This window comes from Bacillus sp. PK6-16 (genome assembly GCF_056530295.1).
Genome location: NZ_CP096511.1, coordinates 3,940,255 through 4,055,597 on the forward strand (window position 1 = coordinate 3,940,255; position 115,343 = coordinate 4,055,597).

Here is a 115,343-nt window from a genome sequence, read left to right on the forward strand (position 1 = left end):
ATACGTATTCTTGAATTCCCTCTTAATTTTCAACAAATTTCGGCAGTGATTGCCCTGAGTTCATTACAAATAAAAAAGCCTTGGATTTATTTATCCAAAGCTCCTTTGGAACATATTATTTTTCATACTTCCCAATTTTTTTTAATAAATCAAGTAATTCATCTTTTTCATCTTTCGTTAACATTTCAAAAGACTGATGTATAACTTTCTCATGCCCCGGAAAAATAGAAGCAATAAAGTTCTCGCCAGACTCAGTTAATTGCGCGTAAATAACACGTCTGTCATTCGGACATGGAATTCTCTTTACTAATCCCTTTTTCTCCAGCTTATCTACAACATATGTAATGCTGCCACTAGCTATTAAAATACGCTCACCAATTTGCTGAAGTGGTTGACCGCCTTTATGATATAGCAGTTCTAATACAGCAAATTCAGTTGGATTTAACCCGTTACTTTGTATAGATTTATTTGTAGTATCCATAACAGAACGATGTACACGAGATAATGCAATAAATACTTTTAAAGATTGAGAAATATCTTCTCGTTCATTATTTGATGTCATACAACTTTCAACCCTTCACTTAAATTCTCAGCAATAAAAAGAAAATGCCAGTTCATACTTCCTGTGAATTCCGAATGAGCATTCACTCATCCATTTCCTCTCCCCTAATATATTAAGGATCATTCTTGAATAAAAACATGACAATTTTAACATAGTTTATATATAATGATAATAAAAAAAGAAGGAGTACCACATTTGAAAGTCAAATTCCAAAGCATAATTGTATATATATTGCTTGTTATCCTACCGACAATAGGGATTGGTGCTACATTTTATTCGTATCATACATATAAAATGAAACAGGAAAACAAATTATCTGCTCATACAGTTCTCTTTTTATATAGAGATTATTTGGATCATCATCTTGGTGAAGCAATTTCTGCTTTAGACATGCTTGCAAAAGTTGTAGGCACCGAGACTGGTAATATAAATGGTATTAAACAAATTGTACATGATACAGATGGAAACGATGCACGCTTTTCTGGTCTATATTACGCTACACCAGAAGGAGTCATTACAATCGCATCTGAAGATGAATCAAAGCCTATAGATGTTTCAGACCGTAAATATATTCAAGACGCGCTCCAAACTAAAAAAACCACTGTATCATCAGTCATTACTGATCGCGTTCTTGGACATAAAGCTATTATGATTGCTGCCCCCATATTTAATAAACAGAAGGAGCTCTCAGGATTATTATTAGCTAGTTTACGCTTTGATTACATTTCATCTTCTTTAAATGCCATTAAACCACAATACCATTTTGAGGTAACTGATAAACATGATGTAGTTTTTCTAACCGATGATAATAACGACACAAGTGATACGCATTCTAATATGCTTACTACCCCACTCCAAAGATTAAATTGGAAGGTCTCTGTTTCTCCATTACCTATTCATCAAAAAACCTTATACCAGTGGGTTGCAATAGAGTGTATAGCTACTTTATTTTTAATGTCTATTTTATTTTTACTTGCTCAATATATGTTGTTAAAACGTCAAACAAAACTTGAAAGGCAACAAAATGAACTACAAAAAATTGAATTAGTTGGAACTTTTGCAGCGAGTACAGCACATGAAATCCGTAATCCTCTTACTGGAATTAAAGGGCTCGTCGCTCTATTAAAAGAGAAATATAAAGATGAGCAAGATCAGTTCTACTTTTCCGTAATTGAACAAGAAATAGAGCGAATCAATGAAATTGTAAGTGAATTTCTTATTCTCGGAAAGCCAACCGCTATCATCGAGCAAACGTATGATGTAAGAAAAATTCTAAATGAGGTAGCATTAATTATTCAATCTGAGGCGAATTTACATAACATTGTATTCTATTTACATTTGCCAGACCATCCTGTTCATATCCGTTGTTCGAAAGACCATATGAAACAAGTGGTTTTAAACATTACAAAAAATGCAATTGAGGCCATGACTTCTAGTGATACACTAACCATTGTAGTAAAAAACAATGAAACACACGCACAATTGCAGATTATAGATACTGGAAAAGGGATTCCGCAACATATTCAAAAACACCTCTTTCATCCGTTCTTTACTAATAAAGATACTGGAACAGGTCTTGGACTTGTCATATGTAAACGAATTGTAGAGATGTATAATGGGCATATTTTTATTGACAGTACAGAAAACGAAGGAACAACAGTTCATATCGAAATTCCGTTACACATAGTATAATTATCCTTATCCTATAAGGGTAATTATACTTATTTCATAAAACCAGCGACAAGCATTCGCCAAAAATTATTTGATTTTCCTTCATACCCGATTTGGAAAATAGGTATTTTTATAATTGAAAACCATTTCGGTGTTTGTTTTTCTTTATAACATTGATATTGTAAAATAAGCTTGTCCAATTCTTGACTAACTTGAATTGTCTCCCTACTATTTAGCCCACTTGTTAATCCTAGTTGAATCATTTCTTCACGTTTCATATGAATATCACGTGAAAGCTTTTCTAATGTGTACTTCCTTTTTACAGTAAACATCCATATCCCCCTTATTATACTTCCATGCTCTTAACTTCACTTCTCCATTGACTTTTTTAACTACTTAATCATATGCAAATTTGAAGAATCAGAAATTTTAACATTTTCTCCCTGTAATTTACAAATCTTTACCCTCACTTTGAGAATTATTACAAATTATTCTATCTTTGTAAATACATTCGCAATAATAGACATTTTTTTCATCTTGTTTTTTTATAAATGCTACGTAAACCGGTGATTCTTAATTTTCCACCTACTTTTCTTCGACATTTTTTGTTTAATTTATATAAAAAAGCAAAACATAATGATGATTGATAAAGTGAAACTTTAATCAGTGTTTTTTGTTCAGCCCCCACTGATTATTAGTATTCACCAATCGGGTAGGCAGTGAATCTCCCACCTATCCAGCCCAATGTTGAGGTGGGAGTCTTACTCCCCACAAATAGCGGGATAACAATAGAAAGGAAATATTTATATGCGAAAATATACGATTGCATTATTCATCATTGTTTTGTTTTTACCGTCCTTCTTATTTCCTATTCAAGCAAATGCTCATACGAATAAAGTTGCTATTGTCATTGATGATTTCGGAAATAATATGAAGGGGACTAATCAAATGTTATCACTTCCCATTCCACTCACTGTTGCTGTTATGCCTTTTCTTCCTTCCACAAAAGAAGATGCAATAGCTGCCCATAAGAAAGGCCATGAAGTTATTATACATATGCCAATGGAACCTATAAAAGGTAAAAAAGAATGGCTTGGGCCGAAAGCAATTACAACTGATTTAAGCGATGAAGAAATAAACAACCGACTTGAACAAGCGATTCAAGAAGTACCGCATGCAATTGGAATGAACAATCATATGGGGTCAAAAGTAACAGCGGATGAAAGAATTGTTCGCCTTATACTTGCTGCTTGTAAAAAACACGGTTTATTTTACTTAGATAGTAAAACGAATCCTAATAGTGTCGTCCCAAAAATTGGAAAAGAATTAGGAGTTCCTATTATTGAAAACCAACTATTTTTTGATGATGTGTATACAGCAGGACATATTTCAAAACAAGCCCAATTACTCATCAAAAAAATTCAAGAAAAACCTATTATGGTAGCTATCGGGCATGTGGGCCCTCCAGGTGAAATTACATCACGCGTTATTGAAACTTCTATCCCTAAAATTCGTGAGCATGCAGACTTTATTTTCTTATCTGATCTAGCATTATCCCCGCCTCCTGTTTCAAAATAAAGTTCATTACTCACATATAATCAGCCCTCACCAATTGGGCTTTTATGGGCAATCCGTCCCCCCACTTAACTTCTTTACTTGCGCTGAATTTTGAGGCTCGGATTTCACTGCCCACAAATGGCGGGACAAAAAAGTACCTATCTATATATAACAGATAGGTACTTTTTTTAACTTAAATATAATCTACATGACTCACTCTGAATCCTTTTTTCTCTATTTTTCCGATTAATTGCTTTAATCTTGTTTCATCTAACTCATCTGATATATTTACAATAACGCGGCGGATATATTGATCACCGTTATCTAACGTAAATAGGCCACCGATATTATATGCTTTTAACAATGTCCCAAGCTCTTTAATCGTTCCCTTACAATCTTGTGTTGCAATTGTTAATATATAACCACCTGTTCGCATACCAAATGAATCTTCAATAACATCAAATATATTCGAATGCGTTAACATACCGACAAATTCATTATAATCATTTAGCACGGCTAAAAACGGAAGCCGACGAATTACATAAAAAGCTCTGAAGAATGAATCCTTTTCAAAAATAAATGCATTGGAATCATCAAGCATATCCCCTGCACTTACATGCTCTAATCCGCTATTGCATTTTTTTTCTAATAAATCTACTTTATAAATAATCCCCGTGAATTTCTTCTCATCTTCTGCTAATACCGGGATGGCTCGAAATCCCGTTTCGTTCATCATTTGCAGTGCCTCTTCACCAGAATCATTTATCTTGCAAAATGTTACTTGCTGCTTTGGCAGAAAATGATATTTAACTCGCAAAATATGTTCCTCCTTACATGTCAACATGTAATCTATATATAATAAGGAGACCTATATTTTATGAGTGAAATTATTTTTAAAACGCTTTCATTTGTTTATTAACTTGTATCCATATCACATCCATTTTTATATAACAGAGCTCCTTGCACCCTTAATCATTAATAACTTTACATGATAGTTCATTAAATATTCTATACCCTCTAGCCATTTTTTCGCTTCTTCTGGCGTTTTTCCCCACACAATCATGCCGTAATTATGAACAAGAACTACTCCTCCACCTTCAATGAAATTCGGAACATTGCTTTCTAATAAATCAGCGAATTTTTTTTCATCTTCTACAATTGGAATTGTCATTTCTGTTATACCTTCTTTTCCGAAAACACGCTCCACACTGCGTTTATCGAACGTTACTTCTCCTTCTTCCCCATATAACTCTGATATTAAATGACTATCTACAGTCTGCACTTGTAAAATACATCCTGCACTACTTTTTTTATAAATATCCGCATGCATAAATGACTCTGCAGCTGGTTTTTCTTCATTTTCAAATACTGACTCGCACATGCAATTTACGACAATAAAATCTTCTTCCGAAAATAGCCCTTTATCTCTTCCCTCAACATTTACTAAAAATGTTAACGGCTCTTTTGACGTACATAGCGATAAGCTAATTTTGGTACCATAAAACCAATCACGAAGTGCCAATTCAGATTTCACATCTTTTAATTCATTCCATTTCTTCAGAAAAAATAACATTTCGTCACCCCCGGCATAATATTCATATAAGGTTCGAATCCTTTCTATGTAAAAGGAATATTTTTTGATTATTCTAAAAATTTAATTGAATTATCACATGAGAACGCTTTTTTGTCAATATAGTTTCGTGGTTCTTCTTTAAAATAGGCTATTCATATGTCTATACTCCTATCTATTTCCTATTTCATTTTGCACATAAAAAATACGCTATTCTTTAATTAAAGAATAGCGTATTTTCCTCATTTTTTATTCCGCATTAACGGGCAGCCCGATTGGTGAGGGCTACTAATCAGTGGGGAATGAACAAAACCCCCACTGATTAAAGTTTCACTTTATTTCTTTATTGCATTATACAAAAACTGTGCGTATTGTTCACGTGTTACGAAATTATCTCCTAAAAAATTCCCTTCCCCGTCGCCTTTTGATATTTTATTATCCACTAAAGCTTTCACATATCCTTTCGCCCAATGGCCATTTGGTACATCTTTAAAATTCTCTGCACTATTTTCATTTTCTTTTAACTGAAATACTCTTTGTAGTACTACTGACATTTCATATCGAGTTAATACTCCATCCGGACGGAACATACCATTTCCATAGCCTGTCATAATTCCAGCTTGAACCACTGCATCAATAGCCGTTTCATACATATTTCCTTTCGTATCTGTAAATGCCGTTTTTTGTTCTAGATTATTTTCTAATTTTAAATATCTTTGTATTAGAAGTGCTACTTGTCCACGAGTAATGTTATCACCAAATCCAAATTCACCATTTCCATAGCCTATAAATAATTTTTCTTTCGCTAAGTAATTAATTGCTTCTTCTGACCAATGTCCCTTTGGTACATCTTTAAATTCTACCACTTCTGTTTTCTCATCTTCTTTAGATGTATTACCGTCTTTACTTTCTACTACATTTTGAATAACAGATCCTGTAAAGAAGATTCCTGTATCCGCGAATGGATCTTTCACACCAAATTCATATACTTTCTCACCTGGTGTACTCCATTTCACTACACCATTACTATACGTACCATTATCGCTCTTCAGACGGATTTTCGTAGAAATCTCACCATCTTTTTCATATATAGGTACTTTTACTTCTTTATTTACTTCTGTTTCCTCTAAAAATACTTTTTGATTTTGGACATTAATATAAGCCGTCTTACTTAGTTCTATAACTGGTCGGACATCACGGATTTCATTTGCAACAAAACTTAGAAATACTAATTTTTTTAAATTACTAACTGGTGATAAGTCTGAAATATAATTCGCTTCTAAATCAAGCTTTTGTAAGTTTACTAAACTTGATAATGGAGTAATATCTTTTAACTCGTTGTTGGGTAAGTTTAAAATTTTCAACTGTGTCATCTTACTTAGAGGAGTAACATCTGTTATTTCATTTTTCCCTATCCATAGCTCTTGTAATTGATTCAATTGATCAATGCCTGATAAATCTTTCACTTTATTACGTGTTAATACTAAATCTTTTAACGGTAACGTATAAAGCGGTTTAATATCTTCAATTTGATTACCTGCTAAAGTTAAGTATGTTACATTTTTCAAATTGCTTAATGGAGCAACGTTCGTAATTTTATTATTTGCTAAATTCAAGTAATCTAGTTGTTCCATTTTCGCTAATGCTGTTACATCTTCTATTTGGTTGCCTGATAGAAATAAACTTTTTACATTTTTCATTTCAGTTAGTGGTGCAACGTTTGTAATTTTATTATTACTTAAATCAAGGGATTCTAAATTATCCATCTTAACAAGTGGCGTTACATCTGCAAATTCATTACCACGCAAAGCTAAATGATTTAATTGCTTTAAGTTCGCAAAGAACGACGGATCCTTTATCTTCGCATTCGCAACTGTTAAAGATTTTAAATTTGGCATATATTTTAATGCACTATAATCAAGTATCTCATTTGTATTTAAAAACAAATCCTTTACTTGTAATAAATCTTCTTTCGTAATTGGTGTATTTAAATCTTTTCTATTAAATACTTTTTTATTAACAAGCTCTCTTAATTTGTTATCTGTTATCATATTTTGATTATCAACTGGATTATCCGTTTCCGTATTTCCTGAATTAGAGTTATCATCTGGTTTCTCTGTTTCTTTGTTACCTACAGTTGGATCTTTAATTTCAAATTGAACTTGATATTTGTGATCATATCCAATAGCTGGAATAAGTATATGCATTTGCATATTGTGCTTCTTCTCAAACTCGCCAATTTCAAATTGAACTACCTTCGTTCCATTCTTCCTCTTATCTTCTGACAAAACCTTCACATCATGAAATACACCAGGCTGGTTTTTATCTTCTATTCTAAGATATTGAAAATAATCGCTATCTTGCATTGTTACAGTGACAATTTTTTTGCCAGCTGCAATCGTTACTTTAGGATTTTTTATATATTGAGAAACCATAGATGGCTCATCTTTTTGGTCCTTATATATTTTAATCTCAGTATCATACGTGCGATCACTCGCTGCTGCTACCGATTGATTTGCTTCAACTTTTAATGCCGCTAATGCTGGAGTAGAGTACGTAGCAAATGGAATCGCTAATGTTGTCGCTACTACTAGCGCCTTCATATAATTTTTTTTCAAAATAATATCCCCTATCATATATAATTTTCACAATTGATAACATTTATCAATTAATCACAAATAAATGATAATGAATATCATTATCATTGTCAATGAGAATATTACATTAAATTTATATTTTTAAAGATAAAAAATAAAAAAGCCCTTTATTCAAAGGGCTTTTTTACCTATCGTATGAAGAATTTCACTTTTTTCCTTCTCATTGATGACACCTATTTTTTGCAAAATATTCGCGTACAATACAAGTTTATTATATATTCGTTCTGACATGTTCTCCCTTCTTTCCTTCGACCAACTTTTTTTGTATTGGTAAATTATATGAAAGAGGTGAGAAAATGTGTCCACTTTTTGCATAACTGCAAATCTTTTATTTTACGATTTACAGATAATAAAACTCCCTCCTAAAAATTAGGTGGGAGTTTATGTGCTTTCACTGTATTTAACAAACTGTCCACCGAATATTATGCTTCATAAGTTCTTCTTCAAAGCTATATGGCATTTTTTTATCACAAATTACGTGTTGAATACGCGAAATTGCTGCTATACGATAATTCCCTTTCACGCCTACCTTCGTATGATCACATAAAATATATGTTTTCTCAGCTAATTTCATCATCGCCTCTGACAATTTCGCTTTCTCTAATTCAAAGCTGGAAACTCCAAAACTAGGTAATAACCCATCAATCGAAACAAACGCTTTATGAAAATGGAATTGCTGTATGACTTGCTGAGAAATAGACCCTGATACACGCGAATGCTTTGGAGATACTTTTCCACCTATAAATAAAACTTCACCATGAAACATCTTTTTATTAATAGAAGAAATTAATTGTGTTGCGACTGGAAATGAACTTGTTACAATTGTTAAGTTTTTACGATGAACAAGGTATGGAACCATTTGAAGCGGTGTACTTCCATCATCAATTACAATGACATCACCATCTTCTACAAATGTCGCTGCTTTATAACCAATTCTTTTCTTCTCTTCTATATGTAGCATTTCTCTTTCTAACATTGGTGCCTCTACTCCAGCGCCTGGAAGTTGAACAGCTCCACCATACACTTTTTTCAGCTTCTTTTCACGATCTAATTCTTCTAAATATCGACGAATCGTTTCTGTTGATACAGCAAATTCTCTCGCTAATTCTGAGACCTTTACTTTCCCTTTAAATTCTACCTTTTCAAGAATGGTTCGCTTTCTTTCTTCTCCTACTACAGACATAGCTTCACCTCATTTATATCTCCCTTATAAACTTCCTTACTTATACAAAGTTATAATTTTCTTTATAAGTAGAAACTTCTTCATGAATATGAATACCGCGCTTTGCTAGCTCATCAAAAATCAATTGTGGATTTTCAAAGGCTTCTTCAGGCGTAACAACACCCACCCTATTTACATTTCCATTTGCAATTAACTCTGTAGCAACCCCAAATGGAATACCGACGTTTCTCGTATACGCTCTTAATTTTTCCCATCCTACAACAGAACCATCAGATAACGGATGTGTATGATATAACACATGTCTTTGCTTCTCATTATTTTTCATACCTATTACTTCTACATGAAGTGCATAACCATAAAGCTCTGTTTCTTGACCTTCTTTCGATTGCAATAAATACTGCGAAATACAATCCATAATTCCTATTTCTTTCCCGTTTATTTCAATCTGATCATTACGCAATATGCCGTAATCATATAAAGCACGTACAAGTTGCATATTTTGCTTTGGCCAAGTTCCTCTCGTCTCTATCAGTTTGACACCTTTATTTTCTAGTGCCTTTGCTAACGTAATCGTTTCAGAATGCGGAATGATATACTGCGTTTCCTTACCATAAGGCGCTGGCAATTCTATTTCTCTCGGACGCGCAAACGGAAGTACTTGTTTAAATTCACCATCTTCATACACTGTACGCGATGGTAAATGTGGATCATATTCATATGTCGTTGTCTCTGTAATTGAAGCAGAAAAAGCAATCGGACGATACGAACCGTGACTTACGCGGACAGACTCTACAGTATCCAGTTGATTTGCTGCATGCATTGCCATCATTTGCGTTACACCTGGCGTCATGCCAAACCCAGGCAAACATGTTTTTTCATTTTGAACAAATATAGCATGCGATTCATTTTCTTCACCAAATCCATTTAGGTTCACACCGTGGCAGCCTGCTTCTGCAATACAGCGAGTCGACAATCCGTTTAGCTTTATCGTCGTACCGTCCATTACAATGTCATAACCTTTCATTTTTGCAACCGTATCCTCGTGATTCGTTACATCTACTTTTACAAAATCAACACGAGGATCGTTGAGCCATTCCACTACTTTACGGCCTGCTTCCTCGTTAAAGTCGGCTACAGTAATCGTCTCAAAAGATGAAAATTGAACTAAATCCAAAATAGCTTCACGACAAATTTTACCTGCTCCACCTAAACAAAATACTTTCACCCAATAACAGCTCCTTTAGCAATACTATCAACTAAGCGATTAATATCTTCTTCATGTACATCACCTATATTTCCAATCCGGAACGTATCTACTTTCGAAATTTTACCAGGATAAATAACAAATCCATAACGCTTTAATTCGTTATATAACTGTTGAAACTCGAACTCCTCTTTTGGATAAATGAAAGATGTAATAATAGGAGATTGATATTTCTCATCTACTAGTGGCTTAAATCCGATTTCTCCCATTCTATTCACTAGTAGTTTTTGATTGTTATAATATCGATTGTAACGCGCTCTTACTCCACCCTCTTTTTCTAGTTCAAGTAGTGCTTGATAAAAAGCATGTACAACATGTGTAGGTGAAGTAAAACGCCATTTCCCATTTTGTTTTTCCATCGTTTCCCATTGATCATATAAATCAAGAGATAAAGAGCGTCCTTGCCCTTTACACTTCAATAATTCATCACGTTTTGCGATTACAAATCCGAATCCAGGAACCCCTTGAATACACTTATTCGCACTACTAATTAAAAAATCAATTTGTAAATCAGCAATGTCTATTTCAATCCCGCCGAAACTACTCATCGCATCAACAATTGTAACCTTTCCATACTGTTGTCCTAATTTACATACATCTACAATTGGATTTATAATTCCTGTCGTTGTTTCACAATGAACAACTGCAATATGCGTAATCTCTTTATCTTCTTGCAATAACTTTTCTACTTCTACAATATTAGTAGGTTCCCACTCTTCTGTTTGACTGATCACTACATCAATCTGTAACATCTCTGCCATTTGCACAATTCGCTTACCGTACGCACCATTTGTACAAACGAGAAGCTTCCCATTTGCCGGAATAACAGAACCAATTACTGCTTCAACTGAAAACGTACCGCTTCCTTGCATTAACACTGTTGTATATTTCTCTTCTTCCTTCGTCGCTAACGATACAAGTTTAGCTCTTACTTCTTGCACCATCGTATTATATTCATCATCCCACGTACACCAATCGTATAGCATAACTTCTTTTACTGATTTTGTTGTCGTTAATGGTCCTGGTGTTAATAATAAGTAGTGATTTTCATTCATGATCCCGTGCCCCTTTTATGAAATAATAAGTTCTTGTTTCTCGATATGTTCCATTACGTTTTCGAGCTCCTGCATCGTTTCAATCGTAAAATGAGCCCCATTTTCAACAAACCGATTACGAACTATTTCTATTTTTTCACGAAGCTCTACCGAATCCATACTCTCCACTTCCTCTTCCGTTAAACCGAGCTCACTACTTCCAAGAATTACACCAACTGTCCACATTCCAGCATTTCTACCTTCTTTCATATCTGATACTGTGTCCCCTACTTTTATCATATGGTTCATCGGATACACACCAAGTTCCATTGCATTTTTATAGCACATCCATGGATATGGACGGCCTGCTGGAACATCATCTGGCGTAACAAGAAAATCAGGTTTATATCCTTGTAACGCTGCTTCCTTTGCTACAATTTCCATCATTTCTCTCGTATAGCCCGTTGTTGAACCGATTTTAATGCCTCTCTCACGTAAAGAAGCGATTACTTCTTTTACCCCATCAATCGGCGTAGCATAACTTGGTAAAATAGAAAAGAGAATTTCTTCAAACTCTTCATACATCTCATGAATGTCTGCTTCTGTTGGTAATTGACCGAAGACACGCTTCCACTCATCCGCAATACGAGGCATTTCTGTTAGTGCCCTTACATGATCTATTTTTAATAATCCCATTGGCTTACGTGCTTCTTCTGCTGTAATTTCAACGCCGCGTTTATGAAAAATCTTCATGAATACTTCTAGTGGTGCAAAGCATCCGTAATCAACCGTCGTACCTGCCCAATCAAAAATAACTGCTTCAATTTTCATTCTGTCCATCACCCTTCTTACTTATCTTTTTTGCCATTGTGAAGTTCGGTTACGAAGTGCTTTCGTTCCCCATTCATATACAACTCTCACTACAATATTTGTAACAACAATAAGTACACTCATTGCAGCTGCTGACGCTACATTTCCTGCATCATCCATATTTACGATTGATACGGCAGCTAGTTTAAAATCAGCTGCATATAGGAACACAACTGCCGATACAGTTACCATTGAATTTACGAAGTAGTACATTACCATTTCTAAAATTGCTGGTAAACACATTGGTACTGTTACTCGGAAGAATGTTTTATAAAACGGAATACCCATCGACTGCGAAACAAGCTCAAACTCTCGGTCTAATTTCTTTAAGGCAGTCGTTGCCGTGACAAATGTTACAGAATAAAAATGAATGATATTTACTAGTACTAATACAGCGATTGTTCCGTATAAAGAATGAAACGGATTCGTTACTGATAGTCCAAGAATTTGAATCGTTGGTTGACTAAAGAAAAAGACATATCCTAATCCGAGTACTAAACCTGGTATCGCTAACGGCACTATAGAGAAAAAGTAACCTGTTTTTCTAAAAAATTGTAGCTGGTCTATTTTCTCAATTGCATATGCGAATACAAATGTTAAGATCGCCCCAATAACTGCTGTAACTGCTGAAACAATTACGCTATTTTTAAATGCTTCAAGTCCATCTCCTGTTAAACTTGAAAAATTAAAATGCTCAAATGTAAAACTCATATTATATGGCCATACTTTCACACTTGCAGCAATAGCAACTGCAACAAATAATAGAATGATCATAAGGGTAATCACACTACAATATATGAATGAGATTACATCTCTTTTCTTATTAGCTATTATTCTGTATGGTACTGCTTTTGAAGATAAGAAATTCGCCTGCTTTCTTTGCGTAATACGATCAACTACAAATGCGAATATAGCTGGGATTAATAAAATCATTCCGACAGTTGCACCCATCGGCATATTTTGCTGTCCAATTACTTGTTTGTATACGTCAGTAGCAAGCACATTATATTGCCCACCAACAATTTTTGGTGCCCCAAAATCAGTAAAACTAAGTGTAAACACAACAAACATTGCACTAATTAATCCGTACTTTACACTAGGTAAAGTAACCGTGAAAAATTGCTTTGTTTTACTGGCTCCTAACATATTAGAAGCTTCATATAAACGATAATCAGATCCTTGAAAGGCAATTAGCAATATGAGAAAGGCTTGCGGAAATGTATACATAACTTCAGCTATTACAATTCCTACTGGTCCATATAAAGGGATTTGTATACCTTCAAATAAACCAAACATTCCTTTCGTTACTAGCCCTTGATTACCAAATAAATATGTAAGTGCTATACCGTGCATCATCGTTGGTGCAAACAATGGTAATAACGCTACATACTGAAATACGCGCTTTCCAAAAACATTCGTACGGGCAATTGCATATGCGTAAACGAATGCGATTGCAACTGAAATAATTGTTGTTGCGCCCGAAATCCATACTGTATTTTGTAAAGACTGAACTAAAGTTGGTGTTGTGAAATATTTACTGAAATTCGATAAACCAACGAAAACTCCATCTTTATTATAAAAAGCTTGTGTAAATAGTTGTAATAGCGGTAATACAAGTATGATAAGGAAAGAAAAAATCATACCGATAATTACGAGCCTTTGGATCCATTCCTCTTTCCCTATACTTCTCTTAATCTTTTTTTTCGTACTTTCTACCTTATAGTTTTCTAACATCTCCATCTATACAATGACCTTCTTTCCATATGACAACATATGATTTTCTGAGAAAGAGATTTGAATCGGCTTTCCTTTTCTAATAGCCGTTGCTTCTACTTCTGATGCTAATATATCCACTACAATTTTCTCATTATAAAGGTGTGTGTTTTCTTCTAAGACTCGCACTTCCGTCCGATATACAGATCCGCGAAATTCCATACTTTCCACAACTGATTTAATACCGTCCTTTTGTACAATTGTTACATGTTCAGGACGAATTGCATGTTCTTCGTTATTTTTCGAAAAGAAATTAATAGAACCAATAAAATCTGCCACAAACGGATTGGCTGGTCTTTGATAAATCTCCTCTGGTGTTCCAATCTGCATAATTTCCGCATGATTCATTACAACAATTTTATCAGCCATCGTTAATGCCTCTTCTTGATCATGCGTTACCATAATCGTCGTTACTCCTATTTTCTCTTGCAAATCACGCATTTCCCTACGTAATTTTTCACGCACTTTTGCATCTAAAGCTGATAACGGCTCATCGAGTAACAAAATATCTGGAGACAGAGCGAGCGCACGTGCAAGTGCTACTCGCTGCTGTTGTCCACCAGACATTTGAGCAGGATATTTATCTTTTACATTCAGCAAATCTACAAGTTTTAACGCATCTAGCGCTTTCTCTTTCACTTCTGCTTTCCCATATTTTTTTGTCTTTAAGCCGTATTCAATATTTTCAAGTGCTGTTAAATTCGGAAATAAAGCATACGATTGGAAAACCATTCCGAAGTTTCTCTTTCCAGGAGGCAATGCTGTAATATCTTTTCCATTCACAGCTATACTGCCAGTCGTTGGTTCCTCTAGTCCCGCTAAAATGCGAAGCAACGTCGTTTTCCCACAGCCACTTGGGCCTAATAAACAAACAAACTCATTTTTTTTCACAGTAAAAGAAATATCTTTTAACGCTGTAAATGCATCAAACTGTTTTTGAATGTGTTGAATTGATAAATATTCGCTCATTTTTCTCTCTCCCACTCACTTACTTTTTCGGTTCTGCTTTTTGGCCAAACTCTTTTTCCCATTTTTCTAAAATTTTGTCACGATTTTCTGCTGCCCATTTAAAGTCATTCTTTTTATATAATTTTTCCGTAACATCTTTCGGGAATCCCTCTGGAAGTTTATAGTCATTTTTAATTGTCGCAAATCCATTTTTCTCAAAGTATAACTTCATTACATCATCAGTAATTGCCCAATCTAAAAATGCTTGCGCTAATTTATCATTTTTCGCATTATCTTTCTTAATAAGTGCGTTCGCTTCTACTTCCCATCCTAATCCTTCTTTCGGCAGTACAACTTCAACTGGTGCACCTTTTTGTTTCTCTTTTAAAGCACTATAAACCATTGATACACCGACTGGATATTCACCTGCTCCTGCTAATTTCGCTGGTTTTGAACCTGAATGCGTATAACTTGCCATATTATCATGAAGTTTCTTCATGTAATCCCAGCCTTTATCTTCACCCATAATTTGTAGCCATGCAGAAACTGTTAAAAATCCTGTTCCAGATGATGCTGGATGTGGCATAACAAGTGTTCCTTTATACTCTGGTTTCGTTAAATCTTCATATGATTCTGGCATCGGTAAATTTTTCTTCTTTAACTCTTCTTTATTTACAGCAATCCCCGTCATAAATGCAGTATTTCCTACCCATTTTTCAGGTTGCTTATCATCTTTAAATTGTGGAAGAACACGATCTGCTCCTTTTGGAGAGTATCCTTTTAACATATCTTTTTTATCTAAAGCTAATAGACTTGATGCCGCAGTTCCCCATACAACATCTGCTTGTGTATTTTTCCCTTCAGCTAGTAATTTCGCAGTAATAACTCCTGTTGAATCACGTACAATGTTCAATTTCACATCAGGATATTTCTTTTTAAAGGAATCAAGATAAATTGGTACAAGCTCTTCTTCAATGGCTGTGTAAACAGTTAATGATCCAGATAATTTGTCATCTTTCACTTTCGCTCCAGCACTTTCTTCTTTCTTTGCACCACACCCCATTAATAACGAAAATACCATTCCAGTCGCTACAGCTTTAAAGATTGTTTTTTTCACTGTTTCTCTCTCCTTTTACAAATCTTATGTACAACTCAAATATAAACAACTAGTGTAAAAGCAGTATTAAACCAACATTAATCTTTTGTTTGTTGTTTGTTTTTGTGTAATACGTTGCTACTTCTATGTTTTTTCGCATTTTTCTGCTAATAGAAAACACTAAATTTACAAATAATTAAAAAAACCTTTATAATCCCACAAAAAAATGAGGCGTTTGTAAAAAACGCCTCATTTTTGTTTCCCTTTTTTTGAATTACGATTAGCATACTTTGCGCTATTTTCTCCTTCATACTCTAATGCAAATTCTGCATCTGGTAAGCTTTCTTTCGGAGTTTTATTATTATTGATTGCCGCATTTTGTTTCACTTTTCTTTTTACCAATACATTCACCTGCTCTCAAGAAATCACTTTCCACTCTAGTTTGAAACAACTTAAAATAATTATTACTGGCAAGTGTTAACAAGTACATAAGAGGCGTTCGATGGAAATACTACATATGAAGAAACCATTATAAAAAGGAGCGATGATTTTGAAGAAAAAAGAAAAGATTCAATCACCGATTTTAGACGAAACGCTCCCGCATCAAATGAATTTTCCATCTTTTAAAGGAACAGGAAAAACGATGCAACAACCTTTTGTGAATCAATATGATGTTGTAATTGGAGACAGTAAATATAATTCCGAGAACAGTCCGCTTAACAATTGGAGTGATGAAGTAGATCCTGCCATTATGGCTGGTGATGAGTGGATCCATCCTACAAATGATATTGGCTGGATTTCAGAAGAAAATCAAGAATTGCTAAAAAACGAAGCGGATAATAAAAATGAAGCTTTTATGCATCCACAATTTGGCATTAACGACTAAAAAACCATTCTACCTAACGTAGGTAGAATGGTTTCATACTATCCAATAATAATCCGCTCTTTCGGGTATTTATAGCGAGGTGGTTGTTCCCTTCCACCACTAGCTAAAATAAATGTTAAAATGCCAACGCGTCCGATAAACATAAGCACAATAAGTACAAGTTTCCCAACAGTTGTTAAATCAGGCGTAACACCTGTTGATAGTCCCGTCGTTCCGAAAGCAGAACAAACTTCAACAATTAAGCTCATAAGCGGTACATTTTCCGTAATAGATAAAATGAATAGCGCAGTAGCACATAACAAAATCCCCATCGTCATAACGACAGATGCTTTCAGTACATCCTCTTCATGTAGCTGACGTTTGAAGACTCTAACTGTTCTACCACCCCTTGCAAAGGTGTATAGTGACAATATACTAACAGCAAATGTTGTTGTACGTATTCCGCCCCCAACCGAACTTGGAGATGCCCCTATAAACATTAATATACTCATAAATAAAAGCGTCGGTTGTGACAATTCACGTATATCCATCGTAGCAAGTCCACCACTTCGCGTCGTCACAGATTGGAATAATGTATAAAAGACAGTTTCATGCCATGACTTTCCTACTAAAAAATGATTTCTCTCCAGTAAAAAAATCATAATTGTACCAACAACAACGAGTGCAAAAAATGTTGTTGTCGTCAATTTTGTAAATAATGAAAAACGGAATAATTGTTGTCTCCTTTTACTAAGGAATTGTTTCACTTCCATTAGCACAGGGAAACCAATCGCTCCTAAAATAATTAGTAACATATGAATCATTTGAACAATATAATCTTTTTTATAAGGAATTAATGATTGTCCTGTTAAATCAAATCCGCCGTTCGTAGTCGCACTAACAGCTGCAAAGAAACCGTGAAAATAAGCTTCTTGCCAAGTCGGAAAGTAAAGTAAAAATCTTGTACCTAATAGGATTGCTCCAATAAGTTCTATTGAAATAATTACAATCAAAATAGAACGCATCAATTCTACAAGACCCGATAAATTCCCTTGATTATGGTCTGCCATAATTAATCTTCTTCTTTGCAAACCAATCTTTTTCCCCGTAATGATCCAAACAAATGTACCAAGCGCCATAATTCCTAAGCCGCCTAATTGTAGAATAAGGGCTAAAACAATAATTCCTGCTGTAGTAAACGTATCTGAAATCGTAATAACAGACAGTCCCGTAACGCTTACCGCACTAACCGATGTAAAAAGCGCATCTATAAATGTCCATTTCACACCAGGCTTCGTAACAAACGGTAAACTAAGCAATATCACCGATACAACTACTGCTAACAAATAAAACAAAACGATGAGTTGTACAGGACGTAATTTTTGTAAAAACTTTTTTATATCTCTCATTCCATCACTTCGCTACCTTTTTTCTATCGATTAAATAAAGAAAAATCTTTACTTTCTTTATTTGTAAGTAACTGCTCAAATAATTTGGCAAAGACCATTCCATATACAGTTCCATTACCTCCATACGGCAATGCGTAAAACAAATTATGTATCTTTTCGTCTTCTTTTAAAATGGGGAGACCATCATGAGTACCACCAAATGCAGCTGCCCAATAGTAGTCTGCCTGTATATTTTTATACTGCGGGAACATCTCTTTTACAATATTAATAAGGATATCACGCTTATGCAATAATTTCGTATCACCAATTGTTTGAATTTGCAGCGCTTCATCTAATCCGCCTACAATAATGCGGTTTCGATACGTTCGAAAATATAAGTAGGGCCGTGCCGTTTCCCAAATTAACGATCGCTCATGCCAGCCTTCAAACTGATTTATTTCATTTGTTACAATTGCATAAGAGGTGTCTACTGTTGTATTTTTTCTTTCTTTCTTTCTTTCTTTCTTTCTTTCTTTCCAAAAAGCGCTTCATAACCTGTCGCCATAATAATATTCTTTGCTACAATTTGATTTCCTGTTTTCGTGTAACAAATTAAATCATTTTTGCGTTTCTTTATATGTATTGCCTCTGTATGTTCATATATATTAGCTCCCATTTGATTTGCTTTATGCAAAAGACTGTGCGCTAATAAATACGGATTCACCTCGGCATCACCGTGTGTATATAATGCCGCTTGTTTTATGAAAGGATAACGTTTCTTAATATCAGATTCTGTAAAATACTCAACAGGAAATCCATAATTCTGTAACGTATTGTACTCCTCTTGTAAAAATGAAACATCCTCACTTTTACTTGCATAATATAAACTACTTCTCGGAATAAAATAGGGATCAATATCGAGAGTAGGTACCACTTTCTCCATTGTCCGTAACGCTTCGTAACACAGTTTATATGCTCGTACCCCTTTTTCTTCACCAAATATATGGATAAGTGAGGTTAACGATTTATCATGAAGAAACTGTAATACACCTACATTTGCAAATGTACTACCACATGCAATTTCTCTTTTTTCAATAAGCATTACACTCATACCTATTTTCGCTAAAGAATACGCTATATGGGCACCTGCTTCGCCACTTCCGACTACAAGCACATCACATATCATATCATTTCCTAACGGTGGATAACAAGGTACTGAAACTCCTGTATTCCAAAACAACTTACCTGTCATAAGTTTCATAATTATACTCCTAAAATATAAATTTCTCCTTTCTATGTTTTGTTATTTTTCATAAAAAAATCCAACTAACATAGGCTAGTTGGATTTTTTATTTTTAATTAGAACGCTCTTCAAGCCAATTTCCAATCGTCGGATATGTTTGTTTTACAGCTGTTCCACCGTAAACGATAGACATATGCCCTGTCGGTAAACATACATATTGTTTATCTGTGCTAGAAATATGGTCTAGTAATGCTTCTACTTGACATGGCAAAGCGATATGATCACGTTTCCCGGAAATATTTAAGACATTCGCCTTAATATTTGCAAGATCTACCTTTTGTCCGCGAATAACGAGTTCACCCTTAACCAATTTATTATTTTGATAAAAATCACGAATCCACTGTCTGTATGATTCACCTGGGAACGGAATACCATCACCAACCCACTTTTGAACCAATCTCCAGCTTTCGACGAAGCGTTCATTCTCTGAACGATCTACTAGAGCAACATATGGACCAACAAAGTTCGTAATTGGCTTTAACATTTTGTTTCCGAAATCAATCATTTCTGGCGGAATATTTCCAAATGTATCAACCGCTTTATCTAAATTGAAGTATTTCTCATCTAATAAAGGACCATACAATCCTGTTTCAGAGAAATCAAAAGGACTTGTCATGAAAATTAAATTACGAATTGGCATGTGCGGATGAAGCGCTGCATAAATAGAAGTTAGCGTTCCACCCATGCAATAACCAAGTAAAGAAATCTCGTCCGATTTTGCAGTTCGCATTACTTTTTTTACTGCTTTTGCAATATAATCAAACACGAAATCATCAAATTTCAAATGACTATCTTCTAAACCAAATGTGCCCCAATCAAGCATATATACATCAAAACCACGATCCACTAGATATTCCACTAAACTATTTCCAGGAGTTAAATCCATAATATATGGTTTATTAATAAGAGCATATATTAACAGAATTGGAACTCTTTGTGTTTTTTCTTGTTTTGGAATGTAGCGATAAAGCTTCGTCTTATTCTTCGTCCAAATAACCTCTTTCGGCGTTAATCCGACTTGCGGCTCTGGTTCACGTAATAAAATTTCACTCGCCCTTTTCACTCGGCGGTATGCTTTTCGGTACTCTTCTGGGTATAGCTCTAATTGCTTTTCCCATTCTGTTGCGAATGTAGTCATTTTTCTATCTCCTTTTTGGTCGATTTCCTTCTTAAAAAAAAGAAGTGCATTCCTGCTATGGATATGCACTTTTTTCTTACTTCATTACATATATAATCCGCCGTTAATGTTTAATTGTTGACCTGTGATATACGCACCGTCACGGCATAGGTATACTACACCTTTTGCAATTTCATCAGCTTGACCAAAACGTTTTTTCGGGATTTTTGCAACGATTTTTTGACGTACTTCTTCTGGTACTTCTGCTACCATTTCAGTATCAATAAATCCTGGGCAAATAGCATTTACAGTGACATTTGTTTTTGCAAGTTCTAACGCTAATGATTTTGTAAATCCTAACATCCCCGCTTTTGCTGCTGAGTAGTTTGTTTGGCCAAATCCACCTGCTTGACCAATAATAGAAGAAATGCTAATAATTCTTCCTTCTTCTGCTTCCGTTATGTATGGAAGAACCGCACTTGTCGTATTAAATACGCTGCTTAAATTCACGTCAATTACGCGCTCCCAATCTTCACGATTTAACTTTTTGAATGTACGGTCTCTTGTAATACCAGCATTATTAACAAGAATATCAACTTTACCAAAATGATTCACAGCTTCTTCTACAAGTCGGTTTGCATCTTCTACTTTAGAAACATCCGCTTGCACTGCATAAACGTCATGTCCGTCTTTTACTAATTCATTTACTAAATTTTCAGCTGCTTCTTTACTGCTATTATAGTTAATAACTACTTTCGCTCCCTCTTGTGCTAATGCTACTGTAATTGCTTTTCCAATTCCTTTTGCTCCACCTGTTACGATTGCTACTTTTCCATTTAATTGAACCATTTCTTTTCCCCCTTAAATGAATTTGTGAACGATTGTTATGAATCATTTTGGTACTCATACTATAGAGTCCATATATAATTATGTTTCGCTGTTTATACGTGAAAAGAGATTCTCCCTCTCTCTTTTATCTGTTATAAACAAGCGCTTTTATCATTTTTTATTTTCTGGTTTATTCGCAGGCTTTACCTCTTCTTTTACAGGTACTTGTAGTTTAGCTAGTACTGCATTTTGCTTTTCTAGCAATTCTAAAATTTGATCTACTTTTGTTTCAAGCGTACGAATATCTTGTTTTACTTTCGTCACATCACGCTTTAATGTAGGAGCTTGCCCTAAAGAATCTACTTTCTCCTCTAGAAACTCCTCAATGTTATCTACTTTATTTTCTAAGTTAATAACAAGCGTAGCCACTCTTGCGATATCCTCTTTCGTCGGCACATTTACTTGTTCTAAATAGTTTTTTGTCGTATCATTTAATGCTTTTTGATAAAACAAATTCAAATCTAGAACGCTGCCCATCCAAGCAGAATATTCTTCTGTTTTAATTGTTTCATTGAGCGCTTTTCCCCAAAATGTTTCGGTTTGTTCATAAGCATTTTTCCATGCTTGTAGTGGATCGAATTTTTGATCAATCACTTTACCTACACTCCTTTTTTCGTTTTTGAAACAATTCAACCTATTCACTATTTTCTAATATTCTGAATAAAACTTCAAGTCTATATTTTATTTTTTTCTATTTTCTAACAAATGTGTTGACTTTAAAAACAGATAGGTGTAAATTGCACTTATAAGCAAAAAATTCCATCTAACTGATTCATGAGGTGATGCACAATCATGCTACAAAATGAACCAGAACAACGCGAAAGTTTGGAGAGCAACCAAGCGAAACAACCAAACTCCATGCCAAAAAACTTCTTAGTTCCCTTCTTACTTCTCTGTCTAAAAGACTGGAGTCTTCATGGTTACAAACTTATTCAAATGCTAATGGATATCGGCTTTTCTTCTGTTGACCAAGGTAATGTTTATAGAACACTACGCAAACTAGAAAAAGAAAACCTTATTTCTTCTACTTGGGATACAAGCGATGGAGGGCCAGCAAAAAGAATTTATTCTTTAACTGAATATGGAGAGCAATATTTAACAACATGTGCGACTTCTTTTGAACATTATCAAAATATGTTGCGAACGTTTTTCACGTTATACACCAATGCATTCTTTCCATTTTCTACTTCTCCAGAAAAGGATGAAACGGATTCTTCATCTTCACCTGGTGGTACAGCAGAGTAATCTGCGTTCACAATATGCAAAAAAACATTTGGGGGTCAAACAATGGAAACTAAACCATACGAATTAGTCGATGCATTTTGGAAAAACTGGTCTCAATCACTTTCCCTTTTCTCTTCAGCTGGGAAGCAATTAGAGCAACTTACTTTAGAAACATTAAAACAACAACAAGACGCTTTGCATAAATTAACATCAGGAGTAGATGAACTAGAAAAAGAACTACAACAACTCACTGCTCAGTTCAATAACCAATATACAGATTACGTGAAACAATTAACTGGAAACTCCTTAAATGATCAAATTAACGAGTGGCAGGACAAATGGAAGGAACTTTCTGCTCATATGCATCAGCTTACTGTTTCTCCTACAAAAACATCATTGTCAATTCTTACCCAAACAAGCGGCCAATTTGAAGAAACAACAAAACAATTTATTGAGCAACAACAATTACAACGTGAAGAGGCTCAAAAACAGTTAGAGGGTTTTTTGGAAGAGTTCAAGTCAAAACAGTTGGAACTCGCAAAAAAGTTCGAGGAAAACTCAAAAAATCTATTTACTTCCATCAAGTAAGAAAAATGTGGGAGCTAACCGCAGCACAAACAAAACTCTTTCTTCCTCCTACTACATCAAGATGGCTAACATTTTTCGATATGGAAAAGAAGGAGGACAAAATGAATCCATTTCAAGAAGCACAAACTGTTCCGGAGCTTCGCTATGATGAGATTCAAGTCGGTGATCAAGCATCCCTTACAAAAACAATTACAGATGAAGATGTTATCAATTTTGCAAAATTGACTGGGGATGTGAATCCTATTCACATTTTAGATTCTTTTGCAAAAACGACAATGTTTAAAGAACGTATTGCTCACGGTATGCTCGTTTCGAGTTTTATTTCTACCATCCTTGGAACGAAACTCCCAGGCAAAAATACGATTTATTTATCTCAAAATGTTTCATTCCGTGCCCCTGTCAAAATCGGTGATACACTTCGCGTTGTGGCAGAGGTTATTAAGAAGCGTGATGATAAAAAAATCATTACGCTACAAACAAACATATATAATCAATCAGATGATATTGTCGTGGAAGGAACAGCGACAATACTAAAAAAAGAGTAGCAAATTTGCTACTCTTTTTTCTATCCAAGAACTTCTAATCGCACCGATTACTTCCGCGTATGAGTACGTCGTTTCCACATAAAATAACGTTACCAGTTTAGATAAGAACTTAGCTGAACTGGACTACTCATAAGGATGTGTATCAACATGGTAAAAACAAACAAATTATTAGTTCCAGGTGCAGAACAAGCACTTGAACAATTTAAATATGAAATTGCACAAGAATTTGGTGTAAGCTTAGGATCTAATACAGCATCTCGTTCTAACGGTTCAGTTGGCGGTGAAGTAACAAAACGCCTTGTTGCTTTAGCTCAACAACAATTACGTGGATAATAATATAACATATGGCTTAGAGGCAGATATTCTCTGCCTCTTTCTATTTTCAACATACATAATGGTGCTTTTTCACATACTAATCAAAACGAAAGGAGCGATCTGTAAAATGAAACGGATTAATATTAGCATGAGCCCTCCCCGCGTTCTTACTTTGTCTTTTCTTGTATTATCAGTTGTCGGCACATGTTTATTAAAACTACCCATTGCTACGACAACGTCCATTTCATGGCTCGATGCCTTATTTACAACCGTTTCCGCTTGTACTGTTACTGGGCTTGGTGTTGTAGATACTGGAAAAGTATTTACTTTGTTTGGACAATGTGTCATTTTAACGCTTATACAAGTTGGCGGGCTTGGCATTATGAGCTTTGCTGTCTTAATTGCGATTATGCTCGGAAGAAAAATCGGTCTTCAAAATCGAATTTTACTGCAACAAGCATTAAATCAAACGAATATCGGCGGCATCATCCGTCTTGCCAAAGCATTATTTTTATTCTCTTTTACAGTCGAATGTATCGCTACTATAATTCTTTCTTTTGAATGGGTACCAAAATATGGGGTTATGAAAGGGATCTATTATAGTTTTTTCCATTCAATCTCAGCCTTTAACAATGCTGGCTTTTCTGTGTGGAGCGATAATTTAATGTCCCATTCTCATAGCATTCTTGTCAATCTCGTCATTTCCTCTCTCATCATTTTAGGTGGAATTGGTTTTACAGTAATCGTAGACATAAAAAGAAAGAAAAACTTTAAAAACCTTACACTACATTCAAAACTTATGCTCTCTTCTACTCTAATCGTCAACATTATTGCTACCCTTTTTATTTTTATATTCGAGTTCCATAACTCCCTTTCTATGAGAGGTTTTACCCCATTTGAAGAAGGATTGGCCTCTTATTTTCAAGCAATTTCAACGCGAACTGCCGGGTTTAATACTGTTGATATTTCTACATTGTCAAAACCTTCTCTCCTATTAATGATGCTCCTTATGTTTATTGGTGCTGGTAGCGCTTCAACTGGTGGTGGGATTAAGTTAACAACATTTTTAATCATATTTTTTGGCGTATTTAAATTTTTACAACAACAAGAGGATATTGTCGTATTTAAAAAATCCATTAAAGATACTCTCATTGTCAAATCATTAACCATTACTATTATTTCAATTTCATTTATCTTTTTTGCTATTTTAATTTTGAGTATTACTGAGCGAGTTCCTCTATTGATGAGTGCTTTCGAAGTATTTTCAGCATTTGGGACTGTTGGCCTCAGTATGAATTTAACACCCCACTTAACTATAATCGGAAAAGCTATTATTATCTTTATGATGTTTTTCGGGAAAATGGGTCCTTTAACATTGGCTTTTTCATTTGCTCGTAAAAAGAACCTGAAAATAAAATATCCGAATGAAGATATTTTAACAGGTTGACAACCGTATAAATTATCCATATAATGAGAATACAATAACATATCTCCAAAGGGGAGTAGCGTCCAAGAATATTTCTTGGAAACAAAGTCGTCATTACGTAGAACTTAGTTCTTCCGGCTTTGTTGGCATTTTTTATTACATATGTCTAGCAAGACCTTTGCCTATTAACGGCAGAGGTCTTTTTTGCATTCACTTCCAGATTCTTCCAAAGTTAATAGGCAGGAGTATGGGGAAACTAAATAGTGGGGAAATTCTTCACTTATTTAGAACTTATAGAAATGAGAGGAGAATGTACATGGATGTATCATTATTATTGGAGTATGGTTGGGTATTACTCATCCTAATTGCACTTGAAGGGATTTTAGCAGCTGATAACGCTCTTGTTCTTGCAATTATGGTAAAACATTTACCAGAAGAAAAACGAAAGAAAGCACTATTTTATGGATTAGCGGGGGCATTTGTTTTCCGATTTGGATCGTTATTTATGATTTCGTTCTTAGTCGATGTATGGCAAGTGCAAGCAATCGGTGCCATCTACCTTATGTTTATCGCTGGTAATCACTTATTTAAAACATATGTTAAAAAGAACACAGATGAAGAAACAGAAGAAAAAGAAGCAAAGAAAAAACAAGAGAACTTTTGGTGGACTGTATTTAAAGTTGAGGTTGCTGATATCGCCTTCGCAGTTGATTCAATTTTAGCTGCTGTTGCACTAGCAATGACTTTACCAAAAACAGGATTAGGTACAATTGGTAGTCTTGATACTGGACAATTCGCTGTTATCTTTGTAGGTGGACTTATCGGATTAATCATTATGCGATTTGCAGCAACTGCTTTCGTACAAATCTTAAAACGTAAACCAGGACTTGAAACCGCAGCATTCTTAATTGTAGGTTGGGTTGGTGTGAAGCTAGCAGTTTATACATTAGCACACCCTGCATTAAATGTAATTCCACATTCATTCCCAGAATCCACTCCGTGGAAGCTTACATTCTGGATTGTATTAGTCGGAATCGCAGTTGGTGGTTGGTTCTTCTCAAAAGAAGTAGAAGTAAAAGTAGAAAAGAATTTAGACGAAAAAGCGCTGTAATTACAGCGCTTTTTCTTTTTCTTTCTTCCTCCCAATGTCCAGAAAAAATTCCATTATACTACCTTTTGTAAACGCTTTCTTAATGTATGTATGTCCTTTTTGTGAAACATTGCACAAACTTATTGAAAGTGAGAACAATTCCATGTACTTTATTTATATAAGGAGTATTTATAGAAGATTTACTAAAGGAGCGTATTACTCATGCTAGAACAAGGACTAGATTATGTTGTCAAACTGGCTAAAAGCAAAAAGAAAATACTAGATACAAACCCAATGCAATATTTCATTCGTGCTGCACTTGCGGGTATTTATATCGGTTTTATTATTGTACTATGTTTTAAATTAGGTAACTTTTTTCACATTGCAGATTCACCAGCAACTTATTTAGCTGCTTCTATGTTTTTCGGGATTGCTCTCGTACTTATTATATATGGCGGTGCTGAATTGTTTACTGGGAACACAATGTACTTTACTGTAGCAACTTTAAGAAAAGAAACAACGATTTCTGATACACTACGTAACTGGGTTGCTTGTTATGCAGGTAACTTAGCCGGCGCGTTATTCTTTGCCTTACTATTTTACGCAACTGGAATTTTTGAAGCAATTGATCACGGTCACTTAATGAGTAAAGTCGTTGAAGGAAAGATGAACACACCTACAATGCAGTTATTCTTTAAAGCCATTTTATGTAACTGGCTCGTATGTCTTGCTTGTTTCTTACCTTCTCAGGTTAAAGGTGACACAGCAAAAATAATAGTCATGATGCTACTTGTTTTCACATTCTTCTTATCTGGTTACGAACATAGTATTGCAAACTTATCACTCTTTGCTTTATCTTTAGTTTCACCGCATCCTGAGACAATTTCTTTTTCAGGTGCTATTCATAACTTAATTCCTGTTACAATCGGTAACATTATTGGCGGATCAGTATTTGTCGGTATGGTATACCACTACTTAACAAAGAAAACACCTGAAGTTCAACAGGAAGAAACTGAAATCGCAGCAGCTCAACAAGAAGAGATTATTCCTTTACAAGCACATATGAAACATTAAAAACTCCAAAGTTTTACTTTGGAGTTTTTAGCTTCCCACGTATTTAACAACAAGGTGAGGATTAATTTCTCCTTCTTCTTTTCCCTTATCCATTCTCTGTTTCATCTTGTGCATACCGATGACATCATTCGTATGAAGGTGAATTTCATTCACATATAATCCCTCTGTACAAAAAGCTTCTACAAAATCTAGTCCATTTTTTGCTCTCCACCCCATATTAAAATCAAGGGAAAGAATATTCACATCATAATTCCGAACCATTTGCAAGGCACATTCTACCGTAGTTGCGGACACATACCCGAACGGGCAACTTCTTTGATCATCCATATATACGTTCATTTTTGACTCCCTCTCTAATTTGAATATGCGGCCAATACATAACACATTGCCCCAAGACTAATAAAAGGACCAAATGGAATTGGCTTTCCTACTTCTATACGTTTTAATACGATACCAATCCCGAAAAAACAAAGACTAAAACAAGATGCTAAAAATAAAACGATAAAAACTCCCTTCACTCCTACTATAAAACCAAGTAACGAAAGTAGTTTTATATCTCCTCCGCCAAGCCCTTCTGGATATATCTTTTGCATGCAATATAACAAAAGGAATATAACACCACTACCAACTATACTATCTGTCCAAGTAACTAATTGTACAAAAATACTTTCGAGAATGAGTAAAACGGCAAACGAAATTAAAATACAATCAGGAATTAACATATATAAGTAATCTGTAACTGAAATAATAAGAAGTAGCGAAAAAAGGGATAAAATGATAATAAGTTCTCGTTCTATTCCAATCATATACACGGTAAGAAGAAATATACTTCCTGTTATACATTCAAATGCTACATATATAATTGGAATTTTCCTCTTACAATTCGTACAACAGCCTCTTTGTATATAAAATGAAATGATGGGGATTAGTTCTTTTGGCCTTAGCACATATTTGCAATAATAACAATGTGAACGCGGGGTAATAATAGACGCACCTAATGGAACCCTCACCGCAACTAACATAAAAAAAGAACCAAACACCATCCCTGCTAACAGTGCATATAAATAAGTGAACATCCCTTCCTCTCCTTTCCAAAAAAACATAGCAAAAAAAGGAGAGAACTTCTACTTCATATTATCCTTTATTCTACTAAAAAAGCAGGCCATTTTCCGGCCTGCTTTCCCCTCTTTTATACGATGAAATATACTGCTTTTAATGGTCCATGTACTCCGACAACAAGATTCATCTCAATGTCAGCCGAGTTACTTGGCCCTGTAATAAAGTTAATACAAGATGCCGCTGTCTCCCCATTTTCTACGCGTGAGTTCATATCCTGAACTGCTTGTGTAATACGAGGCACAAGTGTTTCACGTGGAATAATAGCAAAATATACAGTCGGTAAAAAGTGTAAAGAACGTCCCTGCCCTTTATGACTTTGTACAACAATTGTACCAGATTCGGCTAATGTATAATCACTAAATGCAATACCAATATTCGCTTTTTCAGCTAAACGCATATTTTCGTCTTTTCTCTCTGGATCCCATACGTTTACTTCAACGTCTCGCTTTGGAAGTTCTTCTTTAAATAAAGATGTTAAACCATATGCATCAAAACGATCATCTGCTGATAATAAAATAGGTCCCCCGCCGTTTTCCATGATTACTTTTTGAAGGTCTTCACCTAAACGGTCATTTGTCGTTTCTACTACAGTTGTATGAATGTTTGTACATTGCTTTTTAAACACTTCTAGTAATTCTTCTTGTGAATAATCTTTTAACGTTTCTATATTCACATTACTTTTCCATACTGGACGCTCTACACCTTCTGTTTTACGTGCGCGCCCAAGTTCTTTTGCAATGTTATCTAGAAAGGCATCACGGTTTTGAATTAATCCTGTCATTATTTATCCCCGCCTTTCTTATGATCTTTATACCAATCACGGAATCGTTCTTTACTTGGAGCTGGGAATTCACGAATATCCGTCCAGTTTTTAAGTGGTCCAACACCTTTTGATACACGATTACCAGATGTAAATGGACTCATTGCCGCTGGTGCCATTTTTGAACCCATTTTATATAAAGCAGCTGAAGAAGCACCCATACTAAACATTTTCATCGCTAGTTTTTCTGCAAGTGGTGCACGACCTTCTTGCTCAACGATGACTTGACGATGTTTTAATAATAAATCATGCAATGGAATTTTTACTGGACAAGCTTCTGTACATGCTCCGCATAAACTAGATGCATAAGGAAGCTCTTTGTAATCATCATATCCACCTAGAAGCGGTGTTAATACCGCACCGATTGGTCCTGAGTAAATCGATCCATATGAATGTCCACCAACGTGACGATATACAGGACATACGTTAACACAAGCAGCGCAACGAATACATTGTAATACGGAACGGAATTCAGATCCAAGAATTTGAGAGCGACCATTATCAACAACCACTAAATGGAATTCTTCAGGTCCATCAACTTCCTCTTCTTGAATTGGTCCTGCTACTGTTACATAACTTGTTAATTTTTGACCTACTGCACTACGACATAGTAAACCAACTAAAACATCTAATTCTTCCATTGTCGGAACCATACGTTCCATACCCATTACCGCAATTTGTGTTTTAGGAATTGACATAACAAGATCTGCATTACCTTCATTCGTTACTAAACAAAGAGATCCAGTATTTGCAACAGCAAAGTTACAACCAGTTACACCAATTTCTGCATCCATAAATTTCTCACGAAGTTGTTTACGAACAAACTTTGTCATTTCATATGGGTCATCAGAATTTTCATAGCCTAGCTTTTCTTTAAATACATCGCGAATTTGCGTTCTATTTTTATGAAGTGCAGGTGCAATAATATGTGAAGGTGGATCGTTATCTACTTGCAAGATATACTCTCCTAAGTCACTCTCTAACACTTCACAGCCAATCTCTTCAAGCGCATGGTTCATACTAATTTCTTCTGTTACCATCGACTTTGATTTTACTACTTTTTTCGCTTGTTTCTTTTTGGCAACGTCTTGAATATACTTTGCAGCTTCCTCTTTCGTCTTCGCAAAGTACACGTGTCCGCCTCTTTTTGATACATTTTCACTTAACTGCATTAAGTAATAATCCAGATTTTCTAACGTATGTTGACGAATTTGTTCACCTAGTTCACGCCACTCTTCCCAGTTTCCTAATTCATCTGCAGCTTTTAAGCGATTCGTATATAAACGCGTTTGTGCAGAAGATACTGCTCCGCGCATAAACGAATCTTGAATTCCATCACCAACGCGATCATTAAATTTTTTCTCACTGATTTTCATAGACATAGCTTATGTTCCCCCTTCATGAGCGACTATTCAGTACCTCAGCAATATGCATTACTTTTACTTCTTTTCCTAAACGCTCAATACGTCCGCCAATGTTTAACAAACACCCACAATCTGCACCGATTAAATAATCTGCACCTGTTTCCATGACACTATCTACTTTTTCGTCTACCATTTGCTCAGAAATTGGAGTCATCTTAACTGAAAACGTTCCCCCAAACCCGCAACAATTTTGCACGTTTGGCAAATCTCTCACAGTTAATCCTTTTACATTTGATAATAAAATTCCTGGTGCTTCTTTTACTCCAAGCATACGCGTCATATGACATGATTTATGAATAGTAGCTATCCCTGGTAAACTTGCACCAACATCTGTAACTTTTAAAACATCTACAATAAACTGTGTAAATTCATAAGTTTTATCAGCAACTTTTTGTGCACGTTTAGCCCACTTTGGATCATCTTTGAAAACATGCGGATACTCATGAAACATTGTCGCACAAGAACCAGATGGCGTAACAATATATTCTGCATCTTCGAAAGTTTCAATCATATGTTTCATCGCTTCTTTTGCTGCTTCTACATGGCCGCTATTATAAGCAGGCTGACCACAACAAACTTGTGCTTCTGGAAATTCAATTTCACAACCTAAACGCTCCAACACTTCAACTGTTGCTTTGCCGACATTTGTTTCAAACATATCGACTAAACAAGTAACAAATAAAGTAACTTTCATAACTATTACTCCCCCTTTTTACAACTTCACCAACAAACATATGGTCATCAGATGACTTAGTAGAGAAGAAATAGGCTCAACCATGGCCTATCCTCTCCCTCTTCTAAAGAAAACGCTTACTTAATCTTTCTCTATTTTATCAGAAAATTAAATTTTTAAAAGATTAAATTACGAATTTATATCGTTTTTACCTGTGACAATATGTTCTACATTTGTTAAATGATCTAGCATTGCTTGCTGCGCTAATTCTACATCTTGTTTTAACACCGCATCATATATAACTTGATGCTCTTCTATAAGTCGTTCTGATGTCGTTTGTTCACCATATAAAATAATGCGTCTTGATTCACCAATTGTTTCAGCAATCATCTCTGAAACATGATTCATGAGTTCAAGCAAAATGTTATTATGCGAAGACTCTGCAATTCCCATATGAAATTGAAAATCGGCTTTTTCGCCAGCCTTTTCATCTCCAATGCTCTTTGCCATTTCATCTAACCAATGTTTCATATTTTGTAAATTATCTTCCGTACGTTTTGCCGCCGCTACTCGAACTGCCCCCACTTCAAGCACCTTTCGTACTTCTAATAAATTCAAAATATCTTCTTTCTTCATTAATAATCTATTGTTTAATGATTTCGTTAATGAAGAAGAATCGAAGTTCTTCACATATGTACCTTCTCCTTGTTTCATCTCAATTAAGCCCATCGCTCTTAGCGCACTTAGCGCTTCACGAACAGCAGATCTGCCAACTTGAAACTGCTCAGCTAATTGATGCACAGGGAGTAGTTTGTCACCAGGTTTTAACGTACCATTTTTAATCATTGTTAAAATAGCTTCAGATACTTCTTCGTAAATTTTTTTCGGTTTAATAGATTTGTACTCCAGTTAAATCACCTCAGTATCTTCCAAACAACAATTGAAACGATTTATAAGAACTTTGCATCATAACTATTTTAGACCGAATTGATAAGAAGTACAAATGTTTTGTTCATAAAATAGTCAAATTTTCGATATTTATTACATATTAATTTATATTTTTACGTATAAAGTGAAACTTTAATCAGTGGGGGTTTTGTTCATCGCCCACTGATTATTAGCCCTCACGAATCGGACTTTTACGGGCAGCAGGGCCTCCACCTAACTTCTTTGCTTCCGTTGAATTTTGAGGTGAGGGTCTTACTGCCCGGCGAATATCGGGATAAATATTTTCTTCAATATAAAGAACATGTCCTAAAAATTAGAACATGCTCCCCTCATCCTGTACATTCAGTTTAATAATAACCGTTGTTCCCTTATCTTTTTCACTTTCAATTTTCCACTGTCCACCATGTATATGAACAATTTGTTTCACAATAGCAAGGCCTAAACCTGTTCCACCATGTTGACGACTTCTCGCTTTATCAACTCGGTAAAAGCGTTCTCCAAGATTCTCCAAATGTTCTATATCAATACCAATTCCTGTATCTTTTATTTTTAATTCACAGTAATCATCGATTTGCTCTAAAGTTATAACGATATTTCCTTTTTGATTTGTATACCGTATCGCATTATCTAACACATTATGAAGCACTTGTTGCATACGATCTTCATCAATCATGACAATGACCTCTGGATTTAAATTAGTTGAAATATGAATTTCCTTTTCTATAAACTTAATCTCATACGTATCTAATACGTCTTCAATCAGCTGTGAAAAAACGATAGGTTGCTTCTTTAACGGAAAGTGCTCACCTTCTAATTGTGCTAAGTCTAACAAGTCATGAACGAGACGCTGCATACGACCTGCTTCTTTATGAATTAGCTGCGTTACTTTTTCCTGTTGCGGTCCCTTTGCAACACCATCTAAAATAGCCTCGCTATACCCTTTTATATAACTAAGTGGTGTTCTAAGTTCATGCGAAACATTTGCTAAAAATTCCTTACGCTTTACATCTTCTGTTTCTAATGAATTTGCCATTTTATTAAATGCTTTTCCTAATCGTCCAATTTCATCCTCTGAAGAAACTGTAATCCGCTCCGAAAAATCTCCCGTAGCCAAATGATTTGCAACCCGCTCCATTTGCGAAAGTGGCTTCGTAATTGCAATTATAATTTTCCTTCCAACCCATATCGTAATTAAAATCATAGCAATTGCTAACGGTGCTAAAATAAGACCCATATCATAGATTAAATCTTTTATACTTTTTAAAGGAATATACGAATAGACAATTCCGACTAATTTTTTATTTTCCAATACAGGGATGACAACCCCCATAATATTACGGTCAAAATGTTCTTCATATCCTATTTTTGTCACAGTTTTCCCGTCTAATAGCGTTTGCCTATCTCCTTCACTTATAAGAGAATGATGATGCACATCAAAAGGCAAACATGCGCTTAAATCACGCGGATTAGACACGAAAATAACGTCTGAACTAGATATTTGATCAAACGATCTTACTTTCTCTTCAAAAGTTGATATTCCTTCACTCTTATCATATTGAGCAGCAAGACTTTTTCCTTCCATTACTAACGAAGCTTTTAAATTATCAACGTATAATTTTTCATACGAGTATAAAGATACGAAATAAAGAAAGGACACTGTTACACATACTGCACATACTACTGTAAGCCAAAGTTTTTGTACCATCGTAAACATACGTTACACCTCAAATTTATAGCCTACACCCCAAACAGTTTGAATGTAGTTTCCACTTTCTCCAAGCTTCAAGCGCATCGTTTTCACATGCGTATCTACCGTTCTTGTACTTCCGGCATAATCATATCCCCATACCTTTTCAAGTAATTGCTCCCGGCTAAATACTTGTCCTGTATGTTGGCAAAGAAAATATAATAAATCAAACTCTTTTACAGTAAGAGAAATCGACTCACCATCCGCCTCTATTCGTCTACTTTTTTCATTGATAAGAATTGGTCCAAATTGAATCTCTTCTTGCTGTTCTTGCTTTGTATATCTTCTTAGCACAGCTTCCATACGGGCAACCAATTCACCAGGACTAAACGGTTTTACAATATAGTCATCTGCTCCCATACGTAAGCCGTTCACCCTATTCCACTCTTCACCTTTTGCCGTTAAAAATATAATCGGCACATCTGACGTTTTTCTAATTTCTTTACAAACTGAAAGTCCATCCATTTCTGGCATCATTATATCTAATACAACGAAATCATAATGATCCGTTTCTAGTTTTTTAAGAGCCTCTTTTCCATTCTCAGCTTCTCCCCACTCATATCCAAAGTTATCCAAATACATTCCAACAAGCTGTCTCATATCACTTTCATCATCTACAACTAGCACTCTATATTTATTCATTGTCCTTCCCTTCCCTCTCTATGAGTTGAAACGGTCCTTTTCCGACTTTAATTGTTTGTTTTATTTTCAAATTCTTCATATCTATAACGCACACTTCATCACTATCATAACTGGCTACATACCCTTCTGCTCCGCTCTCAAAAAATGCAAATGGATTCGACCCTACTTCTACAGAAGCTATTTCTTTATATGTTCTAATATCAAACTTTCTAAGTGTATTCGACCCATGACTGAGTGCATATACGTACTTACTATCCCTCGTTATATTCACAGGCATAAATGGAGCGTGTAAAGAACGCACCATTTCTCCACTCTGTAAAGAATACACTAACACTTTCTCATTTACTTGATTTCCATCACCATGTCCGCCAATCCATATTTCTTTCCCATCAGGACTAATCGTCGCTCCTGTTGATGCTGGCGGAATCATAAAGGATTGAATAACTTCTTTTTTCTTCGTATCAATTGTCGTTAGTTTCGTATCATAAAAGTTTAGTACAGATAACCGATTCTGATACTCTACCATCGTTATAGGCCCTTTTCCTGTTGAAACATTTCCTGTCTCTTTCCCATTTATCGTAAAGAACCTTACCTTTTGAACATTTTGATCAGCAGCAAATAATTGTTTTTTATCTGCTGATACGACCACATTTACAATGCCCTTTCCAGTTTTATATTTTCCCACTTGCCTTCCTTCCGCTAGTGAATATACATACATATATTCTAATTGCTTACCGTATACAAGTATTTCATCGCCATTTGGAAGCAGTGTGATTCCGGCCATTGGCTCATTTAGTTCCCATGTCGTAATTAACTTTTTATCTTTTTTATCAATAAAACTAATGCTGCCTTCTTTTATATTCGTAGTTATAATAACATTTTTATCTTTAGCAATTGGTGTATATGAACTTCCTTGACACCCTACTAGTAGAAATAAAAAACAGAGAAGAAAAACATACTTTCTCAAAAGATTCCCTCCATCTTCGGATGATTTCGTTATAATTGTAAAATAACAAATAAATGTGTGGAAAGTGTGAAATTTCCCTTTCTTACTCAATTTACATATATAATGTACAACAAATAGAATTTGAGGTGTGTCAATTATGCTATTTCCTGATTTAGCGAATAAAATTGTACGAGAAGTACGCAGACTAATTACAGAAAATATTATTATCATTAATATAGAAGGCGTTATTATCGCAAGTACAGATACAGAAAGAATTGGTCAATTTCATGAAGGTGCACTCCGCTGTGCCAAACAAAAGAAAACCGTCATCATTACAAAAGAAGATGAAAGGCGATTGCAAGGTGTAAAGGCTGGGATGAATCTTCCTTTATTATTTCATGATGAAGTAATTGGTGTCATTGGAATTACAGGAGAACCTGAAAATATTTCACGCTACGGAGAAATATTGCGTAAGATGACCGAATTATTAATTCATGAAAACTACTTTTTAGAGCAACTAGAACTTGAGCACCGTTCTTATGAAGCTTTTGTCTTTGATTGGCTTCAAAATACAGAGTGGTCTCCAAGTTTTCTTGATCGCGCCAAAACACTTGGCATTGATTTATATAAGAAAAAACAACTTATTTTGTTTTCTATTGGCAAAAATGACACGATGCTCCAGCGTAAAATATGGCAACACATACGTAATATTTTAACAAAAGAGCATCTATTTGTTCGCTGGGGAAATGATCGTTTTATTTTATTTACAGCGATGAGCTCCAAAGAACAAACTTATCAATTTTTAAAACGGTTAAAACAAGACTGCGAAACTTTATTTTCTATTCCTTTATATATAGGGATTGGACAAACAGTTACCCCAAACAATATGAGCATATGTTACGAACAAGCATTACGCGCCCTTTCTGTATCATTGGAGACGAAAAAAATTGTATTTAATGAAGATTTACGTTTAGAAATGTGTTTACAAGATATTTCTGTCGAAACGCGTGAACAATTTCTAGAGCGTACCATCGAAAACTTATTATCATTTCCTGAGCTTATGCAAACTTTACGCTTATTTATCGATTATAACCAATCTTATAAACAGACGGCTAAACAATTACATATACACATTAACACATTACATTACAGGCTAAAAAAGATTGAAGAACATACAGGACTTGATCCAAAACAATTCAAAGACTTAAACGTTTTGTACTTCGCACTTCTCCTATTAGATAATTATACAAAAAAGAATGATAAAACAGATTAATCTTTAGATGATTATACATAGAAAGAATCCCTCGACTTTTTTATCATTATAATGAAAGCACTGTTACCACGTTGTTTATTATAACTAAACACGTTAACAGTTTGAGGGGGATTTCCAATGTTAGACAAACAAATTATTCATTCATTCGTATCTATTGTTGGCGAAGATAATGTAGATACATCCAATATGGGGCGTTTAACTTATAGTTATGATGCCACTCCAAACTTCCAAGCAATGCCTGATGCAGTCATTGCTCCTCGTAATACAAATGAAGTAGCTGAAGTGTTAAAAGTATGTAACACTCACAAAATCCCTGTGTATGTGCGCGGGTCTGGAACAAATCTTTGCGCAGGAACATGTCCACTTGAAGGCGGTATCGTCCTTATTTTCCGCCATATGAACAATATTTTAGAAATTGATGAAGAAAACTTAACAATTACTGTACAAGCTGGTGTCATTACACTTGATATTATTAAAGCGGTAGAAGAAAAAGGTTTATTTTATCCACCAGATCCAAGCTCGATGAAAATTTCTACAATCGGCGGTAATATTAATGAAAACTCAGGTGGATTACGCGGTTTGAAATATGGCGTAACACGTGATTATGTAATGGGGCTTGAACTTGTCTTACCAAATGGCGATATTATTCGCACTGGTGGTAAATTAGCAAAAGATGTAGCTGGTTACGATTTAACTCGTTTATTTATCGGTTCTGAAGGAACACTTGGCGTGGTAACAGAAGCTATATTAAAACTTGTTCCTATGCCTGAAACAAAGAAAACAATGCTTGCACTATATGAAGATATTAATGAAGCTGCACGTGCTGTTTCTTCTATTATTGCAAATAAAATCATTCCAGCAACACTGGAGTTTTTAGACCAACCGACAATTGAAGTAGTAGAAGCGTTTGCACAAATCGGTTTACCTACAGATGTAAAAGCAATTTTATTAATCGAGCAAGACGGTCCGCCCGAAGTAGTCAATCGAGATATTGAAAAAATGGCTAACGTTTGTCACTCTATGAATGCGGTTGATGTTCGCGTTGCAAAAGGTGAAACAGAAGCAGATGCGCTTCGTACCGCTCGTCGTAGTGCTCTATCAGCGCTCGCACGATTAAAACCTACTACAATATTAGAAGATGCGACTGTACCACGTTCACAAATCGCTCCGATGGTTGAAGCTATTAATGCCATTGCAAAAAAATATAATATTCCTATTTGTACGTTTGGACATGCTGGTGATGGTAATTTACATCCAACTTGTATGACAGACGCTCGTAATGCAGAAGAAATGCACCGAGCTGAGCAAGCTTTTGCCGAAATATTTGCGAAAGCAATTGAACTTGGTGGCACAATTACTGGTGAACATGGTGTTGGTGCAATGAAAGCTCCATATTTAGAAATGAAATTAGGTAAAGAAGGTATTGCAGCTATGCAAGGAATAAAGCAAGCTTTCGATCCAAATAACATTATGAATCCTGGAAAAATGTTCGCGAAAGACACTCGAAAAAGAGTGGTGGTTGAGCGATGACCACATTAAATAAAGAAAATATTCAAAAAGAATTTAAAGAACGATTAAGTGAAGATGAATTACTAAACTGTATGCGATGCGGTTTTTGTTTACCTACTTGTCCTACCTACATTCAATCCGGATATAAAGAGTCACATTCACCGCGCGGACGTATTGCATTAATGAAAGCAGTCGTTGATGGTTTAATCGAACCAGATGAAGATGTTGAAAATACATTAAACGTTTGTCTTGGTTGCCGTGCTTGTGAGCCTGTTTGTCCATCTGGTGTAAATTATGGACATTTATTAGAAGAAGCTCGTGATATTATTAATCAAAATAAAAAATTCTCAGTGCCAGTGAAAGCTGTTCGAAAAGTCGTTTTTGAAGGATTATTCCCCCATCAAAATCGAATGAGAACATTAACTGGACTAATCGGATTTTATCAACGTTCTGGTTTACAAACGCTAACACATAAAACAGGGATTATGAAGTTATTCCCTGAAACCCTTGCAACGATGGATCTCGTTTTACCAAAAGTCCCTAAAATGAAAGCGATGAAAGATCGTCCTTCATTTTTACCTGCAGAAAGTACAAAGAAAAAACAAGTTGCATTCTTTACAGGCTGCTTAATGGATACGATGTTTTTAGAAACAAATAATGCAACGATGAAACTTCTTCAATTAGCTGGTTGTGATATCGTTATTCCGAAAACACAAAGTTGCTGCGGTGCATTGCATGGACATGCTGGTGAAAAGAGTGGAGCAAAAGAATTAGCAAAGCGAAATATAAAAGCATTCGAAAATTTAAACATCGATTATATTATTACGAATGCAGGTGGTTGCGGGGCTTATCTTGTAGACTATGATTATCTTTTAAAGGATGATCCGGATTGGGCTGAACGTGCTAAGCAGTTTGTTTCTAAAATTAAAGATATTACTGCTATACTAGTAGAACTAGACTTCCATAAGCGAACTGACTTACGACTCACGCCGCAGGTTATTACGTATCAAGACTCTTGTCATTTACGCAATGTTATGCGCACATCTTCTGAACCTCGTATGTTACTAGAGGCTATCCAAGGTGCAACATATCGAGAAATGAAAGATGCCGACCGCTGCTGTGGCTCTGCTGGTATTTACAATATTGTTCATTCAGAGTTATCAATGGAATTTCTAGATTACAAAATGGACCGTGTGCATGAAACAGAAGCAGCAACCATTGTTACTGCAAATCCAGGTTGTTTATTACAAATGAAATTGGGCATTGAGCGAGAAGGGCTTTCTCATAAAATGAGAGGAATTCACATTGTGGATTTATTATTAGAAGCAATTGAAACTAACTCGTAACATACGTAATAATAGGAAAACGGCTATCTCCTTCGTCTATGTAAAGAGATAGCCGCTTTTTTGTCTGCTACAACATTAAAAATATGTTACTTTATTATAAAAAAGAACAACAGAAACATTACAGTTTTGTAAAAATCAATCCATTATATTCCTCAAAAAATCGTTCAAACCATTGATACAATAGGATTCTTCATTTTCTATTTAGGTAACTTTATCCAAAAATCCCCTCTTAAAACCAAGTATAAAAACACTATAAATTCCTTTTATACTCTATATTTCTCTTATTTTTACTCCCTTCTTCTCTTAGGATAAATTAGGTAATTTTAAAGTCTATGAATTTTTTTCCATCTTTTTTCTCGCAAATTGTATGCTACGATGAATTTGTCAGTCAGACAGGCTGTCAAAAACAAATCGTGTGAAAACAAATTAAAACTTTATATAGGGGGACACACATCATGAAAAAGCGTGTTTTATTATCTGTAGCTGCTGCAACAGCTCTTACTTTAGGAGTATCTTCTCTAGATGCACAAGCTGCAACAGTACAACCATCTAACGTAAAGGTTCAAAATATTCAGCATTCAAAAGTAATGATGAAACAAATGAGCCAACAAGAATTACAAGCATTCTTACAATCTATGGGAGTTGAATCATTAGCACAATGGCAACAAGGAAACTTCCAACCAAACTGCTTCATTCCTGGTCAACAACCTACTGAAAATGTTGTAACTGAGCAACCAACAGCTAAGCCAGAAACTCAAAAGCCAGTTGAGCAAAAACCTGTCGAGCAAAAGCCTGCTGAAGAAGTTCAAAAACCAGAAGCTCAAAAGCCTGCTGAAAACAACAATACTCAAAAACCAGCTGAGCAAAAACCAGCTGAGCAAAAGCCTGCTGAAGAAGCAAAATCTTTAAGCGAGTTTGAACAACGTGTTGTTGAATTAACAAACGCTGAGCGTGCAAAACAAGGCTTACCAGCACTAAAAATCGATACTGAATTAAGCAAAGTAGCACGTATTAAGTCTGAAGATATGCAAAAAAACAACTACTTTGATCATAACAGCCCTACATACGGGTCTCCGTTTGACATGATGAAGAAATTTGGTATTTCTTATACATCTGCAGGTGAAAACATCGCTCAAGGTCAACGTACACCTGAAGAAGTAGTACAAGCTTGGATGAACAGCGCTGGACACCGTGCAAACATCTTAAATAACGGCTTCACTCACATCGGTGTTGGTTATGTAGAAAGCGGCAACTACTGGACACAACAATTTATTACGAAGTAAATAGATTAAAAGAGTCTTCTCATAATGAGAAGACTCTTTTTTAAGTTTCATAGCTTTCTATTATGTATGAATAGAAAATATATAACATAAACAACATAGATCCACAGCTTATTACACTAAGCAATACATAAAATCCCCACTCTAAGTTCAAAAACAATGAAAACAATATGCCACATGCCATCACTTGAAAAATCCGTCTACTCACTAAACAAATTTTTTGTAATTTAATTGGATCTTTTTCTTTTTCTTTGCCTTTTATTTTCTTAAATTCTTTACTCAGCATAAAAAGAAACATACTAATCCCAATCGTTAATCCTGTTTGAAAGGATATCAAATCCCCAAAATTAATAAAGAGGATAAGCGTATGAATAAACAACATAAATAACGTAATTTTCTTTATAAATCCGCCTATAATACCATGCTCTCTTTCATTAAACTTAAATATATTATGTGAAATAATATACAAAAATCCATATGAAAAAATAATAAAACAGGGAATAAATGCTACAACGACTTGTTTACTCATAAACTCGTTTGGCTGACCATTTACATTCCAATGTACTGCCATACGATTTGGTAAATAGGGATAGAGAAATAGAGTAAGTAAAAGACAAGCGAAAAATATTCCCAGTACATACTTATATTTAATCAAGTGATTCTCACCTCTCTTTTCTCTTAACGGCTTCGCTTCTTTTAGAGAAATCCCTGCAAAAATCTACTTTTTTCAAGTTAAAACTTATACTTTACGCATTTTCTTTTTGAAATTCTTTTATTTTATTATTTAACTTTGTAGGAAACGGCACATCAACTTCAATCGCTTCTTTCGTAATTGGATGCAAGAAATTTATCTTCATCGCATGCAATGCTTGACTGGACATATATTTTGTTTGTCCACCATATAATACATCCCCAACTAATGGATTACCATTATGACTCATATGAACACGAATTTGATGTGTTCTACCCGTTTCTAATTGTAACGTTACGAAAGTCGTGTTTTGCTTCTTAAAATACTTTTCTACTTTATAATATGTGATAGCTTGGTCACCTTTTGGAGAAATACGACGCCTTGTAGCATGATGGCGATCCCTTCCGATAGCAGCATCAATCTTTCCTTTTTTCTTCTTTACTTTCCCTTCAACGAGCGCTGCGTACGTTCTTTTAATTTTTCTTTCCATTAATAAGCGATCCATAATTGAACCAGCAATTCTATGCTTAGCAAACACGACACCACCTGTCGTATCTTTATCTAGACGATGAATATGACGCACCTTGGTCTCTAAACCTTGCATTTGAAAATGAAAAGCAACAAGATTTGCAAGCGTCCCGGTTCCACCTTTTTCAGCAGGGTGCGTGTCCATTTGCTCTGGTTTATTTACGATAAGTACGTGATCATCTTCGTATACTACATGTAATTCACCATATTCTGGATCTACACCGTACTCTTCCTCCGCAAACATATGGACTTGTAACTTATCGTTCTCTTTTAAAAGCTCATTCCATCTTCTTTGTTCCCCGTTAACCGTAACACCTTTTTCCATACGAAGCTGATGTAATAGCTTTTTCGGTATTTCCCATTCTACTTTTAATACCGATTCAATACTTATACCATTCCATTTAGCTGGAACGGTAATTTCACACCATTCACCCTTTTTCTTTGTTTCCATACTGTTTATCACCTTATTTCTATTGATTCTCTCATTGTAACGGAAAACACACTTTGATGCACCGTCAAAAATAGAGGACAGTCTTATAATAGACTGCCCCTCAAGCTCTAAGTCTTTTCATTTCTAACAATACTTCTTCAGCTTTTTGTTCATACGATAAATCTTTAAAGAAATCCGCCAACCTTTTATAATCATTGTAAGCATCTAATAAATCGTCCATCTTTTCTATTTTCATCACTTGTTGTTTTTGTTTCATTTTTACTGGATAGCGATAACCTGATACTTCTTGTATTTTGTAATACTCATCCTCTACTTGAACGACCTTTACAAGTTCTTCCTCTTCTGCATCCATCGTATACCCGTCAAATTCTCTAAGTAGTTCATAAATGATATGAGTCCATTCATCTTTTGGATAAAACCCTTTTTCTAACCGATAACCGACAATGCGATACATATGCCCATCGTTCTCGGCAAACTGTACTGTATCATTTAACTTAAACTTAAAATAACGAAACATTGCCTTCACCTACTCATTATGTAATGTTCTTATCACATACTATTTGCAAAATGTAGGCTTTGCTATTCATAAAAAATGCTCATCATATTGATGAGCATTTTTTATGATGCTTTTTCTCTTTTTTTTCGAAATGGTAACCACCAGTTCCAGTCTCCAAATAACTTCATTAAGCTTGGTACGAGCATAAGACGAATAATTGTTGCATCAAGAAATATTGCTAATGCAACGCCAAGACCCATCTGCTTTACTGGTAAAATATCAGTAAATGCGAATGCACCAGTTACGACAATCATTATTAAAGCAGCTGATGTAATAATTCTACTTGTTGAAACGAGCCCTTCTAACGTTGCTTGATCGTTATCTCCTGTTTCTTCATAGAGCTCATGAATACGTGAAATAAGAAATACTTCATAATCCATACTAAGCCCAAATACGAGGCCAAAAATGAAGATTGGTAAGACAAACAGAACCGGACTTGCTTCTAAACCGAAATGACCACCTTCAAATAACCAAACAACAATTCCAATGGTTGCACTTAAACTAAGTATATTCATAACAATTGCCTTAATTGGAATGAGTATAGATCGGAATGCAAATAATAATATAACAAAGGTCGATCCAAATATAACAGACATACCAATTACAACTTTATCTTTAATTTCATCTTCTAATTCTTGTTGAAACGTCGTCATTCCGCCTAGATAATACGTAACATCCGTTTCTTTATAGTTCTTTTTAAAGTCACGTACCCACTGTTTTGCAGTCTCTGTACGTGGTTTTGTTTTCAAAAAGATTTCTATCGTCGTCTTATTCCCTTGCGTGTATGCTTCAAATACAGGAGTTAGTTTCGCTGATTCTGGCGACTGCAACATTCCAACAACTTGATCTGCTTTCATTCCAGTTAACCCGTCGTATAAACTTCTTACTTCATGTACTTTCTTATCATCTTTTAACTTTTGAACGACTTCTTCTATCTTTTGTAGACTTTCTTTTTCTTTCATATCTTTTTTCGTCTCTACAACTAATGTAACATCAGCGTGTGTTTTGACAGTTTCATTAAATGCTTCTTCATACTTTTCATATGCAATCCTTGTATCACTCTTTTCAGGTAAAGCTTCAACACCAGGGAACTGCAAATTAGCTGTACGTAACGGTAATAAGCAAATAACAATAAATGTTGTAACAACAATAATCATTGCAATTGGATGTTTCATCACAAATTGTGCAAATTTACGCCATGCTTTTGCCGGCGTATGTGCTACTTGATTCTTTTTTAATATTCTTTTACCGATTAACGATAATAGTGCTGGAAGAAGTGTGAGTGAGAATAAAATACTCATAATGACAACAATCATTCCGCTAATCGCGACAGATTGAATATAATCTATCTTAAAGAAAAACAAACCGGATAACCCAACAAATACGCATAATCCTGAAAATACAATCGCACGTCCTGCCGTTTGATATGTAATTGCTATCGCTTCTTTTACCGTTCGTTTAGCAACTTCCTCTCGAAAACGGTTCACAAATAATAGCGCAAAATCAATAGATAATGCAAGTCCAATCATCGGTGCAACGTTTAACACGAAAATAGATAGTTCTTTATCAACACCGATGAAATACAATATACCCATCGTACTAATAACACTAAGCGCCCCATTCAAAATCGGTAAAATTGATGCCAAAAGACTACCAAACGAAAATAGTAATACAAGAAACGCAATTGGTAATCCAATCATCTCTGCTACTTTTAAATCATTTTGCGTTCTTTCATTAATCTCTTGATTAATTTTCGGAAACCCTGTAGGTGTTACTTTTAATGCTATATTACTTTCTTTCTCAATCTCATCAGCAAATTGTAATGTCTTTTCCATTCGTTCCTTATTTGTTTTCCCGGAAAATAAAATTGTCGCATAGCCGATGTCATCTTGTAGCATTTCTTTATTTTGGATTGGGTGATGGAAAGATTCATAGTTCTCTTTCTCTTGAACATTCTTTACAATTTCATTTATTCGCTTTTTAAATTCCTCATGCGAAGCATCTTTATTTTTCTCAAAAACGAGCAGCAGCGTATCTTGAGACTTCTTAAAATCTTTATCTAAAATTTCTTTCGTTTTTTGATAGTCGCCTTCCGTTTGGAAACCGTCACCACCTAATACTCCCGGTAGCTTTGGAGCAAAAATCCCAAGTGCGATTGCGAGCAACAGTAACGCTACAATTACTGTATAACGAAACTGATACAAAAAGGCTCCTAACTTCCCCCACTTATCAACTTTATGTACATTTGTCTTCACACATTTTCACCTACTTTACATAATTCAATTGTCACTTATACTGTATCACATCTTGATATAAACAAAAAACGTCTGGAAAAACTATAATAATAGTTTTTCCAGACGTTTTTCTATCTCTCTTTATTAAGCCCTAATCTCTCAGTAAGTAAACGATGGTAGTAAATCGCGATAATTAACAAAATACCACCTACGCAGTAACCAGCTAAAATATCAGTTGGGTAATGTACATTTAAAATGACTCTACTTAATCCAATCGATAGAATTACTATACCCATCAAAATCGTTGTGACACATTTCCCAGCTACGCTTTTCAAATTAGCAGCAATGATATAAGTAAGAAATCCAAATGTCATAATCGATAACATTGCATGTCCACTAGGAAAACTATATCCAAGTGCATCTAGCGCTTCATTTAATGACGGACGTTCTCTCTTTACAATCTCTTTTATCCCTTTATTCACAAGATGTGTTATTAAAATTCCCATTGGATATACAATCATCGCAGCATAATAACGCTTCTTCCAAAAAACAAGCAAACTTATAACGAGCGTAGCGACTATCCCAATTGCTGATCCCAATTTTGTAAAGTACGAGAAAAATGTAAGAGAACTTTCCGTTTGTAGCCCTCTTACTAATCCACGGACATATGTATCCATCACTGTAACGCCACCTGCATGTACGCGCCAAGCAACAATACCAAATACAGCAAATAACAAACCGATACACATTACCTCATACTGATGTAACTTCTTCTTCAAACGATTTCCTCCTACTATGAAAAAATGCGATTTCTACTTTAGAAACCGCATTTCCTTGCTTATTTACCTTTTGTTTTTAGCTCTGTCCAGTAACGATCATAGTCTTTTAACTTATCGTCTACATCAACAAGCCATTCTGTACGATCTAACTCTTCTTTCGTTAAGAAAATCATGTGATTATCACGGTATTCTTTACTATGAAGAGGATGAGCTTTTTCATTTGGATTACTGTAACCAATTGACTCGTAGTTTTTCACACTTACTTTTTCATCTAGTAAGTAGTTCATAAATTTCTCAGCAAGCTCTTTATGTTTTGCACCTTTTGGAATTGCTAACGTATCAGCCCAAATTGTACCGCCTTCTTTTGGTACAACATATTCTACATCTTTATTATCTTTTGCGATAAATGCTGCATCTCCAGACCAAACTGTTCCGATCCAAGCATCTTCTGTAATGAATTTTTGTTTAATGTTATCTGTATCAAATGCTAATAAGTTTGGAAGCAGCTTCTTTAAATCATCTGCTGCTGTCTTTAATTGTGCATCGTCTTTCGTACTGTTTGAGAACCCATGCTTCTTAAGACCCACTCCTAATACTTCACGAGAATCGTTCAGTAACGTTATATGTCCTTTATATTTCTCATTCCATAAGTCCGCCCAGCTTGTAGGTGCTTCTTTCACATACTTTTTATTGTATGCAATCCCTGTTACACCCCAAGTGTACACTAAAGAATATTTATTCTCTGGATCAAACGCAGGTGTTTTAAAATTAGAAACCATATTTTCGATATTCGGGATATTCTTTTTATCTAACGGAGCTAATAAGTCCATTTTCGCCATTGTTTTAACCATGTAATCCGACGGCTGAATTAAGTCATACTTTGCGCCACCAGCTTGTAATTTCGCAAGCATTTCTTCATTACTTGCGTACTTGTCATAGTTAATTTTCACATTATACTTCTTTTCAAAATCTTTTAGCACTTGCTCATCAAAATTGTCAGCCCAACTATAAATATTTAATTCTTCTTTCTTTTCACCACAACCAGCAAGCACACCAGCAACAAGGCTAAAGCTAATTGCTGCGCCAGCTATTCTTTTCATTAATTTCATCGGTTTATTACCCCCTTGTACTTTCTATATCGTTCGTATTATAAAGGAAGGTGTCCTCCAGAGTTTTCTTCACCATCTGCACCTTTGTTCCGGAAGATTTCAGATAGAACCATTAATCCTACGATAGCAACAATTAAAATTGTAGAAAGAGCATTAATTTCTGGTGATACTCCGCGCTTAACCATACTGTAAATGTATAGTGGCAATGTTGTTGATCCTGGTCCTGATACGAAGAAACTAATTACAAAATCATCAATTGATAATGTGAATGTTAATAATGCTGCCGAAATAACTCCCGGTGCAATTGCTGGGAACGTTACATAACGAAACGTTTGCCAAGGTGTTGCTCCTAGATCATTTGCAGCTTCTTCTAAGTCACGTCCCATACTTGAAAGACGCGCAGCTAAAATAACAACAACAAACGAAATACTAAATGTAATATATGCAATAATAATCGTTGTTTGTCCAAGTTCCATTCCTAACTGACTGAAAAGAATTAGTAAAGATAATCCCATTAAAATATCAGGAATTAAAATTGGTAAATATACAAGGCCATTAATAGCCCCTTCGAAACGATATTTATAACGATGTAAAGCAATTGCAAAGAATACACCAAGTACCGTTGTCACAATCGTTGTTATAACTGCAATCGTAATACTATTTACAAATGCATCAATAACATCTTGTTTTTGAAATAAATCTGTATACCAATGGAATGTAAAACCTTCCCACTCCGCATTAATGCGAGAGTCGTTGAAAGAATAGACCATTAAAACCATCATTGGAAAATACAAGAATAACAAAATTAACCAAGAATAAGAAACTAAAAACTTCTTCATCTTTGCCTATTCCCCTCCGTTCTCATTATATTTATATACTTTCGTTGCACGATAATATAAGTAAATTAACAGAACAGAGAATAGAACAACGATAATCGATAACGCAGATCCAAACGGCCAGTCACGTGCACCTAAGAATTGATTTTGAATAACGTTTCCGATTAATGCTACTTTCGATCCGCCCATCACGTCTGATACAACAAACATTCCGATAGAAGAAACGAATACTAAAATAGAACCAGTCGCAATTCCTGACATCGTCATCGGCACTGTTATATTCCAAAATGCCTTTATTGGTGTTGCTCCTAAATCATAAGCCGCTTCTAGCTTACGCTTATCCAGCTGCTCAATTGCTGCATACACTGGTAAAATCATAAATGGTAATAAAGAATAGACCATTCCGAGTATTACAGAAGGAGTATTATATAATAAATTTAACGGTTCACTAATAATGCCAAGCTTTAATAACAACGTATTCACAAGACCTTGTGAACGTAAAATAACAATCCATGCGTATGAACGAACAAGAAAGTTAATCCAAAACGGGATCGTTGCCAATAATAAAAGAATAGAGCGGTATTTGCGGTCAACAATTGTAATTGTATACGCAAACGGATAACCAATTAATAAACATATTACTGTTGTAATAACTGCGATCTTAACAGTTTCCCATAACGTTCCTAAGTACAATGGATCAAATACACGGGATATATTCTCCAGCGTAAATTGCATTTCTACTGTCCCGTAAGCTCCGCGCTGCATGAAGGCGAATCCTAATACGAATACGAGCGGGATTAGGAAGAAAATTAACAGCCACGCGACTGTAGGTAGTGCGAGTAATTTCCCTTTTTTCAATTTAAGGTCACCTCGTCCTCTTGCTCCCAGCCTACATATACATTATCTCCAATGCTCCACTGCGCTGCCTCTTCAGCAGTTTGATATGCCATTAGTAATTCTGATGTTTTCTCATCACGTACATAAAGCTTCTCCATATTTCCGACAAACTCAATATCTTCAATATGTCCAAGATGGTATTCTTTTAAAATTGGTTCTTCAACCGAACGTACTTTTACATTTTCAGGGCGAATTGCTACATAGCCTTCCCCGTTCTTCACAATATTATTTTCACCGATGAATGTCGCAACGAACAATGTTTTCGGCTTATTATAAATTTCTTTCGGCGTTCCGATTTGTTCGATATGTCCTTTATTCATAACGACAATACGATCGCTCATGCTCATTGCTTCTTCTTGATCGTGCGTTACGTATATGAACGTAATTCCTAAATTACGTTGTAAGTTTTTCAATTCACGTTGCAAGTCTTTTCGTAACTTAAAGTCAAGCGCTCCAAGTGGCTCATCTAATAGTAATACACGCGGATTATTTACAATCGCTCTTGCAATTGCAACACGCTGCTGTTGTCCACCAGAAAGCTTCGCAGGTTTACGATTACGGAACTCAAGTAACTGCGTTAAACGCATTGCCTCTTCAGCACGCTCTTTCTGCTCTGCTGCTGATACTTTCTGCATTTTCATACCAAAACAAATATTCTTCTCTACTGTCATATGTGGGAATAGTGCGTAATGTTGGAACACTAGGTTCATATGACGCTTATATGGCGGCAAATCGTTAATTCTTTCATCATCTAATAAAAGATTCCCTTTAGTTGGAGTTTCAAATCCTGCGATCATACGAAGTAAAGTCGTTTTCCCGCAGCCACTCGGCCCTAAAATTGTTAAAAACTCTCCCTCTTTAATATCTAAAGAAAGAGGTGGGATAATCACTTGATTTCCAAAATGTTTTTCAACTGCTTCAACTTTAATAATCTTTTTCATTTTCCCGTCCTATCTACCTTAAATTTTAAATTTTTATATTCATGAATAAATATTTATGTTCTATAGACTATTTTTTGTTTCGATCCAAACAAAAATGGTTATTTAACAAGCGTTCGTTTCTATTCTTTATGTAGTATGTTTGATTCATTTTCGCATGATACATAACGTCGAACAGAAAAACCCCTTCCATTGCGAAGGGGCTATTATCATACGGCTACGCCTACTGATAAACACCATCATCATTTTAACAACTTTCGTATGAATTTTAAAGCACTTTTTGTAGAAGAGTAACGAATTTTCATGTCGAATGCTGTAGATTGGGCTAAAATGCTTTTATAATGTGAAAAAGTCCGAAAACTTTCTTTCCCATGATACCCCCCTAATCCACTACTTCCAACACCCCCAAAAGGTAAATATGGCGTGGCAAGATGATAGACAACATCATTAATACAGCCTCCACCATATGAAATATTACTCGTCACTTTCTTTTGTACTTCTTTATCTTCAGAAAATACATATAACGCTAACGGCTTCGGATGTTGCTGGATTGTGCCAATTACATCTTCTATGTTGTCGTACTCTATGATTGGTAAAATCGGACCAAAAATTTCATCTTCCATAACAGTATCTTTCCATGTAATATCCGCTAGTACTGTCGGTTCAATATGTAATGTATCTTTCTTATAGTTTCCACCAATTACGACTTGACCATCTTGTAAAAATCCACATAATCGTTCAAAATGACGCTCACTTACAATACGCACATAATTTTCATTTTGCAAAGGTTCTTTACTATACTGCTCTATAATTTCATGTCGCAGTGCCTCAATTAGCTTTTCTTTCACGGAAGAATGCACATACATATAATCAGGCGCTACACACGTCTGCCCCGCATTTAAAAACTTACCCCAAACAATTCTTCTTGCTGTCATCTCTATCTTTGCATCTTTATGTACAATACAAGGACTTTTCCCGCCAAGTTCTAAAGTGAGCGGCGTCAACTGCTTCGCTGCTGCTTCCATTACAACTTTTCCAACGCCAACACTACCAGTAAAGAAAATATAATCAAACGGTTCCCTCAGCAAAGATGTACTCTCTTCAACGCCACCTTCTACTACCGCTACAAGCTCTTCTGGGAATAATTCATCTAACATTCTCTTAAGCACTTTTGAAACGCTTGGTGTTAACTCTGACGGCTTTAAAACGATTGTATTTCCAGCTGCCAGTGCTCCTACAAGTGGTGCAATTGCTAATTGAAAAGGATAGTTCCACGGTGCAATAATAAGCGTCACACCATACGGTTCTGGCACTACTTTTCCTTTTGATCCAAAATGAGTAAGTGCTGTTCGAACTCGTTTCGGTTTACTCCACGATGAAATATGTTTCAATTGAAAGGAAATTTCTTTTAATACATATCCAACTTCCGTTGTAAACGACTCGTGAACTGACTTATTTAAATCTAATTTCAATGCCTGAAATATTTCTTCTTCAAAATGCTGAATGCCTTCATAAAGCTTCTTCAAATTATTCTTTCGCATTTCGATGCTTCTCGTATGCCCTTTTAAAAAATATTCCTTTTGCCTACTTACAATAGAGGAAATACTCATTCACTCACCTTCTCCCACTATTTTTATCCAATTCTTTCATTATTTATATAGACTTCATATATAACAAATTTCTATTCTTAAGGTTACATTATATATGACTTTTTCAGCTATATAAAATTCATTGCTCACAAAAAAACTACCGAAAGAAAATCTCTCGGTAGTTTTACAGTATTAACGATATAAACGAACAGCACCTGCAGAATTATCATCAGCTTGTCCTACTACTTCAAACTTCAGACCAAGCTTCGGTAAAATACGTCCTGCATCTGGAATCTGTTGATTAATATACGTTTTAGAATCATCAAACTTCGGTACGCCTGCTAAGCCATCATACGTAAATGTTCCACGCGTTGGAGATACGACTTTCCAAGCTGGCGTTTTGTCGAATGAGAACGCTGCATCAGCGATTTGGAATCGTGTACTACTCTTAACTGTCGGTTTACCATTTAAAGTACCAACAATTGCTTCTGGATGAGAATCAACTACACCAAGGAAACCGTGTCCTGGATGTACACCAACCCAGTTATCTGTATAAGCTGAATCTGCATACCATACAACCATACCAGTGTTAAATACTGGACCACGCGCAAATTTCAACGCGTTATCTGCCCCAGCATAGTTTCTCCACTCAACATAGTAGTTATGGCTTTTCTTCTCTGTTCCGTTAGAAACAGCGAAACCATCTAATTTGAATTGTGGTGTACCTTCTGCGTCATCAGAGAATACCACTTTACCATCTACTGTTAATGAAGCATTATCAAGAGCGAATCCATTTAATGCTAAACCACCATCAGTAATGTAATCAAATGTTAATTTTACTTTCTTGCCTTTGAATTGACTTAAATCATATGATTTGTCAATCCATTTTCCATTTGTCGAATCTGCATTTCCACTATTTGCTTTCTCACCAAGTCTTTCAATTAACGTTTGTTGACCATCTTCTGTTACAGCGTGTACTTCAAGAAAATCATAACCTGCTTCAATCTCATATAATGACTTGAAATCAAATTTTGCATTCGTTGCATTCGTTAAATCGAACAACGGTGTTTCCATCTTCGTATGAAGATCGTCACCTTTTGTGCTGTAATAATATTGTTTACCAAATGCTGGCTCAATTGTTTTAACATCTTTATCTGGTAAGTTAACACGGATCATACCTGGTCTTGCTGATTTCGTAACACTTTGATCCAAATATGTCGCTAGACCGATACCTTTATTTAATTTCTCGTAATCTACTTCTACGATATTTGCCCAGTTACCACCGATTGTTTTTTGGAAAAACTCTTTATTTTGTGGTGAGAAACTCGTTGGCGTCGTTCCAGCGATTTTACCAGCCCAGCTTCCGCCACTCATAATAGACCAAGCTTCAATCGGCTCACCTTGACCACTATATTGTGTATCGTACTCATCTGGAAGACCTAAATCATGACCATATTCATGTGCGAATACACCAACTGCTCCATCTTCTGGTTCAATTGTGTAGTCGAATGCTGCCATCTTTCCACCCCAATATGGTACTTTCGCTTGTGTACCTTCAATTGGGAATGGCTTTGGTCCAACTGTCCAACGGTGCGACCAAATTGCATCATCGCCTAATTTACCACCGCCTGCTTCTTGTCCAACACCCGCATGAATAATCATTAAGTGATCGATTAAACCGTCTGGTTGATTTTTATTTCCATCACCATTTACATCATATTGATCAAATTGGTCGAACTCTGATAAATCAATACCACTATCTACAGCTGCTTTTAATGCATCTTTTACTAAATCACGTGGCCCTTTTGGTCCTTTATTATCATGACCGCCGCTAGCAGCATCTGCACCGTAATCAGCAGCTTTACCAGGAACTGTTAACCATTTTGTAACTGTTCCGTCCACTGTGTAACTACCACCAGATTGCTCTTCGTAATATTGTTTAAACGTTTCAATTTTACTTCCATCATCTAATGTGAATGGCTCGTTGCCGAATAACATTTTTTCATAATGTTCTTTATTAAAATCGTTAGAATACATATATCCAGGCTCTTTGTCGATATTATTATGCTTAAAGTCAGCGTACTCTACAAGTAAAACGAGTACTTTATCTTTACGAACTTCACCGTTATAGTCTTTTTGTTTCGCTGGAGAAGTTGGTACTTTACCATTTAGACCGCCTTTAACTGGACCTGTCGCTGCAGGTGTGCCTGTTGCTGGTTGATTTAATTTTTCTTTCGTGTCTGCTTTCGCATCTTTCACTTTCTTTAAAAAGTCAGATGCATCTTTCGTAAGTTGGTCCCCATTCGCTGCTTCTTTTCCAGGATTTTCACCCTTTTTGTTCTCTACATACTTTTCGACTGCTTTCTTTGTTTCTGTCTCTGAAGCCTTCGAATCAATTACCCCACGTTTTTTTAGCGCATCTGCTAAACGCTCTTCCGGAATTAAATGATCATCAACTGGGCTCGTAGCTGTTTTATTCGCAGGCGTTTCAGCAAATGCAGATTGAGTGCCAGCTCCAAATGAAAGGCCTAATACAGCTGTCAAAGCGATTGATGACAAAACTTTGAACGGTTTCTTGTTCATCCCATATTTCCTCCCCTAATAACTAATATGTATTACAAATTGAATTTTATTAAAAATTCAATATTTTTTCAATATTTAGTCACATTCTGTAATTTTTTTAATATATTTGTAAAAATTTCATAGTTAGCATACGAATATATCACAATTCAACAATGTTTTCTGAAAATATTGAAAGTTTTTATCGAACAATTTATAATTTCCATAGAGGGAGTTTAATGGGGATTTTATCTTTGTTTCATCTACACAATATTTGATAATTCACTATATAAAACACAAAATCGGATTGCATTATCATGTATTCTGTAGCAGCAATTATGACCGATAATTAGGGAGGAATTACATTTGTACAAAGATAAGACAGACGCACTGGATCAAGAATGGATTGATTTAATACTTGAAGCTCTAGATGCTGGTATCGCCATGCAAGACATCGAGCAATTTTTCCAACGTATGAAGCCATCCAGTCAGGCTCAATAGATTTGTTCTTTTTAACGAAGTTTATGTTATAATAATGACATCATAAGACAACTACATATTGATAGAAAGGTGCGCAAATATGATTGGAGAACGTATAAAACGCCTTCGTTTACAAAAAGGGATTTCATTAACTGAACTTGCCGAAAAAGCTGGCGTTGCTAAATCTTACATTAGTTCTATAGAACGAAATTTACAAAAAAACCCTTCCATTCAGTTTCTTGAAAAGATCGCAGCAGTTCTACAAATTCCAGTTGATACTTTACTTCATGATGAAACAACAAAGGAAACTAACCTAGACTCCGAATGGACACAACTCGTTAAAGATGCAATGAACTCTGGTGTCTCCAAAGAACAATTTCGTGAATTTCTTGAATTTACAAAGTGGAAGCAAAATAATAAATAGAAAGAAGTGCTTACAAGTAGCACTTCTTTTTCTTTATAAAAAAAGCGGGGGATACCCGCTTTTTTTATTATTTTTCTTCCCCAGCTTCTTGGTTAGCATTGAATGTCCATTCTAAATTCAATGTATCACCTTGGAAGATATTTTGATCTTTTCCATTATCTACAAATTCAAATTGTACCCATAGATAATCCTCTGTACCAGCTGCTAATCCACCCTTTTCTCCCCACTCAGGAGCAAAAATGTCTTTAGCTAAAAGATCTGGATCAACTTTTTGTAAGTCTGCTAAAGTTGTTTCGTATACAGGCTCACTTTGTTTATCCCAGTTCCAAAGGAATTTTACTTTAACGTGCTTACCAAAGTCTTCACCAGCATTATCACCTTTTGCATCTTTAACAGTATACTTTGTTGCTAATTTAACATCTTTAATAGTTAACGAACCGCTGTTTTGTAATAAGAACTCTTTCTTAACAGAATCCCCTGGTTTTAAATCTTTAATATCTACAAGCGTCTTAGGGTTTAATGTAAGGTCTAACGTCCCAGCTGCAAATGTATTGTTTGATACTTCTTTATCGCTAAAGAATGCAAATGTTCCTCCACCAATTAAAGCTAACCCCAATGCTGCTGATGCAACTCCCATACCTAATTTCTTTTTCAGACTCACAATCAATTCCCCCTAGCTTTTTTTATATTTTTATCACTTATTTTTCAATAAGAGATGTAAAGAAAACTATATTAGCTTAGCTAATATGTGTTCTTTTTTAAAAACCTTATGTTCATTATAACGAACAACCCTATATAAACACAACACATATTTATTAATATTTTCAGTTATTTTTATTTCTCAATATTATTTAGACTTTTCAGAAAAAATGATGATAATTTATAACTTTTTTCACACTCAAATCATTTAATACTATAAGAAAAAAGAAAAACAAAGAGGTGAGGGCTAACGTTCCCTCACACTCGTATAAATATTACTAGTCTTGCTTATTCGTTCACTCTCTCTTACACCACATTCTTGTTTTCTAGCTGTTTCACTAAAGCAGTTCCTCCGCTTTCTTCTGCTCTTCTAGCTTTTTCTGTTCTTCCGCTTTCTTTTGCTCTTCTACTTTTTTCTGTTCTTCTACTTTCTTCTGTTCTTCTACTTTCTTCTGTTCTTCGGCTTTCTTTTGTTCTTCTACTTTCTTTTGTTCTTCGGCTTTCTTTTGTTCTTCTACTTTCTTTTGTTCTTCTACTTTCTTTTGTTCTTCGGCTTTCTTTTGTTCTTCTACTTTCTTTTGTCCTTCCGCTTCAATTGCAACGTTTAATTGTTGCTGAAGAGCCTGAATTTGCTCATCAATAGCTTTCAAGCTAATTTCTTTCTCAATATAGTCACGCTTCTCTTTGATACTGCGAAAGCCTTCATTTACATATATGGACACTTGCTGCATCGACTCATCTTTATTTACCTTTAATTCTTCTTGTATTTGATTGTAAGGAGCTTCTATTTCAGTATATACATTTTGCAGAGCTTCCTTCTCAGCAACAATTTTCTCACGCCCTTGTTGCCATACAGAAATCGCCTGTTTTATTTCTTCAATAGAAGTTGCTTTCGATTTCCCCTTCATCGTTCCATACTCACGCTCAATAAACTGTTTATGTTTCTCAGATTGCTCTTTTAACGTATTAACTGTTTTCGGAAATATAATTGCTGTAGAAAGCGTCGCTTCTACTTTCGTTTCATGAATGAACGCCGCTTCTGTATGCGTCATAATTTGAGATCCTAAATAAAACGTAATAGAACACATACACGGCAATATAAGCATCTTTTTAAAATTACGCGGTCTTTTCAGCATCTTAATCTCTCCCATCGAACATTACGTTCTTTATACAGAACATTATCTATATTATAGTAAAGAACTATTAAAATTGATAGACAAATACTAGAAAAATAGAAAAAGGGCTATCCATGTGATAGCCCTTTTTATTATTATCTTTCTTCACCTGCTGTTTGTTGTGCATCAAACGTCCAATTTAATTGTAACTTATCACCTTGGAATTGATTTTGATCTTTTCCATTATCAACGAACTCAAATTTCACTTTGAATTTATCAGATTTACCTGCTGAAATACCTTTTTCATCCCAGAACCAAGCCGATAAATCATTATCTACAGCTGTAAGTGTGTCACCTTTTAATTTATCTAAAGTAGTTTGTTTCACAATTGTCTCATGCTTATCTACATTTTTTAAGAATGTTACTTTAATATGTTTACCAAAATCATCTTTATTATCTTTCTTTACATCTTCTACATTATAATCTGTTTTCAGTAGAACCTTTTTAATATCTAAAGAGCCTTTATTTTCTAGTTTAAATTCTTTTTCAATTGTATCCCCAGGCTTTAAATTCGATACGTTAACAACTGTTGATGGATTTAATGCTAAATCTAGTGTTCCAGCCGCAAATGTATTGTTTGACACTTCTTTATCACTGAAAAATGCAAATGTTCCTCCACCAACTAAAGCTGCTCCTAATACTGCTGATGTAATACCCATTCCTAATTTTTTCTTTAAAGTCATGTCCATATCCCCTTAATATATATTTGTTAACTTCCTAAACGGAAAGTATAACCAAACGAACTAGACGGATTGTTCTACTTTTTTATCTTTCTTTTCTCCGTCAATGCTACGAATAGCACCAAAAATAGAAATAGCGGAATAACCAAGCAAAAAGACTCCTGGAATAATAAGAAGTAATGCTGCTCCTGCTTTCGAATTCGCATAATTCAGTAAATAACCAACATATGGAACTGTAATATCTGCATACTTTCCAACAACATTTTCTGCAAGTACTGGCTCTAAATCTGGTCCGTTGTTGTTATCCCCTTTTGTTTCATACATTACTTTTCCATTTGTATCTTTCACACCGATAATACGGTGAGTGATAATTTTTTGATCTTTCTCTTTAAAGGTAATAACATCACCTTTTTGATATTTAGAACCATCTTTGTTTGGTTCTATTGCAATGATTGATCCTGTTAAAAACGTCGGCTCCATTGATCCTGAAAGAACGCTCTTAAATTGATATCCCATCACTGTCGGATCACCACCGCTTGCTTTTGAAGAAATAACTACAAAAGCTAAAAAAACCATCAATGCAAATAAAACAAATGAGATCGCGTTGCTAATTATCTTCCATATTAATTTCATCGTATCTCTCCCTCTCCGTTGTTTTATATTATTTGAAGTATGCAATATCCATTGTGTTCTTTAACAAGAACACAAGTAAATGATATAACGAACTTTAAGTTATTGCAATAAGAAAATTTACAATTATTAGTTATTTAAGATATATAAAAAAGACTGTGCCAAAATTTTACACAGTCTTTTTATTAGTAATTTATTTACCTTCTGATTTCATTCCTTTTGTATTTCGGCGCAACACTACATATAAAATTGCTCCAAATAATACAATCGCACCTATCCCAACACTTATTACTTTCATATTTGAGTCTTTTACTTCAGGCATAGTTGTATCTTTTCTAGGCATCGCAAAAGTGACATCTTCTGTTGAAAGAACATTTACCGTCGCAATTGTTTGATTATTTTTCGTAATATCAACTGCACCAACTACCTCACCACGATGTATTCCTTTATGATATAAAGATTCTTTATCTAATGAAGCCGCCCGGAAAATAGTTTTCACATTTTTCCCTTCATCTTTCTTAAGCATAAGCTCTGCACTTTGTTCCAACTCAGAATTAACATCTTTATTTAAATATGTTGTTTTTTGATGCCAATTATGTTTATCAAGCACCATTTGCTTCGTAAATTGACCGAAAGAATAGTCCGCCATCTGCTTCAAATCTTCATAAATTTCAGGTCTTTGAGAAGCCATTACTACGCTTATAATACGATTTCCATCTTTCTCATTTAATAAAACAAGTGTATTACGCGCTTCATTCGTAAACCCTGTTTTACCGCCAATGCTATATGGATTTTCAAAAAAATTAGATTTATTAAAAATAGACACCGTCTGCCTAGACGTCGTAACTGTCGTTCTTTTAGTATTCATCGCTTGTAAAATTTCAGGATACTTTTGCACACCCTTCGTAATCATAGCCATATCATACGGCGTCGTATAATGGTTCGGATCATGTAATCCATTCGGTGTTACAAAGTGGCTATCTTTCGCCCCTAATTGCTTCGCTTTCTCATTCATCATATTAGCGAAATTCTCAACACTCCCGCCAATCCGCTCCGCAATCGCATACGACACATCATTCGCACTCAGCACCATTAAAATCATAAGCGCAGTATTTCTATTAATTGTCTCTCCAGGTTGAAACTCAATTTGATAATTACTCTTCTCTTGATCTAATGCTAATTGTGAAAATGTAAATTGATCCTCTGGCTTTGTATGCTCCATGAGTAAAATCGCTGTTAACACCTTCGTCGTACTAGCAGGATATGCACGGTGATATGCGTTTTTGTCATACAAAACATCTCCTGTTTTTGCATCAATTGTCGTTGCAAACTGACTAAAAACATTCGGTCCTTCTGCAGGTGGTGGTGCAACTTGTTCTGGATTTACTCCAATATTCGTCTCAGCACGCAATGTCATAGGTGTCAACAAAAACAAACAAATAACTGTAATAAAAACCAAAATCTTCTTAAAATTTACCATATGACTCTCCCTTTTCTATTTACTCCTCTAACAAAATAATAAATCTACCAATCATATGTAATTTGTATTAAACTGGAAGAATTTTCACTATTTTTTACTATATCATATTTTTACGATAAAGAACATAAATATACAATAAAAATAAGAAGGAATTACTCTTTCTTATCCTTCTCATCAATCAACGAATCTATTAACTTTTGACTAGCTTCCTCGGGTGTAATCTCATCCGTTATCCCCATAAACGACCAACCTTTAGAATCGACCCACTCAACAAACTCTTGTAAAAATTCATCATGTGTAACATCTACATCAAGAATCGAACCATTAATCGAAATCGTTCTATTTTTAGACACGCGCATCTTGAACGTTTTTCTTACCATTACAACTTTTCTCCCTCTACTTCTGAATATTTATAAAGTGAAACTTTAATCAACCCTCACGAATCGGACTTTTACGGCCATCCCGACCCCAACCTAACTTCTTTGCTTTTGCTGAATTTCGAGGTAAGGGGTCTTACTACCCGCAAATAGCGAGATAAAATAATCATGTATCTCTGTTATACATGATTTTCAGTAAATTGTAAAAAGGATATATTGGCCAATTTAAATAGCAAAAATAAAAATCTCTTACCTACGTAAACGTAATACGACATACAATCGCTCATAAATTATTAAATAAATTCATAAAAATATACACTTTAAAACATAATTGAGTAAGCCATTCTAGTCTTTTGGAAGATATTATCTAAAATAGTATACTAAACGGATAAAGGATATTTGAATAAAGAAACTGAGGCCCTCTATTTAGCTGGATTCTTAAGTTGTAGACTTAAAGATTGATGTCGGAATTCATATTTAATTTCTATTTCTGTACATCATATAGTAAGAAAGAAGGTAGTGCTGTGAAAACAACAGAAAATTTTACTGACAGGGCCGATATATATGCAAAATATCGCCCTAGTTATCCTAATGAATATATTGATTACTTGCTTTCAGCTAACCAACTGAAAGGGAATCGGATTGTGGCTGATATTGGTTCAGGTACGGGGATATTTAGCCACCAACTGCTTGAAAGTGGTTTACATGTTATTGGAGTTGAACCAAATGATGATATGAGGAAGATCGCTGAGCAATCGTTAAAACTATATTCTCGTTTTCAATCCATAAAAGCAACTGCTGAACATACCACTTTAAAAGAAAATAGTGTAGATTTAGTAACTGTTGCCCAAGCATTTCATTGGTTTGATAAAGAGGCTTTCAAAATCGAATGCCAACGAATTTTAAAACAAAAAGCAAATGTTGCACTTGTTTGGAATAGTAGAGATTTAACTAGTCCACTTATTAAAGAGAATGCAGAAATTTTCCAGAAAACCTGTCCAAACTTTAAAGGCTTTAGCGGTGGAATAGATGAAACTCCAGAAGTATTTAACAACTTTTTTAAAGATGGAAAGTATGATTTTAAAGAATATCAAAATGATTTACTTTTTGATTATGAAGGGTTTTTGGGAAGGAATTTATCAGCATCTTATGCTCCGAAAGAAAATGACGAACAGTATAAAAATTTTATTTTTCTCCTATCAGAGCTATTCGAAAAATACAGTAAAGATGGAAAAATTATTCTCCCGAATTTAACACGAAGCTATCTAGGCAATGTATAAACAGCCTAATACAAAGAGACTTTGAACGGAATTAAAACAAGCTTAACCCCTCCCTGAATGTAGAACGAGGTTAGGCTTGTTTTGCATTTTACCACATCAAATTCAAATGACTTTCGTACAATAAAGTAGAATATATTAGAAAACACCTTAAACTGAGGAGGAACTCAATGGCGCATTGTACGTATTGTAAAACGAAATGGAAAGTAAAAGATGTATGGTCAATACTCGTGACATTTGAAAAAGATTGTCCGTATTGTTTTGGGAGGCAATATCTATCAAAGAAAACAGTGAACGCTATGCCAGAACTTATAAGCTTACCTTTACACTTCTTGTTCCCTTTTCTTGTTGATTTGAGTGATGAAGGTCCTTTGGATTGGTATCGGAAATAATATAACCTCTACATCCAAAGACTACTTTCTACTAAATTCGCTTCTCATCATTATCCCTTCATACATTACTCTCATAATCGCTTATACTTTCCCTTTTAAAGATCCCATAGCTCAACAGGAAGAGCGTCCCCTGAACAAATTTTATCAATTATGACTAAAAAAACAGTGATATATGTATACTGTTAAACATAAAAAATTAGCATTAGGTTCCAATTAAATATTAATTGAAACCCAACACTACTTGTATTCTGTAATTCAGAATACAAGTAGTGTTTTTTATTATGCATTTTTGCATACAGTATTGTTTTCTCTTGTAAATAGATAATAATGGTATATAATAAAATCAACGTTTTACCAATAAAAGGTAATAAAGAGTAGTGGGATAAGCAAATAACCAAAACGTATTAACAGATTTGCTCTATGTAAATCATGATACATATATGGAATCAAAACTATGAAATTATATGTAGAGGTTAGATTACTACAAGATGAAAGATTCATAGCGAATACACTTAAGGAAAAAACGTTCCATTAGATTAATGTGATATCTATCGAACGAATTGAGAATATACTTAGGGGGAATTTCAAGTGAAAACATTTAGTAAAGTATTATTAACAGGAGCTTTAGCTTTAGGCGGTTTAACAGCTATGAACATTGAAACACCAAAAGCACATGCTGACGGAGCAAGCGAGTTCTGTCGTTATATTTGTGGTCCTAGCGAAACGTTGAACGGTGTTACAGTTCAAGTACACGCTACAGAGTACAGCTACGGCCAAAATATGATTGCAAAAATCACAAATGATAGAGCTGAAGATGTGCGCTATCGTGTAACTATTGAAAAGAAATGGGCAAGTGGCTGGGGTTACTATGAAACTGACTTCAATTTCGGCTCCGAATTACCAGCTGGAACAAACGAAGAATTTTACAATACAACTGGTTGGGGTGGACAACTTTCAGAAAACGGGGAATATCGTTACAAAGTTAAAATTACAAATGCTGACGGTTCTGTAGATACAATTTATACAGCTTCAATGACACTTACAGGAAGATAGCTCATGAACGAGCTCCATTATTTATACTTGTATTTTTGATGATATCATTGATAATTGCGGTGATATTATTATTATTATTATTGAAATAAGCTCTTCGGGGCTTATTTTTTATATACAAATTGGAATGATAATATTCAGAAAATTAAATCTTTACACTATTAAAGTTTGTTGCTATTATAGAAATACATCAAATGTTACAGTATTCAACAGATTATACAAATCCTCCGATTACACGAATGAAATGAAAACACATTGCTGTTGGTAACATTTATAGTTGGGATCCCGTAGCTCAGCAGGGAGAGCGCCACCTTGACAGGGTGGAGGTCGTGAGTTCGAGCCTCTCCGGGGTCATACAGTTAGTTATATCAAGGGTTTGAGTACGTTTCTTAACAATTAAAAATGTTATGGTCATTACCAAACTGGTACGACTAAACGAAAACCACTTCGCAAAAAAATGCGGGGTGGTTTTTTGTTGTTAAAATTTGCTGTCCTTGATTTTTTGGACGATAGAGAGTTTAAGAATGTTACACCGAAAACGCTACAAAGCTATCGGGATATTCTGAAACAGTTTGAAAATTTCTGTTTAGAACATGATGTTATCAATGTCGAGGATATTACTACAAGTATTATGAAGCGATATATCTTGCATTATCAAAAGAAAGGAAACAACGCAACCACTACAAACTCTAAGTTGCAACGTATTCGTGCTTTTCTTAATTATATGATTGAATGTGAAGTCATTAAGAATAATCCTGCTAAGAAAATACAGAAAGCACGAGAAGATGTACGTATTGATGTATTTACGGATTATCACATTAAACAAATGCTTAACTACTATAGAAGGATTAAACAGCGTGAAAAAACCTTTTACGCATATCGTGACTATTCCATTATCGTTGTTTTACTTGGTACAGGGTTGAGACAATCTGAATTATGTTCCCTAAAGTGGACTGATATTGACTTCAAATATCAAACTTTATCTGTATTTGGGAAAAGTCGTAAAAGAGAATCTATTCCTGTTGCCGATAAGGTAATTATGGAGTTAGCGACATACAAAACATTTTGCGAACAGATCTTTGTAGAAAAAGGACTTTCAGAATACGTTTTTTCAAACCGTACTAATAAACAACTAACTCCTAATGCAGTACAAAACGTCTTTAAACGTCTAGCTAAGATTATGAATTTTAAAGATGTACGTCTTTCCAGTCATACATTTAGACATACATTCTGTCAACGCTGTATCCAATCGGGAATGAGTACATTTGCGGTTCAAAGGTTAATGAGACATTCGTCCATATTAGTAACAGAAAGATACGCAGCTATGTGGGGAAATGACTTGAAAGAACAAAACGACAAGTTTAATCCTTTAAATACGATAGATATATAAATAGGAAAAAAGCCACCTACGGCAATAGGTGACCAAAATTCAAATTCAAAACTAAATAACGGAAATTCCGTACATTCAGCACCTCCATTATAAATTTTTCAAAAATATAATGCAAGAGGTCTAGTTTCCTATTGTCTTTTTTAGCTAGTGTACAGAGATTTCCGAATGTGGGAATGACCTAACACCACACTAAACACTTGAACAGGTTAGCTAAGCCAATGTCATAAAATTAAGCGTCCTAACAGATAACGGTTCCTTGTTTACGTTGTTAGGAGTCTAGGTGAGAACGACCACTAACGGTTCGGCTGGTTGTTTGGTGTACTACGGTACAGGTAGCAACGAATAAGAAAGATCATATTAGGTTACGAGTAATTAAGGTTATGTCAGTAGTACAATTCCTTCCCTAAGTTTTTTCAGCATGTAGGACAAGCATGACATGTTAAAAGTTCGTTGCAGATGAAAATCTAGCGTTCAAACAGGGTGATACGATGGAAACCTCAGCAAACTCAGTTCAATTCAGTATTAAAGAACGTCTACTTTTATAGCACTTTGTTTTTTTCAAAATGTTATAAAGGTAGTCATTCTTTTGTCCATGTTTCCTAGACAAATCTAGTTAATTCAGTGAAAAGTAAAACCAAAAGTCAAGTGATTTAAAGGATTTTAACTACCACTAATTACGGATAGTTGTAAAACAAAACAACCACTACTAACAAGTGGTGATAACAGCCATAGAGCAATATATTTGTGTGACCTGTTTAATAACTGATAGAAAAATAATTACTACTGATCAAATTTATTTGTCCTATTTTATTCTTTTCCTGCAAGTAAGTGTATGTAAGACAAATCTTACAGGACTATACAGGAAAAGGAGTTTAGATATGTTATTAAAACATTCAGTACAAACAAAAATTAACATCATTGATTCAATTATGGGTAGCGGTAAAACTAGTTGGGCGATTCAATATATCAATGAAAGTCCAACAGGAACAAAGTTTATCTTTATTACACCGTATCTAACAGAAATTAAACGGATTATTGAATATACAACCAAGCCTTTTGTTCAACCAGAACAGAACGGTAGACGAAACAAATTGGATTCACTTAAACAAGCAATTGCTAATGGTGAGAATATTGTTTCTACTCATGCATTATTTAAAAGATGTGACTCGGAACTTATTCAGCTAATTGAAGCGGAAAACTATGTACTAATCTTAGATGAGGTATTAGATACCATTGATGAAATTAACATGACAAAAGATGATATTAAAATTCTATTGAATTCTACTGATGATAAAGGCACTCCAATTGTATCAATCGGAACGAAAGGTGAAGTGAAATGGAATAACGTGGAATATGATTCAGGGAACTATCAAACTATCAGAAACTTAGCTAATGCGGGGAATTTAGTTTTATTTGATGAAAGTAAAATGTATTGGCTATTTCCTACAGAACTATTTAGTGTGTTCAGCGAGGTATTTATTTTAACTTATATGTTCGAGGGACAAATTCAGTGTTACTATTACCGTTTATTTAACATGAAGTTTACGTATCAATCCGTAGGGTACGATGCTAAACTCGGTTATTATCTAACAAAATATAAGGGAACAAAAGGTGAAAACCGTCAGCGTTTCAAATCACTAATTAACATTTATTATTCCTCTCCTAGTGATAATCGAGATATAAACAAAGTAGGTGAAAAACATAACGCTTTTAGTAAAAGCCATTTAAACATCAATCTCAAAAATAAATACTATAAAGATATGATCAAGAAGAATAGCTATAACTTTTATCGTCACAAAATAAACTGTTCTACAAAACATGTTATTTGGACAACTTTCAAAGATAATAAAAAGATTTTAACACCAATTGGACTAAGTAAAAGGTTTGTTCCTATAAATGCCAGGGCTACAAATGAATATGTAACGGCTAATACTTGTATTTATTTAGCGAACAGGTATATGAATCCAATGATTAAACGCTTCTTTCATTCACATGATATTAAAGTAAATGAGGATTTATTTGCACTATCAGAATTACTCCAGTGGTTATTTAGAAGTGCTATTCGCAATGACGAATCTATCAATGTTTATATTCCTTCTGAAAGAATGCGGACATTATTAGAAATGTACTTAAATAATGAGATTTAATTTGCATAAAAAAACTAGCAAATAACTCTACAAACGCTGATATATCAAGCTTTTAAAACCATTTCCTTAAAGAAAGAAAAAATACACGATACACACTCCGAGGGATATAAACTATCCCTCTCCATGTGATTAGTGCGGTTTAAAAAATAATATTCTATATTAGTCATAAATAGTGTGGGAGTGGAACGACCACATACGTAGCGTAGCGGAGTATAGAGAAACGAGTAATTGAATGGAAGATAATTGTGATGTAGTGAGTCATACGATTCGATTGGACGTGAGACAGTAAATAGTTATTAGAGGAATGATGAAATCAATAGTATTTTCATTGTTTGATATAAATAACAGGAGGAAATGGTGTGGAACTAGAACGATATTTTTTCAATCCATATAAAAAGAAATACAAAGGTCATTGGTATTATCGCTGTATGCAATGCAACAAGGTTATATACGTTCCTAAAGAACCTGAAGGTGTTTTTTACACTTGGTGCTACTGCGACGAGTATAGTGGTGATTTGGTGGGCGTATGGTTTGTTCAAAGGAATGTATAGAAGAAGTTGACCAAGAATATAGGAAAGGACGAGGATGGGTATAGTAGCCGATCCTTTTATTTTTTATCATTATATCTTCCCACGAGAATAGCATTGGCAAAACATTAAAAATTTGAATCATAAAAGGAGATTTATTAGTAAAGTTATTTCAAGGTCTGGCATTTTTGTGTAAGTAATATAACCTTTTTGGTGTTCTTATAAATTTTTTTCAAATTGATGTCCTATTATAAAACGAAATTGCAAGTACCTCTTTGTAAGGGGCAATAACAAGCCCTAAAAAACAATCACTTGGAGGTACTAACAATGAAAACAAACGTTAAGAATGGCACTATTTATTTAGGGGAGTTTGCTACAGACACAGAAACTATTCGATTAGGGGACTGTGATATTTTAGGACTACAAATAGAGACAGAAAGTGATGGAGGTTGGTTTTCTGTACTTGGTGAAACAGATGAAAAAGGAATTGTTAAGCGTTTAATTATAGACCTAGAACCAATTGATGAGAATCCACATGAAGAAAATTATGATAATTGAATAAGAAAAGTGAATGAAAAGGCTAAATTATTTGGAAAGGAAAGGTGTTTATGAATGGTATTGGATTTAACAACATAAAATTGACAGATAAGGATGTATATAAAATACTGTATCTAAACAAGGTGAAAGGTTATCAGCCTTACCAGTTAGAAACAATGTTTCCTGTCACTAAGGCAACTATTAGAAGTATTGTAAATGGTAAGAGTAGAAAAGATTGTTATAACTTGTTCATGAAATACAAAGATAGCCACAGTGACGAGTTTATGAAACTAGCTAAATAGTGACTAACATAATCTTAATAGTATATGAAACCTCTCAGGTTATTTCTGAGGGGTTTTACTATATATCGTAATTTCATGTGTGAATTCAGTTATGGAATGCACAATCGGTGAAATGTTAAAAAATAGTATTCAGCCCTTGATACGACCGCATTCATTAGAATGGATTAGTTGTTCTTTTCTGTGCAATTGTCACTTTTCCCACCTCTCCGCCCTCTTTATATAGCCGACTCAGAAATGTTTTTTCTGCACAATAAAAGACCACACTATTAAAGTGTAGCCTCGTATTCTTTCACTTTCTTATAGAAGGTCGCTTTCTTCATTCCGATAACATACATAAATGTCACTGCTGTGATCTGTCCAGCTTTCCATTCTTTGTACAGATTATCCCACTCTTTAGGCAATTCCATTACTGGACGCCCTAAATGTTTTCCTTTAGCTTTAGCAACAGCGATGCCCTCTTTTTGACGTTGTTTAATAGTTTCTCTTTCCTGCTGGGCTAATGTAGTGTAAACCTCGATTAAAATGTTATTTACCATATCTAAAATGCCTTCTTGACCTTCTTGTATATCTATCATAGTAGTTGGTAGATCAATTACTTTAACTCTGATACCCTTGTTTTTAAAGTATTGTAGGTACTCTTTGATTTGCTGTTTATTACGTCCTAAGCGGTCAATAGATTTTATGTAAAGCGTGTCGCCACTCCTCATTGCTTTAAGCATGTTCTGAAAATCCTCACGTTCCATATCCTTTCCACTTGCTTTATCACTGTATATGTATTTCTTGTCAGTTACATAAGACTTTAACGCCTCATATTGTCTATCTAAATTCTGTTCTTTAGTTGATACACGCATGTAGATAAAGTTGACTCCCATAATTAAAACCACCGTTTCCTTTAGTTGATAGATTTAATATACAACCATAGTACATAAAGATCAATTATTTTATAGACGTACATAAAGGTTTATTTTCTTCATAAGTAGACGTCGTTTTTGGCTGTTTTTTCACCATCTATAATGGTGTACCTTTTTAGACGACAATATAAGATTAAGTTAAGTTAAGTTAAGTTAAGTTAACTTGCCTTGCTATGAATTAAGTTAAAAACTTTTAAATATAACACATTATAATTGTTTTTGTAAATAATTTTGTTGTGATTTCAAATGAAATTTGATATATTAACTCATGAAATGGAGGAGGATATTATGAAAGAAGAGTATACGATAAGTTGCAATTTTAAATGTGATGAGACTTTTTATAATGATTTTGAGAAATATAAACAAAAATTAAATAACCTTAACCCTGTTAGTAAACCTTTACATAATTCAGAAGTGCTTAAGTATGTTTTAAAAAAGTCTATGGATAACTTTGATAATGATTACATAGCAGAGAAGAAAATAGAATGGATTAAAGAAATACTCAATAAGTAGATAGAAACGACAATGGTAGTCAGTTCCATCAATATACACACCAGCACTATCATACTACTCTCACATGTGAACACATATGAGAGAGGCAATGACACAACGTAGGAAAGCGGAACGAAAGCCAATCAAAAAGAACAATCAAAAGTGAATGAAGAAAAAGAAAACAAATGAAAGAAAAGAAGAAAGAAAAGAGAGAGACAATAGCACCCACACCCCAGCACCAGCACCAGCACCAGCACCAGCACCCTCATAATAGAATGATATATTTCTTTTTTATGTGTATAGGCACACCCCACCATATGGGGAGGCGGTATTGTTTTATGGCTGGTCTGGTCACCGCAAAATATACACCATATTTTTGAAACCTTTTTGGGCTGATAAGTCACCGAGATTCGCATTCTGAGGCGATTATCTTTTGGTTAATGTACTAATACCTTACTAGCGAGGCTGTACAGCGATACAAAGGAGGGGTGGTTCAAGTTTTTGCTATAATTGAATAGTCGATTCTTGAAAAAAATTTCTGCGACGGATTTTAGAAAACATTTTAGGGGGTCTTGCTGCCATGACAGAAAATGAGAAGAAAATGTTTGAACAGATGTATGAAATGTTATGTGAAATGGAGAAGAAGGTGGAAAGATTAGATAATAGTTTAGGTGAGTTAAATGGTAGGGAAACCTCTACCTCAGTAGAAGGTAAGTTGGACGATGTAAAAAGTGTGCATAAGGGATTACAATCCACATTCGAACAGGGCTTTGCTGATATGCATAAGGGGTTAGATGAAATAAACAAGAATATAAAACAGATAAAAGGAAAAGCAGAAAGACAGTTAAATTAGTCCTTCCGCTTTAAAATGATCTTTTATTATATTTGGATTAACTTGTAATTCTTTTGCTATTTGCTGGGGCGTGTAGTCCTCTATAATCATTTGATATAGTCGCTTTACTACTTTATCAGGGTTTAACTGTTTCTTTCGTTTTTTGGGGTCTATCTTACCTTTCCCAACATTAGATAACCTAGTACCAAAACTATCACCATAAGGCATAGTACAAATATGTTTTTGATGGTCTTTCTCTATCATATATCTAGCCTTATTATAAAAGTCAGTACCACACTTATCACAGTGAAATAGCATTGTAGCATTCTTATTGGTGTAACGTGTCACAGGCGTTACACCACCGTTATATGTTTTGTTTAATCTTGCCTCAAATTCTAATTTATCCATAATAGTTCCTCCTTGTTTACTTGTTAAAAATGTAGCTAGATGGTAGTTTTTCTGCCTTTAAACGTATAGCAATGGTTTTACCTTCAGAATCTCTCTCACTATGAAAAACTGAAGCTATATAGTCGTTTTTTAGCCTCTTAATGTGCTTAGGAACGTTTGTATATATGTTCCATAAGTTTGTAACTGGTTCAAATACAATCACTGTTTCTTGTTCTTCTTTATCGTAGTAAGCCACTTAATTTCCCCCATAAAAAAGAGACCACCGATAATTAACCAGTGATCTCATTTGTAATTTGCTTTGCTAGTTCCACTCTTTCAGCGTATGCCTTTTCTTCTGCCTCAATCTCTTTGATAAGACGTTCTTTGACACCACTATCTTTTAAGCGATGAAGCATAGCTTTATTAAGTTCATTATCGTTTACTTTTGATTCCTCAATATAGCCACCAGCCTCATTTTGTAACGCCAGTCCATATTGCATAGCTAAAACTGGTGGTAGTCCTTTTAAAACATCCGTATTCCCTTTTCTCAGTTCTGCTAAAATATCTTGTTTTACAATGCTAGATAAGTTCATTTATTCTGCCTCCTTAGGTGCTTGTAAATGGTCAGGTAAATTACCACGTGTAGCGGAAAATACTTCATTCCTAGAAACAATAGCTGTTTCAAACCATGTAAAGAATGGTGTATATTGATCTTGATTAAATGAGTATTCTATTCTTGGAAATTCTTCTTTAACTTTTGGATCTTCAAACACTTCATAAATATCAGGTGCAATCGTATGGTATTGCTTTTGGAATTGCTTACCTACACCAGCGATCTCAGTTAATAACTCGTAACGGTGACGGATAGCGAGTTCTGTCATGTTATATTCATGAGAAGCAGAACGATCTTTTCTTAGTACATCTTGTAACACTGGTACATATGCCAGTTTTAAGGCTGTTCTCTTCTCTTCTAGTTCTTCTAACATAGTGTTAATGATCTCTACTTTAGAATTGATTCCCTTTGCCTGTGCCTTTAAATAAATACGTTCTGAGAGGTTAGCCCCTTCCTGATCTAAAAGAATGGCTGTCATTTCCTCTTGCAGTGCCACAAGTTCCTTTTGTAGTTCTTGTTCTTCTTGATCTAATACCCCTGCTTTTTCCTTGTAATCAGCTACAACCTTTTTAGTCTCAACAAATAAATCTTTTACTTCCATTTCCTATTCCTCCAATAATTATTTATACCCTCGTTGTTGTTTCATTTCTAAGATTTTGCGAATACTAGCTAGTTCCACATTAGAAACCCTCAAACGTTTAATAGCATCCTTTAATTTCTCATGATAATACGGTGTGAAGTCTAAACGACCCTGTTCTAATTTACAGATAGTAGCAGGATCAACTCCCATAAAACGACTAAACTCTTGCAACGTCTTATTACGACTATGCCTAATTGGTTTTATGAATCTGCAATCATATTCCATTTTGTATGGTACACGTGAATTAACTGTATACATTTTTTTCACCTCACTTGTTATAAATAAGTTCAAAAATATTGAATTAGAAACCCAAAGAAAAAAGCATGTCATAAGACACGCTTTAAGCAATAGGAGAGATCAAATCCAAATTCCGGTAACAAGGAATACCTTTCCCTATTACTATGTTTAAGAAAACATATGGTAGTACAGGTAGTTTTCTTAAGTTTTTATTAGTAGTTCTGTAAATCTTTAACTACTTTTTTAATATTTTTTGCCTCCCCCCTATTTTGGTAAATGTTATTTATCTTATAATATAATTAAATTAGTGCTTACACTAAAAGATGAACAAGTTACTTAATTTATTATTTTGGCAAGGCAAAGAATACAAATAACTAAAAGTAAGGGGATAATTAACAAAATGAAAGTTTATTTTGTAGCAAGTATTTATAACCTAAAAGTAGATAGAGTACTCAATAGAGGTATTAGCGTTATTGAAGGTATAAGATTATCTAACAGTAAAGCGAGGTTAGATACCTTTATTGATGAGTACTTCAAGAAACTTGCAGGTACATTGGAAGTAGATGAATTATATGATAAACCTTTCGTGTATTATGAAGGTACTATAAATGAAGAAATAGATGTTGATAATGGTGATGAAAGATTAAACCTTCTAGACTATTATCTTAGATTGACACAGATATTTTCTAATTTTTTATGGTTAGCAAAAGATAACAGCGTTACAGTTCAACAAGGATTTTTATACATAAAGTATCCTAATGGGAAACCTCATTCAATGACTTCTAATATGAGAACGCCTCTCTTCTTTAATTCCAAGGGTGAAAGAGAACAAATTGTATTTACTAGTGAAGAATTAAAGGAATTAGCATCATGGTTCAAAACTTTAAACCATGAAAATATAGAAAAAGAAACACATGAAATTTCATTAGTAGTGAGTACCATATCAAATAGAATAGAAAGGTTTAATTATTTTCTACAATCAACAAGAACTCAGACACATCTCCCAAGTAGAATAGGTATGTATTGTACACTACTAGAAATACTTTTATCCACTGATAAGGATGAGATCACTCATAAGATTGCTGAGAGATTAGCAAAAATATTAGGTGAAACCTATGAGGAACGGTTAGAGATATTTACATTTATTAAAACTGCATATGCAATTAGATCCTCGACATTCCATGGTGATAAATTACCTAGAAAATTGAGAGATACAGATAAATTAAAAGAGATGGCAAGCAAGTTCGATGAGTATTTAAGAAAGCTTTTTTCCTTTATACTTAGTAAGAAAAATGTAATTGAACTCTATAGTAAGGATAACAACGACGATTTAAATGCGTGGTTTAAAGAGTTAATTCTTAAATAGCGAATTATATATGTGTATTACATCATAAATTATAGTTGGGGGAACTTGAATGAACTTATATAAAAAAAGTGAAATAAAAAAGCTTTTAAAATCAATATCAGAAGATGACCTTGCTGAATTCATAATGAGATCTTTAAATCCAATACAAATAAATCGGTTAAAGCAGTTTGAAAACAGCGGTATAAGCAAAAGTACAAATTATGATGAATTTTTAATTGATATGTTGCCCTGGTATCATTCAAAAATTAAAGAATTAAGTTTAATGACTGCTGAGGATAATGACTACATGCCAGATGAAACTATTTCGTGTAAGCTACCTAAAGATTTAGAACCATTTAAAGGTGAAATATATTTTATTTATATGCAAAATGGACAAGTTGAAGCACGGTATAAGTTACCTGAAAAAGCTAATCGTGTTTATTATAATAACCGTACTTGGAATGAAACGAATGGCTTTAAGATAAAATATAGGCAACAATCATTATTATATTATTTTGAAGTCGATAAAAAAATATATTTAGTATTAAGAGGCTATGGTAGCAAAGAGTTTAATAGATATGCTGTTTCGATTTACAATCCAACTGACCAAAAATTATGGCTAATACCCGATTATGAGGAAATATTACGCCTGTATAAAGAAATAATAGAGAATCCTAAACTAAAAGAATTAGAAGATGGCATTGAGAAGATTATAAATGGATTACACCCATTTAATCTTTTTTCAGGCGTTCACGATGAATCACTTTCATTAAAAGAAGGGAAGTTAGAAATCGACAGTGGAGATGAACTTACCCCAAAAGAGAAAGTAAAGATCGGAAAATATCAGCTATTTTTATATTTCTTGCATTATTTAATGTATGCTGAGGATTCTGGTTTTTTTTCAAGGGAAGTTACCAAGTTAGGATTTCAGGTAATTAAACAGGGAAAGAGTATTTCACAAGCGAGAACAGCACAAAATCAGTTTCAAAGAGATTTATATGAAAAATTAGCTGATAAAGAAATAGAAAAAATATTAAATACATATAGGAATATGATGGAATACGTAGGAGATAGTGATGGAGTTATTTCAACCATTATGGGTCACCTATATGAAACAGAAGATTCAATACTAAACCAAATATATAAGCGAATGAATTTTAGGTTACACAAGCCCTACACAGAAGGTCTATCTTATGAAGAGAGGATAGGAAATATTATTAAATTGATTCCAATTATGGCTTAATAATAAAAAGGCGTCTTATCTAGCAGAGATAAAATGCCTTTTTATTATTTATTCAAATACTTCTTAAACGCATATCAATTTGGATATTGAGAACCTAGTCAGTATAAATGAAGTAGATAATGAAGGTGAGTTAAGACTGGTAACATTTTAATATTGCCCTCATGAAAACTAAAGTATAACCCAAGTATATTATTATTTGTACTTAATTAGAGAAATATTCTTTCAGTTAATACGTCTATAAAAAGTTTGTTCTCATATTCGCTATCATTTAAGCAAATATAATCATACCAACTGTAATCTTTTTTTATTTTATTTAGTAAATCTATATTAGTATTGTTGGGTTTAGAAAAAAAGATAGTTACAGCCTTAAAATTTTCATGTTTACCATGCCTTACGTTTTCTATTCGATTAAAATCCTGTAATGTTAAAAGAATTTCAGTATCTTTATCTAAAGTGCCTTTAAAATAATTAGATACAATATTACTATTTAAGTCTCCAGCATCTACTTTTACCTTTTGATGTATCTTAATTGCTTTGACCGAAAAATAATATTCAATAATATTACCATTCATTATTTTAATATCTGATTGCTGTGTTTTAATCTTCTCATTTCCATACTTATCAAAGTATGTTCTTTTTCCGCTTAAAGTACCCCCAGCAGAAACTTCAAGGCAACTATCATTTGATAAAAGCCACCCCTCAAGAACTTTAAGAAGTAGTAACTCGGTAAAACCAGAGTAATTACTTTTACTACCAAAATACGCTTTAAAGTTATCCGTTAAGTACATATAGGTGTTACGTATTTCTTTGCATGTAAATTTTTTATGATCTCTTAATAATGTGGTATTTAAATCATTTATGAAGTTATTGATAATTGAATTTATCATGTTACTCTTTTCCTTCTTATTTAGAATAACGTGCTAGCAGGTCTTTACAGGCGTTATCGACCATTTCATAGTCTTGAAATAAGATATGTGCTGGATTGTCAAATACAATCTCTCTATTTTTGCAAGCTATTTTCCAATCTTCAGAATTACCATGTTGAATGAACACAATACAAGCTAACCTTTCAATACCATCTTTCCATGTAACATCACCGACGAAAACCCTATAATATCTGTTATTACCCTCACTTGATTTCAATATTCTTCTATCCCACTCATTATGCACTTTAAAGTCATTTTTAAAATTCACTTATAACCTCTCCTTCTAAATAGATTTATAGTAATTTTTTTAATTCTTCTATAGAATAAGCAGGTTTCTTCTTATACAACATAGTATGGTAATTAGGGCATGCTGGTCTTAAATCTTCTATTGGGTTAATTTCATATTCCTCACTAAGTTGACTTAATTTTTTTAGATGATAAACATGAATAAAATCTTTTCCGCTTCAATTTCCAAGACAAAGTTATTATGTGTATTCTCTAGTAACTTTACATTTCCATAATGTAATAGTCTGTGATGATTAAGCAATTATAGCCCAATTGGGCTATCCTTTTTTTCCTTGTGTTCGGATTTCTCTGTCTTTGCTTGTTGCTTAGTTAATATTATTTGCACTAAGGTATCAATTGCTACAAAAGTAACGAATACTTCCTTGATAACATTTAACATTTCGGAGGGAATAAAATTTAGATTGATTTTTGAAAAAGCAAGGAAGTTATATGAAATATAAATAATTATCATCATGATGTATGTGAACATTCTTGTGAAAGCTGTGCTTGTATATCTATTAAGATAATTCCTAAACAGCTTAGTTTTGAAAGTATCAATAATAAATCTCATCACTAAGTTACTCTGATATGCAAAGAAGAGAACTGATAACAAACTTAAAATGTATATAATTCCTTGACTATATTGTTCAATAATAGCATGTGTTTCTCCCAACTTCAGAATCCACATGGAGGGTAAAAAATAGATACCTAAAAACATAATTACTGTTATTATAGGTGTAATTATATATTGAAAATAAATAAAACCAATGGCAGGTACAACTAAAACCTTTTTATAAATAAATGAAAGTACTTTACTTTTTTCAAGTATTCCAAAAAATAATAAACCCACACCAATGTAGGCTATAAAGTATCCTAACCATCCTTGTAAAATAATGTTGAAGATATTATCAACTGGAAATGATAACTCTTTTACAAGAAAGTATCCCATAGCTATAAAAATAATGCCGACAAATTTCCCTATAACCTTTTTAACCATCAAAAAATCACTTCCTAAAAGATAAAAAATTTACTGATTAAGACTAGTTAATTTATTGTCAAAAAGCCTTTTAATTCTTCAATTGAGTAAGCAGGCTTTCTTTTGTGTAACATTGCATGGCAATTTGGACATACTGGTCTTAAATCAGCAATAGGATTAACTTCATATTCTTCACCAATAGTATGTAATTCTTTAAGATGGTGAATATGTATAAAGTCCTTCCCTAACTCACCATATGTCTTTTCAAAATTAAAATTACAAACTACACAGCTACACCCATAGTGTTCTATACATCTCCTTCTAGCTATAGGGTTACGTTCATATATGTTTACAAATATTTGTTTGGTAGCCCCTTCTTTTAATATTGTTGAATTTGTTATCTCTTGCGTTGTATACATATTGTCAAGAATTTTTATTATATCATCGTATGTTGCTTTATTTAATGGAATAGTTGATCCTTGAAAGCCATCAATTAAAAATTTATCATTTGTAACATTTAGTTCATTCAGTGTATCTAAAAGAATAGGTTCTTCATGAAGGTTATGTATATATTTTATTGGGACTCTATATCTAGGTTTCTGCCTATCACTTTCTTCATACCAGTACCCTTTTTTATCAGTAGCCATTAACTTTGGTTTACCTTGCACTTCAACAATTGCATAAATACCAGGATCAAGTTTTTGTTTACCGTTAAGCTGTTTTATAGTCCTATTATCTTTCCCCACTCTAACTATACCTAGATCGCCTATTGCAAAAGAATCTCTATCACTATCCCTAATAGAGAATGTATCGAAGGTTTCACCTGACATTAAGAAGTCATCAATAGCCCATTTCTTTGGATTACAAATAAATGTCCAAAAACCTGTAGGTTCAATTTTATTTTTGTTTTCTGTTTCCATACCCACCTCTTTTAATTCTGATCCATTTTTATTTTTCAACTTATTAACCGCAATAGGTTGTCTTAGTGCCACCATGTCTCCCCCTTAAGTTTCCTTACTTAAGCATTCATTTTCACTATTCTTAAAGTACTGCGTAAAACTATAGTACCATAAATTACTAAAATGATTTTATTAGATGAATTTCATATATAATTTCGTTTTAATTCTTATTGTTGTTTAGATATGAAGCAAAGTCGAATACATTTAATTACATAGTTAACGCTTGATAATCTCAGATAATAATTAAGACATTAAAAATACGTATATAATAAGTAACATTGAAATATTAACCACTTTACAACAGTAAATGACCCTTTTATAATAAAATTAGTAAATAATTCATGTGAAGTGGTTTTTCGTTAAAAACGTAATAACAATACTTGATATACATAAACCCCAAACTTCCAAACCTTGACAGGGTGGAGGTCGTGAGTTCGAGCCTCTCCGGGGTCATATAAAAAAGAGACACCATATCAACCTTCTACGTGATATAGTGTCTCTTTTCTATCTAATTCAATTACTTCCCACCAAACATCTTCTCCAAAGACTTTGCATTGGCAAACAATACTTCTTTCAAGTTATCGTCAGCAACGATTTTATAGTCGCCATCTTTGTCTTTCTTTAAGTTCAATGTAACTTCGCGAGTTGCCATTGCTGCATCTTTATCCGTTAAGTTTTTGATGATAGTTGAGGTCATTGTTTTTTCGATCGCTTTTTCAGATTGTTCTTTGTCTTCGCTAAATGCGCTAGCGAAGGCCATTGGCATAACTTCTCCCACTGCTTTTGTTACAGCAACGGATAGATCAGCAGATGTAATTTTCACTTTCACTTCTGCTTTGTCATCCTTTTTCGATACTTCTTCTAGCTTTTCAAATTTAAAGTTCTTTGTAATTGCACTTAGCATTGCTTTTGCCTCAGCATCATCTGTTTTTTCATTTAGTTTATTAAATTCCTTGTCACTCTCAACAAATGTACGAGCTTTTTCTATATCACCTTTTTGTATCGCTGTTAAAAATTCTTCTGTAGTATCTTTCGGATTTGCACACCCTGCTAAAACACCTGCTGTTAATCCTACTACCATCATTAATAGCAATAATTTCTTTATCTTTTGCACGCTCATTCTCCTCTTATCTTTTCTAGTAAGTCAGCATCATACAATATTATGAAACTGACATTACAAACATTTTTTAGTATAGCATTTATATGATTCGTTTTCTATTAATTCCCAAAAGATAAAGGGCCTTGCAGCATTCCTACAAGGCCCTCTTCTATCAATCTGTATCCGTAGCACAAATGAACCACATTTTCTGTTCCCTACTATCTAACACCATCCAAGTAACATCCCACGCAACATCGTAAAACCAATCTGTCCAAGGGCGATAGCTTTCGAACACTTTAATATCTTCGTATCGATCTTGGAACATATATTGACATACATTGACTGCTAATTGTTTTGCGATAACTGGTCGTTCCTTAAACCCTTCATATGCTCCGCCCCACAAAATTTGCGCAGCAATGCTACCATCAAGCATAACTGCCAGCTGCTCTTTAAAACGCAACTTATATTTGTCTGATGTATGTATTTTTAACTCTTCTAAGTTATTGATTATGTCTAAAGAGTTGAAGATTCTTCTAAAGAAGTGCTCATGTCCATCTTTCGAATGTGGTATTTCTTTAAAAAAATTTTCGTTATGCACTTTAAAACAGCTTATTATTGTTCCACCAATTAAGTTTTGTTCCTTAAACGTGTTTATAAGTTGCTCAACAGATGAGTCATTCGTGTCTATTTTTTCAAACGTTCCCTCTTTCCATCTCATAACGCCCACTACTCTCTATTAAAAATTTGTTTCTTCATTATAAATAGCAAAATAAAAACCAGCAACTTTAAGGTTGCTGGCTTAGCTCTTATTCATATTCGAAAAAACAATAACAACTGCTCCAAACAAATAATGCCCTACTACCATCCACATACTCCAATCAAAAATCATAAACGATAACCAAAGCGATATATTAATAGCAGTAAATAATAAATATAAAATGAAATCTCTCTTTTGCATTGCTCCTCTATTCATCAAAATGTAAACGGCACCGATAGGAGGAAAAGACAAATATTTTTCTTAACGACCACGAATACTAAATTACTGTCTACAAAAGATTCTCCTTTTCATCACAATACCTGCTTCGACATCGACCTCACTACCCTATATTCATCACTATAAGCTTCCTTTATGATTAAAGGCGGATATTCACTTTTTTCTTCCTCAATCATTGTGAATACTTCTGTTTTCTCTTGTAATGTATTAGATTCTCTATTTTTAGTAGGTTTTTTACTTGTTTTAATTTCCCTTGTTACTTCGCCAAGTTTTCGCCCAACTTCTTCTACTTTGGCAGGTTCATTCGTAACATAATATTCTTGTTCGTCCCATACTAATATAGGTGGCACTTGTTCTCTTTTGTTACATATTATATAAGTAGTACTAGCTACAAGTAGTAGACAAGTTAATAAATAGAAGATAGTTTTTTATTCATATACTACACTCCTTATCTATCATTTCATTGGATTATATAATATAAGTTATTTACAGTAAATGGATTTAACGGTATTTTTTAGGTTGAATAATAAAAAAAACCTTACCGAAGTAAGGTTCCGTTTTTACATTCTATAGTGACTGACTTATTAAAACAATCATTACAATAATCGCTATAAGCATAACAACTAAACAGGCGATTAATTTATAAAATCCTCGTTTCGTTAACGTCCCGCCTTGAACGTCTTTACGAATAAATAAGAATACGGCTAAAAATAATACAAGCCCAATGCCAAAAGCATACATCATTTGCATATGTTAATCTTCCTTTCTCTCTTCCATCTTAATATCTTTTTGCCAAAACAACAAATGAGATAAAGACGGTACTCATCGTAAGTGCCATAAGTATATTCAATAATTCAGTAGCAGATAGTGTAAATATTTTTAAGTTTAAGCCGATAGAGAAAAGAAGATAATATGCCGTTAACGCAAAAAAGGTTACAAATATTCCTTTATAACGAATAAGTTTCATTCGCTCATCTTTTTCTTTAAATTGCGGGTGCAAGTAGCTTAGACAGAAACTCATAATCATCATCCCAAGCAATGGATACGTTATGGCTGGCGGTGCAGAATGCGTCATTATACCTGTTAATATCATAAATCCACTCATAAATAGAAAAATAATCCCCATAATTACAAAGTACTTTTGTGAATAATTCATCCCTATTCCCCCTCTTCTTTTCCTTCATAAATAAATACATGTTCTATCGTTGTCTGAAATGTTTTCGCTATTTCAAATGCTAGCGGAAGTGATGGATCGTATTTCCCTTTTTCAATTGAGATAATGGTTTGTCTGGAAACTCCAAGTTTCTCAGCCAACTTTTCTTGAGATAGTCCAAATTTTTTTCGGTATTCGACCATTTTATTTTCCAAGGAAATTTCTCCCTCCTTCCATATACCGAGTATATATGTAAAGGAAACTTTACGTCAAGTTCCCTTTACATATATTTTGATTATTATTCACGCTATTTATATAGAAGAAACTTTTTTCAATTTCAGCACGTCTATTTTGAAGCGAAACACGGAACACTGTAAATAACTGTTACTATATCTCCTCACTTCTTTTTTTAAAATTTAATATCTCCATATTTGTTTTATCCTTTTAAAATATTTCATTTATTTCTTTATTTCACGAAATACGTTATTTGTTTTACGGTGTTTTTCGTCATATTTATAGAAACTAACTGTTTATGGAGCATTTTTTATGTTTAGCAACTTTTTTTGTAGAAATCCTTCACTTTCCTTTCAATATTTAACACTATCTAAATAAAGTTTACGATAAATTCATAATTTTTTATTTTTTATACTATATTCCGTTATATTGTTGTATAATATCTATGAAAGCGCTTATTATTTCAATATACATAATTCAAACTGATTTTATCGAAACATTCTAACTATTATACCTATATTTAAATGCAACAATTATAGCTATTAGTATAGGCATACCAAATATATCCACCCCATTTTTCTGTAAAATTACTTTATAACATGAAAGATTAACTTGGGTGATAAGTTATTGTGAATGTTTTTTTACAAAACAGATAAGTAATAGTGTTTGGTATTATGTAAATTATTGTAATAACATAAGAGTAAAGAAAACATTTACATTGATTATTGATTCATTACTTATTGAAAAAGAGCAAAATGCACCTTTGTATGGAAAAGGATTATATGCATTGGGAGGTTTAAACAAATGACGAGGAAGAATACAACGACAAACCCTTGGGCCAAGTTCCACGGTCCGAACCTTGGTTATGTTATTGAACAGTATGATCTTTACGTAACTGGAGCAGGTTCTGTTGATCCGGAATTACAAGAGCTTTTTGAAATTTTTGGAGCTCCTTCGTTTCAAGATGATGTCGTAACAGGGGACAACACAGCAACACATTTTTCTCCTCAAAACACAGGTAACATTGAAAAAATTCTTAAAGTCGTTCAACTTGTTGAGCAGATTCGTTCTTTCGGGCACACGTTGGCTCACATCAACCCGATGGAAGATGCTGCAAATGGACAATCTCTTCTTGAGAAAGCAATGAGCGAACTGAGCGATGCTGACTTGAAAGCGATTCCAGCGAAAACAGTATGGCCAGATGCACCAGAAGGTATTCACACTGCACTTGATGTAATTCATAGATTAAAAGACGTTTATACAAAATCTTTAGCTTATGAATTTTCTCATATACAAGATAGTGAAGAACGCGCGTGGTTGCATCAAATGGTGGAATCAAATTCATTGCGTCAACCACTATCAAATAAAAAACGAACTGCTCTTTTAAAACGTTTAACAGCTGTTGAAGGTTTCGAGCAATTCTTGCATAAAACATTCGTTGGGCAAAAACGTTTCTCTATCGAGGGCGTTGATATGCTTGTACCTGTTTTAGATGAAATTGTTCTAGAAGGTGCTAAAAACGGCGTTGAGGATGTCATGATTGGTATGGCTCACCGCGGTCGCCTAAGCGTACTTGCTCACGTATTAGAAAAACCATATAGCCACATGTTTGCTGAGTTCAAACATGCAAAAATAGAAGGCGCAGTGGCTAATTCTGGCTGGACTGGCGATGTGAAATACCACCTAGGTAGAGAACAAGTCGTTAGTAACGAGGAAGTTAGCACTCGCGTGACATTAGCAAATAACCCGAGTCATCTTGAGTTCGTGAATCCTGTAGTAGAAGGTTTCGCACGTGCTGCTCAAGAGAATCGTAAAAAATCTGGCCTTCCAGATCAAGATACTTCAAAATCATTCGTAATTTTAGTTCATGGTGATGCTGCATTCCCTGGTCAAGGTATTGTATCTGAGACACTCAACTTAAGCAGATTGAACGCGTATCAAACAGGCGGAACGATTCATGTTATCGCAAACAATGCAGTTGGTTTTACGACTGATAGCTATGATTCTCGTTCTACGAAATATTCTAGTGACCTTGCAAAAGGTTTCGATATTCCGATTGTTCACGTGAACGCTGATGATCCGGAAGCTTGTCTTGCAGCTGCTAACCTTGCGATTCAATATCGCATGTTGTTCAAAAAAGATTTCTTAATCGATTTAATTGGTTACCGCCGCTACGGTCATAACGAAATGGATGATCCAGCAGTTACGCAACCACAAGTGTACAAAAAAATTAAAAACCATCCAACTGTAAGAGCAATTTATGCAGATCAATTACAAGCTGCTGGTGTTCTAAATGCAGATGAGGTTGAAACAATTACACAGTTTACACAAGAGCAATTAAAATCCGACTATGCACAAGTACCACCAGCTGATACGAGCGACGCAACAATTCACGTTAAAGTACCAGATGTTGTTGCAAAAGGTATTCAGTCAATTGATACTGGTGTTGAGATTGACTCACTTCGTGCAATTAATGAAGGTCTACTATCTTGGCCGGAAGGATTTAACGTATATCCGAAAGTGAAGAAAATTCTTGAGCGCCGTAAAGATGCTCTTGAAGAGAACGGTAAAATTGAATGGGCACTTGCTGAATCGTTAGCATTCGCTTCTATTTTACAAGAAGGTACGCCAATTCGTTTAACTGGTCAAGATTCACAGCGTGGTACATTCGCACACCGTCATATCGTATTACACGATACTGATACAAACGAAACATATTCACCATTGCATCGCTTACCAAACATTAATGCATCGTTCTCTGTTCATAACAGTCCGTTATCAGAGGCTGCTGTTGTTGGTTACGAATATGGTTATAACGTATTCGCTCCAGAAACTCTTGTTATGTGGGAAGCGCAATATGGTGACTTCTCAAATACTGCGCAAGCATTATTTGATCAATATGTTTCAGCTGGAAGAGCAAAATGGGGTCAAAAATCTGGCTTAGTTCTTCTATTACCACACGGTTATGAAGGTCAAGGACCAGAGCACTCTAGTGCACGTCCAGAGCGTTTCTTACAGTTAGCTGCTGAGAATAACTGGACAGTTGCAAACTTAACGAGCGCGGCTCAATACTTCCATATCCTGCGTCGTCAAGCATCTATCTTAGGAACAGAAGCTGTTCGACCATTAGTATTGATGACGCCGAAGAGTTTATTACGTCACCCACTTACGCTTTCAACTGCTAGTCAGTTAAGCGAAGGACGTTTCCAACCTGCTTTAGAACAAGAAAACCTTGGCATGAAACCAAATAAAGTAAAACGTCTTGTTTTAAGCACAGGTAAAATGGCGATTGACTTAGCAGCAGAAATCGAGTCGGGTAAACATGAGTACAACTTAGACGAAGTTCATGTCGTTCGTATTGAGCAATTGTACCCATTCCCTGCTGAGAAAGTTCAATCTATTATTAAACGCTTTAAAAACTTAGAAGAAATCATTTGGGTTCAAGAAGAACCTCGTAATATGGGCGCATGGCATTACATGGCTCCAATTCTGTTCGAACTTGCTGGAGATAAAGTGAAAACGGGCTACATTGGACGTCCTGATCGCTCTAGTCCATCTGGCGGCGATCCATTCGCTCACAAAGCTGAGCAAGAGCTAATTGTTGCACATGCTTTAGATGTAAAGTATAACTTCCGTCAAGATAAACAAGAAATTGAAGTTTACAGCAACTAAAAAGTAACAATGAAGGTTTCTAGCTTGTTCCTTGGGCAGATATTCTGCCCAAGGCCAGGCTAACAAATGGAGATTACCGAAGACAAAAGAAGAAAAAACACACCGTTAGGCAAATAAGGGGAGGACATTTAAAATGATCGAAATTAAAGTACCTGAGCTTGCAGAATCTATTACTGAAGGAACTATTTCACAATGGCTTATCAACGTAGGCGACAAAGTTGAGAAAGGTGGCAGCGTTGTTGAGCTTGAAACTGATAAAGTCAATGTAGAAATCATTGCAGAAGATTCAGGTATTGTATCGAAGTTACTAGGCGAACCTGGGGATACAGTTGAAGTTGGCGCAACTATCGCAATTTTAGATGCTAATGGAGCACCAGTTGCAGTAAGTACACCTGCACCGGCTGCTGAGCAACCAAAACAAGAAACAGCTGAAGCACCGAAAGCTGCGGCACCAAGTGCTGAGCAAACTGCAACACTACAAGGGTTACCAAATACAAACCGTCCTATCGCATCACCAGCTGCTAGAAAGATGGCTCGTGAATTAGGAATCGACTTAAACGACGTACGTAGTACAGATCCACTTGGACGCGTGAGACCACATGATGTACAAGCTCATGCTGCAGCACCAAAAGAAGCACCAGCTGCTCCAAAGAGTCCAGCTCCTGCTCCAGTTGCAAAAACGGAATTCGAAAAACCAGTTGAGCGCGTGAAAATGTCCCGCCGCCGTCAAACAATTGCAAAACGTCTTGTAGAAGTTCAACAAACATCTGCAATGTTAACAACATTTAACGAAGTTGATATGAGTGCGATCATGGAATTACGTAAAGAACGCAAAGATGCTTTCGAGAAAAAACATGATGTACGTCTTGGCTTCATGTCATTCTTCACAAAAGCAGTTGTTGCAGCATTAAAACAATTCCCATTATTAAATGCTGAAATTCAAGGTGACGAGCTTATCATTAAAAAATTCTATGATATCGGTATTGCAGTAGCAGCTCCAGATGGATTAGTTGTTCCAGTTGTACGCGATGCTAACCAATTAAACTTCGCTGAAATCGAAAGCGAAATTCGTGAATTAGGTAAAAAAGCACGCGATAACAAACTTTCATTAAAAGAACTACAAGGTGGTACATTTACAATTACAAACGGTGGTGTATTCGGTTCTCTAATGTCAACACCAATCCTAAATAGCCCTCAAGTTGGTATTTTAGGAATGCATAAAATCCAAGTACGCCCAGTTGCAATTGATAACGAGCGTATGGAAAACCGCCCAATGATGTACATTGCTTTATCTTACGATCACCGTATTGTTGATGGTAAAGAAGCAGTTAGCTTCCTTGTTGCTGTTAAAGATATGCTTGAAGATCCAAAGTCATTATTATTAGAAGGTTGATAGATTAAAAATCTATTAAAGGCTGTAGAATGAATCATTCTACAGCCTTTTTTTATTGTGTTCATACGGGACAAATTTCATGACATAAAGTAATAATGTATGCCTAAACGTAAGGAGGATTAAAATGAATAACCTTCCAATTCATGCAAAACTTAAAGTAAATAAGGATACTTTCTTCCTTCCCGATTCAAACGGGGGTGTCTATTTTCGAAATAACGCCAGTTCATTTCGCATGGACGGTGATGGAATTTATGACTGGATTGAAAAATTAATGCCAATGTTTAACGGAAATTATTCTTTAGCAGAAATAACCGATGGCCTCCCTCTCCCCTATCAAAATCGGGTATTTGAAATTGGAGAGATTTTATATGAAAATGGTTTCGTTCGCGATGCAAATCAAGATGCACCTCATGAATTAAACAGTACATTACTCGACAGATATGCTTCGCAAATTGAATTTTTAGAAGCCGATTCTCATTCAGGTGCTTTAAAATTCGAAACGTACCGCGGAGCAAATGTCCTTGTACTTGGTTCTGGGGATATGCTCACTTCCTTAGTTTCTTCTTTATTAGAATCTGGTTTACCTACATTTCATTACCTCGTTACAGATCGAGATGAAACAAACTATGACAGAATACATGAGCTAATAGAACGTGCATATGAAGTTGATAACAGTGTACTCCTTCAAGAAATCGATACTACAATTGACCGTCCTTTACATGAAGTATTCGAACCTTTTGATTGGATTTTATATGTTTCTCAAAACGGAGACATTGACGGTTTAAAAACAGTTCACACTATTTGTAGAGAAACGAAAAAGAATTTCATACCAGCTATTTGTTTATCAACACTCGGTATAGCTGGACCTGTCGTAACAGAAAATCGTGATGAATGCTGGGAATCCGCATGGCATCGGCTACATGAAACGACTTTGCAAAATGAAAATTCATCGGATTCCTTCTCACCAATTACATCTGCCATGTTAGCAAATGTAATCGTTTTTGAATTGTTTAAACATGTCGCGGATGATTCATATCGTGAAAAAGAATCACAATTCTTTTTATTAAACTATGAAACACTTGAAGGAACGTGGCATCCTTTTATAAAACACCCTCTTGCAACTGATGAAAGTTTTACAATTGATACGATAGAAAATCTTTCTGAAAAACTTGAGCATCGGTATGGCCAACATACTTCAACTGATGTATTCCGCTTTTTCGACTCATTAACTTCTAAAGAAGCCGGTATATTCCATGTATGGGATGAACAAGATTCATATCAATTACCGTTATCACAGTGCTATATTCAAGTAGCCACTCCACTATCAGATGGCCCAGCTCCCCTTCTGCCTCTTATGACTTGCAGTGGATTGACTCATAATGAAGCACGCCGAGAAGCCGGTTTAACAGGAATTGAAACATATGTAGCAGAAATCATTCACCGCCTTATTCCTGAACATAACGATATCGGTATCGGTGCTGGAGAAACGATGACAGAAGGATTTTACCGGGCACTACAACAACATTTAAACAATAAACTGTATGAGCGGCAGTCACATATGCTAGAAGAACTTACAACGATTGATTTAACTGATATTCACGATAAACATTGTAGATTTTATTACGATGCTCTTGCTACAATTCATGAAACACCTAAAATCGCAATGAGTGAAGAGATTCTCAGTTTTCCAGTCATTTGGGTTGGTATAAATGATAGATGGTACGGTGCATCTAATATTAATATGACGTTAGCCTTAAGGAACGCACTACAACTATCACTGCTCCACATTCAAAGTGAAGAGACTCCTTACAGAGCTAATATCTTGCCTGAATCATCTATTATTTTATATGACACGGATTCTTTTAGAGTGGAAATACAAGCGGAAGAAGAAATTCCAAGTGTGCAATCTTTACAGCTTGCCTTACAGCATTTAGAAGAACATAATTTTTATCCCTTCGTGTTTGATTTAGCAATCGAACCATTTTTGAAAGAAAACTTAGACGGTGTGTATGGGGTATTAATTGCAAAGGAGGACGGTCTATGACTCAAAATATATTGCTTATAGGAGATGGCCTTCTTGCAGACTATGTACATGATCAATTATGCAAACAATATTCCATCATTCGTCAGCATACTCTTCCAGAAGTACTTCCTGAAAATATTCATCTCGCTCTCGTATTACATGACGGATCTCCTTCTACTATTCATCATGACGCTGAGCTAATTTTTCGGTCAAATCATATTCCATGGCTACGTGGTTTTACTTCATTTGGCGAAGGTATTATCGGTCCTTACATTCATCCTCTTACGCCCGGATGTTCTCATTGTTCTGATGGACGCCGTTTTATCGCTGGCTTTGACCAAAAAGAAATGTGGGAACTACAGCGGAAATATGCCTTTAAAGCAGATGATGTAACGAGGCGTGATGTACGTGCCACCCAAAATGGAATGTTACAAATGTGCCATCTTATTTGCGCAGAAACAGAAAAAATATTAACTCATAACCATTCTTCTTTAGAAAATGAACTTATTTTACTAAACTTACAAACATTACAATGTACGCGACATTCTTTTCTTCCAGATCCTCTCTGTCCTGTATGTAGTAATTTACCTAATGATACTGCGGATGCGGCGGAAATTTCTTTACAACCGAGTTTAAAAGTAAGCAACGAAACGTACCGCTGCCGTTCCATTCATGAATTAAACACATTTTTAACGAGAGACTATTTAGATTATCGGGTCGGTATGTTGAACGGCAAAATGCAGCATTCATTATTACCATTCGCTGACGTCATTATAAACATGCCATTAATGTTCGGAAATGAAGGTGTTGCAGGCCGAACTCTTTCATTTGCAGTGAGTGAAGCAACTGCTATTTTAGAAGGTTTAGAACGATATTGCGGTATGTCGCCTCGCGGGAAAAAGACAAATGTGCATGGTAGTTTTCATGATTTAGAGGAACATGCACTAAATCCCCTCACACTCGGTGTACATACAAATGAACATTACAATCGTGATAATTTTCCATTTAAGCCGTTTGATCCTGATTATGAGCAAAACTGGGTATGGGGATATTCTTTATCACAAAACAGACCGCTTTTAGTTCCTGAATCAATTGCTTATTATAGCCTCGGTCATCGAGATGCTTTCGTGTATGAAACATCAAATGGATGTGCAATTGGCGGTAGTTTAGAAGAAGCGATTTTTCACGGTATTTTAGAAATTGTAGAGCGTGATGCCTTCTTACTCACTTGGTATGCAGAATTACCTCTTCCCCGCCTTGATCTGAGTTCAGCAAATGATACAGAATTACAATTAATGATCCAGCGGTTACGTACGATTACCGGGTATGAATTACACGCTTTTAACGCGACGATGGAACACGGCATCCCGAGCTTATGGGTAATTGCAAAAAATACGCGTGAAAATGGAATGAACGTTGTTTGTGCGGGAGGCGCTCATTTAGATCCTATTCGAGCCTTAAAAAGCGCCATTCAAGAAATAGCAGGCATGTTACTTATAACAGACGATGAGCTCGAGCACAAAAGAGAATACTACGAAAAGTGCTTACAAGATCCTTATTTCGTTAATAAAATGGAAGACCATAGTATGCTGTACGGATTGAAAGAAACGGAAGAACGTCTTTACTTCCTTTTACGAGAAGATGCACCGGTGCAAACGTTCCAAGAAATGAATGTGTTACAATCATTCGATCTAGATTTAACATCCGATCTTCATCAACTTTTAAACCGTCTAGGGCAAACTGGACTTGACGTAATCGTTGTAGATCAAACCGTACCTCTTATAGAAAAAAACGGATTACATTGTGTAAAAGTCATTGTTCCAGGCATGCTACCGATGACGTTCGGTCACCATCTCACCCGGATTACAGGGTTAGACCGAGTTTATACTGTACCGATGACACTTGGATATACAACCGAACCTTTAACGAATGAACAATTAAACCCACATCCGCATCCGTTTCCATAGTAAAGGAGAGATTTCATGCAGCTAGATACTTTTTTACATCATCTCCATTTCTCTATTGATGAAATTATGCCGAATCATGAGGTGGACTGGAAAGACGCACCGCTTCCTTATAAATTATATCGAAATGTACCTACCATCCCGCTCTCCTTAGAAATCCCGTTATCTTTATCGAACTCTTCTACTACACCTACTCTAAATGAGATTGGTCACTACCTTTGGTATTCATTTGGTGTAACACAATTATGTCAGCTAAATAGCGAGAGAAATGTATTACGCAGATCCATTCCTTCAGGCGGTGCTTTATATCCGAATGAATTGTATATCTATTTAAAGATTGACGATTCTCCAGACGGCATTTACCATTATGACGCCGCGCATCACCGGCTTATTTTACTTCGCGAAGGAAATTTCGATTCTTATCTTACTGAAGCACTCGGCAATCGTTGTAACATACAGTCTTGTTTTGGTGCTGCATTCGTATCTACTATGTTTTGGAAAAACTACTTTAAATACAATAATTTTTCATATCGACTTCAAGGATTAGATAGCGGTGTTCTCATTGGACAATTACTAGAATGTGCAAAACAGTTCGGTTATACGAACGGCGTATACTTTCAATTTCTAGACCGTGCACTGAACCATTTACTCGGATTATCAGAAGGCGAAGAAAGTGTGTATGCCGTTATTCCTTTAAGTACAGAGCTAGAAACTAATTGGTTTCACAATGATTACCGTGAAAATAAAACAGTTACTTCTCATGAGTTGTTGCAACAAATTCCGCCGCTCGCACATGAACATTTCGTTCGCTCAAAACATGTAGATGAATATCCGATGATAACAAAAATAAATGAAGCTTCTATGATCGAATCGACAGCACACTTCCAAACACTAGCTCATGAAGAGCACTATCAATATCATGAGCATGCTGTACAACTGCCGAAAGTAGAGCGTTTATCTTATGATTTCTTGCAACTTTGCAGAAAACGGTATTCCCCTGATGCTGACTTTACTTTAACGAAATGGGATGCAGCTGAGCTCGCTACTTTACTACAGGAAGCGAGTCTCTCCTTCCCCTATTACAACGACCTTGACGGTAAGTATACAAATGAAAATACACGCGTCTCCGTATACGGATGTTTTTATAACGTGAAAAATATTAAAAACGGGGCTTACGCTTATAACAGTAAAACACATTCCATACAACCAATTCGATATGGAGACCTTCGCTACCCACTTCAGTCTAGTATGACGATGGATAACGTAAACCTTTTTCAAGTACCACTTTGCCTACATGTAGTCGGAAAGAAAGATTATTATACAAATGCATTAGGCTATAGAGGGTACCGTATTCATCAAATGGAAGCAGGTATACTCGTTCATAAACTCGTTTTTGCAGCGACCGCGATGGGGATGGGCGGGCATCCTTTACTTAGTTTTGATACAAATTCATGTGATCAATTGTACGGAATAGATGCTGGGAATGAAACATCTCTTATTCAAGTTCCAGTTGGGGCATATCGAGCGCGGAATTGGTTAAAAGGGGCTTTGCATTGTTAGAAGCACGCCGTCTATCGGCGTGCTTTTTTACTAGATTAACTTAAAAATACTCTTAATTTGTCTAGCAAATAACCAATTTTTCGTACCGTAGTTATCATTTAAACTATCTAAATTGATAGATTGTCCGTTAGCAAACTTTAATTCTAACGTAGTATTTTTGTCATTTGTTTTTAAGTTACTATTTGTAATGTCATCATACTTTAATTTTTCAATCTCAATATATTCGTCTTTTTCTTGTCCAATCACGACATGGTCTTGGAAGAAGAAAAATACTTCTACTTTTTTACCGAAACAAAATACATTTTTCGTATAAATTAATGTCGCGTTATCAAGTCCGACACATACTTCTTTCATTTCTTCCACAACGTGTCCAAAGTCTTCTTCATGTCTTGTATTTGATTCAACAATCCATTCTTCGATTGTTTTCATATTAATTGCCATACTGCGCCCCCTGGTTCGTTCATTGCTTTGTTTAAAAAATAAATACTATATGACAATATAAGCGATACGTACTATGTTTTCAAGGGTGAACGGTATATTCAAAATAAAGTTAAATTTCAAAGTAATATACTAGGAGCACCCATCTCATTGTATTTTAAACGTTTGAACGAGGCATTCTTCATCATCGATTAACTGTATTTTCTCATCAAATTCGATGTTTAGCTCCCTATATACTTTCTTCCAAAAAGAAACAGCTGGTATATTTTTCACAAGCTCGATAACGAAATATTGCCCCCGTTTCTCTTTTAGTACATTCTCAATAACTTGTTTACCGATTCCTTTCCCCTTGTGTTGATTCAATATGAAAATGTCATTTATACCAAAGTCGTTTTCCTTCTTCAAAAAAGGACGTTCCAGTAGTAATAAAAATCCTACAATATCATTATCACTTTTAATAAAATACGGAGTGATTCCGTCATTTTCCCAAAACATGTGCAAATCTTCGTATTCAAAAAATCCATTTTCCCCAATCGTTATATTAGGAGTGAATGTAGAGAGGTCATGAAGATATAGTGCGTACAAATTACGTAATATTTCTTTTTCTGATTCTTGAACGGTTTGAAGTGTTACAAACATTTTTAATGATCCCTCTTCCCTATTTGTAATTATTTCCCCCTTTTTTATTCGGCAAAAAGGCTTATTCCCCTTTAACGAAAAAAATAGCACTTAAAAAGTGCTATTCTGCTCTCCTTGCCGCTTGCTGTATTGGATCCCAAACGCTGTTATATGGTGGTGCATAACTTAAGTCTACATCTTCTAAATCATGAATGCTCATTTTATTGAAAAGTGCCATCGCGATCACATCAATCCGTTTATCTACGCCTTCTTCTCCAATTACTTGCCCGCCTAATAATTGTTTCGTATCGGAACGGTATAGTAATTTCAAGTAAAGTGGTTTCGCATTTGGATAATAGCCCGCCATATTAGTGGAATCTACTTTGACTGTTTTATACGGGATGTGTAGCCCTTTCGCTTCTTTTTCATTTAATCCTGTTCTTGCAAGCGTCAAATCCATAAATTTAATAATACCTGTACCTAACGTACCTTTAAAGGCTCTTCGTTTATCAAGCATATTCAGTCCAGCAAGTCGCCCTTGTTTATTGGCAGTCGTTCCGAGCGGGATATGATCATGAATTTCCTTTATAACGTGGTAATGTGTTGCGCAATCACCAGCTGCATATACGTCTTGCACATTCGTTTGCATATATGCATTTACTTCAATTGCCCCTTTATGATTCTTACGTATATTTGTCCCTTCAAGAAAATCAGTATTTGGCTTCACTCCGACAGATACTAAAACAAGATCCGCTTTATACGTACCTTTATCCGTTTCAACTGCTTCTACCCGTTCATTCCCTTTAAACGCTTTTACATTTTCATTCGTTAAAATTTCAATATGATGCTTATCTGCTTCTTTATGTATGTACTCTGCCATATCTGCATCATAAATCGTACCGATATGATCATTTCGCTCAATCATTCTTACTTTCTTACCAAGTTCGACGAATGTTTCTGCCATCTCAAGTCCAATGGCACCACCGCCAATAATCGTTACATCTTCAACTTTATTCGTTTCTAGCGTTTTTAATATGCGCTCAGCATCAGGAATTGTTTTTAAAAGATGAACGCCTTGTAATTCCCGTCCTTCCCATTCTGGCATAACAGGACGCACTCCAGTCGCAATTAATAATCGATCGTACGGAAATTCAAAGACATCTTTCGTCTTCGTATGCTCTGCGTACACCATTTTCTTTTCCGTATCTACTTTCGTTACTTCATGACGCACTTTCGCATCAATTCCATATTTCTCACGAAACGTCTTTACGTTACGCGCGATTAACTTTTCAGTTGAAGCGATAGCACCACTAATGACATACGGTAATCCACACTGAGCGTATGAATAAATTTCACCTTTTTCTAAAGTTACAACATTTGCATTTTCATCGTTTCTAACAATTTGCATCGCTGCACTCATACCAGCTGCATCTCCGCCAATAATGACATAGTTCACTTTACCACTCCTTCTTTTTTACATACTCTTTACGTTTTCCATATTTTATAGAAATAACACCTACTTCCATTGTAAAGAAAGAGAATTTCATCTTCAAATTTTGTGCACAAACCTATGCTTGAATAGGTAACTGTCGTGTCTTATAAACAATATGTTTAATATGCTATAACAGTAACAATTGAAAGTAGGTGAAACATACATGTGCGCCGGCCTTCTCGCTCAAACTCCAGAGGAACCGAAAGAACCAAAACCCGCCTTGTCGCTTGATCAAGAATTCTCTATTAACGCAACCATCTATAGTGCTCGTGCTTGGTTATCTAATGATGAGACTTTCCCACAAACGATTTGGAAAGGCTCTCGCTTCGCTTCAGCATCACACGCTGGCAAGTCCATCTTACCAATCGGCACTGTAAAAATTTTGAACTTATCTGATGATACAATAACAGTTACTGCATCATCAGAATCAGATGATAATCTCAAAATAGTCGTACCCCCTCATTCTGAAGGTGTTTTAACATCTAATGGTTTATCTCATGTGCAAGCAAGTACATCAGGAGGAGCAAGTAAAGTCACATTTCTCTTTCATATCTTTTTCTCAAGGGATCCTGGTTCAGATAAAAAACCATAAAAAAGGTACAGTTATGCACTGTACCTTTTTTCCTGTGTTCTATTCTCTTGATTTGATTAGTTCAATATTATAAGTTTCGATATCTGTTAACTTTCCTTTAAAATAAGGATTTTCTCTATACCAAGACTGTTTTGCAAAATACGCTTGCATATCTTTCGTTTGAAAAATATGTCCATGCCTTGCATATATTTCATTTCTAGCAATTTTCAACTGCTCTTTCGATAAATATGTTAAATCTGCGCTCGTTAATTTTCGAATATCACTATCAGGAAAGATGAAACCATTATATACATACCCAGTCGCGGGCGTTGGAGTAACATTATAAACAACTGTTTTTTCTGTACTTTTCTTTTGGAATGGAAGATTATAAGACGAAAGTGCCGTTACCGTCTCTACTTGTGTCGTTTCCCGTCCGCTTTCTCCATTTCGTTCTAAATAAATCGTCGCACTTCCATCAGTCGCTACTGGCCCCCATGTAATTTCTTCTCCTGCCAGCGCTGTAACCGGTTTTTGATTTACATACAATGTTGCACCCGGCGCGTTCGTTTGAACTGTAATATATTGACCTTGCAACGTTAAATCTATCGTTACGTTATTTTGGCTCTGTTTCATAAGTACAACCTTTTCCTCACGAGATAATTTTACATAGTCATTTTTATAATCTGATTGAAACACTTGATTTCCCGGAAGAAATGGCCCATATTGCTTCTCAAACTTTTTGTCATCTGTCTTATCAATTTCTTTTCCGTTCATTTTTAACGATACGCCTTTTTCATTTGTAAGCAAAGTTGTATAGTACGTCTTCGCTTTCAATTTATATCGATCAAATATAAAGAAATACTTTCCGTCTTTCGTTAATGAAAAATCAGCTCTTTCTATTCCGTCCCGTTGTTTTTCACCTTGTCTCAAATATCCTTTTAATTCATTTACGTAAGATGGATTTTCTTTTATATATGAAAATAGGGGCTTTACACTCTCTCTCGTTATCATAACCGATGGATCATCTGCCGTAACGATCTCAGCTAATTTCTCTCCGTCCCTCTCTTGTAAAATCGTAATCATCCGGTCTACTTGTGCCAGCTGCGTATAATACGACGATCCGTACAAATACAATCCAATAATCACTATAACAAATAGCGCTAACAGTGTAATACCAACTTTTGCACCACCGCTCATGTTCTTCTTTACTACAGGACGTCCCCTCTTCGACCCGCAGTTTTGACAAAATTGCAAACCATCTTCAAACTGAGCTCCGCACTTTGTACATACATTCATTCAGTCAACCACCTTTTCATTAGAAGCCAGTTATTCCCTGTGTTAAGGCTTGAATTATCGTGCTAATGTAAGACCAAAGTACAATGAACGTTGCAATTCCAATTAAAACATTTGCAATAATAAGTGTGTAAACGAGATCTAATCCGCCATTGTCTAGCTTTAATACGGCTACAGTTATACTAATCCCTATATAAGTTGCGGCTACGGATAATAATATAGGTAAGAAAAAGATTAATAAGAAACTAAAAAGAAAAGAAAGGACTAATATGACAATAGCCGGCGTCGCTATCGTTCCCCATATACCAAATACTTCAAGAAACGAAAAAGATGATTTCATCATCTTACCACTTACAAAAATAATAAATCCGACAAATAAAGTTAAAATTAATAAAAAGAAAAAGACCGTTATAGATTCTCCAAAAAACGTGGGAGTAGATATATCTGGTGCAAATGTTCTCGTAACTGCTGATGCTGCACTCATCATTCTATAAAAAATACATGCTCCTAAAAAACAAATAAGAACAAGACTTACAATTCCATTTCGTACTTCAATAGCGCCGCTTTGCATAATCGCTGTCGGTGCTTGTAATGCATGTTTAAAAAATTGAAAATAGCCGCTCGCAAACCGCTTTGCTTGCTCTACCGTTTCATTTTGCCGAGCTTCCTTTGCTTGTGCCGCACGTGCTTGTTCCGGTCCTTCTTCTTGGCCACTACTTGCCACTACTTCTTCCGTTAACGAATGTCCACAATTCCCGCAAAATTTTGCCTCCGCTGCATTTTCTGTATGACATGACGGACATTTCATTCTCTTATCCCTCCTTAAGGATATACCGTATAGGGTGTTACAAATTCAATATATGAATTTGTACATAAAACATGACTACAAGAAAAAGATTCTGAAATCCTTCTTCCGAAAGAAAATATATGTGCTAGTAATCTTGAAAAAAAATGCTATTATGAAACAGAATAAATAATATTTTTAACAGATTGGATGACTGGCAATGGAATTGGTAACCTCAATTTTTCAAATACTCCTTACAAGCGTAATCCAATTATTATCTTTAATTGGCGTTATCATTGTAATTGGATTTTTATTAGGATATTTAGAATCTCTCACACGCATGTATTGGTCGAGAGCTTTCGGAAGAAAAGGATTCCTATTAACGGCTTGGATTGGTGTTCCGATTCACGAACTTGGACATGCCATTATGTGTGTGCTATTTCGTCATAAAATTGTAGGAACGCAGTTTTTCCCAACAGATACAAGTCAAGGTGCTTTAGGATACGTACAACATCAATACAATCAAAAAAGTGTATATCAACGAATTGGGAACTTCTTCATTGGAATTGGTCCTATTATTTCTGGTATTACTGCGTTAATCCTTTTAATGCGCTATTTCGTACCGAATTCATATTTCTTATTTAATACAACTCTCGAAAAAACAATCGCTTCTACTTCTATTAATATAGAAATGGTTCAAAACATGCTCTTGTCGACGTTTGTATTATTGAAAAGCTTATTTACAATAAGTAATTTATTGAATCCTTCCTTTTGGCTATTTTTATTTATCGCCATTTGTATTTCTGCACATATCGCTTTAAGTAAACCAGATATTAAAGGATCAATAGACGGTGTGATCGTCATGTTTATCGTATTATTTTTATTCAACATAATCGCAGGACTATTTCAATACGACAGTAACCAGCTAATTGGACAGGTTATGAAATATAATATGTATCTCATTGCGTTTTCTAGTGTAGCACTGCTGTTCTCTTGCCTTTCTACACTTGTTAGTTTTGGGTTTTATAAAATAAGAGGAGGGCGTTCGTTTTGAACGCCCTCTTCTTATTGATTTGAATCTATAATTATATCCTTTGTTTTTAAAATCATTAATTTTCTCTCAGTTGTTGATATATAATACGTATCATTTTGACTAGAAATAATATTCCCCTTTATACGTTTCAATTTTCCATCCCATATATACTCTATTGTCTGATAATTATTTGGTTGAAGAATTAAATACATATATTTTCCTCCTTGAACCAAAGAATATAGAGTTAAATTACTTATAATAAAAAACACCACTAACATATATAATATTACCGTGAACGGTTTCGTAATATATAGTGGCTTTGTAACTCCCCTACGCCCTTCATCTGCTAATATTTTTGTCGTCTTATCTTCTCCCCTCCGTACTCTTATATAAATCATAGTATTAATAATAAATACAGTGAAAATTGCTTTAGCCCATGCGTCTACATAAATATGTAACCCTAGCATTAAAAGTATCGGAATTATCACAATGGATTTCAATATTTTTTTCACTGTAAATAAAATCATTTGATTTTTTATCTGATTTATTAGAAATATCGTTGGTGCACCAATAATAAACATTAATATAAAAAATTCAAATCTGGATAATAAATCCCCTAGCGATGTTAAATTAAAGTATTTGGATATTATTATAAAACTAATATATGTAGTGTAACAATATACCTCATAACTTATAAAAGTATAAAAATCTTTAAAACAAAAATAAAAATTTGCACTTATAAGTACAAGAAGTAAAGGTAACACCCAAAGTAATAACGTCTGAATATATGCCATAAATGTTATTTCTGCTGCAAAAAAATATACAATCGCTATGTTTGTTAAACCTAATGCCAACGCTATTAAAAAAGCTGAGTCAAAACTATCTTTATTTTTTAATATAGCTACAAAAAACAAAACAATAATTCCAATTAAGATGATGTAAAAGAAGCCCACAGAAAAAGCTATCACACGATCAATAGGCACTAAATTAACTGCAACTGATAACAGTGATTGGTCCTTTTCACCTCCAAAATAGTATCCCCATAAAAACAGATATCCGGAAAAATATGCCACTGACGATGATATTAAAATGATTATAATTGAAATAATCCGCTTACCAAAGAATCCTACTTTTATAAAAGAGAAATTCTTTTGTAAAAATTCTTTTGTCCTTCGCAAAATTTCTAAATATTCAGTTTTATCCAAGAAAAAATCTCCTCCTAGCATTTTTAAACAATACATATAACATTATATTAATATATAATGTTTAAAAATTCAAATCATCTCCCTATTATTTAGTATTGCAAATTAACAACAATTTTTTTAGAACAGAATGTACTCCAACTAGAAGAGCTAGTCCATTTCAGACTAGCTCTTCTCCTCACTTATTCCCCTTATAATCACAATGCTCAACAGGCACACGAGCATGCCCTTCTTCATCGGTACACCATGACTGTGATTGGAATGCCAGAAAGATACCAATCCATTCTTCTTCCTTCTCGAAGTGAATGAGTATTCCTCCGTCATGCCATATGCCATTATCAGCTTTCCATTTCTCTACATTCCCTTGATTCATGTGAATATCATGTATACCGTTTCCTGGTTTGAAATGAAAATAGGAATCTGGTGTATTTTCTTCTGGTCCCCATCTTTCGCCAAATGCATAAATAATTGCTTTTTCTTCTATCGCTCGTTTTATATAACGTTCTATTTTTTCATTTAAATCATTATCTGCTCCTGCTTTTTCGGGAGGCAAAGGAATCATTTGATTTGAGTCAAATAGATTTCCTCTTACATAATCTAAAGCTACTTTCGGTTCATTGTTTTTTATTTCTGTAAAACCGAATGGTAATGTCGGTAAAATATGAATCGCCTCTGACTTAATATTGTTACTCGCAAAATATAAAACTTCTGATGGATAACTTTGCGATTTTACGTTAATTGCAATACGATAATCTACTCCTGTCTCGCCCTGTAAATGAACTTGATAATGAGGTGTTTTCCCTTTTCCCATCTTTGATTGTATAACTGTACCTTTTAACACACCGTAGTTTTTTAGGGGCATACATTTCATCTCCTATTCATTTAGTAGCAGCTATTCATATTTAAATCATTATCCACTCATAAAAAAAATCCTCCTATGTTAGGAGGATTTTTAATTTCTCAACATATACCAAACAATAACCTCTACCACTACAAGTAAAACCGCACCAAAGATCATTAACGTCGTCTTCTTTAATAGTTCATTTTCACGGTAAGGGATATTACATAAGTAAGCACCTAATGTAATCCGTGATGGACAAGCGATTGTCGCTACTGATGATGCGGTGTTTTGAAGGGTTGTGACATATTGCCACGGGAGTGCTACGTTTTGTGCGGTTTGCATTTGGAGTTTTATAAACATTGCATTTGATCCTGCGTTACTACCTGTTAAAAATCCACCAATAGCGCCAATAAACGGAGCAACGAAAACGAAAAAGGTTCCAAATGTATCACCAGCTGTCTTTGCGAGTAATGAATGCATGCCTGATGCACCCATTAGTTCTGAAATGGCGATAAACATTGTCGTCGTAATCGCAAAAGGAATCCATTGTTTGATCGTTTGTGAGAGTGATTGTTTAATAATATTAGACGGGATGCGGAAGAAAATAATAGTAAATAAGCAAGTCATACCGAGCCAAAATCCTGGTGAATACAGCATTTCTAATTTGTAAGAGTATGATTTCAAATCAAGGACTGCATATGATCTGAACAAGTCATGTAATGCAGGAACGAGGCGAGAAAGTAAAATACAAACTGTTAGAAATATATAAGGGCTAATAATTTTTAGAATGGATACTTCTCTCTCCGTTGCAGCCGCATGTTCTGTTATAAGATTTTGCCCACTTTTTCCTTTTAATTTAATGATAAGAAAGCCAAATGTAATCGTAACGATAGAACTTAATATCCCAGCTAGTTCAACACTTACGTACGCATTAGAAAGATAGATTCCGAGAGAAAATAATAGAAAGAATCCTACTCCTTCTTTCCACTTTTCTATAACCGCTTGCCAGCCGCCAACAACATGTAAAGAAAGAATGACGAAATAAGCAAACATCGGGATACTTAATAGCGCTGTATTTGTACCAAGTGTTGTAAGAGGCATATTGATTAGCTGCGAACCGATAATCGTACCAGTTGCCATTGCGCCCCATGAACTAGCTAGTAAGCCGATGAATGAGAGCAGTACAGCTTGAAATGGTTTATATCCTAGTGAAAGAAAAATAGGTGCTGCAACCATGAAGCCAATACCGAATCCACTTACTGATTCAATAAGCGGGCAAATGCCAAAACACATAAGCAGCATTTGTAATAAACGATCCTGAGTAACTGCTTCTAGAAAACGTGCTACTTGATCGATGTACCCCATTTTGTTCATGAGGTGAAATAAAAAAATACCGAAAAATAAAACGTATCCGACAATAAAACAAATTAACCATCCTTTAATCGTTGCGTGCACAGTTTCACTTATCCCTAATTGAAACGTTGGCGAGAGTAAAACGATTCCAACAGACACAGCATAAGAAATTAACGAGGACCTTAATGACGTTTGTTTAAATAAAAATAAACAAATGAAAATCATCATAATTGGGATAAGTGCCAACAATATGGCCATGTTATCATCTCATTTCTTTTAAAATACAATTTTTAACTATTATATAACAGATGCTATAATTTTCAATTGTTTTTACAACAGATTCAAAAAAGGAACCAAACGGCTCCTTTTCATTCACTCCCATTTTCTATTATCCTGAAAAACTGTCTGCTTTCCGACTATTTCTTTCAACACAACAAACACAATGTAAGTACATATTGCTTGCAATATAATATTCCAAAATTTCATTAATGTAAATGAATGAATCCGTAGAAATAATTCGTTTAATAATACAATCGAAACGATACTAAATAATTCTATACTAATCGAAAATAGACATATTTCTAAAATAGACTGTTCTTGAATGCGATTTAAGTTAGAAAAGATGAATACATACCCTAAAAATAGAGCCATTAACTCTATTTTCGTCATGCTAATAAGCCAAGCGTATAATGGTACAGTTAAAAATAGATATAGTAATTTACGTCTTAGCATGCCTTCTCCTCCTCTGAATTATATGTATTTTCTGTATATTTTAACATTTATTACGCAAAACAAAAAGAAGAGACTACGCCTCTTCTTTTTGTTTTGTTGCATATATTAATTCACATATTTCTTCTCGCTTTTCATTTTCTAAAAGCTCAATGACCTTACTTCCAACGACAACTCCGTCGCATATTGTAACCATTTCTTCTACATGTTCTTTTGTTGAGATGCCGAATCCAGCGACTACTGGTAAGTTGACGTGTGATTTTACTTTTTCTAAGTAACTATGAATCTCCTCTTTAAAGTTTTGACGTACTCCCGTTACGCCCGCTACTGTAACAGCATAAACGAACCCTTCTGATTCACTCGTAATTTTTTCAATTCTTTCAATAGGACTCGTTACGGTAACGAGTGGAATGAGCGCAATGTTTACCTCTCGAAGTAACGACGCAATAATATTTTGTTCTTCATACGGTAAGTCTGGAACGATGATGCCGTCTACACCTGCTTCTATACAGTTCTCAATGAATCTCTCTTTTCCGAATGCAAGTACTGGATTTAAATATGTCATGAGTACAAACGGAATTTGCACTTCTTTCCTTACCTCTATTAATGCTTGAAAAATACCTTTTACTGTTACGCCGCTATCTAGCGCTCGTTTCCCTGCTCTTTGAATCGTTGGACCGTCTGCGACTGGATCCGAAAAAGGAATGCCGATTTCAACGATGCTCGCTCCTGCTTCATCAAGAAAACGAATTCTTTCTTTTAATTTTTCAAAGCCGCCATCTCCGCCCATTACGTACGGAATAAATGCTTTCTTTCCATTTTCAAACGCTGCTTTAATTTTTTCTACTCCCATTTTTTACACCTCTTCCATATAACGTTTTATACTCTCTACATCTTTATCACCGCGGCCAGATAAACAAATGACAAGCCCTTCATCTTTCTTCATTTGCGGCGCTAATTTTAATGCGTATGCGACAGCATGCGAGCTTTCTAACGCCGGGATAATGCCTTCTTTTTTCGTTAATAATTGAAATGCTTCTAATGCTTCTTCGTCTGTTATCGAATGATAAGAAACGCGGCCAATATCTTTTAGCAAGCTATGTTCTGGACCAACACCTGGATAATCAAGTCCTGCTGAAATAGAGTGTGCTTCTTGAATTTGTCCTTCTTCGTTTTGCAGAAGATACATCATTGATCCGTGGAGAACGCCAACGCTTCCTTTCGTTAAAGTTGCTGCATGCTTTTCTGTATGAACGCCTTTTCCAGCTGCTTCTACGCCGTAAAGAGCAACTTCTCCATCGTGTACGAACGGATAAAACATCCCCATCGCATTACTGCCACCGCCAATACAAGCAACGACTGCTTCTGGTAACTTTCCTTCTAACGTCTCATATTGTTTTTTCGTTTCATTTCCAATTACACTTTGGAAATCACGTACAATTTGCGGGAATGGATGTGGTCCGAGAACAGATCCCATAATGTAGTGCGTATCATGCACATGTGAAACCCAGTAACGAAGCGCCTCGTTTACCGCATCTTTTAATGTACCGCTACCTGCCGCTACACTTTCTACTTTCGCTCCGAGTAATTCCATTCGGAACACATTTAATTTTTGACGTCTTACATCTTCTTCTCCCATAAAAATGACGCATTCTAATCCGAGAAGAGCACATACAGTAGCTGTTGCAACTCCGTGTTGTCCAGCTCCTGTTTCAGCGACAACTTTTTTCTTGCCCATTCGCACTGCAAGTAGTGCCTGACCGATTGTATTGTTAATTTTATGAGCTCCTGTATGGTTCAAATCTTCACGTTTTAAATAAATCTTTGCACCTCCGCAATACTTCGTCAGATTTTCAGCGAAATAAAGCGGTGTTTCTCTTCCGACGTACGTTTTTAAATAATGATTTAATTCCTTTTGAAATGCTTCATCTTGCATCGCTTCTTTATATGCTTCTTCTAGTTCTAGTACAGATTGCATTAACGTTTCTGGAACGTATCGTCCTCCGTATATACCGTAATGTCCTTTTTCATCTGGATATGCGTAGTTCATTTGGAACACTCCTTTGCTTTTATAATAAATTGTTTTATTTTCTCTACATCTTTCTTTCCTTCTGTCTCTACTCCGCTGCTCACATCGACCATATAAGGCCGAACAGTTCGAATTGCTTCTTCTATATTAAGAGCGTTTAATCCACCAGCTAATATCGTTTTCTTTCGCAATTCTTTTGGCATATGCCCAAGTAGTTCCCATGAAAATGTCTTTCCATTTCCTCCATGAAACTTTTCTTTCGGGCTATCAAATAATATATAATCCGTTTCATACCTTTGAGCGTTTTTCATATCACTCTCTGAAGTTACTCCTAGCGACTTTATAGACGGAATATTCAATCTTCTAATTTGATGATTGTCTTCATCCCCATGTAGTTGTACATGTGTTAACCCACACTCATCTGCAATTTTCCGGATCACTTCTACTGATTCATTTACGAAAACACCAATTTTTAACACGTTGGCTGGAAGCTCCTGAATGATTTCTTTCGCTCTCTTTGGAGTGATTTTCCGTTTACTTTCTGCAAAAACAAATCCGAGTGCATCTGCGCCGTATTCGCACACACTTTTCGCTGTTTCCACATCAGTGATGCCGCAAATTTTCACTTTCATATATTCACCTTACAATCTTCAAAAAAACTACTAATAGAAGATGATGTCATAAGCGCCTCTCCAACTAATACACCTTTGGCCCCAGCTCTTTTAACACGAATAATATCTTCTTTTGAATGAATGCCACTTTCACTAATCCAAAGTAGTTTCTCCTCATTCAATCTTTTTCCAATCTTTTCCGTTTGGCTTAAATCTACTTCGAACGTTTTTAAATTACGATTATTAATGCCAATAACGTGCGGATTTAATACAATCGCAGTTTCTAATTCCTGTTCATCATGAACTTCAACAATCGCTTCCAATCCTTTTTCTAACACGTAGCTATACAACTCTTTTAACTTCTCTTTCGTTAACGCTGCTACAATTAGTAAGATAATATCTGCTCCCGCTTCATATGCTCTATCAATTTGAATCTTATCGATTATGAAATCTTTACATAAAAGCGGAATGTTACTTTCTTCTCTCGCTGTTTGTAAATCGTGAAACGACCCTTTAAAAAATTGACCATCTGTTAAAACAGATACTGCTCCTGCACCACATTTCTCATATGTTCCCACTTGTTTTCGTACGTCAACGTGTAAATTGATATCTCCTTTTGATGGTGATGCTCGCTTTACTTCTGCAATGACAGTAAACTGCTGTAACGCTTCTACAAGTGAATGTGTCTTTCTTTTTGTTTTTACTGGTGTATATATTTTATACAACTCCGCAACTTCCCTTTGCTTCTGTTCTACAATTTCATCTAAAATCGTCCCCACTTTAGTTCACCCTTTCTAATTTTTCATTGCTTGCTGCAATTAATAAGTTTAATTTGGTTAATGCTTTTCCAGAGTCAATGCTATGTGCCGCGAGTTTAATTCCTTCTTCAATCGTTTCCGTTTTTCCATTTGCGAAAAGAGCTAGACCTGCATTTAATAAAACTGTATCACGATAAACACTCTTTTCTCCGCTCAATACTTCAAGCGTAATCTTTGCATTTTCTTTTGAATTCCCCCCTCTAATTTCTTCATTTTTCACTCTTGAAAAACCATACTTTTCTGGATCAATACTCATTTCTACTATTTCATTATCTTTTAAAAGGACTACGTGATTTTCCCCTTGTAATGACGCTTCATCTAAAAAACCACTTCCATTTACGACAAGCGCTTGTTTCCGGCCTAACTTTTGTAATACTTCTGCAACTGGTAATAACATATCTCGTTTATAAATACCGACAAATTGTGTTTCTAAATTCACTGGATTTGTTAAAGGACCAATTAAATTAAAGATCGTCGGCACGTTTAACTCTTTTCTTATTTTCATAATGCGCCTTAGTGCTGGATGCATCACTGGTGCAAATAAAAATGCAATGCCCACATGCTCTAGTAAATAATCAATTTCGTTTGGCGTACTACTAATATTTACACCTAGTTCTTCTAATAAGTCTGCACTTCCTGTTTTACTAGAAACAGCACGATTACCATGTTTTGCAACCTTTACACCTGCTCCTGCCAGTACGAATGCTGATGTTGTGCTAATATTAAACGTTTGAGCACCGTCACCACCCGTCCCGCAATTGTCCATTACTCCTTGTATATGGTTCGAAAACGGCAATGCCTTTTCGCGAAGAGCTCGAACGAGACCGTATATTTCTTCTGCAGTTTCACCTTTCGCTTTCAGTAAGACTAAGAAAGCTGCAATTTCACTTTCTAATATGTTTTCACTTAATAAAAGTAGTCCTGCTTTATACATTTCCTCTTCTGTTAAATGTTGACCCTCCACTAATTTACGAAGATAGTTATTCATACTCTTTCCTCCTCTTTTATTTCTGTTAAAAAGGCACGTATTAACTTTCCGCCTTCTTCTGTTGCGATTGATTCCGGATGAAACTGTAATCCGAAGAGCGGATAATAATTGTGACGGACTGCCATTATCTCTCCGTCGTCCATCGCTGTCGCTAATATGTCAAAACACTCTGGCAAGCTCGTTTGCTCTGCAACAAGGGAATGATAGCGCATTGCCGTTAGCGGCTGTGTAGCGTATGAAAAGATTGACGTTCCGTTATGTTTCACACGCGATGTTTTTCCATGTTTAATACATTCTGCTCTAACAATGTCTCCTCCAAATGCAGCTATGATCGCTTGGTGGCCAAGACAAATCCCTAATATGGGAACGTTCTTATAAAAATGACGGATGACGTCGATACAAATGCCAGCATCCTCTGGTTTTCCTGGTCCTGGTGAAAGTACAATTCCTCTTGGATTCACCTCTTCTAACTGTTCTATCGTTATTTCATCATTTCTTACAACTACAATTTCTTCTTTATGTTCGCCTAACAGTTGATACAAGTTATATGTGAACGAATCGTAATTATCGATAAGTACAATCATTTCATTACCTCCAAAAGCGCTCTCGCTTTATTTAATGTTTCTTCATATTCAGCTACTGGATCTGAATCGTAAACGACTCCTGCTCCTGCCTGAACATATGCTTTTTCATCCTTTACGACCATCGTTCGAATGGCGAGCGCCATATCAAGATTTCCTGAAAAACTAACGTATCCAACTGCACCAGCGTATACATTTCTTTTTTCATTCTCTAGTTCATTTATAATTTCCATCGCTCTAATTTTCGGAGCTCCAGAAACCGTCCCTGCTGGTAAGCAATACGCTAACGCATCAAATCCACCCATTTGTTTTCTCAATGTTCCGTAAACTTCAGATACAATGTGCATAACGTGAGAATATTTTTCTACTTTCATATATTTATCTATCGTAACCGAGCCGATTTCACTCACTCTACCAATATCGTTTCGCCCAAGATCTACAAGCATCATATGCTCTGCTCGCTCTTTCTCATTGCCTAACAGTTCTTTTGCGATTTCCTCATCTTCCCTCTTCGTTTTCCCCCTCGGCCTTGTACCAGCAATTGGATTCGTCATCACTTTATCCTCCCTTACTGATAGTAAACTTTCTGGCGAAGAACCGAGTACAACATAATCTTGAAAATCGATATAGAACATATATGGTGATGGATTTGCAATTCGAAGTTTTCGATATAACGCGAATGGATCACCAATACATTCACTTTGTAAACGCTGTGACAGTACAACTTGGAATATGTCTCCCGCTCTTATATATTCTTTCGCCATTTCTACCATCTCACAAAACTCTTTTTCCGTTATAGAAGAAGTGAATGATAATGGGGATTGTATTGCATTTACTTCAGCTTCTTCTCCTTGTATCACTTCCTCTTTGTATACTCGTAGCCTTTCGTATACTTCTTCATAATCTGCTGAATCATCTTGCCTGCATACATATACAAACGACAACTTTTGGCGTAAATGATCGTAAACGATAAACTCACGATATAGTAAAAGGTGTACTTCCGGAATATTTAATGGGTCGTGTAAATCCGCTCCAATGTTTTCATACTGCCGAATGACGTCATATCCAATATAACCAACTGCTCCCCCGCAAAATGGAAATGGACTCTCTACTTGAGCTGACGCGATCACTTCTTCTAACACTTGAAGTACGTTACTTTGCAACTTTTCTGACCGGCCGTAAATCGTTCGTTCCACTTCTGTACCAACGCTTTTCACTTCTCCATAAGGATTACATCCTAAGTAAGAATAACGCCCTTTATCTTGATGAAGCTGTGAACTTTCTAATAAGAATTTCTTCTTTCCTTTCATACGTCTATATAAAGAAATTGGCGTAATGCTATCTCCTTCTTCTTCAGTGATTACTAAAAATGTCGTTCTCTCTCTTTTTTGTTTTATAAATTCTTCTTTCGTCATCATGTCCTTCACCTCGCCCTGAAAAATAAAAAAGTCCTCTACATATCGAAAATATGTAGAGGACGATAAATATACCGCGGTACCACCTCGTGTTGGATGCAAAAGCATCCCGCTTTGTTCAGGTACAAAATTTATACCTTATCCTTGTAACGGCGGAACCCGGGTTGCCTACTGAAAATAATTGTTCAGCATACCTCTCGTAAGCCCATTCCGTATATGGCACCGTACCGGGCTCCCACCTATTCCCGGCTCTCTGTAACGTCTCCAATATACGTACTCTTCTTACTTAAACGATTTCACTTATTTAATTTTTTATACACAAAAAGGGAGTACTCATCCTATAGAAAGGACGGGTACTCCCGTGGTGCCACCTTAATTCGTTACAAATGTAACGCACTTTACCGTATCAAAAACAATACGTGTCTCTTGTATCGATGAGATCATGTCGCCAAAGCCTACTTCTTTCGTTTCGGTTTGGAAGCTCCGAAGCCCATTCCACATCAATTCCATACTGATTCGCACCAACCATCAGCTCTCTGACATGTTCATCATGTGTACTCTTCTTCATCAACGCTTGCATTTTTTTAAGTTGCACTCATTATAGACCTAACTTTTTTCACAAGTCAATACTTTTCCAAAAATTTTATTTTTCTTTCCTTTCAATATTATATTGACAAAACAACCTCTTTTTATGTAAATATAATAAATACTCTATTAAAAATAAGGTTTTTTGTATGAATATTATATATTAAAAAAGTAAAATGACATCAAAAAACGCTTACATTTCTGAAAATTCGTATTTCTATATGGATTTTTCAGAATAATCATGATAGATTATAAAGTGAAACTTTAATCAGTGAGGGTTTTGTTCTCTCCACTGATTATTAGTTGAACCAATCGGGCATTTACGGGCAGTTGATCTCCCACCTAATTTCCTTGCCCAGCCAATTTTAAGGTGGGAGTTTTACTGCCCGTTTATGCGGGATAAATATGCATAACGCATCAAAAGACATGACAAAAGGAAGGGGAACTACATGAGTACGCAGATGTTAACTTTAACTTCTATCTCAATTTACATGCTCGGGACGTTAGTCATTGGCTATTTCGCCTATAAACGAACGTCCAACTTAACAGATTATATGCTTGGCGGGCGTACACTAGGCCCCGCAGTAACAGCATTAAGTGCTGGAGCATCCGATATGAGTGGTTGGCTTTTAATGGGGTTACCCGGTGCAATGTTTAGCGTTGGATTAAGTAGTAGTTGGATTGCGATCGGCCTAACACTAGGCGCATACGCAAACTGGCTTTATGTCGCTCCTCGCTTACGTACCTACTCAGAAATTGCAAATAACTCTATTACTATCCCAGAATTTTTGGAACACCGTTTCCACGACAAGTCTCATATGCTACGTTTAGTATCTGGACTTGTTATTATGATTTTCTTTACTTTCTATGTAGCTTCAGGATTAGTTTCAGGCGCTGTATTATTTGAAAATTCATTTGGCATGAACTATCATGTTGGATTATTCATTGTAGCTGGCGTTGTTGTCGCTTACACATTATTTGGTGGTTTCTTAGCAGTAAGTTGGACAGACTTCGTGCAAGGAATCATTATGGTAGTTGCTCTTATTCTTGTTCCTATCGTAACAATTATGAATTCGAACGGACTTGGACCTGCATTTGATACAATTCGATCTGTAGATCCAACACGTCTAGATATTTTTAAAGGTGCCTCTACTTTAGGAATGATTTCTCTATTCGCATGGGGCCTTGGTTATGTCGGACAACCTCATATTATCGTACGCTTTATGGCAATTTCTTCTGTAAAAGAACTTAAAAGCGCACGAAGAATTGGTATGAGCTGGATGATTTTCTCTGTTGTTGGAGCTATGTTTACTGGTCTTATTGGTATTGCTTACTATTCACAACAAGAGTTAACATTATCTAACCCAGAAACAATTTTCCTTGAACTTGGGAAAATTTTATTCCACCCACTTATTACTGGATTTTTATTAGCCGCTATTTTAGCAGCAATTATGAGTACAATCTCATCTCAGTTACTCGTTACTTCTAGTGCCGTAACGGAAGACTTATATCGTACATTCTTCAAACGTTCTGCATCTGATAAAGAACTTGTATTTGTCGGTCGTATGGCTGTACTTGTTATTGCATTAGTTGGGTGCGCTTTAGCGTTTAAACAAAATGATACGATTTTAGCTCTTGTTGGATACGCTTGGGCTGGTTTTGGTTCTTCATTCGGACCTGCTATTTTATTAAGCTTATATTGGAAACGTATGACGAAATGGGGCGCGCTTGCTGGTATGATTTCTGGTGCCGCTACTGTTATTATCTGGACTCAATTCAAATTCTTAAAAGATTTCTTATATGAAATGATTCCAGGTTTCGCTATTAGTTTACTAGCCATCGTAATTGTTAGTTTACTAACACAACCTTCAAAAGAAGTTGAAGAGCAATTTGAGGATTTCGAAAAACAACATCGTCATAATTTATAAAAAAATCTCTGCTGTTATCGTAACAGCAGAGATTTTTTTACAGTTCGACAATCTTCTTATCAAATTTAACAAATTCTTTATGTTTCGTTAAATTTAACATAACACTACTCCTTTATAGTATGAATATCAGCACTTATACAGAAAGGGGACTCCAACATGTTAGCAGCTTTCCAGCAACAACAAACACGAAAATTTTCACCTATCACAAATACTTCTGCATCTTGTTTAAACATGCAACCTAACCCGCCTAAAATTTCAATTGCTCCTTCTGTTATTTCAGTCATCGGTGTTCATATGGAAAAACATAAATTAAAAATAAAAACGGGACAAAACATTGTGTTAGCAGCTTCCATTTTGCCAATACAAGCAACGAATAAAGAGCTTATTTGGTCAAATATGAATTCTGATATCATCACCATATATCCAAAAGGTGACACCGTGACGATTACTGGAAAAAGTGCAGGTAAAGCAGTCGTAATTGTCACAACTGCTGAAGGCAAATTCCGTGACCTATGTGTCATTCACGTACAACCTTATATGACAAACCCAAAGTAAAAGAGTGGCTTCGTAGCCACTCTTTTACTTTGTTTCAATATTTGAGTTTTTACTTTTTACAAGGTTAATAAAAAACTTGGATATAACCATACATCTTTTTTTGATGGAAATTCCACTAAACTTTCCCTCTCTTGATTTAAGTCAATGAATCTCCTCCTCTTCCCTATTACAATGAAAACAATATTAGAAAAGGAGGACGTATTATGACTGAACGAAAGTACGCCTTATTTGCTAGCACATCTCTTCTTGTTATGGCATTCATTGCATTTTTCTCTTACGGTTTTGTTCATGGAAACCTCGTTATACAAGGAGATGCGAATACAACATTCCATAATATCCAAACTTCAAATTCACTTTTCAAAGCGGAAGTTTTTGGGTGGATTATCGTTTTTATCACTGATATTGTCGCCGCGTGGGCTCTTTATTTCTTTCTAAAACCAATTCATACTAGCCTCTCATTACTAGCCGCTTTACTTCGTCTTATGTATACAGCTATACTTGGGATTGCTATATTCAATCTAATATTGGCATTATTGCTTTCAAAAAATACAATTACAAATCCAGAAACATATACAATGTTGTTTCTCAGTGCATTCGAATACATTTGGTCTGTAGGATTGATCATTTTTGGATTGCATCTTTTCGTTTTAGGCTATGTAGCTTTTCTCTCTAAACAGATACCAAAGTTTATTAGTATACTGCTGTTCATTGCTGCTACCGGTTATATGCTAATTCACGTCATGAATACAATGTTTACACAATACGATACAATGATTTCAATCATACAATCACTATTCCAATTACCTATGATTGCAGGTGAATTAGGACTTGCGATATGGCTATTATTGAAAGGTGGTAAACACTCTAATTAAGCCGTTTCTTAATTCTACTTAATGATTCTGGTGTCATGCCAAGATAGCTTGCTAGCTGATATTGTGGAACGCGATGAATTAAATACGGGCGTTTTCGTAACAATGTTTTATATCGCTCTTCTGGTGTCGATGAGATAAATACAGCAAGTTCATCTTGTACTTCACCGAAATTGTACTCGATCATTTTACGCGTCATTTCTTCTAATTGTGAATACTTATTATACATGTCCTTTTCACTATGTAGATCACCAACAACTACAGTACAATCTTCTAAACACGTTAACGTATATGATGAAGATTTATCTTGTTTATGATGGTTGAAATTCGAAATTGCCTGTTCTTCTGTATAAAAATTTGATGTAACTTCTTTCCCTGCTTCATCTATACTATGTTGCCTAACGCATCCTTTTAATACAAAATAACATTTTAACGGAACATTTCCTTGTCTTAGGAGCACTGTTCCTTTTTTATATTCTTCAATTTGTAATTCACTGAGGATCATTTGCTGCTCTTCTTCACTTAGTGTTGTAAATCCATTCATATACTTCTTTAATATCTCTTCCATTTTCCTCCCCCTTCTACACCCGTATTTCTATAAAACAAAAAGAGAAGTATCACAACTTCTCTTTTCTCCCCTAACACTATAATTCCTGTGTATACACCGGCTCGTTTACGACATTTTTTGCTGTTCGCTTTTGTTGCTGTAGTAAGAAAACAGATACACCAAACAATACGAGCATGCTACCGATTATTTGCATTGCATTTAATTTTTCTCCAAGTAAGAAGAACGCAAGTATAGATGCTCCAACAGGTTCTCCTAAAATACTCATTGAAATTGTCGTTGCATTTACATAATTTAATAGCCAGTTATTAATTACATGTGACACTGTCGGCACAACCGCAAGTAAAAGAAAAACAGTCCAATCCCACTTCGTATAACCTGTAAAGGGTACTTGTAATATGACATTATAAATCCCCATAAAAAGACCTGCGAACGCAAAGACTGTAAAGCTATAAATCCAGTGCGATACTTTCTTCACTGTCGTTTGCCCGATAAATAAATAACCGACAACCGCTATTACACTTAGAAAGGATAATATGTCACCATAAATTGCTTGCTTACTTAAACCTAAATCTCCCCAACCAATGCACATTACTCCTAAAATAGCGATTCCCATCGTTGCAATGGCTGAATATGTTGTTCTTTCTTTAAATAGAAAAAAACCTCCAACTAAAGATACGATTGGTTGAAGCGCCAAAATAATTGTTGAACTAGCAACTGTTGTATGCTTTAAAGATTCAAACCATAAAAGAAAATGAAGTGCTAAAAAGAAACCAGATCCAATTAAAAAGCCCCAATCTTTCATTTGAATCCTATTAAATTCCTCTCTTTTTTTCCATACGATAGGCAGCATAATAAGTACGATAATCCATAAGCGGTACATACTTAATATTGAAGATGGTGCTGAGGACATCTTTACAAAAACTGCTGCAAAGGAAATGGCAATTATAGAAATAGCCAATGGTAGTGCGATTGATTTTTCTTGTTTCAAATCCTGTCTCCCCTCTCACCTGTCAAAAATCCCACTTCATTATATCCGTTTTCTTTCGTAACTTAAATACTAATTTTTTAGATTCTTCGTACCATTATGGTAAAATAGAAATTAAGGCACCAATTAGTGAATATTTCTTTCCTTTTCACTACAAGCGTCGCTCTTACAATCGTTACAGTAAATTTTTATTTAGGGGGATCTACATGAGTCAAACAATAGGGAGAATTGAAGAAATTTCATTTTATAGCGCATCACTTCAAGAAGATGTTACACTTCTCGTTTATTTACCAGTAAATTACACACCACTGCACAAACATACAGTTGTAATTGCACAAGATGGTAGAGATTATTTTCAGCTCGGTAAAGCGCACCGTGTAATTGAGCGCCTTCGTGAAACCGAAGAAATTGACCGTACAATTATTGTCGGTATTCCATATAAAAATGTACATGATCGTAAAGAAAAATATTTCCCAAATGAAGTGAAAAATGCTGCATATATTCGTTTCCTTGCTCATGAACTTGCACCATATATTGATGAAAATTATCCAACGTATCAAATGGGAAAAGGTCGTGTTTTAATTGGTGATTCTCTTGGCGGAACAGTTTCCTTTATGACTGCACTTATGTATCCGCATACATTCGGTAAA

At 35.1% G+C, this 115,343-nt stretch carries 117 protein-coding genes, 1 tRNA gene, 1 pseudogene, 1 riboswitch and 2 other annotated features (1 of these 122 running past the window's edge); of the genes and pseudogenes, 40 read left to right on the forward strand and 79 right to left on the reverse strand.

Annotated features, from left to right (window positions below):
• Positions 1-115 precede the first annotated feature (115 nt).
• Positions 116-562, reverse strand: a complete 447-nt coding sequence (locus M1D66_RS20195) for a MarR family winged helix-turn-helix transcriptional regulator (protein WP_000203336.1) — start codon at positions 560-562, stop codon at positions 116-118.
• Between the two features lie 195 nt (positions 563-757).
• On the opposite strand from M1D66_RS20195, the gene M1D66_RS20200 reads away from it, so the two are divergent.
• Complete coding sequence (locus tag M1D66_RS20200) at positions 758-2,254, forward strand: DUF3149 domain-containing protein (protein WP_000865069.1); 1,497 nt, start codon at positions 758-760, stop codon at positions 2,252-2,254.
• 29 nt (positions 2,255-2,283) lie between these two features.
• Here the strand turns inward: M1D66_RS20200 and M1D66_RS20205 are convergent, their stop codons facing one another.
• Positions 2,284-2,565 carry an aspartyl-phosphate phosphatase Spo0E family protein gene (locus M1D66_RS20205; RefSeq protein WP_000495536.1) on the reverse strand — a complete coding sequence of 94 codons (282 nt, stop codon included), beginning with the start codon at positions 2,563-2,565 and terminating at the stop codon, positions 2,284-2,286.
• Between the two features lie 475 nt (positions 2,566-3,040).
• On the opposite strand from M1D66_RS20205, the gene M1D66_RS20210 reads away from it, so the two are divergent.
• Positions 3,041-3,811: a divergent polysaccharide deacetylase family protein gene (locus M1D66_RS20210; RefSeq protein ID WP_001234107.1), complete on the forward strand. Its 771-nt coding sequence runs from the start codon at positions 3,041-3,043 to the stop codon at positions 3,809-3,811.
• A gap of 172 nt (positions 3,812-3,983) precedes the next feature.
• Here M1D66_RS20210 and cbpA read toward each other — a convergent pair whose 3' ends face one another.
• The 11 genes from cbpA to M1D66_RS20265 all read right to left on the reverse strand — a co-directional run bounded on the left by cbpA (position 3,984) and on the right by M1D66_RS20265 (position 16,587).
• Positions 3,984-4,607, reverse strand: a complete 624-nt coding sequence (gene cbpA, locus M1D66_RS20215) for a cyclic di-AMP binding protein CbpA (protein ID WP_001264208.1) — start codon at positions 4,605-4,607, stop codon at positions 3,984-3,986.
• A gap of 126 nt (positions 4,608-4,733) precedes the next feature.
• The gene (locus M1D66_RS20220) at positions 4,734-5,363 is read right to left on the reverse strand and encodes a class II aldolase/adducin family protein (RefSeq protein WP_000896006.1); all 630 of its coding nucleotides are present in this window, start codon (positions 5,361-5,363) and stop codon (positions 4,734-4,736) included.
• Between the two features lie 332 nt (positions 5,364-5,695).
• Positions 5,696-7,996, reverse strand: a complete 2,301-nt coding sequence (locus tag M1D66_RS20225; RefSeq protein ID WP_102956153.1) for an NEAT domain-containing leucine-rich repeat protein — start codon at positions 7,994-7,996, stop codon at positions 5,696-5,698.
• 421 nt (positions 7,997-8,417) lie between these two features.
• Positions 8,418-9,200 (reverse strand): DeoR/GlpR family DNA-binding transcription regulator, encoded by a 783-nt coding sequence (locus M1D66_RS20230; RefSeq protein ID WP_242284764.1) that lies wholly within the window; start codon positions 9,198-9,200, stop codon positions 8,418-8,420.
• Between the two features lie 40 nt (positions 9,201-9,240).
• A complete protein-coding gene (locus M1D66_RS20235) occupies positions 9,241-10,425 on the reverse strand; it encodes a saccharopine dehydrogenase family protein (protein ID WP_242554721.1) in 1,185 nt (394 codons plus the stop codon).
• Positions 10,422-11,519 (reverse strand): 2-aminoethylphosphonate--pyruvate transaminase, encoded by a 1,098-nt coding sequence (phnW, locus tag M1D66_RS20240; RefSeq protein WP_242554722.1) that lies wholly within the window; start codon positions 11,517-11,519, stop codon positions 10,422-10,424. The genes M1D66_RS20235 and phnW overlap by 4 nt, the downstream gene beginning before the upstream one ends.
• 15 nt (positions 11,520-11,534) lie before the next feature.
• On the reverse strand, positions 11,535-12,329 hold the full coding sequence (phnX, locus tag M1D66_RS20245) for a phosphonoacetaldehyde hydrolase (RefSeq protein ID WP_242554723.1): 795 nt from the start codon (positions 12,327-12,329) through the stop codon (positions 11,535-11,537).
• A 21-nt stretch (positions 12,330-12,350) separates the two neighbouring features.
• Entirely contained in the window at positions 12,351-14,108 is a 1,758-nt protein-coding gene (locus tag M1D66_RS20250; protein ID WP_242554724.1) for a putative 2-aminoethylphosphonate ABC transporter permease subunit, read from the reverse strand.
• Entirely contained in the window at positions 14,109-15,110 is a 1,002-nt protein-coding gene (locus M1D66_RS20255; RefSeq protein ID WP_000006189.1) for a putative 2-aminoethylphosphonate ABC transporter ATP-binding protein, read from the reverse strand.
• Between the two features lie 19 nt (positions 15,111-15,129).
• Entirely contained in the window at positions 15,130-16,206 is a 1,077-nt protein-coding gene (locus M1D66_RS20260) for a putative 2-aminoethylphosphonate ABC transporter substrate-binding protein (protein ID WP_000750893.1), read from the reverse strand.
• Positions 16,207-16,434: 228 nt separating this feature from the next.
• Positions 16,435-16,587 (reverse strand): hypothetical protein, encoded by a 153-nt coding sequence (locus tag M1D66_RS20265; RefSeq protein ID WP_000240799.1) that lies wholly within the window; start codon positions 16,585-16,587, stop codon positions 16,435-16,437.
• A gap of 148 nt (positions 16,588-16,735) precedes the next feature.
• Between M1D66_RS20265 and M1D66_RS20270 the strand changes: the two genes are divergently transcribed.
• Positions 16,736-17,071: a DUF3905 domain-containing protein gene (locus tag M1D66_RS20270; RefSeq protein ID WP_000726024.1), complete on the forward strand. Its 336-nt coding sequence runs from the start codon at positions 16,736-16,738 to the stop codon at positions 17,069-17,071.
• A gap of 38 nt (positions 17,072-17,109) precedes the next feature.
• Here the strand turns inward: M1D66_RS20270 and M1D66_RS20275 are convergent, their stop codons facing one another.
• The 5 genes and pseudogenes from M1D66_RS20275 to phaR form a co-directional block, all read right to left on the reverse strand.
• Positions 17,110-18,459: a TrkH family potassium uptake protein gene (locus M1D66_RS20275; protein WP_001204707.1), complete on the reverse strand. Its 1,350-nt coding sequence runs from the start codon at positions 18,457-18,459 to the stop codon at positions 17,110-17,112.
• A 23-nt stretch (positions 18,460-18,482) separates the two neighbouring features.
• Positions 18,483-19,699, reverse strand: a pseudogene (locus M1D66_RS20280) (NAD(P)/FAD-dependent oxidoreductase).
• A 94-nt stretch (positions 19,700-19,793) separates the two neighbouring features.
• The gene (gene phaC / locus M1D66_RS20285; RefSeq protein WP_000206336.1) at positions 19,794-20,879 is read right to left on the reverse strand and encodes a class III poly(R)-hydroxyalkanoic acid synthase subunit PhaC; all 1,086 of its coding nucleotides are present in this window, start codon (positions 20,877-20,879) and stop codon (positions 19,794-19,796) included.
• Positions 20,880-20,963: 84 nt separating this feature from the next.
• The gene (locus tag M1D66_RS20290) at positions 20,964-21,707 is read right to left on the reverse strand and encodes an acetoacetyl-CoA reductase (RefSeq protein WP_242554725.1); all 744 of its coding nucleotides are present in this window, start codon (positions 21,705-21,707) and stop codon (positions 20,964-20,966) included.
• A 150-nt stretch (positions 21,708-21,857) separates the two neighbouring features.
• Entirely contained in the window at positions 21,858-22,340 is a 483-nt protein-coding gene (gene phaR, locus M1D66_RS20295) for a polyhydroxyalkanoic acid synthase subunit PhaR (protein WP_000566942.1), read from the reverse strand.
• Positions 22,341-22,538: 198 nt separating this feature from the next.
• On the opposite strand from phaR, the gene phaQ reads away from it, so the two are divergent.
• The 7 genes from phaQ (at position 22,539) to M1D66_RS20330 (ending at position 28,008) form a co-directional block, all read left to right on the forward strand.
• A complete protein-coding gene (gene phaQ, locus M1D66_RS20300; protein WP_000939956.1) occupies positions 22,539-22,991 on the forward strand; it encodes a poly-beta-hydroxybutyrate-responsive repressor in 453 nt (150 codons plus the stop codon).
• Positions 22,992-23,033: 42 nt separating this feature from the next.
• A complete protein-coding gene (phaP, locus tag M1D66_RS20305) occupies positions 23,034-23,558 on the forward strand; it encodes a polyhydroxyalkanoic acid inclusion protein PhaP (protein WP_000448594.1) in 525 nt (174 codons plus the stop codon).
• Between the two features lie 101 nt (positions 23,559-23,659).
• A complete protein-coding gene (locus M1D66_RS20310; RefSeq protein ID WP_001067916.1) occupies positions 23,660-24,103 on the forward strand; it encodes a MaoC family dehydratase in 444 nt (147 codons plus the stop codon).
• A gap of 147 nt (positions 24,104-24,250) precedes the next feature.
• Entirely contained in the window at positions 24,251-24,436 is a 186-nt protein-coding gene (locus tag M1D66_RS20315; protein WP_000241212.1) for an alpha/beta-type small acid-soluble spore protein, read from the forward strand.
• 109 nt (positions 24,437-24,545) lie between these two features.
• Positions 24,546-25,865 (forward strand): TrkH family potassium uptake protein, encoded by a 1,320-nt coding sequence (locus M1D66_RS20320; protein ID WP_000822361.1) that lies wholly within the window; start codon positions 24,546-24,548, stop codon positions 25,863-25,865.
• A gap of 38 nt (positions 25,866-25,903) precedes the next feature.
• Positions 25,904-26,070, forward strand: a riboswitch (yybP-ykoY riboswitch).
• Positions 26,071-26,160: 90 nt separating this feature from the next.
• Positions 26,161-26,955, forward strand: a complete 795-nt coding sequence (locus tag M1D66_RS20325) for a TerC family protein (protein WP_000383314.1) — start codon at positions 26,161-26,163, stop codon at positions 26,953-26,955.
• A 201-nt stretch (positions 26,956-27,156) separates the two neighbouring features.
• Positions 27,157-28,008 carry a formate/nitrite transporter family protein gene (locus tag M1D66_RS20330; protein WP_000893026.1) on the forward strand — a complete coding sequence of 284 codons (852 nt, stop codon included), beginning with the start codon at positions 27,157-27,159 and terminating at the stop codon, positions 28,006-28,008.
• A 27-nt stretch (positions 28,009-28,035) separates the two neighbouring features.
• Here the strand turns inward: M1D66_RS20330 and M1D66_RS20335 are convergent, their stop codons facing one another.
• The 9 genes from M1D66_RS20335 to M1D66_RS20375 form a co-directional block, all read right to left on the reverse strand.
• Positions 28,036-28,347, reverse strand: coding sequence for a cyclic-phosphate processing receiver domain-containing protein (locus M1D66_RS20335; protein WP_001103771.1), 312 nt, complete (start codon positions 28,345-28,347; stop codon positions 28,036-28,038).
• A 14-nt stretch (positions 28,348-28,361) separates the two neighbouring features.
• Entirely contained in the window at positions 28,362-29,084 is a 723-nt protein-coding gene (locus M1D66_RS20340) for a prepilin peptidase (RefSeq protein WP_000495725.1), read from the reverse strand.
• A gap of 113 nt (positions 29,085-29,197) precedes the next feature.
• Positions 29,198-29,908: a LutC/YkgG family protein gene (locus M1D66_RS20345; protein WP_000147187.1), complete on the reverse strand. Its 711-nt coding sequence runs from the start codon at positions 29,906-29,908 to the stop codon at positions 29,198-29,200.
• Positions 29,908-31,329 carry a LutB/LldF family L-lactate oxidation iron-sulfur protein gene (locus tag M1D66_RS20350; protein ID WP_000061930.1) on the reverse strand — a complete coding sequence of 474 codons (1,422 nt, stop codon included), beginning with the start codon at positions 31,327-31,329 and terminating at the stop codon, positions 29,908-29,910. Before M1D66_RS20350 ends, M1D66_RS20345 begins: the two co-directional genes overlap by 1 nt.
• A 16-nt stretch (positions 31,330-31,345) precedes the next feature.
• Entirely contained in the window at positions 31,346-32,065 is a 720-nt protein-coding gene (locus M1D66_RS20355) for a (Fe-S)-binding protein (RefSeq protein ID WP_000869148.1), read from the reverse strand.
• A gap of 168 nt (positions 32,066-32,233) precedes the next feature.
• The gene (locus M1D66_RS20360) at positions 32,234-32,890 is read right to left on the reverse strand and encodes a FadR/GntR family transcriptional regulator (RefSeq protein WP_000594450.1); all 657 of its coding nucleotides are present in this window, start codon (positions 32,888-32,890) and stop codon (positions 32,234-32,236) included.
• A 415-nt stretch (positions 32,891-33,305) separates the two neighbouring features.
• Positions 33,306-34,706 (reverse strand): sensor histidine kinase, encoded by a 1,401-nt coding sequence (locus M1D66_RS20365; RefSeq protein ID WP_044306956.1) that lies wholly within the window; start codon positions 34,704-34,706, stop codon positions 33,306-33,308.
• Between the two features lie 3 nt (positions 34,707-34,709).
• Positions 34,710-35,381 carry a response regulator transcription factor gene (locus tag M1D66_RS20370; protein ID WP_001046397.1) on the reverse strand — a complete coding sequence of 224 codons (672 nt, stop codon included), beginning with the start codon at positions 35,379-35,381 and terminating at the stop codon, positions 34,710-34,712.
• Entirely contained in the window at positions 35,374-36,348 is a 975-nt protein-coding gene (locus M1D66_RS20375) for a YncE family protein (protein WP_001234152.1), read from the reverse strand. The genes M1D66_RS20370 and M1D66_RS20375 overlap by 8 nt, the downstream gene beginning before the upstream one ends.
• Positions 36,349-36,475: 127 nt before the next feature.
• Between M1D66_RS20375 and M1D66_RS20380 the strand changes: the two genes are divergently transcribed.
• From M1D66_RS20380 to M1D66_RS20395, 4 genes are all read left to right on the forward strand, one after another.
• A complete protein-coding gene (locus M1D66_RS20380; RefSeq protein ID WP_116344942.1) occupies positions 36,476-37,600 on the forward strand; it encodes a CdaR family transcriptional regulator in 1,125 nt (374 codons plus the stop codon).
• Positions 37,601-37,717: 117 nt separating this feature from the next.
• Positions 37,718-39,130, forward strand: a complete 1,413-nt coding sequence (gene glcD, locus M1D66_RS20385; protein ID WP_061113680.1) for a glycolate oxidase subunit GlcD — start codon at positions 37,718-37,720, stop codon at positions 39,128-39,130.
• Complete coding sequence (locus tag M1D66_RS20390) at positions 39,127-40,455, forward strand: (Fe-S)-binding protein (RefSeq protein WP_006917711.1); 1,329 nt, start codon at positions 39,127-39,129, stop codon at positions 40,453-40,455. Before glcD ends, M1D66_RS20390 begins: the two co-directional genes overlap by 4 nt.
• A gap of 455 nt (positions 40,456-40,910) precedes the next feature.
• The gene (locus M1D66_RS20395) at positions 40,911-41,738 is read left to right on the forward strand and encodes a CAP domain-containing protein (protein ID WP_000747599.1); all 828 of its coding nucleotides are present in this window, start codon (positions 40,911-40,913) and stop codon (positions 41,736-41,738) included.
• Between the two features lie 40 nt (positions 41,739-41,778).
• On the opposite strand, the gene M1D66_RS20400 is transcribed toward M1D66_RS20395, so the two are convergent.
• From M1D66_RS20400 to inhA1, 11 genes are all read right to left on the reverse strand, one after another.
• On the reverse strand, positions 41,779-42,390 hold the full coding sequence (locus M1D66_RS20400) for a DUF1648 domain-containing protein (RefSeq protein WP_006917704.1): 612 nt from the start codon (positions 42,388-42,390) through the stop codon (positions 41,779-41,781).
• A gap of 91 nt (positions 42,391-42,481) precedes the next feature.
• Entirely contained in the window at positions 42,482-43,405 is a 924-nt protein-coding gene (locus tag M1D66_RS20405) for an RluA family pseudouridine synthase (protein ID WP_000448349.1), read from the reverse strand.
• Between the two features lie 100 nt (positions 43,406-43,505).
• Positions 43,506-43,922 (reverse strand): hypothetical protein, encoded by a 417-nt coding sequence (locus M1D66_RS20410; RefSeq protein WP_000490301.1) that lies wholly within the window; start codon positions 43,920-43,922, stop codon positions 43,506-43,508.
• A gap of 101 nt (positions 43,923-44,023) precedes the next feature.
• Positions 44,024-46,216, reverse strand: a complete 2,193-nt coding sequence (locus M1D66_RS20415) for an MMPL family transporter (RefSeq protein WP_212126005.1) — start codon at positions 46,214-46,216, stop codon at positions 44,024-44,026.
• A gap of 110 nt (positions 46,217-46,326) precedes the next feature.
• The gene (locus M1D66_RS20420) at positions 46,327-46,974 is read right to left on the reverse strand and encodes a phosphatase PAP2 family protein (RefSeq protein WP_000727792.1); all 648 of its coding nucleotides are present in this window, start codon (positions 46,972-46,974) and stop codon (positions 46,327-46,329) included.
• A 59-nt stretch (positions 46,975-47,033) separates the two neighbouring features.
• Positions 47,034-48,083, reverse strand: a complete 1,050-nt coding sequence (potD, locus tag M1D66_RS20425) for a spermidine/putrescine ABC transporter substrate-binding protein PotD (RefSeq protein WP_242554726.1) — start codon at positions 48,081-48,083, stop codon at positions 47,034-47,036.
• 38 nt (positions 48,084-48,121) lie between these two features.
• Positions 48,122-48,922, reverse strand: a complete 801-nt coding sequence (potC, locus tag M1D66_RS20430; RefSeq protein ID WP_242554727.1) for a spermidine/putrescine ABC transporter permease PotC — start codon at positions 48,920-48,922, stop codon at positions 48,122-48,124.
• 6 nt (positions 48,923-48,928) lie between these two features.
• Positions 48,929-49,777 carry a spermidine/putrescine ABC transporter permease PotB gene (potB, locus tag M1D66_RS20435; protein WP_000715500.1) on the reverse strand — a complete coding sequence of 283 codons (849 nt, stop codon included), beginning with the start codon at positions 49,775-49,777 and terminating at the stop codon, positions 48,929-48,931.
• Positions 49,774-50,757 carry a spermidine/putrescine ABC transporter ATP-binding protein PotA gene (potA, locus tag M1D66_RS20440; RefSeq protein ID WP_000720333.1) on the reverse strand — a complete coding sequence of 328 codons (984 nt, stop codon included), beginning with the start codon at positions 50,755-50,757 and terminating at the stop codon, positions 49,774-49,776. The genes potB and potA overlap by 4 nt, the downstream gene beginning before the upstream one ends.
• 239 nt (positions 50,758-50,996) lie before the next feature.
• Entirely contained in the window at positions 50,997-52,364 is a 1,368-nt protein-coding gene (locus M1D66_RS20445) for an aldehyde dehydrogenase (RefSeq protein WP_025709888.1), read from the reverse strand.
• 171 nt (positions 52,365-52,535) lie between these two features.
• Entirely contained in the window at positions 52,536-54,926 is a 2,391-nt protein-coding gene (inhA1, locus tag M1D66_RS20450) for a M6 family metalloprotease immune inhibitor InhA1 (RefSeq protein ID WP_086385507.1), read from the reverse strand.
• A gap of 342 nt (positions 54,927-55,268) precedes the next feature.
• Between inhA1 and M1D66_RS20455 the strand changes: the two genes are divergently transcribed.
• Positions 55,269-55,403: an anti-repressor SinI family protein gene (locus tag M1D66_RS20455; protein ID WP_000276219.1), complete on the forward strand. Its 135-nt coding sequence runs from the start codon at positions 55,269-55,271 to the stop codon at positions 55,401-55,403.
• Positions 55,404-55,482: 79 nt separating this feature from the next.
• Positions 55,483-55,806 carry a helix-turn-helix domain-containing protein gene (locus M1D66_RS20460; protein ID WP_000578884.1) on the forward strand — a complete coding sequence of 108 codons (324 nt, stop codon included), beginning with the start codon at positions 55,483-55,485 and terminating at the stop codon, positions 55,804-55,806.
• Between the two features lie 67 nt (positions 55,807-55,873).
• Here the strand turns inward: M1D66_RS20460 and calY are convergent, their stop codons facing one another.
• The 6 genes from calY to M1D66_RS20490 all read right to left on the reverse strand — a co-directional run bounded on the left by calY (position 55,874) and on the right by M1D66_RS20490 (position 60,850).
• A complete protein-coding gene (gene calY, locus M1D66_RS20465) occupies positions 55,874-56,467 on the reverse strand; it encodes a biofilm matrix protein CalY (RefSeq protein WP_000053714.1) in 594 nt (197 codons plus the stop codon).
• A gap of 376 nt (positions 56,468-56,843) precedes the next feature.
• A complete protein-coding gene (locus M1D66_RS20470; protein ID WP_242554728.1) occupies positions 56,844-57,641 on the reverse strand; it encodes a DUF4047 domain-containing protein in 798 nt (265 codons plus the stop codon).
• A 134-nt stretch (positions 57,642-57,775) separates the two neighbouring features.
• Positions 57,776-58,363 (reverse strand): CalY family protein, encoded by a 588-nt coding sequence (locus tag M1D66_RS20475; RefSeq protein WP_000172852.1) that lies wholly within the window; start codon positions 58,361-58,363, stop codon positions 57,776-57,778.
• 60 nt (positions 58,364-58,423) lie between these two features.
• Positions 58,424-58,993, reverse strand: a complete 570-nt coding sequence (sipW, locus tag M1D66_RS20480; protein ID WP_000767792.1) for a signal peptidase I SipW — start codon at positions 58,991-58,993, stop codon at positions 58,424-58,426.
• A 190-nt stretch (positions 58,994-59,183) separates the two neighbouring features.
• Positions 59,184-60,470: a D-alanyl-D-alanine carboxypeptidase family protein gene (locus M1D66_RS20485; RefSeq protein ID WP_000247021.1), complete on the reverse strand. Its 1,287-nt coding sequence runs from the start codon at positions 60,468-60,470 to the stop codon at positions 59,184-59,186.
• 152 nt (positions 60,471-60,622) lie between these two features.
• Positions 60,623-60,850, reverse strand: a complete 228-nt coding sequence (locus tag M1D66_RS20490; protein ID WP_000251856.1) for a hypothetical protein — start codon at positions 60,848-60,850, stop codon at positions 60,623-60,625.
• A 521-nt stretch (positions 60,851-61,371) separates the two neighbouring features.
• Between M1D66_RS20490 and M1D66_RS20495 the strand changes: the two genes are divergently transcribed.
• From M1D66_RS20495 to M1D66_RS20535, 9 genes are all read left to right on the forward strand, one after another.
• A complete protein-coding gene (locus tag M1D66_RS20495; RefSeq protein ID WP_242554729.1) occupies positions 61,372-62,127 on the forward strand; it encodes a class I SAM-dependent methyltransferase in 756 nt (251 codons plus the stop codon).
• A 167-nt stretch (positions 62,128-62,294) separates the two neighbouring features.
• The gene (locus tag M1D66_RS20500) at positions 62,295-62,516 is read left to right on the forward strand and encodes a hypothetical protein (RefSeq protein WP_000929654.1); all 222 of its coding nucleotides are present in this window, start codon (positions 62,295-62,297) and stop codon (positions 62,514-62,516) included.
• A gap of 588 nt (positions 62,517-63,104) precedes the next feature.
• Positions 63,105-63,569, forward strand: coding sequence for a hypothetical protein (locus tag M1D66_RS20505; protein WP_000847515.1), 465 nt, complete (start codon positions 63,105-63,107; stop codon positions 63,567-63,569).
• 278 nt (positions 63,570-63,847) lie between these two features.
• A tRNA-Val gene (locus M1D66_RS20510) sits at positions 63,848-63,920 on the forward strand.
• A gap of 118 nt (positions 63,921-64,038) precedes the next feature.
• Positions 64,039-64,956, forward strand: a complete 918-nt coding sequence (locus M1D66_RS20515) for a tyrosine-type recombinase/integrase (protein WP_242554730.1) — start codon at positions 64,039-64,041, stop codon at positions 64,954-64,956.
• Positions 64,957-65,834: 878 nt separating this feature from the next.
• Positions 65,835-67,103, forward strand: coding sequence for a hypothetical protein (locus tag M1D66_RS20520; protein ID WP_242554731.1), 1,269 nt, complete (start codon positions 65,835-65,837; stop codon positions 67,101-67,103).
• A gap of 359 nt (positions 67,104-67,462) precedes the next feature.
• Positions 67,463-67,654: a hypothetical protein gene (locus M1D66_RS20525; RefSeq protein WP_242554732.1), complete on the forward strand. Its 192-nt coding sequence runs from the start codon at positions 67,463-67,465 to the stop codon at positions 67,652-67,654.
• Between the two features lie 303 nt (positions 67,655-67,957).
• Positions 67,958-68,188 (forward strand): hypothetical protein, encoded by a 231-nt coding sequence (locus M1D66_RS20530; RefSeq protein WP_242554733.1) that lies wholly within the window; start codon positions 67,958-67,960, stop codon positions 68,186-68,188.
• 50 nt (positions 68,189-68,238) lie between these two features.
• Positions 68,239-68,469, forward strand: a complete 231-nt coding sequence (locus M1D66_RS20535) for a hypothetical protein (RefSeq protein ID WP_242554734.1) — start codon at positions 68,239-68,241, stop codon at positions 68,467-68,469.
• 266 nt (positions 68,470-68,735) lie between these two features.
• Here M1D66_RS20535 and M1D66_RS20540 read toward each other — a convergent pair whose 3' ends face one another.
• Positions 68,736-69,341 (reverse strand): recombinase family protein, encoded by a 606-nt coding sequence (locus tag M1D66_RS20540; protein ID WP_242554735.1) that lies wholly within the window; start codon positions 69,339-69,341, stop codon positions 68,736-68,738.
• A gap of 327 nt (positions 69,342-69,668) precedes the next feature.
• On the opposite strand from M1D66_RS20540, the gene M1D66_RS20545 reads away from it, so the two are divergent.
• Together M1D66_RS20545 and M1D66_RS20550 are read left to right on the forward strand one after the other, a co-directional pair.
• Positions 69,669-69,893 carry a hypothetical protein gene (locus tag M1D66_RS20545; protein ID WP_242554736.1) on the forward strand — a complete coding sequence of 75 codons (225 nt, stop codon included), beginning with the start codon at positions 69,669-69,671 and terminating at the stop codon, positions 69,891-69,893.
• Positions 69,894-70,452: 559 nt separating this feature from the next.
• Complete coding sequence (locus M1D66_RS20550) at positions 70,453-70,725, forward strand: chromosome segregation protein SMC (RefSeq protein WP_242554737.1); 273 nt, start codon at positions 70,453-70,455, stop codon at positions 70,723-70,725.
• On the opposite strand, the gene M1D66_RS20555 is transcribed toward M1D66_RS20550, so the two are convergent.
• The 5 genes from M1D66_RS20555 to M1D66_RS20575 are packed head-to-tail and all read right to left on the reverse strand — an operon-like array spanning position 70,717 to position 72,602.
• A complete protein-coding gene (locus M1D66_RS20555) occupies positions 70,717-71,112 on the reverse strand; it encodes an adenylate kinase (RefSeq protein WP_242554738.1) in 396 nt (131 codons plus the stop codon). The genes M1D66_RS20550 and M1D66_RS20555 overlap by 9 nt on opposite strands.
• A gap of 16 nt (positions 71,113-71,128) precedes the next feature.
• Complete coding sequence (locus tag M1D66_RS20560) at positions 71,129-71,347, reverse strand: hypothetical protein (RefSeq protein ID WP_242554739.1); 219 nt, start codon at positions 71,345-71,347, stop codon at positions 71,129-71,131.
• Positions 71,348-71,381: 34 nt separating this feature from the next.
• A complete protein-coding gene (locus tag M1D66_RS20565) occupies positions 71,382-71,684 on the reverse strand; it encodes a hypothetical protein (RefSeq protein WP_242554740.1) in 303 nt (100 codons plus the stop codon).
• Positions 71,685-72,305, reverse strand: coding sequence for a hypothetical protein (locus M1D66_RS20570; RefSeq protein WP_242554741.1), 621 nt, complete (start codon positions 72,303-72,305; stop codon positions 71,685-71,687).
• An 18-nt stretch (positions 72,306-72,323) separates the two neighbouring features.
• Positions 72,324-72,602, reverse strand: a complete 279-nt coding sequence (locus tag M1D66_RS20575) for a helix-turn-helix domain-containing protein (protein WP_242554742.1) — start codon at positions 72,600-72,602, stop codon at positions 72,324-72,326.
• 379 nt (positions 72,603-72,981) lie between these two features.
• Here M1D66_RS20575 and M1D66_RS20580 point away from each other — a divergent pair, with 379 nt between their 5' ends.
• Complete coding sequence (locus M1D66_RS20580; protein WP_242554743.1) at positions 72,982-73,947, forward strand: HEPN domain-containing protein; 966 nt, start codon at positions 72,982-72,984, stop codon at positions 73,945-73,947.
• A gap of 49 nt (positions 73,948-73,996) precedes the next feature.
• Entirely contained in the window at positions 73,997-75,169 is a 1,173-nt protein-coding gene (locus tag M1D66_RS20585) for a hypothetical protein (protein ID WP_242554744.1), read from the forward strand.
• 206 nt (positions 75,170-75,375) lie between these two features.
• On the opposite strand, the gene M1D66_RS20590 is transcribed toward M1D66_RS20585, so the two are convergent.
• The 11 genes from M1D66_RS20590 to M1D66_RS20640 all read right to left on the reverse strand — a co-directional run bounded on the left by M1D66_RS20590 (position 75,376) and on the right by M1D66_RS20640 (position 81,776).
• A complete protein-coding gene (locus tag M1D66_RS20590; protein ID WP_242554745.1) occupies positions 75,376-76,056 on the reverse strand; it encodes a hypothetical protein in 681 nt (226 codons plus the stop codon).
• A 16-nt stretch (positions 76,057-76,072) separates the two neighbouring features.
• On the reverse strand, positions 76,073-76,363 hold the full coding sequence (locus M1D66_RS20595; protein ID WP_242554746.1) for a hypothetical protein: 291 nt from the start codon (positions 76,361-76,363) through the stop codon (positions 76,073-76,075).
• Between the two features lie 279 nt (positions 76,364-76,642).
• The gene (locus M1D66_RS20600) at positions 76,643-77,380 is read right to left on the reverse strand and encodes a hypothetical protein (RefSeq protein ID WP_242554747.1); all 738 of its coding nucleotides are present in this window, start codon (positions 77,378-77,380) and stop codon (positions 76,643-76,645) included.
• A 44-nt stretch (positions 77,381-77,424) separates the two neighbouring features.
• Positions 77,425-78,348 (reverse strand): HNH endonuclease, encoded by a 924-nt coding sequence (locus tag M1D66_RS20605; RefSeq protein ID WP_242554748.1) that lies wholly within the window; start codon positions 78,346-78,348, stop codon positions 77,425-77,427.
• Positions 78,349-78,832: 484 nt separating this feature from the next.
• Positions 78,833-79,429, reverse strand: a complete 597-nt coding sequence (locus M1D66_RS20610) for a hypothetical protein (protein ID WP_001169480.1) — start codon at positions 79,427-79,429, stop codon at positions 78,833-78,835.
• A gap of 157 nt (positions 79,430-79,586) precedes the next feature.
• Positions 79,587-80,132 carry a hypothetical protein gene (locus tag M1D66_RS20615; RefSeq protein ID WP_140335736.1) on the reverse strand — a complete coding sequence of 182 codons (546 nt, stop codon included), beginning with the start codon at positions 80,130-80,132 and terminating at the stop codon, positions 79,587-79,589.
• Positions 80,133-80,213: 81 nt separating this feature from the next.
• On the reverse strand, positions 80,214-80,390 hold the full coding sequence (locus tag M1D66_RS20620; protein ID WP_153578869.1) for a hypothetical protein: 177 nt from the start codon (positions 80,388-80,390) through the stop codon (positions 80,214-80,216).
• Positions 80,391-80,482: 92 nt separating this feature from the next.
• Positions 80,483-80,830 (reverse strand): hypothetical protein, encoded by a 348-nt coding sequence (locus M1D66_RS20625; RefSeq protein WP_041183977.1) that lies wholly within the window; start codon positions 80,828-80,830, stop codon positions 80,483-80,485.
• A gap of 145 nt (positions 80,831-80,975) precedes the next feature.
• Positions 80,976-81,158 carry a DUF3976 domain-containing protein gene (locus M1D66_RS20630; protein WP_001178291.1) on the reverse strand — a complete coding sequence of 61 codons (183 nt, stop codon included), beginning with the start codon at positions 81,156-81,158 and terminating at the stop codon, positions 80,976-80,978.
• A 28-nt stretch (positions 81,159-81,186) separates the two neighbouring features.
• The gene (locus tag M1D66_RS20635; protein WP_001109898.1) at positions 81,187-81,564 is read right to left on the reverse strand and encodes a hypothetical protein; all 378 of its coding nucleotides are present in this window, start codon (positions 81,562-81,564) and stop codon (positions 81,187-81,189) included.
• A gap of 2 nt (positions 81,565-81,566) precedes the next feature.
• Positions 81,567-81,776: a helix-turn-helix transcriptional regulator gene (locus tag M1D66_RS20640; RefSeq protein ID WP_000428506.1), complete on the reverse strand. Its 210-nt coding sequence runs from the start codon at positions 81,774-81,776 to the stop codon at positions 81,567-81,569.
• An 823-nt stretch (positions 81,777-82,599) separates the two neighbouring features.
• Between M1D66_RS20640 and odhA the strand changes: the two genes are divergently transcribed.
• From odhA to M1D66_RS20665, 5 genes are all read left to right on the forward strand, one after another.
• A complete protein-coding gene (gene odhA / locus M1D66_RS20645; protein ID WP_000197158.1) occupies positions 82,600-85,467 on the forward strand; it encodes a 2-oxoglutarate dehydrogenase E1 component in 2,868 nt (955 codons plus the stop codon).
• Between the two features lie 133 nt (positions 85,468-85,600).
• The gene (gene odhB, locus M1D66_RS20650) at positions 85,601-86,860 is read left to right on the forward strand and encodes a 2-oxoglutarate dehydrogenase complex dihydrolipoyllysine-residue succinyltransferase (RefSeq protein WP_000569896.1); all 1,260 of its coding nucleotides are present in this window, start codon (positions 85,601-85,603) and stop codon (positions 86,858-86,860) included.
• A 124-nt stretch (positions 86,861-86,984) separates the two neighbouring features.
• Complete coding sequence (locus M1D66_RS20655; protein ID WP_242554749.1) at positions 86,985-88,904, forward strand: putative thiazole-containing bacteriocin maturation protein; 1,920 nt, start codon at positions 86,985-86,987, stop codon at positions 88,902-88,904.
• Positions 88,901-90,850 carry a TOMM precursor leader peptide-binding protein gene (locus M1D66_RS20660; RefSeq protein WP_000192981.1) on the forward strand — a complete coding sequence of 650 codons (1,950 nt, stop codon included), beginning with the start codon at positions 88,901-88,903 and terminating at the stop codon, positions 90,848-90,850. Before M1D66_RS20655 ends, M1D66_RS20660 begins: the two co-directional genes overlap by 4 nt.
• A 15-nt stretch (positions 90,851-90,865) precedes the next feature.
• A complete protein-coding gene (locus tag M1D66_RS20665) occupies positions 90,866-92,407 on the forward strand; it encodes a SagB family peptide dehydrogenase (RefSeq protein ID WP_242554750.1) in 1,542 nt (513 codons plus the stop codon).
• A gap of 30 nt (positions 92,408-92,437) precedes the next feature.
• On the opposite strand, the gene M1D66_RS20670 is transcribed toward M1D66_RS20665, so the two are convergent.
• The 3 genes from M1D66_RS20670 to M1D66_RS20680 form a co-directional block, all read right to left on the reverse strand.
• Positions 92,438-92,848: a DUF3908 family protein gene (locus M1D66_RS20670; protein WP_000996808.1), complete on the reverse strand. Its 411-nt coding sequence runs from the start codon at positions 92,846-92,848 to the stop codon at positions 92,438-92,440.
• A 144-nt stretch (positions 92,849-92,992) separates the two neighbouring features.
• The gene (locus tag M1D66_RS20675) at positions 92,993-93,484 is read right to left on the reverse strand and encodes a GNAT family N-acetyltransferase (protein ID WP_012593175.1); all 492 of its coding nucleotides are present in this window, start codon (positions 93,482-93,484) and stop codon (positions 92,993-92,995) included.
• Between the two features lie 100 nt (positions 93,485-93,584).
• Positions 93,585-94,919, reverse strand: coding sequence for a CoA-disulfide reductase (locus M1D66_RS20680; protein ID WP_001110231.1), 1,335 nt, complete (start codon positions 94,917-94,919; stop codon positions 93,585-93,587).
• Between the two features lie 199 nt (positions 94,920-95,118).
• Between M1D66_RS20680 and M1D66_RS20685 the strand changes: the two genes are divergently transcribed.
• Entirely contained in the window at positions 95,119-95,547 is a 429-nt protein-coding gene (locus tag M1D66_RS20685; RefSeq protein ID WP_000332415.1) for a hypothetical protein, read from the forward strand.
• Between the two features lie 39 nt (positions 95,548-95,586).
• Here the strand turns inward: M1D66_RS20685 and M1D66_RS20690 are convergent, their stop codons facing one another.
• The gene (locus M1D66_RS20690; protein WP_001099903.1) at positions 95,587-96,822 is read right to left on the reverse strand and encodes a TcaA 3rd/4th domain-containing protein; all 1,236 of its coding nucleotides are present in this window, start codon (positions 96,820-96,822) and stop codon (positions 95,587-95,589) included.
• A gap of 19 nt (positions 96,823-96,841) precedes the next feature.
• A complete protein-coding gene (locus tag M1D66_RS20695) occupies positions 96,842-97,627 on the reverse strand; it encodes a zinc ribbon domain-containing protein (protein WP_000650088.1) in 786 nt (261 codons plus the stop codon).
• Positions 97,628-97,823: 196 nt separating this feature from the next.
• On the opposite strand from M1D66_RS20695, the gene M1D66_RS20700 reads away from it, so the two are divergent.
• The gene (locus M1D66_RS20700) at positions 97,824-98,657 is read left to right on the forward strand and encodes a hypothetical protein (protein ID WP_000424614.1); all 834 of its coding nucleotides are present in this window, start codon (positions 97,824-97,826) and stop codon (positions 98,655-98,657) included.
• An 11-nt stretch (positions 98,658-98,668) separates the two neighbouring features.
• On the opposite strand, the gene M1D66_RS20705 is transcribed toward M1D66_RS20700, so the two are convergent.
• From M1D66_RS20705 to trpE, 11 genes are all read right to left on the reverse strand, one after another.
• Entirely contained in the window at positions 98,669-99,841 is a 1,173-nt protein-coding gene (locus M1D66_RS20705; protein WP_242554751.1) for a hypothetical protein, read from the reverse strand.
• A gap of 175 nt (positions 99,842-100,016) precedes the next feature.
• Positions 100,017-100,700, reverse strand: a complete 684-nt coding sequence (locus tag M1D66_RS20710) for a DUF2278 family protein (RefSeq protein WP_242554752.1) — start codon at positions 100,698-100,700, stop codon at positions 100,017-100,019.
• A 90-nt stretch (positions 100,701-100,790) separates the two neighbouring features.
• Positions 100,791-102,290 (reverse strand): L-lactate permease, encoded by a 1,500-nt coding sequence (locus M1D66_RS20715; protein WP_144596719.1) that lies wholly within the window; start codon positions 102,288-102,290, stop codon positions 100,791-100,793.
• A gap of 114 nt (positions 102,291-102,404) precedes the next feature.
• On the reverse strand, positions 102,405-102,764 hold the full coding sequence (locus M1D66_RS20720; protein ID WP_000946131.1) for a DUF4029 domain-containing protein: 360 nt from the start codon (positions 102,762-102,764) through the stop codon (positions 102,405-102,407).
• Between the two features lie 73 nt (positions 102,765-102,837).
• Positions 102,838-103,614 carry a tryptophan synthase subunit alpha gene (trpA, locus tag M1D66_RS20725; protein ID WP_000537816.1) on the reverse strand — a complete coding sequence of 259 codons (777 nt, stop codon included), beginning with the start codon at positions 103,612-103,614 and terminating at the stop codon, positions 102,838-102,840.
• A 3-nt stretch (positions 103,615-103,617) separates the two neighbouring features.
• Positions 103,618-104,811, reverse strand: coding sequence for a tryptophan synthase subunit beta (gene trpB, locus M1D66_RS20730; RefSeq protein ID WP_144596721.1), 1,194 nt, complete (start codon positions 104,809-104,811; stop codon positions 103,618-103,620).
• Positions 104,808-105,422 (reverse strand): phosphoribosylanthranilate isomerase, encoded by a 615-nt coding sequence (locus M1D66_RS20735; protein ID WP_086389270.1) that lies wholly within the window; start codon positions 105,420-105,422, stop codon positions 104,808-104,810. The genes trpB and M1D66_RS20735 overlap by 4 nt, the downstream gene beginning before the upstream one ends.
• Positions 105,419-106,180, reverse strand: a complete 762-nt coding sequence (gene trpC / locus M1D66_RS20740) for an indole-3-glycerol phosphate synthase TrpC (protein WP_086389269.1) — start codon at positions 106,178-106,180, stop codon at positions 105,419-105,421. The genes M1D66_RS20735 and trpC overlap by 4 nt, the downstream gene beginning before the upstream one ends.
• Before the next feature lies 1 nt (position 106,181).
• Positions 106,182-107,207: an anthranilate phosphoribosyltransferase gene (trpD, locus tag M1D66_RS20745; protein ID WP_049107439.1), complete on the reverse strand. Its 1,026-nt coding sequence runs from the start codon at positions 107,205-107,207 to the stop codon at positions 106,182-106,184.
• Positions 107,204-107,791: an aminodeoxychorismate/anthranilate synthase component II gene (locus M1D66_RS20750; RefSeq protein ID WP_000636324.1), complete on the reverse strand. Its 588-nt coding sequence runs from the start codon at positions 107,789-107,791 to the stop codon at positions 107,204-107,206. Before M1D66_RS20750 ends, trpD begins: the two co-directional genes overlap by 4 nt.
• The gene (gene trpE / locus M1D66_RS20755) at positions 107,788-109,206 is read right to left on the reverse strand and encodes an anthranilate synthase component I (protein ID WP_140335734.1); all 1,419 of its coding nucleotides are present in this window, start codon (positions 109,204-109,206) and stop codon (positions 107,788-107,790) included. The genes M1D66_RS20750 and trpE overlap by 4 nt, the downstream gene beginning before the upstream one ends.
• Positions 109,207-109,258: 52 nt before the next feature.
• Positions 109,259-109,503, reverse strand: a binding site (T-box leader).
• A 42-nt stretch (positions 109,504-109,545) separates the two neighbouring features.
• Positions 109,546-109,783: a binding site (T-box leader), on the reverse strand.
• A gap of 454 nt (positions 109,784-110,237) precedes the next feature.
• On the opposite strand from trpE, the gene putP reads away from it, so the two are divergent.
• The 3 genes from putP (at position 110,238) to M1D66_RS20770 (ending at position 113,143) form a co-directional block, all read left to right on the forward strand.
• Positions 110,238-111,716 carry a sodium/proline symporter PutP gene (putP, locus tag M1D66_RS20760; RefSeq protein ID WP_242554753.1) on the forward strand — a complete coding sequence of 493 codons (1,479 nt, stop codon included), beginning with the start codon at positions 110,238-110,240 and terminating at the stop codon, positions 111,714-111,716.
• A 156-nt stretch (positions 111,717-111,872) separates the two neighbouring features.
• Positions 111,873-112,271 carry an Ig-like domain-containing protein gene (locus M1D66_RS20765; RefSeq protein WP_000878730.1) on the forward strand — a complete coding sequence of 133 codons (399 nt, stop codon included), beginning with the start codon at positions 111,873-111,875 and terminating at the stop codon, positions 112,269-112,271.
• Between the two features lie 203 nt (positions 112,272-112,474).
• On the forward strand, positions 112,475-113,143 hold the full coding sequence (locus M1D66_RS20770; RefSeq protein WP_242554754.1) for a DUF4386 domain-containing protein: 669 nt from the start codon (positions 112,475-112,477) through the stop codon (positions 113,141-113,143).
• Here the strand turns inward: M1D66_RS20770 and M1D66_RS20775 are convergent.
• The gene (locus M1D66_RS20775; RefSeq protein WP_000391237.1) at positions 113,136-113,708 is read right to left on the reverse strand and encodes a Crp/Fnr family transcriptional regulator; all 573 of its coding nucleotides are present in this window, start codon (positions 113,706-113,708) and stop codon (positions 113,136-113,138) included. The two genes, M1D66_RS20770 and M1D66_RS20775, sit on opposite strands and share 8 nt — an antisense overlap.
• 76 nt (positions 113,709-113,784) lie before the next feature.
• Complete coding sequence (locus M1D66_RS20780) at positions 113,785-114,696, reverse strand: DMT family transporter (protein WP_000806939.1); 912 nt, start codon at positions 114,694-114,696, stop codon at positions 113,785-113,787.
• Between the two features lie 203 nt (positions 114,697-114,899).
• On the opposite strand from M1D66_RS20780, the gene M1D66_RS20785 reads away from it, so the two are divergent.
• Positions 114,900-115,343 carry the 5' portion of an alpha/beta hydrolase gene (locus M1D66_RS20785; RefSeq protein WP_000084013.1) on the forward strand. Its footprint extends 288 nt past the window's final position, so only the first 444 of its 732 coding nucleotides appear in the window; the start codon lies at positions 114,900-114,902; its stop codon lies beyond the right edge, outside the window.

Coding starts and splice junctions, on each gene's coding strand:
- M1D66_RS20490 (WP_000251856.1), bottom strand. CDS start 60,850: ATGGTAAGAAAAACGTTCAAGATGCGCGTGTCTAAAAATAGAACGATT.
- M1D66_RS20675 (WP_012593175.1), bottom strand. CDS start 93,484: ATGTTTGTAACACTTCAAACCGTTCAAGAATCAGAAAAAGAAATATTA.
- M1D66_RS20350 (WP_000061930.1), bottom strand. CDS start 31,329: ATGTCTATGAAAATCAGTGAGAAAAAATTTAATGATCGCGTTGGTGAT.
- M1D66_RS20555 (WP_242554738.1), bottom strand. CDS start 71,112: ATGGATAAATTAGAATTTGAGGCAAGATTAAACAAAACATATAACGGT.
- M1D66_RS20225 (WP_102956153.1), bottom strand. CDS start 7,996: ATGATAGGGGATATTATTTTGAAAAAAAATTATATGAAGGCGCTAGTA.
- M1D66_RS20195 (WP_000203336.1), bottom strand. CDS start 562: ATGACATCAAATAATGAACGAGAAGATATTTCTCAATCTTTAAAAGTA.
- M1D66_RS20660 (WP_000192981.1), top strand. CDS start 88,901: ATGACTCAAAATATATTGCTTATAGGAGATGGCCTTCTTGCAGACTAT.
- M1D66_RS20695 (WP_000650088.1), bottom strand. CDS start 97,627: ATGAAATGTCCGTCATGTCATACAGAAAATGCAGCGGAGGCAAAATTT.
- M1D66_RS20690 (WP_001099903.1), bottom strand. CDS start 96,822: ATGAATGTATGTACAAAGTGCGGAGCTCAGTTTGAAGATGGTTTGCAA.
- M1D66_RS20330 (WP_000893026.1), top strand. CDS start 27,157: ATGCTAGAACAAGGACTAGATTATGTTGTCAAACTGGCTAAAAGCAAA.
- M1D66_RS20585 (WP_242554744.1), top strand. CDS start 73,997: ATGAACTTATATAAAAAAAGTGAAATAAAAAAGCTTTTAAAATCAATA.
- M1D66_RS20345 (WP_000147187.1), bottom strand. CDS start 29,908: ATGACAGGATTAATTCAAAACCGTGATGCCTTTCTAGATAACATTGCA.
- M1D66_RS20750 (WP_000636324.1), bottom strand. CDS start 107,791: ATGATTGTACTTATCGATAATTACGATTCGTTCACATATAACTTGTAT.
- trpB (WP_144596721.1), bottom strand. CDS start 104,811: ATGAACTACGCATATCCAGATGAAAAAGGACATTACGGTATATACGGA.
- M1D66_RS20615 (WP_140335736.1), bottom strand. CDS start 80,132: ATGAGATGGAAAGAGGGAACGTTTGAAAAAATAGACACGAATGACTCA.
- M1D66_RS20670 (WP_000996808.1), bottom strand. CDS start 92,848: ATGGCAATTAATATGAAAACAATCGAAGAATGGATTGTTGAATCAAAT.
- M1D66_RS20540 (WP_242554735.1), bottom strand. CDS start 69,341: ATGGGAGTCAACTTTATCTACATGCGTGTATCAACTAAAGAACAGAAT.
- M1D66_RS20320 (WP_000822361.1), top strand. CDS start 24,546: ATGAAACGGATTAATATTAGCATGAGCCCTCCCCGCGTTCTTACTTTG.
- trpE (WP_140335734.1), bottom strand. CDS start 109,206: ATGATGACGAAAGAAGAATTTATAAAACAAAAAAGAGAGAGAACGACA.
- M1D66_RS20765 (WP_000878730.1), top strand. CDS start 111,873: ATGTTAGCAGCTTTCCAGCAACAACAAACACGAAAATTTTCACCTATC.
- M1D66_RS20355 (WP_000869148.1), bottom strand. CDS start 32,065: ATGAAAGTTACTTTATTTGTTACTTGTTTAGTCGATATGTTTGAAACA.
- M1D66_RS20395 (WP_000747599.1), top strand. CDS start 40,911: ATGAAAAAGCGTGTTTTATTATCTGTAGCTGCTGCAACAGCTCTTACT.
- M1D66_RS20630 (WP_001178291.1), bottom strand. CDS start 81,158: ATGCAAATGATGTATGCTTTTGGCATTGGGCTTGTATTATTTTTAGCC.
- M1D66_RS20685 (WP_000332415.1), top strand. CDS start 95,119: ATGTGCGCCGGCCTTCTCGCTCAAACTCCAGAGGAACCGAAAGAACCA.
- phaQ (WP_000939956.1), top strand. CDS start 22,539: ATGCTACAAAATGAACCAGAACAACGCGAAAGTTTGGAGAGCAACCAA.
- M1D66_RS20390 (WP_006917711.1), top strand. CDS start 39,127: ATGACCACATTAAATAAAGAAAATATTCAAAAAGAATTTAAAGAACGA.
- M1D66_RS20250 (WP_242554724.1), bottom strand. CDS start 14,108: ATGGAGATGTTAGAAAACTATAAGGTAGAAAGTACGAAAAAAAAGATT.
- M1D66_RS20775 (WP_000391237.1), bottom strand. CDS start 113,708: ATGGAAGAGATATTAAAGAAGTATATGAATGGATTTACAACACTAAGT.
- M1D66_RS20460 (WP_000578884.1), top strand. CDS start 55,483: ATGATTGGAGAACGTATAAAACGCCTTCGTTTACAAAAAGGGATTTCA.
- M1D66_RS20340 (WP_000495725.1), bottom strand. CDS start 29,084: ATGTTCACTTATTTATATGCACTGTTAGCAGGGATGGTGTTTGGTTCT.
- M1D66_RS20365 (WP_044306956.1), bottom strand. CDS start 34,706: ATGTTTACGATGGTACAAAAACTTTGGCTTACAGTAGTATGTGCAGTA.
- odhB (WP_000569896.1), top strand. CDS start 85,601: ATGATCGAAATTAAAGTACCTGAGCTTGCAGAATCTATTACTGAAGGA.
- M1D66_RS20360 (WP_000594450.1), bottom strand. CDS start 32,890: ATGATTAAAAATGGTACGTTAAAACCTGGTGACAAACTACTCCCTGTG.
- M1D66_RS20445 (WP_025709888.1), bottom strand. CDS start 52,364: ATGAGTATTTCCTCTATTGTAAGTAGGCAAAAGGAATATTTTTTAAAA.
- M1D66_RS20545 (WP_242554736.1), top strand. CDS start 69,669: ATGAAAGAAGAGTATACGATAAGTTGCAATTTTAAATGTGATGAGACT.
- M1D66_RS20310 (WP_001067916.1), top strand. CDS start 23,660: ATGAATCCATTTCAAGAAGCACAAACTGTTCCGGAGCTTCGCTATGAT.
- phnX (WP_242554723.1), bottom strand. CDS start 12,329: ATGAAAATTGAAGCAGTTATTTTTGATTGGGCAGGTACGACGGTTGAT.
- M1D66_RS20470 (WP_242554728.1), bottom strand. CDS start 57,641: ATGCTGAAAAGACCGCGTAATTTTAAAAAGATGCTTATATTGCCGTGT.
- M1D66_RS20655 (WP_242554749.1), top strand. CDS start 86,985: ATGAATAACCTTCCAATTCATGCAAAACTTAAAGTAAATAAGGATACT.
- M1D66_RS20275 (WP_001204707.1), bottom strand. CDS start 18,459: ATGAGAGATATAAAAAAGTTTTTACAAAAATTACGTCCTGTACAACTC.
- M1D66_RS20770 (WP_242554754.1), top strand. CDS start 112,475: ATGACTGAACGAAAGTACGCCTTATTTGCTAGCACATCTCTTCTTGTT.
- sipW (WP_000767792.1), bottom strand. CDS start 58,993: ATGAAATTAATATGGAAGATAATTAGCAACGCGATCTCATTTGTTTTA.
- M1D66_RS20570 (WP_242554741.1), bottom strand. CDS start 72,305: ATGGAAGTAAAAGATTTATTTGTTGAGACTAAAAAGGTTGTAGCTGAT.
- M1D66_RS20290 (WP_242554725.1), bottom strand. CDS start 21,707: ATGGTTCAATTAAATGGAAAAGTAGCAATCGTAACAGGTGGAGCAAAA.
- M1D66_RS20315 (WP_000241212.1), top strand. CDS start 24,251: ATGGTAAAAACAAACAAATTATTAGTTCCAGGTGCAGAACAAGCACTT.
- M1D66_RS20575 (WP_242554742.1), bottom strand. CDS start 72,602: ATGTATACAGTTAATTCACGTGTACCATACAAAATGGAATATGATTGC.
- M1D66_RS20590 (WP_242554745.1), bottom strand. CDS start 76,056: ATGATAAATTCAATTATCAATAACTTCATAAATGATTTAAATACCACA.
- inhA1 (WP_086385507.1), bottom strand. CDS start 54,926: ATGAACAAGAAACCGTTCAAAGTTTTGTCATCAATCGCTTTGACAGCT.
- potA (WP_000720333.1), bottom strand. CDS start 50,757: ATGAAAAAGATTATTAAAGTTGAAGCAGTTGAAAAACATTTTGGAAAT.
- M1D66_RS20720 (WP_000946131.1), bottom strand. CDS start 102,764: ATGCTAAGACGTAAATTACTATATCTATTTTTAACTGTACCATTATAC.
- M1D66_RS20665 (WP_242554750.1), top strand. CDS start 90,866: ATGCAGCTAGATACTTTTTTACATCATCTCCATTTCTCTATTGATGAA.
- M1D66_RS20635 (WP_001109898.1), bottom strand. CDS start 81,564: ATGAATTATTCACAAAAGTACTTTGTAATTATGGGGATTATTTTTCTA.
- M1D66_RS20325 (WP_000383314.1), top strand. CDS start 26,161: ATGGATGTATCATTATTATTGGAGTATGGTTGGGTATTACTCATCCTA.
- M1D66_RS20210 (WP_001234107.1), top strand. CDS start 3,041: ATGCGAAAATATACGATTGCATTATTCATCATTGTTTTGTTTTTACCG.
- M1D66_RS20255 (WP_000006189.1), bottom strand. CDS start 15,110: ATGAGCGAATATTTATCAATTCAACACATTCAAAAACAGTTTGATGCA.
- M1D66_RS20580 (WP_242554743.1), top strand. CDS start 72,982: ATGAAAGTTTATTTTGTAGCAAGTATTTATAACCTAAAAGTAGATAGA.
- M1D66_RS20475 (WP_000172852.1), bottom strand. CDS start 58,363: ATGACTTTAAAGAAAAAATTAGGAATGGGTATTACATCAGCAGTATTA.
- phnW (WP_242554722.1), bottom strand. CDS start 11,519: ATGAATGAAAATCACTACTTATTATTAACACCAGGACCATTAACGACA.
- glcD (WP_061113680.1), top strand. CDS start 37,718: ATGTTAGACAAACAAATTATTCATTCATTCGTATCTATTGTTGGCGAA.
- M1D66_RS20405 (WP_000448349.1), bottom strand. CDS start 43,405: ATGGAAACAAAGAAAAAGGGTGAATGGTGTGAAATTACCGTTCCAGCT.
- M1D66_RS20335 (WP_001103771.1), bottom strand. CDS start 28,347: ATGAACGTATATATGGATGATCAAAGAAGTTGCCCGTTCGGGTATGTG.
- M1D66_RS20735 (WP_086389270.1), bottom strand. CDS start 105,422: ATGAAAGTGAAAATTTGCGGCATCACTGATGTGGAAACAGCGAAAAGT.
- M1D66_RS20520 (WP_242554731.1), top strand. CDS start 65,835: ATGTTATTAAAACATTCAGTACAAACAAAAATTAACATCATTGATTCA.
- M1D66_RS20205 (WP_000495536.1), bottom strand. CDS start 2,565: ATGTTTACTGTAAAAAGGAAGTACACATTAGAAAAGCTTTCACGTGAT.
- M1D66_RS20535 (WP_242554734.1), top strand. CDS start 68,239: ATGAATGGTATTGGATTTAACAACATAAAATTGACAGATAAGGATGTA.
- odhA (WP_000197158.1), top strand. CDS start 82,600: ATGACGAGGAAGAATACAACGACAAACCCTTGGGCCAAGTTCCACGGT.
- M1D66_RS20370 (WP_001046397.1), bottom strand. CDS start 35,381: ATGAATAAATATAGAGTGCTAGTTGTAGATGATGAAAGTGATATGAGA.
- M1D66_RS20230 (WP_242284764.1), bottom strand. CDS start 9,200: ATGTCTGTAGTAGGAGAAGAAAGAAAGCGAACCATTCTTGAAAAGGTA.
- M1D66_RS20530 (WP_242554733.1), top strand. CDS start 67,958: ATGAAAACAAACGTTAAGAATGGCACTATTTATTTAGGGGAGTTTGCT.
- phaP (WP_000448594.1), top strand. CDS start 23,034: ATGGAAACTAAACCATACGAATTAGTCGATGCATTTTGGAAAAACTGG.
- putP (WP_242554753.1), top strand. CDS start 110,238: ATGAGTACGCAGATGTTAACTTTAACTTCTATCTCAATTTACATGCTC.
- M1D66_RS20410 (WP_000490301.1), bottom strand. CDS start 43,922: ATGTTTCGTTATTTTAAGTTTAAGTTAAATGATACAGTACAGTTTGCC.
- M1D66_RS20550 (WP_242554737.1), top strand. CDS start 70,453: ATGACAGAAAATGAGAAGAAAATGTTTGAACAGATGTATGAAATGTTA.
- M1D66_RS20500 (WP_000929654.1), top strand. CDS start 62,295: ATGGCGCATTGTACGTATTGTAAAACGAAATGGAAAGTAAAAGATGTA.
- phaC (WP_000206336.1), bottom strand. CDS start 20,879: ATGACTACATTCGCAACAGAATGGGAAAAGCAATTAGAGCTATACCCA.
- M1D66_RS20710 (WP_242554752.1), bottom strand. CDS start 100,700: ATGCCCCTAAAAAACTACGGTGTGTTAAAAGGTACAGTTATACAATCA.
- trpA (WP_000537816.1), bottom strand. CDS start 103,614: ATGGGAGTAGAAAAAATTAAAGCAGCGTTTGAAAATGGAAAGAAAGCA.
- trpD (WP_049107439.1), bottom strand. CDS start 107,207: ATGAATAACTATCTTCGTAAATTAGTGGAGGGTCAACATTTAACAGAA.
- M1D66_RS20715 (WP_144596719.1), bottom strand. CDS start 102,290: ATGGCCATATTGTTGGCACTTATCCCAATTATGATGATTTTCATTTGT.
- potC (WP_242554727.1), bottom strand. CDS start 48,922: ATGAAGAAGTTTTTAGTTTCTTATTCTTGGTTAATTTTGTTATTCTTG.
- M1D66_RS20220 (WP_000896006.1), bottom strand. CDS start 5,363: ATGTTATTTTTTCTGAAGAAATGGAATGAATTAAAAGATGTGAAATCT.
- M1D66_RS20485 (WP_000247021.1), bottom strand. CDS start 60,470: ATGGTAAATTTTAAGAAGATTTTGGTTTTTATTACAGTTATTTGTTTG.
- potD (WP_242554726.1), bottom strand. CDS start 48,083: ATGAAATTAATGAAAAGAATAGCTGGCGCAGCAATTAGCTTTAGCCTT.
- M1D66_RS20700 (WP_000424614.1), top strand. CDS start 97,824: ATGGAATTGGTAACCTCAATTTTTCAAATACTCCTTACAAGCGTAATC.
- M1D66_RS20565 (WP_242554740.1), bottom strand. CDS start 71,684: ATGAACTTATCTAGCATTGTAAAACAAGATATTTTAGCAGAACTGAGA.